The 106,383-nt window shown below is 73.1% G+C and carries 89 protein-coding genes and 1 pseudogene; 48 read left to right on the top strand and 42 right to left on the bottom strand.

All coding sequences use genetic code 11. From position 1 onward, the window contains the following. On the bottom strand, nucleotides 1-1,145 hold a 1,145-nt coding region (locus tag Q5530_RS35555; RefSeq protein ID WP_415367243.1), incomplete at its 3' end, for a PHB depolymerase family esterase. A 428-nt stretch (nucleotides 1,146-1,573) separates the two neighbouring features. On the opposite strand from Q5530_RS35555, the gene Q5530_RS35550 reads away from it, so the two are divergent. Beyond that, nucleotides 1,574-2,173: a hypothetical protein gene (locus Q5530_RS35550; protein WP_415367242.1), complete on the top strand. Its 600-nt coding sequence runs from the start codon at nucleotides 1,574-1,576 to the stop codon at nucleotides 2,171-2,173. Here the strand turns inward: Q5530_RS35550 and Q5530_RS35545 are convergent. Beyond that, nucleotides 2,118-3,338 carry an MFS transporter gene (locus tag Q5530_RS35545; protein WP_415367241.1) on the bottom strand — a complete coding sequence of 407 codons (1,221 nt, stop codon included), beginning with the start codon at nucleotides 3,336-3,338 and terminating at the stop codon, nucleotides 2,118-2,120. The genes Q5530_RS35550 and Q5530_RS35545 overlap by 56 nt on opposite strands. Before the next feature lie 63 nt (nucleotides 3,339-3,401). Here Q5530_RS35545 and Q5530_RS35540 point away from each other — a divergent pair, with 63 nt between their 5' ends. Together Q5530_RS35540 and Q5530_RS35535 are read left to right on the top strand one after the other, a co-directional pair. Next, nucleotides 3,402-3,923: an ArsR/SmtB family transcription factor gene (locus tag Q5530_RS35540; protein ID WP_380636120.1), complete on the top strand. Its 522-nt coding sequence runs from the start codon at nucleotides 3,402-3,404 to the stop codon at nucleotides 3,921-3,923. A gap of 19 nt (nucleotides 3,924-3,942) precedes the next feature. Continuing rightward, the gene (locus Q5530_RS35535; RefSeq protein WP_415367251.1) at nucleotides 3,943-4,383 is read left to right on the top strand and encodes a DUF885 family protein; all 441 of its coding nucleotides are present in this window, start codon (nucleotides 3,943-3,945) and stop codon (nucleotides 4,381-4,383) included. Here Q5530_RS35535 and Q5530_RS35530 read toward each other — a convergent pair. Both Q5530_RS35530 and Q5530_RS35525 read right to left on the bottom strand, forming a co-directional pair. After that, nucleotides 4,359-5,177 carry an ABC transporter permease gene (locus tag Q5530_RS35530; RefSeq protein WP_415367240.1) on the bottom strand — a complete coding sequence of 273 codons (819 nt, stop codon included), beginning with the start codon at nucleotides 5,175-5,177 and terminating at the stop codon, nucleotides 4,359-4,361. The genes Q5530_RS35535 and Q5530_RS35530 overlap by 25 nt on opposite strands. After that, on the bottom strand, nucleotides 5,174-6,094 hold the full coding sequence (locus Q5530_RS35525; RefSeq protein WP_415367239.1) for an ATP-binding cassette domain-containing protein: 921 nt from the start codon (nucleotides 6,092-6,094) through the stop codon (nucleotides 5,174-5,176). Before Q5530_RS35525 ends, Q5530_RS35530 begins: the two co-directional genes overlap by 4 nt. A 78-nt stretch (nucleotides 6,095-6,172) precedes the next feature. Here Q5530_RS35525 and Q5530_RS35520 point away from each other — a divergent pair, with 78 nt between their 5' ends. Beyond that, a complete protein-coding gene (locus tag Q5530_RS35520) occupies nucleotides 6,173-6,919 on the top strand; it encodes a TetR/AcrR family transcriptional regulator (RefSeq protein WP_415367237.1) in 747 nt (248 codons plus the stop codon). 48 nt (nucleotides 6,920-6,967) lie between these two features. On the opposite strand, the gene Q5530_RS35515 is transcribed toward Q5530_RS35520, so the two are convergent. Both Q5530_RS35515 and Q5530_RS35510 read right to left on the bottom strand, forming a co-directional pair. Beyond that, nucleotides 6,968-7,429 carry a DUF417 family protein gene (locus tag Q5530_RS35515; protein WP_415367236.1) on the bottom strand — a complete coding sequence of 154 codons (462 nt, stop codon included), beginning with the start codon at nucleotides 7,427-7,429 and terminating at the stop codon, nucleotides 6,968-6,970. Between the two features lie 251 nt (nucleotides 7,430-7,680). Beyond that, nucleotides 7,681-8,178 (bottom strand): MarR family winged helix-turn-helix transcriptional regulator, encoded by a 498-nt coding sequence (locus Q5530_RS35510; RefSeq protein WP_415367234.1) that lies wholly within the window; start codon nucleotides 8,176-8,178, stop codon nucleotides 7,681-7,683. A gap of 64 nt (nucleotides 8,179-8,242) precedes the next feature. Between Q5530_RS35510 and Q5530_RS35505 the strand changes: the two genes are divergently transcribed. Beyond that, a complete protein-coding gene (locus Q5530_RS35505) occupies nucleotides 8,243-9,229 on the top strand; it encodes an EamA family transporter (protein WP_415367232.1) in 987 nt (328 codons plus the stop codon). Between the two features lie 33 nt (nucleotides 9,230-9,262). Here Q5530_RS35505 and Q5530_RS35500 read toward each other — a convergent pair whose 3' ends face one another. After that, nucleotides 9,263-11,902, bottom strand: coding sequence for a glycoside hydrolase family 3 protein (locus Q5530_RS35500; protein ID WP_415367231.1), 2,640 nt, complete (start codon nucleotides 11,900-11,902; stop codon nucleotides 9,263-9,265). A 361-nt stretch (nucleotides 11,903-12,263) separates the two neighbouring features. Between Q5530_RS35500 and Q5530_RS35495 the strand changes: the two genes are divergently transcribed. From Q5530_RS35495 to Q5530_RS35480, 4 genes and pseudogenes are all read left to right on the top strand, one after another. Further along, complete coding sequence (locus tag Q5530_RS35495; RefSeq protein WP_415367229.1) at nucleotides 12,264-13,133, top strand: alpha/beta hydrolase family protein; 870 nt, start codon at nucleotides 12,264-12,266, stop codon at nucleotides 13,131-13,133. A gap of 375 nt (nucleotides 13,134-13,508) precedes the next feature. Further along, nucleotides 13,509-13,730 (top strand): annotated as a pseudogene (locus tag Q5530_RS35490) (hypothetical protein); the annotation flags it as partial. Continuing rightward, a complete protein-coding gene (locus Q5530_RS35485; protein ID WP_415367249.1) occupies nucleotides 13,652-14,116 on the top strand; it encodes an RNA polymerase sigma factor in 465 nt (154 codons plus the stop codon). The pseudogene Q5530_RS35490 and the gene Q5530_RS35485, both read left to right, overlap by 79 nt. After that, complete coding sequence (locus Q5530_RS35480) at nucleotides 14,113-15,057, top strand: hypothetical protein (RefSeq protein ID WP_415367227.1); 945 nt, start codon at nucleotides 14,113-14,115, stop codon at nucleotides 15,055-15,057. Before Q5530_RS35485 ends, Q5530_RS35480 begins: the two co-directional genes overlap by 4 nt. 4 nt (nucleotides 15,058-15,061) lie before the next feature. On the opposite strand, the gene Q5530_RS35475 is transcribed toward Q5530_RS35480, so the two are convergent. Further along, a complete protein-coding gene (locus tag Q5530_RS35475; protein WP_380636103.1) occupies nucleotides 15,062-15,517 on the bottom strand; it encodes an Lrp/AsnC family transcriptional regulator in 456 nt (151 codons plus the stop codon). 94 nt (nucleotides 15,518-15,611) lie between these two features. Between Q5530_RS35475 and Q5530_RS35470 the strand changes: the two genes are divergently transcribed. From Q5530_RS35470 to Q5530_RS35460, 3 genes are all read left to right on the top strand, one after another. Further along, nucleotides 15,612-16,445 (top strand): TIGR03619 family F420-dependent LLM class oxidoreductase, encoded by an 834-nt coding sequence (locus Q5530_RS35470; RefSeq protein WP_415367225.1) that lies wholly within the window; start codon nucleotides 15,612-15,614, stop codon nucleotides 16,443-16,445. Further along, nucleotides 16,442-16,849: a nucleoside deaminase gene (locus tag Q5530_RS35465; protein WP_380636099.1), complete on the top strand. Its 408-nt coding sequence runs from the start codon at nucleotides 16,442-16,444 to the stop codon at nucleotides 16,847-16,849. The genes Q5530_RS35470 and Q5530_RS35465 overlap by 4 nt, the downstream gene beginning before the upstream one ends. Nucleotides 16,850-17,002: 153 nt before the next feature. Next, nucleotides 17,003-17,671: a lytic polysaccharide monooxygenase auxiliary activity family 9 protein gene (locus tag Q5530_RS35460; RefSeq protein WP_415367223.1), complete on the top strand. Its 669-nt coding sequence runs from the start codon at nucleotides 17,003-17,005 to the stop codon at nucleotides 17,669-17,671. A 59-nt stretch (nucleotides 17,672-17,730) separates the two neighbouring features. On the opposite strand, the gene manA is transcribed toward Q5530_RS35460, so the two are convergent. The 4 genes from manA to Q5530_RS35440 form a co-directional block, all read right to left on the bottom strand. Further along, a complete protein-coding gene (gene manA / locus Q5530_RS35455) occupies nucleotides 17,731-18,834 on the bottom strand; it encodes a mannose-6-phosphate isomerase, class I (RefSeq protein ID WP_415367222.1) in 1,104 nt (367 codons plus the stop codon). Nucleotides 18,835-18,890: 56 nt separating this feature from the next. After that, nucleotides 18,891-19,853 (bottom strand): ROK family protein, encoded by a 963-nt coding sequence (locus Q5530_RS35450; RefSeq protein ID WP_415367220.1) that lies wholly within the window; start codon nucleotides 19,851-19,853, stop codon nucleotides 18,891-18,893. Nucleotides 19,854-20,012: 159 nt separating this feature from the next. Beyond that, a complete protein-coding gene (locus tag Q5530_RS35445; protein WP_415367219.1) occupies nucleotides 20,013-20,843 on the bottom strand; it encodes a LacI family DNA-binding transcriptional regulator in 831 nt (276 codons plus the stop codon). Continuing rightward, complete coding sequence (locus tag Q5530_RS35440; protein ID WP_415367218.1) at nucleotides 20,840-23,287, bottom strand: glycoside hydrolase family 2 protein; 2,448 nt, start codon at nucleotides 23,285-23,287, stop codon at nucleotides 20,840-20,842. The genes Q5530_RS35445 and Q5530_RS35440 overlap by 4 nt, the downstream gene beginning before the upstream one ends. Nucleotides 23,288-23,406: 119 nt before the next feature. Between Q5530_RS35440 and Q5530_RS35435 the strand changes: the two genes are divergently transcribed. Continuing rightward, the gene (locus Q5530_RS35435; RefSeq protein ID WP_415367217.1) at nucleotides 23,407-25,536 is read left to right on the top strand and encodes an alpha-galactosidase; all 2,130 of its coding nucleotides are present in this window, start codon (nucleotides 23,407-23,409) and stop codon (nucleotides 25,534-25,536) included. A 25-nt stretch (nucleotides 25,537-25,561) separates the two neighbouring features. On the opposite strand, the gene Q5530_RS35430 is transcribed toward Q5530_RS35435, so the two are convergent. From Q5530_RS35430 to Q5530_RS35400, 7 genes are all read right to left on the bottom strand, one after another. Further along, nucleotides 25,562-26,404, bottom strand: coding sequence for a hypothetical protein (locus tag Q5530_RS35430; protein ID WP_415367216.1), 843 nt, complete (start codon nucleotides 26,402-26,404; stop codon nucleotides 25,562-25,564). Nucleotides 26,405-26,473: 69 nt separating this feature from the next. After that, entirely contained in the window at nucleotides 26,474-27,037 is a 564-nt protein-coding gene (locus tag Q5530_RS35425; protein WP_415367215.1) for a DUF4365 domain-containing protein, read from the bottom strand. A gap of 146 nt (nucleotides 27,038-27,183) precedes the next feature. After that, on the bottom strand, nucleotides 27,184-29,244 hold the full coding sequence (locus Q5530_RS35420; protein ID WP_415367213.1) for an alpha-galactosidase: 2,061 nt from the start codon (nucleotides 29,242-29,244) through the stop codon (nucleotides 27,184-27,186). Beyond that, nucleotides 29,241-30,104, bottom strand: a complete 864-nt coding sequence (locus Q5530_RS35415) for an ABC transporter ATP-binding protein (protein WP_415367211.1) — start codon at nucleotides 30,102-30,104, stop codon at nucleotides 29,241-29,243. Before Q5530_RS35415 ends, Q5530_RS35420 begins: the two co-directional genes overlap by 4 nt. Continuing rightward, complete coding sequence (locus Q5530_RS35410; protein WP_415367210.1) at nucleotides 30,101-31,897, bottom strand: dipeptide/oligopeptide/nickel ABC transporter permease/ATP-binding protein; 1,797 nt, start codon at nucleotides 31,895-31,897, stop codon at nucleotides 30,101-30,103. The genes Q5530_RS35415 and Q5530_RS35410 overlap by 4 nt, the downstream gene beginning before the upstream one ends. Nucleotides 31,898-31,914: 17 nt before the next feature. Next, a complete protein-coding gene (locus tag Q5530_RS35405) occupies nucleotides 31,915-32,904 on the bottom strand; it encodes an ABC transporter permease (RefSeq protein WP_415367209.1) in 990 nt (329 codons plus the stop codon). A gap of 28 nt (nucleotides 32,905-32,932) precedes the next feature. Further along, nucleotides 32,933-34,624 (bottom strand): ABC transporter substrate-binding protein, encoded by a 1,692-nt coding sequence (locus Q5530_RS35400; protein ID WP_415367208.1) that lies wholly within the window; start codon nucleotides 34,622-34,624, stop codon nucleotides 32,933-32,935. Nucleotides 34,625-34,772: 148 nt separating this feature from the next. Between Q5530_RS35400 and Q5530_RS35395 the strand changes: the two genes are divergently transcribed. Continuing rightward, nucleotides 34,773-36,044, top strand: a complete 1,272-nt coding sequence (locus tag Q5530_RS35395; RefSeq protein WP_415367207.1) for an ROK family transcriptional regulator — start codon at nucleotides 34,773-34,775, stop codon at nucleotides 36,042-36,044. Between the two features lie 98 nt (nucleotides 36,045-36,142). Here Q5530_RS35395 and Q5530_RS35390 read toward each other — a convergent pair whose 3' ends face one another. Continuing rightward, nucleotides 36,143-36,559, bottom strand: coding sequence for an Imm1 family immunity protein (locus Q5530_RS35390; RefSeq protein WP_415367205.1), 417 nt, complete (start codon nucleotides 36,557-36,559; stop codon nucleotides 36,143-36,145). A 599-nt stretch (nucleotides 36,560-37,158) separates the two neighbouring features. Between Q5530_RS35390 and Q5530_RS35385 the strand changes: the two genes are divergently transcribed. Beyond that, the gene (locus tag Q5530_RS35385; RefSeq protein WP_415367203.1) at nucleotides 37,159-38,046 is read left to right on the top strand and encodes a phytoene/squalene synthase family protein; all 888 of its coding nucleotides are present in this window, start codon (nucleotides 37,159-37,161) and stop codon (nucleotides 38,044-38,046) included. 104 nt (nucleotides 38,047-38,150) lie between these two features. Here Q5530_RS35385 and Q5530_RS35380 read toward each other — a convergent pair whose 3' ends face one another. Beyond that, nucleotides 38,151-40,748, bottom strand: coding sequence for a hypothetical protein (locus tag Q5530_RS35380; protein WP_415367202.1), 2,598 nt, complete (start codon nucleotides 40,746-40,748; stop codon nucleotides 38,151-38,153). 502 nt (nucleotides 40,749-41,250) lie between these two features. Between Q5530_RS35380 and Q5530_RS35375 the strand changes: the two genes are divergently transcribed. Then, nucleotides 41,251-41,625, top strand: a complete 375-nt coding sequence (locus Q5530_RS35375; RefSeq protein WP_415367201.1) for a hypothetical protein — start codon at nucleotides 41,251-41,253, stop codon at nucleotides 41,623-41,625. Nucleotides 41,626-41,679: 54 nt separating this feature from the next. Here Q5530_RS35375 and Q5530_RS35370 read toward each other — a convergent pair whose 3' ends face one another. Beyond that, nucleotides 41,680-42,255 (bottom strand): GNAT family N-acetyltransferase, encoded by a 576-nt coding sequence (locus tag Q5530_RS35370; RefSeq protein ID WP_415367200.1) that lies wholly within the window; start codon nucleotides 42,253-42,255, stop codon nucleotides 41,680-41,682. A 191-nt stretch (nucleotides 42,256-42,446) separates the two neighbouring features. Between Q5530_RS35370 and Q5530_RS35365 the strand changes: the two genes are divergently transcribed. Together Q5530_RS35365 and Q5530_RS35360 are read left to right on the top strand one after the other, a co-directional pair. Continuing rightward, nucleotides 42,447-43,304, top strand: coding sequence for a DUF5753 domain-containing protein (locus Q5530_RS35365; protein ID WP_415367199.1), 858 nt, complete (start codon nucleotides 42,447-42,449; stop codon nucleotides 43,302-43,304). Continuing rightward, on the top strand, nucleotides 43,276-43,458 hold the full coding sequence (locus tag Q5530_RS35360) for a DUF397 domain-containing protein (protein WP_415367198.1): 183 nt from the start codon (nucleotides 43,276-43,278) through the stop codon (nucleotides 43,456-43,458). Before Q5530_RS35365 ends, Q5530_RS35360 begins: the two co-directional genes overlap by 29 nt. A 4-nt stretch (nucleotides 43,459-43,462) precedes the next feature. On the opposite strand, the gene Q5530_RS35355 is transcribed toward Q5530_RS35360, so the two are convergent. Continuing rightward, nucleotides 43,463-44,098: a ThuA domain-containing protein gene (locus Q5530_RS35355; protein ID WP_415367197.1), complete on the bottom strand. Its 636-nt coding sequence runs from the start codon at nucleotides 44,096-44,098 to the stop codon at nucleotides 43,463-43,465. 131 nt (nucleotides 44,099-44,229) lie between these two features. Here Q5530_RS35355 and Q5530_RS35350 point away from each other — a divergent pair, with 131 nt between their 5' ends. Further along, nucleotides 44,230-45,597, top strand: a complete 1,368-nt coding sequence (locus tag Q5530_RS35350) for a hypothetical protein (protein WP_415367196.1) — start codon at nucleotides 44,230-44,232, stop codon at nucleotides 45,595-45,597. A gap of 7 nt (nucleotides 45,598-45,604) precedes the next feature. Here the strand turns inward: Q5530_RS35350 and Q5530_RS35345 are convergent, their stop codons facing one another. The 3 genes from Q5530_RS35345 to Q5530_RS35335 all read right to left on the bottom strand — a co-directional run bounded on the left by Q5530_RS35345 (nucleotide 45,605) and on the right by Q5530_RS35335 (nucleotide 49,843). Continuing rightward, nucleotides 45,605-46,249: a TetR family transcriptional regulator gene (locus Q5530_RS35345; protein WP_415367195.1), complete on the bottom strand. Its 645-nt coding sequence runs from the start codon at nucleotides 46,247-46,249 to the stop codon at nucleotides 45,605-45,607. A gap of 304 nt (nucleotides 46,250-46,553) precedes the next feature. Further along, nucleotides 46,554-48,605, bottom strand: coding sequence for a tetratricopeptide repeat protein (locus tag Q5530_RS35340; RefSeq protein WP_415367194.1), 2,052 nt, complete (start codon nucleotides 48,603-48,605; stop codon nucleotides 46,554-46,556). Beyond that, entirely contained in the window at nucleotides 48,602-49,843 is a 1,242-nt protein-coding gene (locus Q5530_RS35335; protein ID WP_415367193.1) for a hypothetical protein, read from the bottom strand. The genes Q5530_RS35340 and Q5530_RS35335 overlap by 4 nt, the downstream gene beginning before the upstream one ends. A 601-nt stretch (nucleotides 49,844-50,444) precedes the next feature. Between Q5530_RS35335 and Q5530_RS35330 the strand changes: the two genes are divergently transcribed. From Q5530_RS35330 to Q5530_RS35290, 9 genes are all read left to right on the top strand, one after another. Next, complete coding sequence (locus tag Q5530_RS35330) at nucleotides 50,445-51,209, top strand: MSMEG_6728 family protein (protein ID WP_415367192.1); 765 nt, start codon at nucleotides 50,445-50,447, stop codon at nucleotides 51,207-51,209. Between the two features lie 23 nt (nucleotides 51,210-51,232). Further along, entirely contained in the window at nucleotides 51,233-51,685 is a 453-nt protein-coding gene (locus Q5530_RS35325; protein ID WP_415367191.1) for a DoxX family protein, read from the top strand. A gap of 85 nt (nucleotides 51,686-51,770) precedes the next feature. Further along, on the top strand, nucleotides 51,771-52,610 hold the full coding sequence (locus Q5530_RS35320; protein WP_415367189.1) for an SDR family oxidoreductase: 840 nt from the start codon (nucleotides 51,771-51,773) through the stop codon (nucleotides 52,608-52,610). Between the two features lie 146 nt (nucleotides 52,611-52,756). Continuing rightward, complete coding sequence (locus Q5530_RS35315; RefSeq protein WP_415367188.1) at nucleotides 52,757-53,185, top strand: YciI family protein; 429 nt, start codon at nucleotides 52,757-52,759, stop codon at nucleotides 53,183-53,185. Nucleotides 53,186-53,315: 130 nt separating this feature from the next. Further along, nucleotides 53,316-54,515, top strand: a complete 1,200-nt coding sequence (locus tag Q5530_RS35310) for an RNA polymerase sigma factor (protein WP_415367248.1) — start codon at nucleotides 53,316-53,318, stop codon at nucleotides 54,513-54,515. 186 nt (nucleotides 54,516-54,701) lie between these two features. Then, on the top strand, nucleotides 54,702-55,919 hold the full coding sequence (locus Q5530_RS35305) for an MFS transporter (protein ID WP_415367187.1): 1,218 nt from the start codon (nucleotides 54,702-54,704) through the stop codon (nucleotides 55,917-55,919). A gap of 116 nt (nucleotides 55,920-56,035) precedes the next feature. Further along, nucleotides 56,036-56,557 (top strand): hypothetical protein, encoded by a 522-nt coding sequence (locus tag Q5530_RS35300; protein ID WP_415367186.1) that lies wholly within the window; start codon nucleotides 56,036-56,038, stop codon nucleotides 56,555-56,557. A gap of 66 nt (nucleotides 56,558-56,623) precedes the next feature. Then, the gene (locus tag Q5530_RS35295; protein WP_415367185.1) at nucleotides 56,624-57,922 is read left to right on the top strand and encodes a PepSY-associated TM helix domain-containing protein; all 1,299 of its coding nucleotides are present in this window, start codon (nucleotides 56,624-56,626) and stop codon (nucleotides 57,920-57,922) included. A gap of 201 nt (nucleotides 57,923-58,123) precedes the next feature. Further along, nucleotides 58,124-59,194: an MFS transporter gene (locus Q5530_RS35290; RefSeq protein WP_415367184.1), complete on the top strand. Its 1,071-nt coding sequence runs from the start codon at nucleotides 58,124-58,126 to the stop codon at nucleotides 59,192-59,194. A gap of 14 nt (nucleotides 59,195-59,208) precedes the next feature. Here Q5530_RS35290 and Q5530_RS35285 read toward each other — a convergent pair whose 3' ends face one another. Together Q5530_RS35285 and Q5530_RS35280 are read right to left on the bottom strand one after the other, a co-directional pair. Continuing rightward, nucleotides 59,209-59,454 (bottom strand): DUF397 domain-containing protein, encoded by a 246-nt coding sequence (locus Q5530_RS35285; protein ID WP_415367183.1) that lies wholly within the window; start codon nucleotides 59,452-59,454, stop codon nucleotides 59,209-59,211. Between the two features lie 133 nt (nucleotides 59,455-59,587). After that, on the bottom strand, nucleotides 59,588-60,448 hold the full coding sequence (locus tag Q5530_RS35280; protein ID WP_415367181.1) for a helix-turn-helix domain-containing protein: 861 nt from the start codon (nucleotides 60,446-60,448) through the stop codon (nucleotides 59,588-59,590). A 175-nt stretch (nucleotides 60,449-60,623) separates the two neighbouring features. On the opposite strand from Q5530_RS35280, the gene Q5530_RS35275 reads away from it, so the two are divergent. Next, nucleotides 60,624-62,255: a hypothetical protein gene (locus Q5530_RS35275; protein WP_415367180.1), complete on the top strand. Its 1,632-nt coding sequence runs from the start codon at nucleotides 60,624-60,626 to the stop codon at nucleotides 62,253-62,255. On the opposite strand, the gene Q5530_RS35270 is transcribed toward Q5530_RS35275, so the two are convergent. After that, nucleotides 62,242-64,335, bottom strand: a complete 2,094-nt coding sequence (locus Q5530_RS35270) for an NB-ARC domain-containing protein (protein WP_415367178.1) — start codon at nucleotides 64,333-64,335, stop codon at nucleotides 62,242-62,244. The two genes, Q5530_RS35275 and Q5530_RS35270, sit on opposite strands and share 14 nt — an antisense overlap. Before the next feature lie 386 nt (nucleotides 64,336-64,721). On the opposite strand from Q5530_RS35270, the gene Q5530_RS35265 reads away from it, so the two are divergent. Next, nucleotides 64,722-65,897, top strand: coding sequence for an alginate lyase family protein (locus tag Q5530_RS35265; RefSeq protein WP_415367177.1), 1,176 nt, complete (start codon nucleotides 64,722-64,724; stop codon nucleotides 65,895-65,897). Here the strand turns inward: Q5530_RS35265 and Q5530_RS35260 are convergent. Then, entirely contained in the window at nucleotides 65,894-67,186 is a 1,293-nt protein-coding gene (locus Q5530_RS35260; RefSeq protein ID WP_415367176.1) for an isocitrate lyase/phosphoenolpyruvate mutase family protein, read from the bottom strand. The two genes, Q5530_RS35265 and Q5530_RS35260, sit on opposite strands and share 4 nt — an antisense overlap. A gap of 56 nt (nucleotides 67,187-67,242) precedes the next feature. On the opposite strand from Q5530_RS35260, the gene Q5530_RS35255 reads away from it, so the two are divergent. Further along, nucleotides 67,243-67,920: an ArsR/SmtB family transcription factor gene (locus tag Q5530_RS35255; protein WP_415367174.1), complete on the top strand. Its 678-nt coding sequence runs from the start codon at nucleotides 67,243-67,245 to the stop codon at nucleotides 67,918-67,920. Between the two features lie 66 nt (nucleotides 67,921-67,986). On the opposite strand, the gene Q5530_RS35250 is transcribed toward Q5530_RS35255, so the two are convergent. From Q5530_RS35250 to Q5530_RS35240, 3 genes are read right to left on the bottom strand one after another with little or no spacing between them, the layout of a single operon-like run. Continuing rightward, entirely contained in the window at nucleotides 67,987-68,967 is a 981-nt protein-coding gene (locus tag Q5530_RS35250; RefSeq protein ID WP_415367173.1) for a hypothetical protein, read from the bottom strand. A gap of 31 nt (nucleotides 68,968-68,998) precedes the next feature. Further along, on the bottom strand, nucleotides 68,999-69,736 hold the full coding sequence (locus Q5530_RS35245) for a PP2C family protein-serine/threonine phosphatase (protein WP_415367172.1): 738 nt from the start codon (nucleotides 69,734-69,736) through the stop codon (nucleotides 68,999-69,001). A gap of 56 nt (nucleotides 69,737-69,792) precedes the next feature. After that, complete coding sequence (locus tag Q5530_RS35240; protein WP_415367171.1) at nucleotides 69,793-70,833, bottom strand: ROK family protein; 1,041 nt, start codon at nucleotides 70,831-70,833, stop codon at nucleotides 69,793-69,795. Between the two features lie 87 nt (nucleotides 70,834-70,920). On the opposite strand from Q5530_RS35240, the gene Q5530_RS35235 reads away from it, so the two are divergent. After that, a complete protein-coding gene (locus Q5530_RS35235) occupies nucleotides 70,921-71,382 on the top strand; it encodes a heme-degrading domain-containing protein (RefSeq protein WP_380636017.1) in 462 nt (153 codons plus the stop codon). Nucleotides 71,383-71,505: 123 nt separating this feature from the next. Here Q5530_RS35235 and Q5530_RS35230 read toward each other — a convergent pair whose 3' ends face one another. Further along, nucleotides 71,506-72,546 carry a serine hydrolase domain-containing protein gene (locus Q5530_RS35230; protein WP_415367246.1) on the bottom strand — a complete coding sequence of 347 codons (1,041 nt, stop codon included), beginning with the start codon at nucleotides 72,544-72,546 and terminating at the stop codon, nucleotides 71,506-71,508. 342 nt (nucleotides 72,547-72,888) lie between these two features. On the opposite strand from Q5530_RS35230, the gene Q5530_RS35225 reads away from it, so the two are divergent. Next, complete coding sequence (locus Q5530_RS35225) at nucleotides 72,889-74,514, top strand: glycosyl hydrolase family 18 protein (RefSeq protein ID WP_415367170.1); 1,626 nt, start codon at nucleotides 72,889-72,891, stop codon at nucleotides 74,512-74,514. 145 nt (nucleotides 74,515-74,659) lie between these two features. Here Q5530_RS35225 and Q5530_RS35220 read toward each other — a convergent pair whose 3' ends face one another. From Q5530_RS35220 to Q5530_RS35210, 3 genes are all read right to left on the bottom strand, one after another. Then, nucleotides 74,660-76,261, bottom strand: coding sequence for a vWA domain-containing protein (locus Q5530_RS35220; RefSeq protein WP_415367168.1), 1,602 nt, complete (start codon nucleotides 76,259-76,261; stop codon nucleotides 74,660-74,662). A gap of 407 nt (nucleotides 76,262-76,668) precedes the next feature. Then, nucleotides 76,669-77,652 carry a dTDP-glucose 4,6-dehydratase gene (rfbB, locus tag Q5530_RS35215; protein ID WP_415367166.1) on the bottom strand — a complete coding sequence of 328 codons (984 nt, stop codon included), beginning with the start codon at nucleotides 77,650-77,652 and terminating at the stop codon, nucleotides 76,669-76,671. Nucleotides 77,653-77,711: 59 nt separating this feature from the next. Next, nucleotides 77,712-79,469: a M14 family zinc carboxypeptidase gene (locus Q5530_RS35210; RefSeq protein WP_415367165.1), complete on the bottom strand. Its 1,758-nt coding sequence runs from the start codon at nucleotides 79,467-79,469 to the stop codon at nucleotides 77,712-77,714. 208 nt (nucleotides 79,470-79,677) lie between these two features. Between Q5530_RS35210 and Q5530_RS35205 the strand changes: the two genes are divergently transcribed. Next, nucleotides 79,678-79,920 carry a DUF2630 family protein gene (locus tag Q5530_RS35205; protein ID WP_415367164.1) on the top strand — a complete coding sequence of 81 codons (243 nt, stop codon included), beginning with the start codon at nucleotides 79,678-79,680 and terminating at the stop codon, nucleotides 79,918-79,920. A gap of 150 nt (nucleotides 79,921-80,070) precedes the next feature. Beyond that, entirely contained in the window at nucleotides 80,071-80,883 is an 813-nt protein-coding gene (locus Q5530_RS35200) for a MerR family transcriptional regulator (RefSeq protein ID WP_415367163.1), read from the top strand. A 148-nt stretch (nucleotides 80,884-81,031) separates the two neighbouring features. On the opposite strand, the gene Q5530_RS35195 is transcribed toward Q5530_RS35200, so the two are convergent. Beyond that, nucleotides 81,032-83,197, bottom strand: a complete 2,166-nt coding sequence (locus tag Q5530_RS35195; protein WP_415367162.1) for an ATP-dependent RecD-like DNA helicase — start codon at nucleotides 83,195-83,197, stop codon at nucleotides 81,032-81,034. A gap of 134 nt (nucleotides 83,198-83,331) precedes the next feature. Here Q5530_RS35195 and Q5530_RS35190 point away from each other — a divergent pair, with 134 nt between their 5' ends. From Q5530_RS35190 to Q5530_RS35180, 3 genes are all read left to right on the top strand, one after another. Beyond that, complete coding sequence (locus Q5530_RS35190; protein ID WP_415367245.1) at nucleotides 83,332-84,000, top strand: response regulator transcription factor; 669 nt, start codon at nucleotides 83,332-83,334, stop codon at nucleotides 83,998-84,000. Nucleotides 84,001-84,080: 80 nt separating this feature from the next. Beyond that, entirely contained in the window at nucleotides 84,081-85,118 is a 1,038-nt protein-coding gene (locus Q5530_RS35185) for a sensor histidine kinase (protein WP_415367160.1), read from the top strand. Nucleotides 85,119-85,276: 158 nt separating this feature from the next. Beyond that, a complete protein-coding gene (locus Q5530_RS35180; protein WP_415367159.1) occupies nucleotides 85,277-86,617 on the top strand; it encodes a DUF4153 domain-containing protein in 1,341 nt (446 codons plus the stop codon). Here the strand turns inward: Q5530_RS35180 and Q5530_RS35175 are convergent. Then, on the bottom strand, nucleotides 86,595-87,419 hold the full coding sequence (locus tag Q5530_RS35175; protein ID WP_415367244.1) for an alpha/beta fold hydrolase: 825 nt from the start codon (nucleotides 87,417-87,419) through the stop codon (nucleotides 86,595-86,597). The genes Q5530_RS35180 and Q5530_RS35175 overlap by 23 nt on opposite strands. 96 nt (nucleotides 87,420-87,515) lie before the next feature. On the opposite strand from Q5530_RS35175, the gene Q5530_RS35170 reads away from it, so the two are divergent. Genes Q5530_RS35170 through Q5530_RS35160 form a run of 3 tightly spaced genes read left to right on the top strand, consistent with a single transcriptional unit; the run spans nucleotide 87,516 to nucleotide 89,813 of the window. Further along, entirely contained in the window at nucleotides 87,516-88,136 is a 621-nt protein-coding gene (locus Q5530_RS35170; protein WP_415367157.1) for a TetR/AcrR family transcriptional regulator, read from the top strand. A 59-nt stretch (nucleotides 88,137-88,195) separates the two neighbouring features. Further along, nucleotides 88,196-89,335: a mechanosensitive ion channel family protein gene (locus tag Q5530_RS35165; RefSeq protein WP_415367155.1), complete on the top strand. Its 1,140-nt coding sequence runs from the start codon at nucleotides 88,196-88,198 to the stop codon at nucleotides 89,333-89,335. A 46-nt stretch (nucleotides 89,336-89,381) separates the two neighbouring features. Continuing rightward, complete coding sequence (locus tag Q5530_RS35160) at nucleotides 89,382-89,813, top strand: hypothetical protein (RefSeq protein ID WP_415367154.1); 432 nt, start codon at nucleotides 89,382-89,384, stop codon at nucleotides 89,811-89,813. Nucleotides 89,814-89,934: 121 nt separating this feature from the next. Here the strand turns inward: Q5530_RS35160 and Q5530_RS35155 are convergent, their stop codons facing one another. Continuing rightward, nucleotides 89,935-93,180, bottom strand: coding sequence for a S8 family serine peptidase (locus Q5530_RS35155; protein ID WP_415367153.1), 3,246 nt, complete (start codon nucleotides 93,178-93,180; stop codon nucleotides 89,935-89,937). 256 nt (nucleotides 93,181-93,436) lie between these two features. On the opposite strand from Q5530_RS35155, the gene Q5530_RS35150 reads away from it, so the two are divergent. Then, nucleotides 93,437-94,261: a hypothetical protein gene (locus Q5530_RS35150; protein ID WP_415367152.1), complete on the top strand. Its 825-nt coding sequence runs from the start codon at nucleotides 93,437-93,439 to the stop codon at nucleotides 94,259-94,261. 247 nt (nucleotides 94,262-94,508) lie between these two features. Here Q5530_RS35150 and Q5530_RS35145 read toward each other — a convergent pair whose 3' ends face one another. Further along, nucleotides 94,509-94,976 (bottom strand): cupin domain-containing protein, encoded by a 468-nt coding sequence (locus Q5530_RS35145; RefSeq protein WP_415367150.1) that lies wholly within the window; start codon nucleotides 94,974-94,976, stop codon nucleotides 94,509-94,511. A 74-nt stretch (nucleotides 94,977-95,050) separates the two neighbouring features. On the opposite strand from Q5530_RS35145, the gene Q5530_RS35140 reads away from it, so the two are divergent. Next, nucleotides 95,051-96,706, top strand: coding sequence for an FAD-binding dehydrogenase (locus Q5530_RS35140; RefSeq protein WP_415367149.1), 1,656 nt, complete (start codon nucleotides 95,051-95,053; stop codon nucleotides 96,704-96,706). A gap of 220 nt (nucleotides 96,707-96,926) precedes the next feature. Here the strand turns inward: Q5530_RS35140 and Q5530_RS35135 are convergent, their stop codons facing one another. Beyond that, nucleotides 96,927-99,659 carry a BTAD domain-containing putative transcriptional regulator gene (locus Q5530_RS35135; protein ID WP_415367148.1) on the bottom strand — a complete coding sequence of 911 codons (2,733 nt, stop codon included), beginning with the start codon at nucleotides 99,657-99,659 and terminating at the stop codon, nucleotides 96,927-96,929. Nucleotides 99,660-99,815: 156 nt separating this feature from the next. On the opposite strand from Q5530_RS35135, the gene Q5530_RS35130 reads away from it, so the two are divergent. The 5 genes from Q5530_RS35130 (at nucleotide 99,816) to Q5530_RS35110 (ending at nucleotide 106,103) form a co-directional block, all read left to right on the top strand. After that, entirely contained in the window at nucleotides 99,816-100,232 is a 417-nt protein-coding gene (locus Q5530_RS35130; RefSeq protein ID WP_415367147.1) for a hypothetical protein, read from the top strand. A 14-nt stretch (nucleotides 100,233-100,246) separates the two neighbouring features. Further along, nucleotides 100,247-101,896, top strand: coding sequence for a PPE domain-containing protein (locus Q5530_RS35125; RefSeq protein ID WP_415367146.1), 1,650 nt, complete (start codon nucleotides 100,247-100,249; stop codon nucleotides 101,894-101,896). Beyond that, nucleotides 101,893-102,654 (top strand): ESX secretion-associated protein EspG, encoded by a 762-nt coding sequence (locus Q5530_RS35120; protein WP_415367145.1) that lies wholly within the window; start codon nucleotides 101,893-101,895, stop codon nucleotides 102,652-102,654. Before Q5530_RS35125 ends, Q5530_RS35120 begins: the two co-directional genes overlap by 4 nt. 440 nt (nucleotides 102,655-103,094) lie before the next feature. Then, a complete protein-coding gene (locus Q5530_RS35115) occupies nucleotides 103,095-105,218 on the top strand; it encodes a putative bifunctional diguanylate cyclase/phosphodiesterase (RefSeq protein WP_415367144.1) in 2,124 nt (707 codons plus the stop codon). Nucleotides 105,219-105,263: 45 nt separating this feature from the next. Continuing rightward, nucleotides 105,264-106,103, top strand: a complete 840-nt coding sequence (locus Q5530_RS35110) for a S1C family serine protease (RefSeq protein ID WP_415367143.1) — start codon at nucleotides 105,264-105,266, stop codon at nucleotides 106,101-106,103. The last annotated feature ends 280 nt before the right edge of the window (nucleotides 106,104-106,383 follow it).

Below are 106,383 nucleotides of genomic sequence, written 5' to 3'. Positions count from 1 at the left end.
GGCGTGATCGAGTCGAACTCGCGGTTCACGATCCCGACGTAGGTCGAGTCGCTGAGCTTGTTCGCGGCCACCGCCACACCGAAGTACCGACCCGTCCGGTTCGCCGCCGCCGCCAACGTGCTCCCCGGACCCGGCTGCTGAGACGTCGTCGTCGTGGTCGTGTCCGTCGTCGTGGTGGTCGTCGTCGTGCTGGTGGTCGTGGTCGGGTCGGTGGTCCCGGTGCTGTTGAGGCCCAGGAACGCGATGGCGTACTGCACCATCCCGCTCTGCGGCAGCGAGTGCCCGACGCCCTGGACGCTGATCCCCTCGACCGGCGGCTGGGTGCCGCTGCCGCCGTAGCGGGTGCGGGTCCAGCTGCTCTGGGGCCGGTCGGTGGCGGTCGGCGTCTGGCTCAGGCCGTGGACGTTGGTCCACTGCTTGATCGCCTCGCCGAAGTTCGGGTAGCGCAGGGTGTCGTCCGTGGTGCCGTGCCACAGCTGCACCCTCGGGAACCGCCCGGTGTGGCCGCCGCTCATCTGGCGGGCCTGGTCGCCCCACTGCTGCGCGGTCTTGGTGAGCTGGCCGTTGGCGCACTGGCTGTTCCAGGCGGACCCGTCGGTGGTGGCGAAGCAGCCCGCGGGCACGCCCATGAACGACGAGGCGGCCGCGAACACGTCCGGGTACTCCGCGGCCATCACGTTGGTCATCATCGCGCCGGAGGAGAACCCGGTGAGGAAGACCCGGGAGGGGTCCACGTCGTAGCGCTGCTTGGCCCAGTTCACCATCGACAGGATGCCGACCGGGTCGCTGCCCCCGCCGCGCGTGAGGGCCTGCTGGGACGACACGTCGAAGCACTGCCCGCTGCGGGTCGCCTCGGGGAACACGATGACGTAGCCGTGCTGGTCCGCGGCGGTCACGTAGTCGCGGGCGTAGCCGTTGAAGATCGCCGACGCGGTGCCGGTGCAGTAGTGCATGGCCACCAGCAGCGCCGGCCGGGCCGCGACCCGGTCCGGCACGTAGGTGTACATCCGCAGGTTGCTCGGGTTGGTGCCGAAGTTGGTGACCTGGGTGAGGGTGGCGGCGGAGGCGGGCTGGGCGGCGAGCAGCACGCTCGCGACGACCAAGGGCGCGGCCACCGCGGCCAGGGCCGGGAGGAATCTTCGCACTCGACTGGTCCTTTCCTGGTGCAGGGGTGGAACACCGCACCAGGACCGGAGGACGATCGGAGCCGGGCGTCGGTGCGGGCTCACTCGATGAGCACGATGGTCATTCACCCCCGATATCCGGGTCAACGCTTGTCGATATTTTTCGAAATCTTTCGAAGCTTTCCCACCAGCCCCTGCCAGCGACAACCCGGTACTCCTATCTCAATTGGACGCCTGTCGAACCCGCGCGGAAGCCCGCGAAACGAACAATGTTGCGATAGTGTTCGCAACCGGTGCCCGCCGTTCGCCGGAATGCCCGCGACGTCGATGTGGGCCATTGACCGGCGGGGCGGCCGTGCCCCTTTCGGGGCGGCGTCGTGGGCGGTCGGGGCGACCGTCACCCGTTCGGGTAGTGATCCCGTGGTGCGTCGCGTGCCGAAGATCGAGAAGTGGAAGCGGCGCAGCGAGTCCTGCTCATCGACCTGGAGAACATGATCGGTCCGGTCAACCCCCGGCCCGAGCTGGTGCGCGGGCGGATCACCGCGCTGGTGCGGGCGGCCGGGCCGGTGCACCACGCGCTGGCCTGCTACGCCCGGACCGAACCGGAGCTGGACGTGATCGGCAACGTGCTCACCGAGATGAACGTGCCCAGCCGCGTGGTCGCGCCGGGTCCGGACGCGGCCGAGAAGGCGCTGCTCGCCCACGCCCGCTACGCCCACGACCGGGGTTGCCGGACGTTCAGCGTCGCCTCGGCGGACCGCAGCTTCACGGCGCTGGCCGAGTTCGGCGACTTCGACGTGATCGCCTGGACGAACCAGCAGGTGTCGACGCGCCTCCAGGCGGCCGCCCGGCAGGTGCTCCGGGTGCCCCGTTCGGGGCCCGCCACCGGGCCCGCGCCGGTCTACCGGCCTCCGGGTCCGGTGCTGCCGCTGCTCTCGGCGTTGACCACGGGGATCGGGATCGGCCTGGGGCACTTCCTGGTCGAGCGCCTGGTCAACCGGGTGACACCGCCCGGAGCGCCTCGTCGATCCGGCGGTCGGTCACGGTGAGCAGGCCGAACAGGGCGGTCAGCGCCAGGGCGGTGGCGACGGCGAACAGCGCGCGCAGGCCGACGAGGTGGGCCAGCGCGCCGCCGAGGGCCGCGCCGAGCGGCATGGTCCCCCAGGCGACCATCCGGTAGGCGCTGTTCACCCTGCCCAGCAGGCGGTCCGGCGTGACCTGCTGGCGCAGCGAGATCGCGACCACGTTGAGCACGGCGATGCCGAAGCCCGCGACGACGAACGCGGCCGCCACCGCGTACGGGTCGGTGGTGACCGCCGGCGCGGCGAGGAGCAGGGTGCCTGCGGTGAAGCCGAGGCCGAGCGCGCGGGCGCGGCCCAGGCGGGCGACCAGGCGTTCGGCGGCGAGCGAGCCGGCCAGGCTGCCGATCGCCGGGGTGGTCAGCAGCAGGCCGAACACCCGGTCGGTCAGGCCCATGGCCGAACCCGGCCCCACCGCGTACAGCACGAACACGGCGGCCGTCGCGCTGCTCGCCAGGTTGAACACGCCGACCATGGCGGCCAGGGCGCGCAGCAGGCGGTGGCGGACCAGGAAGCGGATGCCCTCCGCGATGTCGGCGCGCAGGGTGGTGCGCTGCTGCCGGGGCACCCGGAACGCGCCGCGGACCGCCAGCAGCACGCCTACCGCCACCAGCCAGAGCGCGGCCGGGACGGTGAAGGCCACCACCGCGCCCGCGGCCACCAGCAGTCCCGCGGCGGCCGGGCCGAGGAACTCGTTGGCGGTCAGCTCCACCGCGAACAGCCGGGCGTTGGCCCGGGGCAGGCGGTCGCGGGCCACGACCTGCGGGAGCAGGGAGTGCGCGCAGGTGTCGTAGAGGACCTCGGCGGCGCCGACGCCCAGGGCGATCGCGTACAGCAGGCCGATGCCCGCCACGTCCAGCGCGACCGCCCCGGCGAGCGCGGCGAGCAGCGCGGCGCGGGTCGTGTTGGCCGCGAGCATGATCACGCGCCGGTCGAAGCGGTCGACGACCGCGCCCGCGGGCAGGGTGAGCACCAGCCACGGCAGGGTCAGGGCGAACACGAGGCCGGCGATCAGCGCGGGTTCGCGGGTGATCTGCACCGCGACCAGCGGCAGGACCACCTTGAACGTGCCGTCCGCCAGGTTCGAGAAGCCGGAAGAAGCCAGCAGGCGCCAGAACGCCCTCCCCAGGTGCATTGGTGGAGATTGGCACATCGGTGGGATTTTCTCCATCGGTTTGGCCGCGACTAGATTGGGCCCGTGGTGCAACGGCAGCGGCGTCCGGCGACGGTCCAGGAGACGAAGGCCCTGGCCCACCCGCTGCGCCTGCGCGTGCTGCGGCTGTGCATGGGGCAGGAGCTGACCAACAAGCAGCTGGCCGAGCGGTTGGGGCGCGACCCGGGCACCGTGCTCTACCACGTGCGCCAGCTGGTGGCCGCCGGGTTCCTGGAGGTCGGCGAGGTGCGCGCGGGCGCGGGCGGCGCCCTGGAGAAGCCCTACCGGTCCACCGACCGGTCGTGGTGGCTGGACGGGCCGCTCGGCGACGACGGCCCCCCGGCGCCCATGGCCCCGCTCCAGGCGTTCCAGGAGGAGCTGGCCGAGGCCGGGCCCGAGTCGGTGCGGACCTACGCGCGGTTCGCGCTGCACCTGTCCCCCGAGGAGCTGGCCGAGCTGGACCGCCGGATCAGCGCCGTGCTCGACGAGTACGTGGCGACCGACGACCAGCGCCTGGACCGGCCGCTGCACGGCGGGATCTTCGTGCTCCACCGCCTGGTCCGGTGACGCCGGCCGCCGCGCCGCCCTGCCCGACGGCGACCGGCTCTACGCCGGCACGATCGCCCGGCACACCACCACCGACCTGTACCCCGACGCCCACGCCCGCCTCGGCATGCCGGCGTTCGACTCGATGCGCGCCGGGCGGCTGGTCGCGGACACCGGCCTGCACGCCTTCGGGTGGAGCCGGGAGCGGGCCGTCGACTTCCTCCGCACCGCCACGCCGACTGCGCCCGAGCTGGTCGAGTCCGAGGTGGACCGCTACCTCGCCGACCCCGGGCAGGCGCCGGCCTGCACCGCGGGCCGACTGGAGTTCCAGCGCCTGCGCGGGGACGCCGAGCGCCGGCTGGGCGGCGCGTTCGACATCAGGGACTTCCACGAGGTGGTGCTGTCGGAGGCGCGCGTGCCGCTGTCGACGCTCGGCGACCTGGTCGAGGAGTGGGTTCAGTCCCGGGTGCGCCTCCGGTAGAGCAGGGTCGCCAGGGTGAACGACACCGCCAGCAGCCCGACCGACCAGGCGAGCGCCGCCCACCCGGCGCCGCCGACGGGCGTGCCGGTGAGCAGGCCGCGCACGGTCTCGATGATCGGCGTGATCGGCTGGTGCTCGCTGATCACCCGCAGCACCGCGGGCATGGTGCCGGTCGGCACGAACGCGCTGCTCAGGTAGGGCAGGAACAGCATGAGGAAGCTGAACGTGCCCGCCGCCTCGACCGACTTGGCCACCGCGCCCAGCCCCGCCGCCAGCCACGACAGCGCCAGCACGTAGAGCAGGAGCAGGCCCGCCGTCGCGGCCCACTCCACCGGTGACGCCGTCGGCCGGAAGCCCATGGCGACCGCCGCGCCGATGACGACGGTGGTGGAGACGGCGTTGCGGGCGACGCTGGCCACGACGTGTCCGGTGAGGACCACGAACGGGCGGATCGGCATGGACCGCAGGCGGTCCACCATGCCCTTGGTGAGGTCGTCGGCCACGGACATCGCGGTGGACGCGGCGCCGTAGCCGACGCACAGCAGGACGATGCCGGGCACCACGTAGTTCACGTACCGGGTGCCGGTGTCGATCGCGCCGCCGAAGACGTGGACGAACAGCGTCATCATCAGCAGCGGCAGGACCACGGACATGACCAGCGTGTCGGTGTTGCGCCTGGCCAGGCGCACGCTGCGGCCGATCATGGTGATCGAGTCGGCCAGCGGGCCGGTCACCGGGCCGGCCGCGGGGTTGGTCACCGGGTCGGCCGCGGGGTCGGTCATCGGGCGGCTCACGCGGGCACCCCTTCCCCGGTCAGCGAGAGGAACACGTCGTCGAGGGTCGGCCGGTGCGAGGACACCCGCGCGGGCGCGACGCCCGCCGAGCGCAGGTCGTCCAGCACGGCGTGCAGGTGGGCGGCGCTGCCGTCGGACGGCACGCTGAGCACCCGGTGCCCCGGGTCGGCGAACCCGCCCAGCCGGGCCCGCGCGGCGCGCAGCTCGCCCGCCGAGGCGAAGCTCAGGTCGACGCGCTCGCCGCCGACCCGCGCCTTGAGCTCGTCGGCGGTGCCCTGCGCGGCCACCCGGCCCCGGTCCAGCACCACGATCCGGTCGGCCAGGCGGTCTGCCTCCTCCAGGTACTGCGTGGTGAGGAAGATCGTCGTACCCGTGCGCGTGAGCTCGCGGATCGCCTCCCACGTGGTCGTCCGGCCGGCCGGGTCGAGCCCGGTGGTCGGCTCGTCCAGGAACACCACCCGGGGCGAGGCGACCAGGCCCATGGCCAGGTCCAGCCGCCGCCGCATCCCGCCCGAGTAGGTCCGGACCCGCCGGTCCGCGGCGGCGACCAGGTCGAACCGCTCCAGCAGCTCGTCGGCCCGCGCCCGCGCCCCCGCCCGGCCGAGCCGCCGCAGCCGGCCGACCAGCACCAGGTTCTCCCGCCCGGTCTGCTCGGCGTCCACGGCCGCGTACTGCCCGGTCAGGCTGATCACCCGGCGCACCTCGACCGGCTCGCGCACCACGTCGAACCCCGCCACCCGCAGCCGCCCGGCGTCCGGCCGGGTCAGCGTGGACAGGATCCGGACGGCGGTGGTCTTCCCGGCGCCGTTGGGACCGAGCAGCGCGAAGATCGACCCCTCGACGACCTCCAGGTCCACCCCGTCCAGCACCGCGGTGGACCCGTAAGCCTTCTTCAGGCCGGTCACCTCCACGATCATGACAACCCCCTGTGCGTATGCGATACGCAAATTAGCGTAGCTGATACGCAATTAATGGCCAAGCCCTAGACTGGCCGCGTGACCGAGGAGACCGGCCTACCCGACAGCGTCGCGCTCCTGTGGGGCCTGCGCGACACGCCCCGGCGCGGCCGCAAACCCTCGCTCACCAGCGCGGACATCACCCGGGCCGCGGTCGGGGTCGCGGACGCCGAGGGCCTGGCCGCCGTGTCCATGGCCCACGTGGCGCAGCAGCTGGGCAGGTCCACGATGGCCCTCTACCGGCACGTGCGGAGCAAGGACGAGCTGCTGGCGCTGATGTTCGACGCGGCCATGGAGGAGCCGCCCGAGCTGCCGGCGGGCTGCGACTGGCGGACCGGGCTGACCGCCTGGTCGCACGGCGTGGTGGCGGTGCACCGCAGGCACCCGTGGCTCAGCCGGGTCCCGATCAGCGGACCTCCCGTCGGACCGCGCAACCTGGCCTGGTTCGACCGGGCCCTGGGCGCGCTGGCCGGGACCCCCCTGACGGAGGAGGAGAAGGTGCGGGTCGTGCTGGGCCTGCTGACCTTCATCAACGGCGAGGTGCGCCTGGCCGGCGACCTGGCCGCCGGGTACGAGGACAACCCCGAGGCGTTCAGCCGCGCCTACTCGACCGCGCTCAGGCGGGTCGTCGACCCCCGCCGGCTGCCCTGGTTGAGCCGGGTGGTCGAGGCAGGTGTGTTCGACCTGGACGACCTGCGCGCGGAGGAGGACGCGGACACCGACTTCGCCTTCGGCCTGGACGTCTTCCTGGACGGCGTGGCCGCCCACGTGGCGCGCCGCGGGTAGGGGGAGAACGGCACCGCGGGGCCGGTCGGGGCCCCGCGGCACCACAGATCACCGCTGTCGTGCCTGCGCCACCCGCTGCCGCACGGGTGTGTCGGCCGACATGACCGCGAGGGCCGCGGTGATCAGGACCAGGTTCTTGACCACGAACTCACCGGTCATGGTCAACAGCAGCGGGTTTCCCGTCCGGAACGCGACGGTCGGCTGCACCACCAGGGTGAGGAAGGTCCCGCACAGGTGGAGCACCACCAGCAGCGCTACCCAGCGCAACCGGCGACCCGCCACCAGGGCCATCCCCAGCACCACCTCCACCACCCCGAGCAGCAGGACGAACGTGCCCGGGTCGAGCCACGGGACGGTCCGGGCCACCAGGTCGGCGACCGGTGTCGCACCGGCCACCTTCAGCGCGCCGAACCACACGAACACCACGCCGAGAGAGCCCCTGAGCAGGGGAACGCTCAACGCCCGCAGCGAGTTCGCGTGCACGTCCAGACGGGACGAGAAGCTGGTCATCCGCATCACTTCCTTCGGGGCGGGACCACGTCGTCCCGCGCAGGAGGTCTGTCCGGTGTGCGGTCGACGCTGACCGCACACCGGACTGGGAGCGCTCCCAGAACTGTAACGGTAAGGAAACTCGCTGTGAAGGACCCGGAACGTGGATTGGTCCGGGAGGCTGCGGCGGGATGCTCCGCTCGCCCCTGGCGAGACGGGCCGACGACCGGCGAACGGACCAGTGCGGGCGGCTTCGGGAGCCGGGTCGGACCTCAGTCGCGGGTGTCGCCCAGGGATTCGAGGACCGTCGCCAACGCCCCGGCCAGCGCCGCCCGCTCCTCCCCCGTCAACCCACCCAGCAGGCGCTCCTCGGTGGCCAGGTGGTCCGGCAGCACGCGGTCCACGAGGGCCAACCCCTCCCCGGTCAACCCGACCACCACCCCGCGCCCGTCGTGCTCGCTCGGCGTCCGCGTGACCAACCCGCGGGCCTCCAGGCGGTCGAGGCGCTGGGTCACCGCACCCGAGGTCACCATCGACGCGCGCATCAACCCGGTCGGCGTGAGCCGGTGCGGCGGGGCGCTGCGCCGCAGGGTCGCCAGCACGTCGAACGAGGCCCGGTCCAGGCCGTGGCCGGCGAAGGTCCGCTGGAGCTCGCCGTCGACCAGCCGGCTCAGGCGCGTCAGCCGGCCGACCACCGCCATCGGCGAGACGTCCAGGTCGGGACGTTGCGCGTGCCACTGCTCCAGCACCAGGTCGACGTGGTCCGCCACCCGCCCAGCTTAGCGATGGCCGAATTCCCACCCGGATACCTCACCGCTAAGCTACTTTACCTTAGTGCTAAGCAAATATACGCTCGCCATCACCGCCACCGCCCCCGCCGTCTGGGGCACGACCTACTTCGTGACCAGCGAGTTCCTGCCTCCCGACCGCCCCCTCCTGGCCGGGCTGCTCCGCGCGCTGCCCGCCGGGCTGCTGCTGCTCGCGCTCACCCGCCGGCTGCCGCGCGGCGACTGGTGGTGGCGCGCGGCGGTGCTCGGCACGCTCAACATCGGCCTGTTACTGCCGCTGCTGTTCCTGGCCGCCTACCGCCTGCCGGGCGGGGTCGCGGCGACGGCGGGCGCGGTGCAGCCGCTGGTGGTGGCGGGGCTGTCGACCCTGCTGCTCGGGCGGCCCGCCACCACGCGCGCGGTCCTCGCGGGGCTGGCGGGCGTCGGCGGGGTCGCCCTGCTCGTGCTGCGCGCCGACGCCCGGCTCGACGCGGTCGGGGTGGCGGCGGCGCTGGGCGGCGCGGTGGCCCTGGCCGCCGGGGTGGTGCTGGGCAAGCGGTGGCCCGCGCCCGCGCCGCTGCTCGCGGTCACGGGGTGGCAGCTCACGGCGGGCGGCCTGGTGCTGCTGCCGGTCGCGCTGCTGGTCGAGGGCCCGCCGCCCGCGCTCGACGCCGCGAACCTCGGTGGCTACGCCTACCTGGGGCTGATCGGCGGCGCCCTGACCTACGCGCTGTGGTTCCGGGGCATCGGCCTGCTGCCCGCCACGCGGGTGGCGTTCCTCGGGCTGCTCAGCCCGGTCGTGGCGACCGCCGTCGGGTGGCTCGCGCTGGACCAGTCGCTCACCGCGACCCAGGTCCTGGGCGCGGTCGTCGTCCTGGTCGCGGCGCACACCGGAGGGCGGGCGGGTGGTGACGCCGGCGGGTGGTCCCGGCTCGCGTCGGCGTCCTGGTCGCGGCTCGCGTCCTGGTCGCGGCTCGCGCGGTCGTCCTGGTCCCGGCGCACAGCGGCGGGCCGGACCGGGGCGCCGACGCGACCGGGGGCGGGCCGTGACTGACGGCCCGCCCCCGGTCCTCGATCCGGTCCCGGCTCAGCCGGCCAGTTCGGCGCACGTCCTCGCGTCGGGGTCGGCGGCCGCCTTCGGCACCCACCGCACGTTCGCGAACGACGCCTGGAACGCGCCCTCCGTGTAGACGAGGAACGGCGTGTTCACGCTCTCGAAGTCCAGCCCGCGCTCGGCGAAGCAGGACAGCGGCACCTTCACCGTCGACTTCACGCCGACCGGCAGCCCGCCGAACACGCCGGTCGCGTTGACCTCGCCGAAGCAGGGGTAGACGCAGTGCGCGCTCAGCACCGTCCGGGCGGCCGGGGGCTGGTGCACGACCACGTCGAACACCAGCGCGGCGTTGGCGTTGGGGTAGCCGCGCAGGTCGCTGCCGCCCGCCGGGTCCTGGAGGTACAGCTGGCCCGCGCCGCTGCCGGTCCAGGTGGTCTTCAGCGCGTCACCCTGCACGTTCACGTCCGCCGGCACCACGGTGATGTTGGTGTGCGCGGCCTCCGCGTCCGGGCCCAGCTCCGTGCCGCTCCAGTTGTCCGGGGAGCCGATGAAGCTGCGGTACGGGGCGGAGTCGACCCGGTTGTGGATCTCCAGGTCCTCGGTCGCGACGCCACCGCCGCCGCCACCGGAGCAACCGCCCTCGGGCGAGGACTCGTCGAGCTTCCCCATCGGGCGGTAGGACCAGGTCTTGAGCCCGTAGCCCGGCTTGAACAGCGGGTCGTAGCCCTCGTCACCGGGGTTCAGCGGCGTCTGGCAGGCCGAGCGCGGCCACGAGAAGGACAGCGTGCCGGTGTACCCGGGCCAGGTGTGGCGACCGCGCACCAGCAGGTCGGCCACGCCGCCGCCCTCGGTGCCGGGCAGCCACGCCGCGACGAACGCGTCCGAGCGGTTCAGCTCCTTGTTGACGTGCAGCGGGCGGCCCGACACGTACACCGTGACGACCGGCGCGCCCTTGCCGCTGACCTTGTCCAGCACCGCCAGGTCCTGCGGGTAGGTCTTCGCGGCCTCCAGGGTCCGCTTGCCGATGTCGCCGACGCCCTCCGCGTACGGGGTCTCGCCGATGACCGCGATGACCGCGTCGAACCCGGCCGGGTCGACGTCGCCGGTCTCGCTGAACACCACGTTCCGCTCGCCCAGCGCCTCCTTGAGCCCGCCGAGCACGGTCTGCCCGGTCGGGAAGTCGGCGTTGGTGTTGCCTGTGCCCTGCCAGGTCAGCGTCCAGCCGCCGGTCTGGTTCTGCATCGAGTCGGCCGACTTGCCCACGACCAGCACCTTCGACCGCGGCTTGAGCGGCAGCACCCGGTTGTTGTTCTTCAGCAGCACCTGCGACTGGCGCACCGCCTCGCGGGCCAGCTTCCGGGCCTCCAGCGCGTCGGCCTCGCCGGCGTGGCGCCGCTCCGAGGGCTTCTTGGCGCTGTCGAGCACGCCCGAGCGGAGCTTGACGCGCAGGATGCGGGTCACCGCGTCGTCGATGCGGGCCATCGGGATCTGACCGCCCTCGACCTGGGCGATCGTGTTGGCGATGAACGCCTTCCAGTCGTTGGGCACCATCACGACGTCGATGCCCGCGTTGACGGCCTGCGGGCAGCTGGCGTTGGTGCAGCCCGCGACCTGGCCGATGCCGTTCCAGTCGGAGACGACCAGGCCGTCGAAGCCCATCTTGTCCTTGAGGATGTCGTTCAGCGCCAGCTCGCTGCCGTGCAGCTTGCCCTCGTTGATCCCCTGCTCCGCGTTGTCCCAGGAGTTGAACGACACCATCACGGTCTGGGCGCCCGCGGCGAGCGCGCCGTAGTAGCCCTGGCCGTGCACGTTGATCATCTCGGCGGTGGTCGAGGGGTTGACGCCCTGGTCCTTGCCACCGATCGTGCCGCCGTCGCCGATGAAGTGCTTGGCCGTGGCGAGCACGTCCACGTCGCGCCTGCTGCGGCCCTGCAACCCGATCACGGCCTCGTAGCCGTAGGCGCGGGTGATCCGCGGGTCCTCGGAGTAGCCCTCGTAGGTGCGGCCCCAGCGGTCGTCCAGCGGCACGGCCAGCGTGGGCGCGAACGCCCAGTCCTGGCCGGTGGCCCGGATCTGCTCGGCGGTGGCCGCGCTGACGTCGCGGACCAGGCACGGGTCGTGCGCCGCGCCCAGGCCGATGTTGTGCGGGAAGACGGTCGCGCCGTAGACGTTGTTGTTGCCGTGCACGGCGTCGATGCCCCAGATCACCGGGATCTTGGTGCGGGTGGTCCTGGACGCCTGCCAGTAGGCGTCGGCCAGGTCCAGCCAGGCGTCGACGGGCGCGTGCTTGTCGCGGTTCGGCCACGAGCCGCCGCCGTTGAGCACCGAGCCGATGCCGTACTCCCGAACCTCGTCCGGGGTGATCGCGGCGATCTCCGGCTGGGTCATCTGGCCGACCTTCTCGGCCAGGGTCATGCCCGCCACGATCTTCTTGATCCGCCGCTCGTCGGCGGGGGTGGACTGGACCCGGCTGCGCACCTCGGGCCAGTCGGACAGCTCGGGGAGGTCCTTCTCGATCCGCGCGCAGCCGTGCTCGGTCCGCGGCTCGCCGATGACCGGCTGCCGGGTCTTGGAGTCGGGTGAGGCGCCGGCCACACCGGTGGCCACGCCCCCGGTGAGGAGACCTGCGGTGAGCACCGCGGCCAGCGCGGCGCTCAGGTGTCTGCGGGACATTCGGCGGTTCCGTTCATCAGGGCGACGGCTCTGTCGCGCACGATCCTCGTTCCGGACGCGGTCCCGGTCAAGGGCTCCGTGGGAGCGCTTCCGTGCAGGTGGGAGGTACTGGTCCCGGCAGTTCCCGGTACTTCGGGGACCCGGTAATAGGTCTGAACCATTTTTTGACAACGCAGTTTGTCAAATCTTCATCCAACCCTGAGTGGCATTCGGACCAGCCGAACGCGGCCGGTGGACCCAACCCTTGTGAGCCGAATTACTTGACCTGACAGTAGGTAGTGGAGCAAACTCGGTCAGCGCGCAGGCAATGTCCACTCAGGACTCACCGCCAAGTCCTCCCGCACCGGGAAAGAGCACACGCATGTCTTTGAGGTCACCCCTGTCCCGCCGCGTCCTCGTCCTGGCCGCGGCGGTCGCCCTCACCGCCCCCACCGCGGTCGCCCAGGCCGCGGAGAACCCCTACGAGCGGGGCCCGGCCCCGACGAACTCCAGCATCGAAGCGAGTCGCGGCCCGTTCGCGACCGGCCAGACCACCGTCTCCTCGCTGTCCGCGAGCGGGTTCGGCGGCGGCACGATCTACTACCCGACCAGCACCGCCGAGGGCACCTTCGGCGCGGTCGCGATCTCGCCCGGCTACACCGCCGCGCAGTCCAGCATCTCCTGGCTGGGCCCCAGGTTGGCGTCGCAGGGCTTCGTGGTCTTCACCATCGACACGAACTCCCGCTACGACCAGCCCGCCTCGCGCGGCGACCAGCTCCTCGCGGCGCTCGACTACCTCACCACCCGCAGCTCCGTGCGCGACCGCGTCGACCCCGACCGCCTCGGCGTGATGGGCCACTCCATGGGCGGCGGCGGCGCGCTGGAGGCCACGAAGGACCGGCCCACCCTCCAGGCGTCGATCCCGCTCACCGCGTGGAACACCACCAAGACCTGGTCCTCCGTGCGGACGCCCACGCTGGTCATCGGCGCGGAGAACGACTCGGTGGCCTCCGTGCGGACCCACTCGGAGCCGTTCTACGCGGGTCTGCCGTCCACCCTGGACAAGGCGTACCTGGAGCTGGCGGGCGCGAGCCACTTCGCGCCGAACTCGTCCAACACCACCATCGCCAAGTACAGCGTCTCGTGGCTCAAGCGGTTCATCGACGACGACACCCGCTACGAGCAGTTCCTCTGCCCGGCGCCGCGCGGCACGGCCATTTCCGAGTACCGCGACACCTGCCCGCATTCGTAAATCCGTTTCACAAAACATCGTTGGTCTGCCGTTTCGACGGCATTTCGACAATGCCTCCCCGACGGGCCGTTCGCGCTGTTCAGCAGCGTGAACGGCCCTTTGGTCAGGTATGTGAAATTTCTTGCCATATGTGAACTCGCTGGTTACGGTCATCCTGGGAGCGTTCCCAGAGACTTGTTCGCGAGGAGGTGGCGCATGGGTCCGCGCAATTCCGGGCTCCACCGGCGGCCCGCGGTCACGACCGTCACGGCGTCGTCCACCACGGCGTCGTCCGCCGCAGCGGTGACGGGCATCAGCGCGGGTGTGGGAATCCCCGCCTGACCCCCGCCGCACCCGGTCCCGGGTGGGGAGCTGCCGCGGGGGCGCTCCCCACCCGTGCCGAAACCGCCCCGGCAACGCTCGGCGGGCGTTGCGGGGGCGGTGGCCGCCACGGCGCGGCCGGCCTCAACGGCGAGGCCGGTCGTGCCGGGGGCTCCGCCGTCCCGGGGGCAACACTTCCGCTTCCGGCTGACCGCCTCGTGGGCGGCGGCCGAGGACCACCTCCAGAACACCTTCCTGGTCGCCTGGCGCAAGCGGGACCGGCTGCGGCTGGAGCACGACTCGGCGCTGCCGTGGCTGCTGGCCGCGGCCACCAACGTGGTGCGGGGCGACCGCCGCACGATCGCGCGGCGGCTGCGGTTGTTCCGCCGGTTCCCGGTCGAGGTCGCCGTGCCGGACCACGCCGACCAGGTGGCCGAGCGCGTCGACGACCAGCGGCGCATGGCCGTGCTGCTGGCCGCCGTCGGGGACTGCCCCGCAACGAGCGGGAGGCGCCGGCGCTGTGCGTGTGGTCGGGGGTGTCCTACGCGGACGCCGCCGCCGTGCTCGGCATCGCGGAGGGCAGCGTGCGGGCCCGGGTCAGCAAGGCCAAGGCCCGGTTGACCCGCAGGCTCGGCCCGGCGCCGGTCGTCGCCGTCCCCGCGATGTCCCTGGAGGACCGATGAACACCACCCTCCCCCCGGAGCGGGACGTGCCCCCGCACCGGCACGCCGAGATCCGGGCCGGGCTGGAACGGGCCGTCGCCCACCGCCGGGCCCGGTACGCGCCGCTGCTCACCGCCGGGATCGCGGCGGCGGCCGTGGCCGTCCTGGTCGTGGTGCTCGCGCCGGGGCAGCGGCCGACCGACGACGCGGGGGCGGCGACCTCCCCCGTGACGATCAACCCAGCGACGACCAACCCCGTGACGACCAACCCCGTGACGACCAACCCAGCGACGACCGCTCCAGCGACGACCACGGGACCCACCACCAAGCCGCCGTCGGCGTCCCCGGGCCTGACACCGGCGCGGGTGGACGAGATCGAGCAGGGCTGCGCGGCCGCCGCGCCGCACCGCGAACCGGCGGTGCTGCACCAGTACCACGTCGATCCGGTCGGCGGCGACCTCGCCGTGCTCTACACCGAGCACGGCGTGGTGGAGTGCACCGTCGACGGCCCGACCGCCGCCTACCACCCGTCCTCCACCGCCGTGCGCGACCGGGAGTGGCTGCCGGGCCCCTTCGCCGCGGACGCGGTCGTCGTGTCGTCGGGCGGCGACCTCGGCAAGGCCCGGCACGGGGGCACCAGGGGCCGGATCGTGGCGGTGGGCCGGGTGTCCGCGCCGGTGGCCAGGGTCGTCCACGAGCGGCTCGGCCGGTCGGCGGAGGCGAGCATCGCCAACCGCACGTTCGTGGCCCGCCTGGACCACCCGTCTGACCTCCCCGCGCCGGGCGACGGCGAGCCGGGCACGCTGACCGCCTACGACGCCGGGGGCGGGGTGCTGGCCCGGATCACGGGCGCGGACCTCACCGACCCGACCCGGTGCTGGGTCCGGCCGGACGGCCTGGTCGTGGCCGGCCGGTCCGACGCCGACCCGGCCGGGTGCCTGCCCGCCACGCCCTGGCGGTGAACCGCTACCGGGGAGCGGCCGGCGCCACGCCCCGGTACGGCAGGGTCTGGCTGTAGACGACGTTCGTGGTGGTGCTGCCGAACGCCATCAGCTCGTCGACCACCCGCTCCAGGTGCGCCATCGAGGTGGCGGCGACCTTGAGCGTGTAGCAGTCGTCACCGGTGGTGCGCAGGCACTCCAGCACCTCGCCGCGCTCCGCGAGCAGCGCGTGCAGCGGCTCGTGGCGGTTGCCGGGGTACTTGAGGCGCACCACCGCGAGCACCGGGTAGCCGGCCTTGTCCAGGTCGACCTCGGCCCGGTACCCGGTGACCACGCCGGCGCCCTCCAGGCGCCGGACCCGCTCGGTGGTGGCCGAGGCGCTGAGGCTGACCCGGCGGCCCAGCTCGGTGATCGGGAGCCGGCCGTCGCGCTGGAGCTCGGCGAGGATGGCCCAGTCGGTCTGGTCGAGGTTCACGGTCACCGGGGCAAAGTACCGTGGTATCCACGGGCCGGACCCCCTCATACCGGGACGAACCCCTTCAGCGACACCACTTCCCCCGCCTAACCTTGATCCCGTGCGACTCGGCGTGAACGTCCCGAACTTCGGCCCCGGCACCTCTCCCGACGTGGTGCGGCGGTGGGCCCTGACCGTCGAGGGCCTGGGCTTCGACCTGCTGATGGTCTCCGACCACGTGGCGGTCACCGCCGACGTCGCGGAGCAGTACCCGGCCCCCTTCTACGAGCCGTTCACCGCGCTGTCCTGGCTGGCCGGGGTGACCTCGCGGATCACCCTGGGCACCACCGTGCTGGTGCTGCCCTACCGGCACCCGCTGCTGGTGGCGCGGATGGCGGCGAACCTGGCCGAGCTGTCCGGCGGCCGGTTCGTGCTCGGCGTCGGCGTCGGGTGGGCGCGGGAGGAGTACGCGGCGCTGGGCGTCCCCTTCGCCGAGCGCGGCCGGCTCACCGACGAGGGCCTGCGCGCGGTGCGGGCGGCGTGGTCCGACGAGGCCGACTACCGGGCCGGGACCGTGCCGGTCTGGGTGGGCGGGCACTCGGACGCGGCGCTGCGGCGGGCGGTCCGGTTCGGGGACGCGTGGCACGGCCTCCGGCTCACCCACCGGCAGCACGCGGATGCGGTGCGGCGGTTGACGGACATCGCCGCCCGCGAGGGCAAGCCCGTGCCCGCGCTCGCCCCGCGCGTCCTGCTGCGCCTGACCCCGGACGACCCCGGCCCGGACCGGCGGATGGGCGAGGGCACCGTGGCGCAGGTCGTCGGTGACCTGGCGGCGCTGCGCGAGTCGGGCGCGGAAGCGGTCGTGCTGGACCCGTTCCTCGGCGACCCCGCCGAGACGCGGCACCCCGAGGTCGCCTGGCAGGCGCTGGCGACCGTGCGCAAGGAGTTCGGATGAGCTTGGACAGGGCGATCGAGCTGGCCGCCGAGGCGCGGGCGGCGGGCAACCCGCCGTTCGGGTCGCTGCTGGTCGGGCCGGACGGGGAGGTGCTGGCGGAGGAGCGCAACACCTCGTTGTCCGACCACGACATCACCGCGCACCCGGAGCTGAAGCTGGCCCGGTGGGCGGCGCGCGAGCTGGACCCGGCGGTGGCGGCGGGCACCACCCTGTTCACCAGCTGCCAACCGTGCGGCATGTGCACGGGCGCGATCGAGCGGTCCGGGCTCGGCCGGGTGGTGTTCGCGCTGTCGACCGCGCAGCTCGACGAGCTCAAACCGGGTGGTGGTTTTCCGCCCGTGCCGCAGGAGGGACCGGCACGGTACCGGGAGGCGCGGGCCGCTGTGGAGGGCTATTACCACTGACGAGGGCAGATCACTAGGCCGTTCGGCGCTCTGCCGGAACGAAAAACCTTCGTACGCGCATGGGGTTCACAGAACGTGCCCAGTTCGCTACCTTTGGGTACTGGGAGCGCTCCCAGTCGAACATCCTGTTAATCCTCAACGTGGAGGACACACATGACCAGACGCGGTCTCCGTTCGGTTTTCGGCGTCTTCACCTCGGTCTTGGCGGTCCTCGCCGCCAGCGCGGTCACCCTGGTGGGCACCACGACCGTGGCCAGCGCGCACGGCTCGGTCACCGACCCGCCGTCGCGCAACTACGGTTGTCACCAGCGCTGGGGTGGTGACCACCTGAACCCGAACATGGGTCAGACCGACCCGATGTGCGCGCAGGCCTGGAAGGCCGACCCCAACGCGATGTGGAACTGGAACGGCCTGTACCGCAACGGTGTCGGCGGCAACCACCAGGGCGCCCTGCCGAACGGTCAGCTGTGCAGCGGTGGCCTGGCCGAGAGCGGCCGCTACCGGGCGCTCGACGCGGTCGGCGCGTGGAACGTCACCAACAAGCCGCGCCAGTTCACCCTGCGGATCGACGACCAGGCCCGCCACGGTGCGGACTACCTGCGGATCTACATCACCCGCCAGGGCGTCAACACCGCCACCCAGCCGCTGCGCTGGAGCGACCTGGAGCTGGTGACCACGACCGGTCGCTACGGCACCACCGGCCTGTACCAGGCCCAGGTGAACGCGGGCAGCCGCACCGGTCGCCACGTGGTCTTCACGATCTGGCAGGCCAGCCACATGGACCAGGCCTACTACCTGTGCAGTGACGTGAACTTCCAGTAGGACCCGGGCTCCCCGGTCGTGCGGCGGGACCTCCCCGCTCCGCCGCACCCCGGAGGCGCTCACGCACCGAGGTTCACCGCGGCCCAGAACGCCCGGCCTTCGCCGGCGAGCTGGGCCGCGTCCTCGTCGTGGGGCAGGAACGCCGACTCGCCCGCCGCCAGCACGACCTCGTCCCCGCCCCTGCGCACCACGACGGAACCGTTGACGCACAGCAGGAGTTGCGGACCGCCGCCGGGCAGCACGGCCCCGGGGCGCGCCTCGTGCAGCCGGAACTCCGGGTCCGGGGTCGGGTAGGTCCTCAGTGGACCGTCCACCTCGCCGGCCAGCACGGCGGCCGGCCCGCAGCGGGTGTCCACGACGGACAGCACGGCGGGCACGTCGACCTCCTTGGTGGTCAGGCCCGCGCGCAGCACGTTGTCGGAGTTGACCATCAGCTCCACGCCCACGCCGCGCAGGTGCGCGTGCGGCACGCCCGGTCCGACGTACACGGCCTGCCCCGGCCGCAGCACCACCGCGTCGAGCAGCAGCGCCGCGACCACCCCGGGGTCGCCCGGGTAGACCTCCGCCAGCTCCGCGACGTGCGCCAGCGCGGGCACCCGCGCCGCCGCGGCGGCCACCTCCGCGACCAGCCCGCCGGTCGTCCCGGTCAGCGCCAGCCGCAGCGCCTCCCCGACCTCACCGGCCGCCACCGCGGCCCGCACCGGCGCGAGGCCGGGCACGGCCAGCGCGTCCAGCAGGGCGGCGGTCGCGGCGGGCGCGCGGAAACCGGCCAGCGTGGCGAACTCCGTCAGCGCCACCAGCACCTCGGGCTTGGCCCGGTCGTCGCGGTAGCCGCGCTCGGCGTACCCGGTCGCGGCCTGCTCCCGGTCCGGGTGCACCTGGAGCGACAGCGGCGCGTCCACGGCCAGCACCTTGAGCAGGAACGGCAGCCGCGGGCCGAACGCGGCCAGGCTGCCCGGCCCGAGCAGGCCGGCCGGGTTGGCCGCGAGGTAGCGGTCCAGCGGCACCCCGCAGTCCCGCAGCCGGGACGGGTCGTCGGGGTGCGCGCCGACCCACAGCTCCGCCTCGGGCGCCGGGCTCGGCGACGGCGCGCCGCGCAGCTCGGCGAGCGCGGTCCGCGAACCCCAGTGGTAGTCCCGGATGATCGTGTCGAGCTTGCGCACGAGAGGTTCCCAACCGGGGGCGCGACCGCCCCCATCGAGCCTGTCCGGACGGGGGGTCAGATCCCCACCGGCAACGACGGGACCCGGTCGCCCACGAGCAGCGCCGCCGCGCCGATCAGGCCCGAGTCGATCCCCAGCGTGGCCGGGCGGACCTCCACCCGGCGCATGAAGTCCAGCCCCGGGTGGTCCGCGAGGGGTTCGAGCACGGCGGGTTCCAGCAGGTCCCACGCCTGGGCCACGCCGCCGCCGATCACCACCCGGTCGATCTCGCACAGCGCGGCGGCCACCGTGACGACCCGGGCCACCGCCTCGCCGGAGCGCCGGAACGCGGCCAGCGCGACCGCCTCGCCCGCGCGGGCCGCCGCGGCGAGCGCGATGCCGTCCGCGGTGCCGCCCAGCGGCCGCCAGCCCTGCTCCAGCGCCCAGCGGACCATGGACGGGCCGCTGGCCACGGCCTCCGCGCACCCGTTCGCGCCGCACCCGCAGGGCGGCCCGGTCGGGTCGATCACGAAGTGGCCGACGTGGCCCGCGTTGCCCGTGACGCCGAACAGCGGCCTGCCGTCGAGCACGAACCCGCCGCCGATGCCGGTGGACACCACCATGCCGAGCAGGCACCCGCTGCCCCGGCCGGTGCCGTGGTGGTACTCGGCCAGCGCCATGCACAGCGCGTCGCCGCCGAGCCGCACCGGCAGACCGGGCAGCAGCTCGCCGACCCGCGCGGTGATCGGGAACCCGCGCCAGCCGGGGATGTTCACCGGGCTGATGACGCCCGTGCGCCGGTCCATCGGGGCGGCCGAGGCGATGCCCGCGCCGAGCAGCTCCCGGCCCCCGGCGGTGGCCAGGTCGAGCAGCTCCACCACCGGCGCGGCCAGGGCCGCCCACACGGTCTCCGCGTCGCCGGCGGGCGTCGGGGCGGTGCGGCGGGCGAGCACGGCGCCGTCCGACCCGACCAGGGCCGCGGCGAGCTTCGTGCCGCCGATGTCGAGGGCGAGCGCGACCGGGTCGGAGCTGAGGGCCATGGACTTAGTTAAGCGGTTAAGCAAAGTCTGGTCAAGGGGCTGCGGAAACGAGTCCGTGAGGTCCAGACCACTTGGCACACCAGGGTTTTCGCCACGAGCCGGTGCTCTTAAGCGGTTGCGCGGAAGGGGCGGGCGAACCCGCCCGCCCCTTCCGCGCCCTCAGATCGCGGCGGTGCTCTCCCGCGCCAGCAGCGTCGGGGTGGGCGACCAGCGCTCGGTCACCGGCCCGCCCGCGACCAGCTCCAGCACCGACTCCGCCACGCTCACGCCGAACTGGTGCACGTCCACGCTCATCGTGGTGAGCGCGGGCGAGGCCAGCCGGCACAGCGACGAGTCGTCCCACGCCACCAGGCTCAGCCGGTCGGGCACCGGCACGCCCAGCTCCTTGGCGACGGCCAGGCCCGCCACCGCCATCACGTCGTTGTCGTACAGGATCGCGGTGGGCGGCTCGGCGGCGCCCAGCAGCGCCGCGGTCAGCTTGGCGCCGCACTCCTCGGAGTAGTCGCCCACCAGCACCACCGGCTCCACGCCGGCCTCGGCGCAGCCGGCCAGCAGCGCCGCCGTGCGGGCGCGGGTGTGCAGCAGGGTGTCCGGGCCGCTGACCCGCGCGATGCGGCGGTGGCCCAGCTCCAGCAGGTAGGCCAGGGCCTCGCGCACCGGGCCCGCGTCGTCCGTGCGGACCGCGGGCACGGCCAGCTCGTCCGGCTCCCCCACGTACAGCGCGGGCAGCCCGAGCTCCCGCAGCACCGCGGGCCGGTGGTCGTCCGCGGTGCGGTTGACCACCACCACCGCGTCCACCACCGAGCCGGCCGCCCACCTGCGGTAGGCGGCGATCTCGGCGTCCTCGGCGCCCACCACGTGCAGCAGGACGGAGCGGTCGTCCTCGGCCAACCGCTCCTCGATGCCCGCGATGAACTCCATGAAGAACGGCTCCGCGCCCAGCAGCCGCGCGGGGCGGGCCAGGACGAGGCCGACGGAGCCCGTGCTCACGCGCGGACCACGGCGCACAGCCCGTTGGCGGAGCGCAGCACCAGCCGGTCGGTCAGCACGGCCGGGTCCACCGACGCCGCGGTGCGCACCAGGAACGAGTGGCTCTCGCCCGCGGCCAGCGTGACCAGGGCGTCGTCGGTCTCCGCGTCCTCGGCGACCCGGTCGGCCAGCACGGCCACGTCGCGGGCGAGGGAGTTCGCGGTCACGTCCACGCGGTACCCGCCGTCGACCCGGTGCGCGCGGGCGGTCAGCGGCTCCGGGTCGTAGGCCAGCTCCAGGTCCTCCCGGAACAGGTGCGCGGTGCGCGCGTCGGCCGTCCTCACCACCAGCACCTCCCCCTCCGGGTCCGCGGGTGCCAGCAGCTCGTCCGCGAGCGCCAACGCCACCACCGACCGCGCCGGCACGTCGAGCGGGAGTTTAGCCGCCGCCCGCTCCTCGCCCGCGAAGGTCTGCCGGCTCAGCGCCACCTCGCCGGTCCAGACCTCGTCGGTGTCGTTGACCGCGACCAGCGCGTCCCGGCCGTCGCGGGGCTGGACGGTCAGCAGGCGCGGCGCGAAGGCGTGCCGCAGCGAGTAGTACAGCGGCTTGGGCCGCTCGTCGCCGTCGACCGCGGCCCACGAGGTGACCGGCCAGCAGTCGTTGAGCTGCCAGACCAGGGCGCCCGCGGTGCGCGGCCAGTGCGAGCGGAAGTGCTCGACCCCGAACGCGACCGCGCGGGCCTGGTTGAGCTGGGTCGCCCAGTGCCAGTCCTCGAACGCGCCGGGCGCGGGCAGGTGCGGCGCCAGGCCGCGGTCGAGCTTGCCGTTGCCGTCCTCGGCCTTCTGGTGCAGCAGGAACGCGGGCGAGGTCGGCGTCATCGGCTCGTCGTGCACCCACCGGGTGAGCGTCGCCCAGGTCGGCGGGCCCTGGAAGCCGAACTCCGAGCAGAAGCGCGGCGCGGAGTCGCGGTAGCGGGTGTAGTCGACGCGGTTCCACACCTCCCACTCGTGGCGGGTGCCGTGGGTCTCCTCGTTCGGGTGCAGGTCGCCGGGGCTGTACGGGCTGCCGGGCGAGTAGGGCCGGGTCGGGTCCAGCTCGGCGACGACCCGGGGCAGCAGGTCGGTGTAGTACCCGAGGCCCCAGGTGCGGCCCTGGAGCTGTTCGTCCCAACCCCAGTCGGCGAAGCCCCACAGGTTCTCGTTGTTGCCGTTCCACAGCGCCAGGGACGGGTGCGGGGTCAGGCGGGCGACGTTGTCGCGGGCCTCGGCCTCCACCTCCTCCCAGAGCGGGGACTCCTCGGGGTAGGCCGCGCAGGCGAACAGGAAGTCCTGCCACACCAGCACGCCGCGCTCGTCGCAGACGTCGTAGAAGTCGTCGGACTCGTAGATCCCGCCGCCCCAGATGCGCAGCATGTTCATGTTGGCCGAGACGGCCTGGTCGACGCGGCGCGCGAGCCGGTCGCGGGTGATCCGGGTGAGGAAGTGGTCGTCCGGGATCCAGTTGGCGCCCTTGGCGAAGATCGGTTTGCCGTTGACCACGAACGTGAAGGGGCTGCCGATCCCGTCGGGCTCGGTGTCGACCTCGACGGTGCGGAACCCGATGCGGTGGCTCGCCGCGTCCACGTCCTCGTCGCCGGCCCTGAGGACGACCTCCAGTTCGTAGAGCGGCTGCGCGCCGTGGCCGACGGGCCACCACAGCTCGGCGTCGGGCACCTCGACGGTCACCACGGCCGCGCCGCCCTCGACGCGCGCGGCCCGCTCGACGCCGCCGGTCCTGGCGACCAGGGCCAGCTCCGCGTCCGCGTCGGCGCGGTCGACCTCCGCGTGCACCTCGACCCGGCCGGTGCCGTCGGCGGCCACGGTGACCAGCGGGCGCACCCGCCCGAGCCGGGCCGCGGACCAGCGCTCCAGCCGCACGGGCTTCCAGATGCCGGCGGTCTGGAGGTCGGGGCCCCAGTCCCAGCCGAAGGAGCAGGCCATCTTGCGGACGGTGTTCATCGGGTGCGGGTAGACGCGGGCGCGCTTGCCCAGCGCCTCGTCCTGCTCCTCGGCGTAGGCGAGGGCGGAGCGGAAGGTGACCACCAGGTCGTTGGCGCCGTCGCGCAGGTGCTCGCGCACGTCGAACCGGTAGGAGCGGAACATGTTGGCGGTGCGGCCCAGGACGGTGCCGTTGAGTTCGACGGTGGCGACGGTGTCCAGGCCGTCGAAGGCCAGCTCGACCTTCTCGCCCGGTCCGGCCGCCGCCGCCTCGAAGGTCAGGGCGTAGCGCCAGTCGACGCGGTGCATCCAGGCCAGCCCGGTCTCGTTCGAGTCGAGGTAGGGCTCCGGGATGAGACCTGCCGCCAGCAGGTCGAGGTGGGTGCTGCCGGGCACCTCGGCCGGGACGTCGGTGATCCCGACGTCCCCGGGGACGGGACCGCCCACCGCACTCAGTCGCCACCCGTCGTGCAGGGTACTGCGGATCATCGTTCCTCTTTTCCGGCGACGGCGGCGGGTTCTGCCTTGTGAACAGCAGGGTATGGCGATTCTTACGCCAGCAACTAAAGTAAGTCAACGACGTTGGGCACCAGAGAGGAAAACCACAAGTGGCGGACGTGACGCACCTGCGCGCGGCGGGTGTGAGCCTGGTGCTCGACCTTTCCGGCGGCACCCTCCCCCGGGTCCGGTACTGGGGTGCCGATCTGGGGGATTTGTCCCCGGTGGAGCTGGAGGCGCTGGCGGTCGCGCAGGTGCCGCACCCCATCGGGTTCTCCGTGGACGGCACCGTCGACGTGGCCGTGCTGCCGGAGCAGTCGGCGGGCTGGCTGGGCACGCCCGGGATCGTCGGGAACCGGGCCGGGCGCGATTTCTCCACCGCGTTCCGGGTGGTGTCGGTGGACGGCCGGGCGGACGGCCCGGTGGTGCGGGCGGTGGACGAGGCGGCCGGGCTGGCGCTGGAGCTGGTGGTGGAGCTGACCCCGGCCGGGCTGGTGCGGCAGCGGGCGGTGCTGACCAACACCGGCGGCACCCCGTTCGCGGTGGACGCGGTGAACCTGGTGCTGCCGGTGCCGGCGGAGGCGGTGGAGCTGCTGGACTTCACCGGGCGGTGGGCGCGGGAGCGCAGCCCGCAGCGCACGGCGTTCACGCAGGGCCTGCGCGTGCGGGAGAACCGGACCGGGCGCACCGGCTACGACTCGGCGTACCTGCTCGCGGCGGGCACGGCCGGGTTCGGCAACCGGTCGGGCGAGATCCGGGCGGTGCACACGGCCTGGTCGGGCAACCACCGGACGTTCGCCGAGCGGACCTACCACTCGGTGTCCCTGCTCGGGTCCGGCGAGCTGCTGCTGTCCGGCGAGGTCGTGCTGGAGCCCGGCGGGTCGTACACCTCCCCGTGGCAGTACGGGTCGTGGGGCATCGGCCTGGACGAGGTCTCCGCGCGCTTCCACCGGCACCTGCGGTCGCGCCCGTCGCACCCGGCCACGCCGCGCCCGGTGGTGGTCAACACCTGGGAGGCGGTGTACTTCGACCACGACCTGGCGCGGCTCAAGGCGCTGGCGGACGCCGCCGCGTCGGTGGGCGCGGAGCGCTTCGTCCTGGACGACGGCTGGTTCGGGTCGCGCCGGGACGACGCGCGGGGCCTGGGCGACTGGTACGTCTCGGACGAGGTGTGGCCGGACGGGCTGGGGCCGCTGACCGACCACGTGACGGGCCTCGGGATGCAGTTCGGCATCTGGGTCGAACCGGAGATGGTCAACCCGGACTCGGACCTGGCGCGGGCCCACCCGGACTGGATCATGGCGGCGGGCGACCGGCTGCCCCGTCCCGCGCGGTCGCAGCAGGTGCTCGACCTGGCGCGGCCCGAGGCGTACGAGTACGTGCTGGAGCGGCTGGACGACCTGCTGACCACCTACCCCGTGTCGTACCTGAAGTGGGACCACAACCGGGACCTGGTCGAGGCGGGCCACCGGGTGACCGGGCGCGCGGGCGTGCACGGGCAGACCCTGGCGGTGTACCGGCTGCTCGACGAGCTGCGGCGGCGGCACCCCGGCGTCGAGGTCGAGTCCTGCTCGTCCGGCGGTGGGCGGGTGGACCTGGAGATCCTGGAGCGCACCGACCGGGTGTGGGTGTCAGACTGCATCGACGCCCTGGAGCGGCAGGTCGTGCAGCGCTGGACGAACGCGCTGGTGCCGCTGGAGCTGATGGGCACGCACGTCGGTTCGGGGACCTCCCACACCACCCACCGGCGGCACCCGCTGGACTTCCGCGCCGGCACGGCCCTGTTCGGCCACTTCGGCATCGAGTGGGACCTGACGGCGGCGTCGCCGGAGGATCTGGGGCGGTTGCGCGAGTGGGTGGCGCTCTACAAGGAGCTGCGCCCCCTGCTCCACACGGGCGTCGCCGTGCACGGCGACCACCCGGACCCGGCGGTCGAGGTGCACGGGGTGGTGGCGGAGGACGGGTCGGACGCGGTGTTCGCGGTGGTGTCACCCACCACGTCGGCCTCGTACCCGCCGGGGGCGGTCCGGCTGCCGGGCCTGTCCCCGGACCGCCGCTACCACGTCCGCCCGCTGCCGCCGGGGGACCGGCCGGACGGGAACGCGTACGACTGGGGGGTCGCGCTGCCGTGGTGGTCGGCCGGGGTGGTGCTGCCGGGTCGGGTGCTGGGGGCGGCGGGGGTGCAGGCGCCGGTGCTGTACCCGGAGCGGTTGGTGCTGCTGCGGGTGACCGCTGTGTGAGCGGGGTCCGAGCGGGGGCGGCGGGTCAGCCGTTCAGGTCGACGAAGCCGGCGTCGACCACGACGTCCCCGCCCAGGCGCCACGCGTTGCGCTCGAAGGCCAGGTCGCCGGTCGCCACGAGGGGCTGCTTCGTGCGGTGGGCGACGATCGCCACGTCGTAGTCGGCCCCGCCGAGCGGGATGTGGACGTTGCGCCTGCGCCCGTTGACGTCGGCGGCGAGCACGATGGAGGCTTCACCGTCCTCGTCGAGGTCACCTCGGTTGAGCGTGCGGACCGTGCCCACCAGGGTCACCCGTCGGGGCGGTTCCTCCCGGCGCACCAGGCGTTCGCGCACCCGGGGCAACCCGGCCAGGGTGTTGCGGTCGAACACGATGTGCGACGTGCGGACCCGTGGCGGCGGCTCGGCGACGGCCCAGTCGAACGAGAGGTCCAGTGCCCGCAGCACCTCCGACGCGGTCAGCTCGGCCAACGCCTCCACGAGGCCCGCGCTGAGCCCGAGCCGGCCCGCGTGGTCGAGCACCTGCTCGTCCCAGGTCAGGGCAAGGCGGCGGGTGGCCTCCAGCCCCTCGGCCAGGGTGGTCATCACCCGGCGCGGGAACGTGGCGGACGGGCTGCCGTCACCCGGCGGTGGCGGATCGCCCAGCCGGGTGACCACGGTGAAGACGAAGCTGCCGCGCTTGGTGTGCCCCAGCCGGATGTCCTCTTCGAGGAAGTCCGTGACGGTGGCCGACCGCCGGCCCCGGTGCGGGTGGGTCGGGTCGTCGGCCGTCGTGGCCGCCGCCCTCATCATCCGGAACAGGCCGTCCAGGATGGCCTCCGCCTGCCGGAAGGGGATCGTCCCGTCGATCGTCTCCTGGTCCAGCCGCACGAAGAACAGGTCGGCGCGGCCGCGGCGATCCGCAGGCGAGGTCCCGGTAGGTGTGGGACGACCAACCGCTCACCAGCCACCTCCTTCACCGATGGTCCTCATGATGCCGAGCAGCCCTTCAACACCGAAGAGGTCACTTCTCGGTAGGTGAACGGTCCGCGAACCCCGGTCCTCCGGGAGGGTGCCGAGGTTCGCCGCCCGTTCCCAGTACAGGCGGTTGCGGGTGGCCAAACCCGCCTCGGACAGCTCCAGCCACGGGTCCGGGCCGTCCGGCAGCAGCAGAACGCCCAGGTACGCCTCGTTGTAGCGCTTCGGGTGCGTCAGCTTCCGGAACGGCTCCGCCTCCACCGGCCACGCCAGGTGCGTTTCGGTGAGCAGTTCGTGACGACTGGTGCACTTCAACTGCAACTCGAACTCGAACTCGGGGCAGTAGAACTTCTCGTGCTCGGCCGAGGACACGACCGTGATGTCCACGCCGTCGTAGTCGGTGTCGTGGCGCTTGATCGAGCAACCCGCCGCAGCCGCGACCATCTGCACGAACGCGAGGCTGAACTGCTCTTTGCGCGCGTTCGTGGGCAGCGCGCCATCGACCACGTGCAGTTCCTCGCCGGGTCGCGAGGCACCTACGGACATGTACGGCCTCTCCAAAGCCTTCGCCCGGCTCCTCGGACAGTAGCGCCGGCAAGATCGCCGACTGATCCGTCACGCCAGGCTTCACTCGAAAGAGGTGGGCGGCACGGTTCGCCGGCGCGGCGACAAAGCAGCGCCGACTCCCGCGCCTACCCCGCCAACCGCACCACCACGGCACCCGGTGCGGACCCCTCGTGCCGCACCGTCAACACCCCCACCCCCGGGTCCCACGAGAACCCCCACCCCGACCAGGACACCGGGAACACCGGAAACACCGACACCTCACGCCCCAGCAAATGCCCCACCGGCAGCGAAACCTCCGCGGCCGCCCCCGGCAACCGCCACACCGCCAGGTAGCTGTCGGACGAGCGCAGCCCCGACGCCACCCACGGCCCGCTCCGACCCGCCAACCCCAGCGGCCAGAAGGGGACCGAGGTCGCGATCACCCCGCGCAACGCCCGGTGCGCCGACACGGCCTCCCGCACCAACCCCCGCCGCTCGTCGTCCATCAGGTCCACCCGCCCCGCCAGGTACAACCTCCCCAGCACACCGGTGGCCAGCGTGAAGACGGCCTCCTCCACCGTCATCCCGGGCTGCGCGTACGCCCAGTTCCCGCACTGCTCCGGCAGCACGGAGGCCGGCGCCGCCGCCGCGATCGGCGGGTACAGCAGCGGGTTCTGCTGGTCCGAGGTGGACTGGAGGTGCAACCGCGACAGCAGCGCGTAGTCCATCCGCATGGCCCCGGACGCGCAGTTCTCCAGCAGCAGCCCGGGGTGGCGCGCCAGCAGCGCGTCCAACCACGCCAGGTACGCCCGGTTGTGCCCGAGCAGCCCGTCCCCCGGCGCGAGCCCGCCCACGTCGGTCCCCGCGCCCGGCATGATGTTGTAGTCCAGCTTGAAGTACCCGATGCCGAACTCGTCGACCAGCCGGTCCACCACCCCGTCGACGTGCCGCACCGCCTCGGGGTGCCGGAAGTCCAGGTGGAACCGCCCGTGCTCGCCGACCCGCGCGCCGTGGCGCTGGAAGAACGCCTCGTCCGGCAACGTCCGCGCCAGGGCCGACCGCACGCCGACCACCTCGGGCTCCAGCCAGAGCCCCGGCACCATGCCGCGCGCCCTGATCCGGTCCGCCACCTCCCCGAACCCGCCGGGGAAGCGCGTGCGCGACGGCCGCCACTCCCCGACGCTGTCCCACCACTGCCCGTCCTCGTCGTACCAGCCCGCGTCGACGCAGAAGTACTCCGCGCCGACCTCCGCCGCCGCGTCGACCAGCGGCAGCAGCTTCGCCGTGGTGGGGTCGCCCATCAGGGTGTTCATGTAGTCGTTGAACACCACCGGCAGGTGGGGCGCGCGGCGGCTGCGCAGGGTGGCCCGCCGCTGCGCGGTCAGCGCCGCGAACGCCTCGTCGACCCCTCCGGCGGCGACGGCCACGGACACCGGCACCGTGGTGAACCCCCGCCCCGGGGCCACTACCCGCCCCCACTGGTGCTCGCCGTCGCTGGGACCCAGCAGCGCCAGGTACGCCCCCGCGACCGTCTCGCCGACCTCCCAGTGCCACGCCCCGTTGTGCTCGACCTGCCACGCCAGCGCCCAGCTGTCGTCCCGGGCGACCAGCACGCCGGTCGGCAGGTGCTCGCCGGTGGACCACGAGCTGCGCGAGGTCAGGGCGAACCGGCTGCGCGACGCGTGGTGGTGCACGGTCGGGTCCATCGCCACCAGGCCGGCCTCGCGCAGCGGCGTCCGGTGCCAGCGCGACTCGGCCACCCAGTCCGAGTCGCCGTGCACGAGGTCCACCTCGTCCACGGTGCGCCCGGAGTCGACCAGGAACGCGCCGGTCGACAGCGAGGTCACCGCCTGGACGTGCACCGGCTCGCCCTCGGCCGACACCTCGGTCCACGTCCGCACGGCGGGCACGCCGGCCACGCCCTGGAACACCGAGACCGCCACCAGGCCGGTCACCGGGTCGTGCTGCGTCACCCGCAGCTCGTCGGTCGTCGCCTCGTGACCGCGGTACCGCAGCCGCGCGCCGATGGTCGTGTCGGCGTACCGGTGGCTGCCGGGGAACCGCCCGTGGCCGTGCGCCTGCACCTCGACCAGCGGCACGCCGATGCCGTCGAGCGGCCCGTCCGGGCGCAGCGAGAGCAGGCTCACCGGCCCCGGCTCGACCCGCAGCGCGAGCCGGACGGCGCCGGTCGACCAGGTCAGCGTCATGTGACGACCTCCTCCCAGCGCCGGGTGTTGTGGTCGTACGCGGCGGCCGCGCCCGCCCGCTCGACCTCGGCCGGGTCGATGTCGAGGGAGCGGCCCCGCGCGTCCGGGTCGGGCGCGGCGGACGCCAGGATGCGGGTGTACGGGTGCTGCGGGTTGAGGATCACCTCGTCGGCGGGTCCCCGCTCGACCACGCGCCCCTTGTAGAGCACCAGGATGTCGTCGGAGAAGTGCCGGGCGGTGGCCAGGTCGTGGGTGATGTAGAGGACGGCCAGCTGCTCCTCGCGCTGCAACCGGGCGAGCAGGTTGAGCACGCCCAGCCGGATCGACACGTCGAGCATGGACACCGGCTCGTCGGCCACCACGACCCGCGCGCCGGGCGCCAGGGCCCGCGCGATGGCCACGCGCTGCCGCTGGCCGCCGGACAGCTCGTGCGGGCGGCGGTGGGCGACGTCGCGGCCGGGCAGCGACACGCGCTCCAGCAGCCGCACCACCTCGTCCCACCCGTGCGGCTTGCCGTGCAGCTTGAGCGGGCGCTCCAGGTGGTGGGCGATGGTGTGGAACGGGTTGAGCGAGGCGAACGGGTCCTGGAACACCATCTGCACGTGGTCTCGGTACCGCCGGTCGGCCACCCGCCGCCCGTCGTCGCCGGTCACGGTGATGGACCCGGAGCTGGGCTTCTCCAGCCGGGCGATCATCCGCGCGATGGTGGACTTGCCGGAGCCGGACTCGCCGACCAGCGCGACCGTGCGGCCGGGCGTGAGGGTGAACGAGACGTGGTCCACCGCGCGCAGCCGCACCCGCCTGAGGCCGACCCGGACGTGGAAGTCCTTGACCAGCTCGTGCGCTTCCAACGTGGTCATCGGGCGCCTCCGGACGAGGTGGGCTCGCCCGTCCGGACGAACGCGCCGCGCTCGCCGGTCAGGCTGGGGAACGATTCGAGCAGCTCGCGCGTGTAGGGGTGCGCCGGCCGCGCGTACATCTCCTCGGCGGTCGCGTACTCGACCACCTCGCCGTCCTTCATCACCGCGATGCGGTCGGCCAGTTCGAGCAGCAGCGGCAGGTCGTGGGTGATGAACAGGACGGCGAAGCCGATCTCGTCGCGCAGCCGCAGGATCTCCCGCAGGATGCCGCGCTGCACCACCACGTCCAGCGCGGTGGTCGGCTCGTCCATGATCATGACCTGGGGGTCGAGCAGCAGCGCCATGGCGATCACCACGCGCTGCCTCATGCCGCCGGACAGCTCGTGCGGGTAGGAGCGCAGCCGCCGCACGTCGACGCCGACGAGCCGGAGCACCTCCTCGCACCGCGCCCGGCGCTGCGCCCCGGTCATCCCCGGCCGGTGCGTGGTGAGCACGTCCTCCAGCTGCGCCCGGACGGTGATGACCGGGTTCAGCGCGTTCATCGCGCCCTGGAACACCATCGACAGCTTCGACCAGCGGAACTCCCGCAGCTCACCCGGCCCGAGCGCGAGCACGTCCAGGTCGTCGCCGTCGCGGTCGTGGAACGTGACCGAGCCGGTGGTGACCTCGGCCGGTGGCCGGTGCAGGCGGTTGATCGCGTAGGCGAGGGTCGTCTTGCCGCAGCCGGACTCGCCGGCCAGGCCCAGGATCTCGCCGCGCCGCAGCGTCAGCGACACGTCCTTCACCGCGTGCACCGGCGTGCCGACCTGGTAGACCACGGACAGGTCGCGCACGGTCATCACGGCGTCGGCGTCGGTGCTCGCCACGGGCTCGGCCGCGCGGTCCGGCTCGGCGGCGCGACGGCGCGGGATGTCGCGCAGCTTGGGGTTGATGATCTCGTCGATGCTGAAGTTGATCAGCGACAGGCCGCAGCCGAACAGGGCGATGATCAGGCCCGGCGGCACGAACCACCACCACGCCTCGCGCTGGAGCGCGAAGCCGTTCTGGGCGTAGTAGAGCATCGTGCCCAGGGTCGAGGAGTTGGACGCGCCCAGGCCGAGGAACGACAGGCCCGCCTCGCTCAGGATCGCGTAGATCACCGCGAAGACGAACTGCGAGGCCAGCAGCGGCAGCAGGTTGGGCAGGATCTCGACGGTGATCACGCGCCACGGCTTCTCGCCGGAGACCTTGGCGGCGGCCACGTAGTCGCGGTTGCGCAGCGACAGCGTCTGGGCGCGCAGCACGCGGGCCGACGCCGCCCAGCCGGTGATCGCCAGCACCACCGCGATGGTCCACGAGCCGCGCTGGTCGGCGGGCACGAACGCGGAGATCACGATCACCAGCGGCAGGCCGGGGATCACCAGCATGACGTTGGAGAACAGCGAGAACGCCTCGTCCACGTACCCGCCGACGTAGCTGCCGATGATGCCGAACAGCGCCGACAGGACGGTGGCCATCACGCCGACCAGCAGGCCGATGTAGAGCGAGCCTCGCGTGGCGGAGGCCAGCTGCGCCAGCACGTCCTGGCCGGTCAGCGTGGTGCCGAGGAGGAACTCGCCGCCCGGCGAGGTCAGGCCGAGGTCCCGGATGAGGTTCGGGTCGCCCAGCAGCAGCGGCCCGACCAGGCCGAACAGGCTGATCGCCACGATCAGGGCGAGGCCGATGCCCAGCTTGGGCGACCAGCGCGGCAGCATCGACCGCAGGCCCGAGCGTCCCCGGGGCGGCACGACGGTGGCCGGACTGAGGTTCGTCACGGTGTCCGTTCTCCTTCTCAGCCGCTGACGCGGGTGCGCGGGTCGATGACGGCGTACAGCAGGTCGACCACGAGGTTCGCGCCGAGCACGGCGACCGTGATCACCAGGAAGATGCCCTGCATCAGGGCGTAGTCGTTGTTCTGCACGGCCTGGAGCAGCTTCGAGCCGATGCCGGGGTAGGAGAACACCTGCTCGGTGATGACCGAACCGGACACCACGAAGCCCAGCGAGATGGCGAAGCCGGCCACCGAGGGCAGCACCGCGTTGCGGGCCGCGTACTTGATCATGATCCGCGAGTCGCGCAGGCCCTTGGCCCGCGCGGTCAGCACGTAGTCCTCGGCGGTGGCCGAGACCATCATGTTGCGCATCCCCAGCAGCCAGCCGCCGACCGAGGACAGCACGATGGTCAGCGCGGGCAGCGTGCCGTGGTAGATCGCGGAGCCGATGAAGTCCGCGTCCCAGCCCGGCGACAGGACCACGTCGTAGCCACCGAGCAGCGGGAACCAGCCCAGGCCGGACGCCAGCGCCGCGGCCAGGATGAGCGCCAGCCAGAAGTACGGCACGGCGGCCAGCACGGTGGTGGCGGGCACCAGGCCGTCCAGCCAGGTGCCGCGCCGCCAACCGACGAACATGCCCAGCGCGATGCCCAGGACGAACGACAGGAACGTCGCGATGCCCACGAGCACGAGCGTCCAGGGCAGGGCCTCCCCGATGATCTGGGACACCGGGGTCGGGAACGCCGACACCGAGACGCCCAGGTCACCGCGGAACATGTTGCCCAGGTAGGACAGGTACTGCCGGAGGAGCGACTCGCTGCTGTTCCCGCCGAGCAGCAGCTCGTACGCCCGGCGGGCCGACGGGTCCACGGTCCCGCCCCGTTGGGCGAGCTTCGCCATGAGGATGTCCACCGGGTTGCCCGGCATCAGCCTCGGGATGAAGAAGTTCAGCGTCAGCGCCGCCCAGAAGGCGACCAGGTAGAACGCGAACTTCCGGACGTAGTACCTCATCGGTCCGCCAATCGGTTCTAGTGCCGGGTCACTGGCCCGCGGGCTTGAGCTTCAGGAAGATCTCCGAGTGCTCGGGCCGCGCCCAGACGGCCGGGAACGAGTAGAGGTCGTCCTGGGTGGGCCAGCCGGTGAACTTCTTGGCGTTGTACTCGCTGGTGGTGCCGGCGGTGAGGATCGGGATGTACGGGATCGACTTCTCGATCTCGGTCTGGATCGTGTCGAAGTACGGCTGGCGGGCCGCGTCGTCCTCCGGGTTCACGCCCTTGAGCGCGGTCAGCGCGCCGTCGACGGCGGGGTTGGAGAAGCGGGCGAAGTTCGGGTTGGCGACCTCGCCGACCTTGGCCGTGGTGGCGGTGCTGAAGAAGTAGGACGCGTTGTAGAACGGGTCGGGCGCGGGGCCCTGGTGCAGCGCGTCGATCAGCAGCTCGAACTGGCCGCGACCGCGCGAGTCGGACCACTCGTTCCAGGACACCTGCTGCGGCGTGATCTTGATGCCGACCTGCTGGAGCTGCTGGGCGATGGTCTCCACGGCGGTGATGTAGTCGGTCCAGCCGGCCACGACCTTGATCGTCATGGCGACGGGCTTGCCGTCCTTGGCGTAGATGCCGTCGGGGCCCTTGGCGTAGCCCGCGCCCTCCAGGGCGGCGGTCGCCTTGGCCACGTCCGGCTGCATCGGCGCGGAGCGCTCCTGGAGCTCGTCGGAGACGACCGGCTCGTCCCGCTCCAGCAGGGCGAACCCGGGCGAGATCTCACCGGCGGTGTTCTCGAAGGCCAGCGAGTTGATCTGGGTGCGGTTCATGCCGTAGTACACGGCCTTGCGCACGGCCACGTCGGTCTGCGGGCCCTGGCAGCCCAGCTCGGCGTTGGAGCAGGTGAACAGCGCGGCCTGGTTGAGCGGGATGGTGATGCCCTTGTAGCCGGGGTAGTTCTTCTCGATGTTGGCCATGTCCGGCACCGGGCCGGTCTGCCAGTCGATCTGCCCCTGCCGCAGCGCGGCCTCACCGGACTGGTTGCCCGACAGCGCGACGTAGCGGATGTTCTTCAGCGCGGGCTCGCCGGCCCAGTAGCCGGTGTTGGACTTGAGCGTGAACGCCTGGGCCTTGAAGTCGGCGAGCTGGAACGGGCCCGTGCCCACCGGCTCGGACACGACGTCGGTGGCGGGGGTGGCGATGTCCTTCCACCTGTGCTGGGGGACCATCCAGATCCGGCCGAGCACCTGCGGGCCCTCCATGAAGGAGGGTTCGGGGAACGTGATCGAGACGTGGGTGTCGTCGACCGCGGTGGCGACGCCCTTGTAGCCCGTGCCGTTCATGGACGGGTTGTTCTTGACCATGTCCAGGGTGAACACGACGTCCTCGGCGGTGAACTTCTCGCCGTCGGTGAACTTGGCGTCGTCGCGCAGCTCGACGTCCAGCCGGGTGCCGTCGGCGTTCCAGGTGAAGCTCTTGCCGAGGCGCGGCCTGGGCTCGACGTCGCGGACGTTGTTGAAGAAGAACAGGGGCTCGAAGATCGTGCCCGGTCCCTCCAGCATCGTCGGCGAGAACGGGTTGAAGTTCAGCTGCCAGTCGCCGGACTGCCCGGTGTACACGACGAGCGTGTCGGTGTTCTGGTCGCCGCCCGAGTCGTTCGACCCGCCGCACGCGGTCGCCAGCATGGCGACCGCGGCCAGTCCGGCCGCCGCCACGCGTGCCCGTGAGGAGCGCCTTGCCTTCAGGAACATCGTTGATTCCTCTCCTGGCCCAGGACCGGCCGCGGTCCCGCGTTGAGGCAGATTGTTAAGTCAATGAAGAAACGAAGTCAACACTTCCGCTTCATCTGCGGGTCAAGTTGCTACCCTTCGACCGACGACGAACCAAGACGGAGGCCACGTGAGCGGACCTGCGCGGGCGACCCAACACGCGAGCAGCAAGGCCGCCGTGCTCGACGTGATCCGCGCGGCGGGCACCATCAGCCGCGTGGGGCTGATCAACGCCACGGGCTTCACCGGCGCGACCATCTCCACCGTGGTCCGCAAGCTCATCGACGAGGGCCTGGTGGTCGAGACCGGCCGGGCCGAGTCCACCGGCGGCAAGCGCCGCGTGCTGCTCCAGCTCAACCACTCCTCCCGCTACGCGGTCGGGGTCCACCTGGACCACGCCGGCATCACCTACGTGCTCACCAACCTGGGCGGTTCCGTCGTCGCGCGCATCACGAGGGCGGGCGCGGGCGCGGCCGAGCCGCAGACCGTGGTGGAGCGCATGGCGGGCGAGGTGGACTCCCTCATCGAGGGCGTCGGCGTCGACCGGGTCCGCGTCCTCGGCCTGGGCCTGGTCTCCCCCGGGCCGCTCAACTCGACCACCGGCATGGGCCTGACCCCGCCGTCCATGCGCAAGTGGGAGGACTTCCCCCTCGGCGAGGCGCTGGAGCGGGCCACCGCGCTGCCGGTGGTGCTGGACAACGACGCCACCGCCGCCGCCCTGGGCGAGCACTGGTCCGGCGGCATCGGCGGCACGGCCACCTCGGCGGCCCTGTACATGGGCACGGGCATCGGCGCGGGCCTGGTGATCAACGGCATCACCTACCGGGGCACCAGCGGCAACGCCGGGGAGGTCGGCCACATCTGCGTGGACGCCAACGGCCCCGAGTGCTGGTGCGGGGCGCGCGGCTGCGTGGAGGTCCTGGCCGGTCCGGGCGCGGTCGTCGCCGCCGCCCGCGCCGACGCGGCCCTGGCCCGCGCCGCCGGCCTGACCGGCAGGCCCAGGTCGGTGTCGTCGGACTTCGCCGCGGTCAGCCGCGCGGCGCGCCGGGGCGACCCGTCGGCGCTGGCCATCCTGGGGCGCTCGGCCCGGTACATCGCCACCGCCGCCCGCACCCTGGCCAACATCATGGACCTGGAGGTGCTGGTGCTGACGGGGCCGAGCTTCGCCATCGCGGGTTCGGTCTACCTGCCGGTGGTCCGCGACGAACTCGACCGCGCCTTCTTCTCCCGCGCCGCCCACCGGGTCGACGTCCGCCTGTCCCGCTCGGCCGCCACCGCCTCCGCCATCGGCGGGGCGGCGCTGGTGCTCCAGTCCGAACTGGTGCCGCTGCACGAGGGCCTGCGCCTGCCCGAGAACCTGGCCGACTCCGAACCCGCGCCGCTGTCCGCCGAGGGCGCCTGAGCAGAGGGTGCCTGAGAACCGGGGGCGTCTGAGAACCGGGGGCGCCACCGGTCGGCGTGGCCGCCACCCGATCCCGGACGGCCGCGCGGAACGGCCGATCAGTCGGTCTCGGCCCAGGTCATCCCGTCCGGTCGACCACCGCGGTTCGTCAGCAGTCCCCACAGGGCTTCGCGAACCAGGTCGAGCGGCACCTCGGCGTCCGCCGGGAACTCGTGGGACGTGCCGAAGTAGGCGAACGCGACCCCTTCGGGATTGGTCCGCTCCCCCTTCGCGTACCAGGTGCCGGCCTCACCGCTGTACCGCACGGCGCCGAGGCCGGTTCGGGCGCGGGCTCCGATGAGCAGCTCGTGGTCGGGCAGTGCGTCGCTGCCCTCTTCGACGGCGTAAGCGGTGGCTGCGGCGTACGCCGGGCCGAGCGTCGCCAGCTCGTCGACGAAGGCGGCGACGTCTTCGCGCGTGCGGAGGCGCTTCGGCTCCTGGTCGTGCCGGTAAGCCACGTCGAGCACGTACCCCACTGGCTAACGCTCCTTCCCGGTGTAGGTCTTGACGCCGAGGTCGCCCCGAACCGGGAGGACCTCGAACAGCTCGCCCACGCGCTCGGAGATCGGCTTGAGGTCGTCCGGTTCGGGCACCGCGGGCAAACTTGTGGCCGATGGCTTCGCTCGTGGCGCGACAGTGTGCGGCGAACGGAAGGTCGTCGACCACCTGGCGCAGCGCGGCCACGACTTCACCGATACTCGCCAACCCCACCCCCGCTGCTCGACTGCCGGCGATCGTGGCACGTTCCGGCGTTCCGGCCGTGTGGTTACCCGACCGCGTTCCGCGCTCATCAGCGTCGCACGGACCGAGGTGCCGGCGCCGCCGGTCCGGCACCCATCCGCCACAAGGGGCAACGCCGGCGAGATCATTACCGCCGGCCCATTCACGGGGAATAACCACACGAATTCGTGATGAATCACCCGCCCTTCGGAGATCTTGCAGCAGCCTGGCACCGCGACTCGCGCCGAACAAGTTGCGGCGCGCCGAGAGCGAGGCGACCGTGCGCTTGCGGAGTGCTTTTCACGAATCCCTGGTCAGGAAAGGGCTCGACGCCCCCGGAATCGACGACCCGACATTGCGCGACAGCTACAGCGCGTGCGCCGCGCTGCTCGCCGAGCACGACACCACGCATTACCTGGCGGGTCTCGCGCTCGCCGACTGGAAACGCCCCTACTCGCACGCGCTCTACGGTTTCGCGCGCCACGCCGATCAGTTGGTCGACGCCTGGGAACTGTCCCGCGAGGCGCGGTCCGACCGGTTCGACCGGTGGCACCGACAACTGGATCGGGATATCGCCGCGGGCGCCGGCGACGACCCCGTGGTGCACGCCGTGCTGCACGCGTTCGCCACCTGGGGAATTCCCGAGAACCTCCTGCGCGAGTTCGCCTCGGCCATTCGACTGGACCTCGAGAAGACCTCGTTCGACACCTACGAGGAACTTGAGCGGTACATGTACGGGGTGGCGTCGACGCTCGCCCTCCAGGCGGTCCCGGTGCTCCAGCCGCTCGACCGGGGGACCGAACCGGCGGCCCGCTCGCTCGGCCTGGCCTTCCAGCTCACCAACATCATCCGGGACGTCGCCGAGGACCTGAGGGACGGGCGCGTCTACCTGCCCGCCGCGGACCTGGACCGGTTCTCCGTGGCACGCCGGGACCTGGCACCCGGGCCGACGTCGCCGAAGGTGCGGGAACTCCTCGCCGAGCAGGTCGCGCGGGCGCGCGGGCTGTACCGGGAGGCGCGGCTCGGCGCCGAGTCCCTGCACCCGTCGAGCCGGGCGTGCTGGCACGCGGGTCTCTCGCTCTACGCCGGGCTGCTCGACGCGGTCGAGGCGGCGGACTACCAGGTGCTCGACCGGCGGGTCCGGGTGGGCACGGGGCCGCGACTGCGCATCGGGGGGCCGGCCTACCTGCGGGCGGTCCGCGATCGCCGGAGGCAGCCGCCGCCCTTCGTGCCGCCGGCCTGACCGGGCCCGGCCCGCCCCGGCCACCTCACCCCAGCGCGTGGAACGTCGCGGACGCGACGACGACCCCGAGCACCGCCCCCACCGCCACCTGCCCCGCCGTGTGGTCACCCAGGCGCACCCGCGACCACCCGACCAACGCCACCAGCACACCCGCCACGAGCGGCGAAAAACCGAACACGAACACCGTCGCCGTCGCCGCACCCGCCGCCGACGCCGCGTGCAGCGACACCTTCCACACCAGGCTCACGACCAGCGTCACGGCCAGCCCCCCGAGCATGGACGCGGCCACGAAGGTCAGCTCCCGGTAGGCGTCCGCCCACAGCAGGAACACCATCCCGGAGACCACCGAGGCGAGCGTGATGAGGAACGGCAGCACGCGGTCCTCGCGGCGCGACACGTGCCGGTCGCTCCACCGCCCCGTGCGCACGCCCCAGATCAGCACCGCGTACGGCACGGCGACGGACAGGACCGCCGCCACCGCGCCGTGGAGCAGCCCGCCGGTGTCCGGCCACGACGAGTGCCAGCCCACGGCGAGGAACAGCGCGACGCCGATGATGCCGGGCGCGGACACCTCGGTCACGGAGCGCGCGAACCACAGCGCGGTGAACCGGCCAGGGCTGACGGTCAACGGTCGACTCCTCGCTGTCGCGGACCCGCAGGGCGTCGTAGGTGTGCGCGAGCCTGTCCTGGAGCTCCGCGTGCCGGAACTGGTAGACGTCCCCGACCCGGCGCAGCAGGCCCAGGCGGTAGGCGTCCTCCAGGAAGGACATCAGCCGCCACGGGAGCTTCCGGTCCACGGCCGGGAAGGTGCTCGCGATCAGGAACAGCACCGCCGGGTACCGGGAGGCGAGGACCACCGTGCTGATGATGCCGACCTCCGCGGCGCGACCGGCGTTGATCACGAGGCTCGCGAGGGAGCCCATGGCGACGCCCACGAGCAGCCCGCAGCCGACGACGAGGGCGATCCCCAGGGTCAGGTTCCGGAGCAGGGACCCGAGCCTGCCCCGCAGGTGCAGGTTGGCGTGCATGGGCCCGTCGAGGTGCACCCCCGAGATCAACCCGACCACGCCGCCGGCGCCGATGGCGATCGCCACGGCCGGCGACCCGCCGAGCGCCGTGGGCGCGGGCACCCCGACCAGCACCCCCGCGCACACCCCGGCCGCCGCGCCGAGCAGCAGCGCCAGCGCCAGCCTGCCCACCAGCACCCGCGACCGGCTGAACCAGTTCAGGTCGGCGTAGCCGCCGTCCTCGACCGAGGAGGTGATGAGGAACGCGGCCACTAGCCCGGCGGCCAGGCTGACGGTGAGGCCGATCGTGAGCCCCGCCCGCACGCCGACGAGGTTGGCGATGCTGATGCCCGCGGTGACCCCGCCCGTGAGCCCGCCCAGGGCGCCGGCGACGATCCGCCGGGGCTGGCGGGGCAGGAAGTAGGGGAACCTCCACCAGGCGATGTCCCGGGTCTTCATCGCGTTGTGCCGCGAGGCCAGGAACGCCGGCCACCGGAGCACGTCCCGGTCGCTGCGCGCCCGGAGTGCCGCCGGACGCCCCCCGGGCCGGTGCCGCCCCGGTCGGCGGGCCGACACCAGCGCGTGCACGAGGTTGTCGATCAGGTGGTCGCGGACCGCCTCCGGGGTGGCGAACTCGGCCACGTCGGCGAGCCGGCCGGGATCGGCGTTCGAGTCGACGTAGACCACCCGCAGCAGCCACAGGTCCAGGGGCGTCCGGAGCGCCCGCGCCAGCGGTGACCGCCCGTCGGCCAGCACGCGGAACACCTCCGACCACTTCCCCGCGCCGGGCCTGCCCGCCCTGGTGCAAGCCCGCAGGTACTCGACGACGTACGCCGACGCCGGCGGGCGCGGGGTCACCACGGCCGCGCTGCGGACCACGCCGGCGGCCCCCGCCGAGATGGCCTTCACGTACTCCTCGGTCCGGCACGTGACGATGACCTGGTCCGCGTCCGTCATGTCCAGGTTCAGCGCGTCGAGGATCTTCGTGCACACCTCGTCGGAGATCTCGTCCAACCCGTCCAGCACGGGCAGCACGCCGCACCCCGCCACCAGGTCCTCCGGCGCCGAGCCACCGAACTCGGCCGCCCGCGGCATCGGGTAGTCGCCGACCAGCCGCCGCACCAGCCACTCGTGCAGCGACTCCACCTCCGGGTCCCACGTGCCCACGGAGAAGAGGACGGGCACCGCGTCGCCGGGGCGCAGGTCCACCAGGAGCCGGCGCAGCAGCAGGACCGCGAGGGTCGTCTTCCCGGAACCGGGTTTGCCCAGCACGACGAGGCGCCGCCGCTTCAGGCGCCGGAAGTCGTCGGCCAGTTCCTCGATCCGATCGGCACGACCGGACAGGTCCTGCCGGTCGTCGCCGAACACGTGCTCCGCGATGTCGGAGAACCACTGGTTCGTCGAGTGCCAGGACACCGCGATGGGAGAGGGGTTGTCGAGTTGGCGCGCCGCCGCCTCCTGCCGCCACTGCGCCAGGACGACCTCGGCCAACTTCCGCCTCGCCTCGGCCGGCTGGGGCGCGCTGGAGGTGGGCGAATCGGTTTTCTTCGTGGCCCATTCACCCAGGGTGGCAATGCTGATCACCGCCGAGAAGCAGGCGCCCAGCGCCGTGAAAACCCAACTCGAACCGGCGATCTCGTACCTGTTCCACCACAGCACGACGAGCCCGGAGCACAATCCCGTGATCGCGACCACGGCGACCACCACTCGCCCGGATCTGCGCCCACCGGTCAACGTCGCCCCCGCCCCGGCCGTGATCGGAAGTTCACCGGAAGGTGGAATTCCGTGTTCACACCAGCAGGAACATGGTCGTGCCACCTCGTCCGCCCGGTCAACTCGGAATAGACGTTTCACCCAGAAGAAGGTGGGATGTCGAACCACCCTCGTCAACGGGATTCGGATTGGTCCCGCGAAGTCCCGGTCGCGGGCGGCGCGACCGGATCGGCGCGGGTCCCCGTGACCGACTGCGGCGAACGGGTCCGCCGGTCCGGACGCGGTCTCCCCTCCACGCCGACCGGGCGGGTGCGGCTGTTCGCCGGCGTCGCGGTGGGGCAATGGTCCCAACCCGCTGCTGCCCCCGGCGCTTTTTTCCACGGTTTCGTATCAGTGGTCCACCGACGTGGTCCGAGCATCGTCAAGTGTTCCGTCAGGGTGAGTCGAAACCGCCTCACCCTCCCCGCCCTGCGACGGGAGAACCATGTCGAGATCGGTTCGTTTGGTGATGGCCGCCCTGCTGGCGCTGGGGGCGTTGACCGGCTGGACCACGACCGCGATGGCGGCCGACGAACGGGACGGGATCACCGTCCCGCTCAACCCGAACGCGGCCAGCTCGGGCCGGGTCGAGTCGAGAGCCCTGTACTGCACCTACACCTACACGCCCGGCACGTACGCGGTGGCTTCGGCGCGCTGCTACCACACCGGCCCCCTGCCCAGCCGGGGCTACACCCTCGGCGCGATGTGCGGCGACGGGAGCACGGTGTACGGCGAGCCGACCATGTACGGCTCGCCCGGATCGGTGAGCTGCCCCGGTTACACCGGCATCCGCAGGCTCAGCCTGGTGCCGATGTACTGACGGGGTGACGCCGCTCGCGCCGGGACCCCGACCCCGGTGCGAGCGGCGGTCCGGTCACCGGCCCCGCGCCCAGTCCGCCCGGGTCAGCTCGTACTCGACCTCGCCGTGCTCGGCGCCCTCGATCGCCTCGGGCCAGTCCCCGGTGAAGGTCCGCCGGAACCTCAGCCCCGCCTTCTCCATCACCCGCCGGGACGCGGTGTTGACCGCCATGGTGTTCGCGGTGACCCGCTCCACCCCCAGCCCGGTGAACCCCTTGTCGATCAGCGCCCGCGCCCCCTCCGTGGCCAACCCCCGGCCCCAGGCGGCCCGGTTCAGCCGGTAGCCGAGCTCCACCTCGGCGGCGCTGTGCTCGACGAGCGGGCGGAACTCGAACCAGCCCAGGAACGCCCCGCCGGCCCCCTCCTCGGCGGCCCTCTCCTCGGCGGCCCAGTAGCCACGGGTGCCCAGGCACGGGTGGTCGTGCAGCAGGCGCGGGAGGGTGCGGGTGCGGATCGCCTCGCGACTGGTCGGCCTGCCACCGGTGAGGAAGCGCATGACCTCGGGGTCGCCGTCCAGCGCGACGAGGTGGTCGGCGTCGGCGTCGGTGAACGGGCGCAGCACGAGCCGTGCGGTTTCCAGGAAGACGTGCACGTGGCGATCCTCGTCGTCGGCGGGACAGGACGCCACACCATTTCGTTGCGCGTGCGCAACAAAATGAATTGTACCGCCGGGGGAAAACCTCGAACAGGCCAATGGTTGACCCGGGGTACAACTGTGAGCCCATGGGGTGGAATAGGACGTTTCGGCTGGTAGAGAGGTTGTGAACGCCCTAGCTTGACCGCATGGATTCCCGTGAGTCGAATGCGTTGAGCCGCGAATTGGGTGATGCCCTCAGGAGGGCGCGCCGACGGTCCGAGGTCAGGTTCGGAGCCCTCGTGGAGGAATTGGGGTGGTCCGCCGGCAAGGTGTCGAAGCTGGAGCGCGGGACGCGCGGAACGAGCCCCCTGGACATCGCCCGCTACGTCGGCCACCTCCGCACCGACCAGCCCACCTACGACCACATCATGGCCCTGGCCCAGGAGCCGAACACCGGTCACCTCGTCCGACCCCACCGGCTGGCGATACCCGACTCCCTGAGGGCGCTGATCCTCCACGAGCAGACCGCCAGGGTCATCTGGAACTACCAGATCATCGCCATCCCCGGACTGCTACAGACCCAGGACTACGCCCGCAACCTCATGAGCACTTCGCAGGGCGAGTGTTACGTGGCCTTGCGGATGGCACGGCAGAACATCTTCGACAAGCCCCGGCCGCCCAAGGGCCACTTCTTCATCCACGAGGCGGCCCTGCTGCGCACGGTGGGCGGTCCACAGGTGATGTACGAGCAGATGCTGCAACTGCTGTTCAGGGGCGGGGTGCGGCTGGTGCCCTTCGCGGCCTCGCTGCCGGCGTCGCTGGAGGTGGCCTTCACGTACATGACCTTCACCGACCACCCGCCGGTCTCCTACTCCAGCATCGGGGCGGCGGGGGTGTTCTCGGACGACGTCGAGACCACCGACCAGTTCTACACGTGCTGCGATGAACTCGACCAGGTAGCGCTGAGTGAGGAACAATCACGGTCAGAGTTCGCCAGGTGGGCGGACCGCTATGACCGATTGCGGGAGGCACAGCGTGGTCCTGGAGGCGAGGCAGTGGCGTAAGAGCAGCTACAGCGAAGGCGAGAACACGGAGTGCGTGGAGGTGGCGTTCGCGCCGGAGGGGGTGGGCGTGCGGGACTCCAAGAACACCGCCCCGCACCTGACCTTCACGCCCACCACCTGGCGCGCCTTCCTCCGGGGCACGCCGAGCCGCTGACGCTTCACCCGCTCCCGGCCGCCCACAGCAGGCCGCGCTCGACCACGGTCCGCACCTGCGGCACCGCCAGGTCGGCCGGGAAGTGCCCCAGCGTGCAGGCGAACACGCGCCCCGCACCCCACCGCCGCGTCCACACCGCCGGCACGGTCAGCGGCGCGTGCCACGGGTCCTCGGGGGCGAACGTGGTGGTCGCGTGCACGTCGTTCAGCCCGTCGGTGAGCACCCAGTACTGCTCGGTCCGCACGGTGAACCCGCTCAACCCGGCCACCACCGGGTGCGTGGAGACGATCTCCACGCGGTGCTCGACGAAGTCGCCGGGGTGGGCGACGAACTGGCCGCCCACCATCCGCATGTACCCGCGCGAGTGCCGGAAGGCGTCCACCAGCCCGCCGTGCCACCCGGCCAGCCCGGTGCCGGCGCGCACCGCCGCCTCCAGGTGCCCGAACTGCTCGTCGGTCAGCTCGCCGTCGCTCCAGCACTGGAGGACGAGGTCGTAGTCCGACAGCGACGAGTCGTAGACCTCCAGCGTGTCCGACACGTCCACCGCGAACCCCGACGAGCGCAGGAACGGCAGGAACGCGTCCGTCGCCTCCACCGGCGAGTGCCCGTCCCAGCCACCTCGAACCACGAGTGCCTTCACACCCCGCACCCTAGGCCGGCGGGGTCGGGTCACCTGATCGACGGAGCGGTGGAACGGGATGGACGATCGACGCGGGACCACCGGTCCAGGAGAATCGACCCACCACGCCACCGAAGCGGAATGAGCGGTCCGTGCGGGAAGACCAGCGGCAGCCACCGGTGGAGCGGCACCGGTCGCCCTCGGCCGCGCGCCCCACCGCCGGGACCGGCGGCCGTCCTCCCGAGCAGGAGCTGCTGCGGTTGCAGCGGACCGCCGGCAACCGCGCCGTCCGCTGGCTCGTGGCCCACGACCCCGTCCCGGTGCAACGGCGCTTCGCGAGCGCGGACATGCCCACGGGCGTGGAGCTGTCGGCGGAGGTGCAGCAGCGCCTGCCCGCCGCGCTCGCGGCGCTCGGCGTCCCCCTGTCGGCCGACCTGCGCGGCAGGCTGGCGACCGCGATCGCGGACGAGCAGCTGCACCCCCTGCCGGCCTGGCTCGCCGCCAACGGCATCGAGCCGAGCGCCGAGGACGTGATCAAGAAGGCGACGGAGCTGGGAGCGGGTGCGGGGCTGGGGACGGAGCACGAGAGCGGGACGACCGCGCCGACCGCCGGCTGGGAGGTCCAGGGCGCCCCGGGCGGGAGCGGCAGGCTCGTCGAGCGGGAGGGCCCCGCCCGCACCGCCTTCTGGACGACGAGGGACCGCGCCGTCGAGATGTGGGGCGTGAAGTGGCTGTACGGCGACCGCAACCCGCTCGCGACGCGGCCGGGGGCGAGGTTCGTGGTCCTGCTGCCCATGGGGTTCTCCCCCGCGGCACGCGGGCAGTTGGCCGCCGCCCTGGGCGTACCGCTCGCGGAGGTCGTCTTCACGAACGCGGGTTCCCTGCGCCCGGCCCAGGGCGAGGCCCTCGCGGAGTTCGTGGACGAGGGCGGGAAGCGCCGGTTCCCGCCGCCAGAGGACAGGCAGCGGCTGGCGCTGGACACCGTCCGGAACTACCTGGCGGGCCTCGGGCTGACCCGCATCGACGAACAGGCGGTCGAGAAGTGGTTGGCGACGGCCGGGGTGACGGCGCGGGACAAGACGGCGTTCGCCGGTCCCGGCGTGATCGACGCGGCCAACGTGGAGGGGCAGACCACCCCGGAGGCGCGCGGGTCGCGGAACGTGGTCCTCAACGCCGACAACCACACCTGGGGCACCCTCGTGCACGAGCTGTTCCACGTGCTGGAGCACCCGGACGTCATGAACTTCTCGTTCGACAACCCGATCGGGGCGGACCTCCAGGAGGGCATCACCGAGTTCTTCACCTCCGAGGCGACCGGGTTCGACGTCAGGACCGACCACGCGAAGAAGTCGACTATGTACCTGAGGGCCACCGAGTTCGTCCGCGACGAGGTCGGCGCGGGGCGGATCGCGCGGGCCGAGCTGGTGGAGATCTACTTCAACGGGATCGGCGGCGCCGTGCTCGACCGGGCCCGGGAGTTCGGCAAGAGGTGGCAGGACCAGCGGGACGGTCGCTCCTAGCGGGCCGTCAGTCCCGCGTGGACCGCGCCACCAGCCCGGCGAGCTGGTTGACCAGCGCCTCCGCCAGCCCGGTCGCGAACAGCTCGGCGGGTTCGGGCGAGCCCAGCTCGCGCAGCGCCCGCGCCACCGCCTCGGTCGGGTCCGCCCGGGGCCACAGCCCGGCCGCGAGCACGACCACGGTGTCCGCGAAGTGCCGCGCCGCGTCCTCGTCGAGCACCGGCAGGAGGGCGCGCACCAGGTCCGCGAGCCGCGTCGAGTGGGTCGCCGCCCGGCCCTTGACCCGGCGGGCGCGCTCGACGGTGATGTTGCGCTCCAGGGCGCCCGCGTGGCCGAACAGCTCGGCCAGCGTCCGCCGCCCGGCGAGGGAGGAGGCGAGGGCGGTGGCCACGGCCGCCTCGTCGCCGGTGGGGGGCTCGGCCTCCAGGGCGTCCAGCCAGGCGCCCCATTCCTCGTCGAGCACCTCCAGGAACACCGCCTCCCGGCTGTCGAAGTAGCGCAGCACGTTCGACTTGGCCAGCCCGACCCGGCAGCTCAGCTCGCGCAGGCTGATGTCGGCGAGGGGGTGTTCCCGGAGCAGGGCGCGGGCCGCCTCCAGGATCGCGCGCCGCCGCTGCTCGACCTGCTCGGGTCGCCGGGCGCGCTGGAACTCCACCCGGTCACCCTAACCACCCGGCGGTCCGTTGTTCGGCTGAGCGGAGTTGGGGCGGGACCGCGGTGCGCGGGGCGCGGAAGCGGAAGCGGGGGCGCGAGGCTGGGGCGCGAGGCGAGGCGCGGGGCGCGGAAGCGAGGCGCGGGGCGCGGAAGCGAGGCGCGAGGCGGGCGAGGCGCGAGGCGGAGCGGGGCGGAGCGGGGCGCGAGGCGGGCGAGGGGCGGAAGCGGGGGCGTGAGGGGGCGGAGAGCGCGCGAGCGCGGTACCGGCCACCCCCCGCCCGTGGCCGGTGCCGCGCCCCGCACCCCTACGCGTGCGCCAGGCAGTGGTCCAGCCGGTCCCGCGCGTCCTCGTCCCCGGTCGCGTCGAGCACCACCCGGTAGTCCGCCGCGGCGGCGTCGAACCGCCCGGCCTCCTCCAGCACCACGGCCCGGTTGAACCGCACCTCCGGCAGGTCCGACAACCCCACCGCGCGGTCGAAGTCGGCCAGCGCCCCCTCCAGCTCGCCGGACTCGTAGGCGAGCTGCGCCCGGATCGCCCAGCCCTGGTGGAAGCCCGGGTCGGCCTCGACCACCTCGGACACCTCCCGCCGCGCGCCGGCCAGGTCGCCGCGCGCCGCCAGCACCCTGGCCCGCACGCACCGCAGCGACAGCGCCAGCGCCGGGCTCACCTCGTCCGGCACGGCCTCGACGTCGGCCTCCGCGCCCGTCAGGTCGTCCAGGTCGCACCGCAGCTCGGCCCGCGCCAACCTCGCCTCCACGTGCGCGGGGTCCAGCTCCAGCACCACCGAGAACTCGCGCAGCGCCCCCTCCGCGTCACCGAGGGCCAGCCGCGTGTCGGCCAGGTTGTAGTGCACCTCCGGGAACGGCGGCGACAGCGGCAGCACCCGCTCGAACGCGGCCAGCGCCTCCTCGTCGCGCCCCAGCTTCCGCAACATGCTGCCGACGTGGAAGTGGTGCTCGGGGAAGTCCGGGTCCAGCTCGGCCACCGCCGAGTAGTCGGCCAGCGCCTCCTCGGCCCGCCCGGTCATCGCGTACACCTGGGCGCGGTTGTAGCGCAGGACGGACCGGTGCAGCGCGTGCTCGCCGGGCTCCAGGTCCGCGTCGAGCCGGGCCATGCCCTCCTCCAGCAGCCGCAGCGCCTCGCCCGGGTTGCCCTGCCGCACCTCGACCAGCGCCAGCCCGTTGCGGCTGAACACCGAGTGGAAGGCCCGCTCCTTGGGGTCGCCCAGCTGGTCCGCGATGGCGATGGCGAGGTTCATCCAACCCCGGGCCCGCTGGAAGTCGCGCCGGTCGGCGGTGAAGTGCCGCGCGTAGAGCATGGCGCTGCCGTAGGCGAGGTTCATGTGGACCAGCGGGTCCGCGGTCGCCGCGCGGGCGTCGTAGTAGATCTCCTCGGCCTCGTCGGCGCGGCCCACCGAGGCCAGCGACGTGCTGGAGCCCTCGGTGAAGTGCCACCACAGCCGGGGGTCGGCGCTCCGGTCCACCGCGACCCGCCCGCGCTTGCCCAGCTCGGCGGCGGCCTGGTAGAGCCCGACCTTGCGGCAGTGGTCCATCGCCGCCCGCAGCTCCTCCGCGCCGCCGCCGGAACCGCGCTCGGCGTGGAACGGGATCGCCCCGAGCGTCCACGACTTCTCGCCGCGCGCCACCAGCTCGGCCAGCCGGGCGTCGTGCAGCTCGGTCCTGCGCTCCGGCGACAGCGCCTCGTACTCGGCCAGGGCGCGCGGGTCGTCGGTCGCGCCGTCGCTGTCCACATAGGACTCATACGGTCCCTCGGGCGCGCTCTCCGCGACGTCGACCGGGGTGGCGTGCGCCTCCAGCTCGGCCCGCATCGAGACCGCCAGCTCACCGCGCGGGTCGACCAGCGGTTCCGCGCCCGTGCCGACGACCACGGTCAGCAGCGGCAGGTCCGCGCGCCGCAGCAGGACCGCGACCAGCTCCTGGTCGGTCGGGTCGGCGTGGTGGGCGTTGTCCACGACCAGCGTCCGGGGCTCGTCGAGCACGACCCGCAGCAGCTCCGCGATGCCGTTGGCGACGTTCAGCGTGTGCAGCCGCGAGTAGAACCGGGTGCGCTCCTCGTCGGAGACGGTCCACTCCATGCTCGACCACGCCTGCGGCACCAGGTCGGCCAGCTCGGGCGCCGCCGTGGCGACCTCGATGTTGTGCCGGACCGCCAGCTCCGGGTGCGCGGCGAACGCGGCCGGCGCGATCTGCCGCAGCAGCGAGCCGGCGGCCGAGTACGGGCCCCGCCGCCGCTGGTGGGCGTCGACGACGGCCAGCACGGGCGGCAGGTCCAGCCCGGCGAGCGCGCGGGCCCGGTCGGTGGCGCGGTGGGCGCGGATCCAGAGGTGACCGGTCATGAGACACGTCCTTTCTCCCGGACGCGGCCACGACGGCGGTCGCGCAGGGCCAGCAGTCCGTAGACCGCGATGGGGATCAGCGAGAAGGCGAGGAACACCGTCGAGTCCAGGACCTGGGTCGCGGTGCCGCCGTCGGTGAAGCGGGTGAACACGCCGCTGAACATGAACCAGGTGACCGGCAGCACCGCCAGCGCGAGCGTGGTGAGGCTGATCGCGTAGCCGACCGGCACGAGCCACGCGTACCAGTGCGCCACGCGCCGGTCCACGGGGTGCCAGGCCGTCTCGTCGCGCAGCCGGTCGGTGCGGCCGAGCAGCCGGTTGACCCGGTTGGCCAGCGTGCCCTTGACCGCGCCGTGCAGGTCGACGCAGCCGAGCACCGTGCTGACCAGCACGTAGAGGTCGGTGCGCAGGTAGAAGGAGAACTGCCAGGCCACCCGCAGCAGCGTCGCGAACGACACGGCCAGGCAGAACCGGCCCGCGAGCGACAGGGAGCCGTCGGGCGCGCGGGTCAGGTCGGCCAGCACGGTGAGCGCCGCCATCGCCAGCACGTCGGCGAGCATCCCGGCGAGGATCGGCAGGTAGCGCTGCCGGCGGGGCACGGTGACCAGGCTGTCCATCGACGTCTCCAGCACGATGAAGTACAGCCGCCGCCCGATGCTCAGCCGGGACGGCAGGCCCAGCCTGCGGCCGGCCAGCGCGTGGAACGACTCGTGCAGGAGCAGCAGCGGCACCGCGGCCACGAACAACGTCGCCTGGATCACCGAGTAGTAGTCGATGTAGAAGATGTGCCGAAAATTCGGGCGCAATTCGGGAGCCCGTACCGCCGCGACCACGGCCCAGACCACCAACACACCGTATGCGGTGAAAGCGACCCGGGAGAACAGGGCCTGGCCGAGCCGCTGCCAGCGCACCGGCGGCAGCGCGCCGGGCGGTCCCGAGGATTGTTCGGGAGTGCCTTCGGCCGCGCCTTCACGGGCGCCTTCGGCAGCGCGCACGAATTCGAGCTCGTGCAGCACTCCGACCACGTCGTCGATGTCGACCGCCTCGCCGTAGCGGCCCTCGTACCACCGGGCGGCCTGCGCGGGCGCGACGCCCTCGGCGAGCTTGCGCACCAGCTCGGCCCCGTCGGGCGGGAAGACCGCGTAGGACTCGATGTCCCGCCGCCCCACGGTCACGTCGTCGCCGTCCTCCAGGTACACCAGGGGGTGCAGGGCGAGCGGTTGTTGCAGGTCGTACACGTCGTACTCCCGGTGGGGCGCTGCGGTGACGGAAGGGCCGGGCGCGGTGACCGCGCCCGGCCCCGGAACCGGTCCGATCAGCTGGCGGGCAGCGTCGGGACCTTGTACTGCGAGCAGGCCGCCGCGGTCAGGCGAACCGGGCCGACCTTGCGGACGGTGATCTTCTTCATCTTCGGCTTCATGTGGTCACACCTCTCAAATCGGTGGAGCAGGGCGCGCGGAACCGACCCCCGGGGTTGACCGAGAATTTTCTCGAGCGCTTTCGGTTATCCCGCGACCCGACTTTCCGGCGGGGACACGGGACGACTGTAAGGACCATCGGTATCAGAAGCGATAGTCCGGAAGAGTGGTCACATCGGGCCACGATCTTCATTGTTCGACGTGACCGCGAATGGACTTCGGAGGGCTTCCGGGGCGAGCCATCGGTTTTTCCGCTGAGGCATTCGACCCAGCGGTTCCGGCATTCGCCGCGCGGCCGGCCGTTCGCCGTACGGCCGGCGCGACGAACGGCCGTACGACGGCGTGCAACTTTGCCGCGCGGCGACCACACGATGTAGCGACACCGGGCTTGGCGCCCGCCCCGCGGGGGTAGACGGCACGGGTGCAGACGTTCCTGCCGTGCCCCACGTTCGGCCGCAGCGCCGCCGCCCTGGACACCCGGAGGCTGGGCAAGCAGCGGGTGGAGACGCTCCAGGTGCTCCGCGCGCTGGTGTGGCCCGAGTACGGGTGGAAGCGGCACCCGGCGGTGGTGATGTGGCGCGGTTTCACCCCGGCCCTGGTCTCCTACGGGGTGGCGGTGTGCGACGAGTGGCGGCGGCGCGGGCACCGGGACGGGGTGCGCGCGGTCCTGCTCGACTACCACGGCGGGCGCGAGCCGACCTGGTCGTGGTGCCTGGAGGAGGGCCTGCTGCCGCCGTGGCTCGGGGACGCCGGGCTGCACCGCAGCCACCAGTCCTCCCTGATCCGCAAGGAGCCGGAGCACTACGCCCCGCTGTTCCCCGGCGTGCCCGACGACCTGCCCTACGTGTGGCCCGGCCCGTCCTACCCGGAGGAGGTGCCCGAGACGCCCGGCCTGATCGCCTGGCGGCTCGACCTGCCGCCGCTGCCCGACGAGCACCTGCCGCCCGCGCCGCCGCTGGACCACCGCCCCGGTCCGTCCGTCGCCCGGGTGCCCACGGAGGCCGACCTGGAGGCGATGCGGTCCGAGGCGGAGGACCCGAGGCAGGTCCGCTTCTTCCGGCGAGGGCAGCCGCTACCGGCTCCGACCGGCAGGTTCACCCTCCAGGTGGGTTCCTCGGACGAGGTCCCGGAAAAAAGTCCGGCGGAGGTGTCGATCCGGTCGGGTCCCCGTTCGACGAAGGGGTGAGACCACCGAAGAGGGGACCGGACATGACCACCACCGACACCACCACCACCGACACCGCTGCTGCCGCTCGTGACGCTCGCGCCGCTCGTGACGCCGGGCGCAACGACGTCGCCCTGGGCGCGTTCCGGATCGTCGTGTCGTTCCTGTTCGGCTTCCACGGCCTGATGGGCCTGGGCTTCTTCGGCGGCGTCGACGGCCAGGGCACGGCCGTCCCCCTCGGCTCGTGGCCGGGCTGGTACGGCAGCGTCATCGAGCTGGTCGGGGCCGTCCTGGTGCTGCTGGGCGTGGCCGCCCGGCCGGCCGCGTTCGTGCTGTCCGGCGTGATGGCCTACGCGTACTTCACCGTGCACCAGCCGGAAGCGCTGCTCCCCATCCACAACACGGGCGAGTTGGCCGCCGTCTACAGCTGGGTGTTCCTCCTGCTGGCCGTGCTCGGCCCGGGTGCCTTCACCCTCCGCCGCGCGTTCCGCCGCTAGGTCCCGCTCCCCCTCGGTGGCGCACCCCACTCGGGTGCGCCACCGACGCGTGTTCGAAGCGCCCCGACCTGGGCACCCTGCGGTCATGGCCGAAACCGTCATTGAGCACCCCGGGTTGACCGACGACGTCCGACCCACCCCCGACCACGGTGAGGCGACCTACCGGGGCACCGGCAGGCTCACCGGCAAACGAGCCGTGATCACCGGCGGCGACTCCGGCATCGGCCGGGCCGTCGCCCTCGCGTTCGCCCGCGAAGGCGCGGACGTGCTCATCTCCTACCTGCCCGCGGAGGAGAAGGACGCCCGCGACACCGCGCGGCTCGTCGAGGAGGCCGGCCGCAAGGCCGTGACCGTCCCCGGCGACCTCGTCGAGGAGTCCCAGTGCGCGGCCGTGGTGGCCCGCGCGGTGGAGGAGTTCGGCGGCATCGACATCCTGGTCAGCAACGCCGCCCACCAGATGGCCCAGGAGAACGGCCTGCTCGACATCACCAGCGAGCAGTTCGACCGGGTGATCAAGACCAACATCTACGCCATGTTCTGGCTGTGCAAGGCCGCCGTGCCGCACATGGGCGAGGGCTCGTCGATCATCACCACCTCGTCCATCCAGGCGTTCCAGCCCTCGCCGCAGCTGCTCGACTACGCCACCACCAAGGCGGCGATCGTCAACTTCACCAAGGGCCTGGCGCAGAACCTGGCCGACCGGAAGATCCGGGTGAACTCGGTCGCGCCCGGTCCGGTGTGGACGCCGCTCATCCCGGCCACCATGCCGCCCGAGGCGGTGGAGAGCTTCGGCGAGGACACCCCGCTGGGGCGGCCCGGCCAGCCCGCCGAGCTGGCCCCGCTGTACGTGTTCCTGGCGTCCTCGGAGTCGAGCTACATCACCGGCGAGGTCGTGGGCGTGACCGGCGGCAAGCCGCTCAGCTGAGCGGTTGGGGATAACCGCAGGTCAGGGGCTCGTGGAAAAACTTCGAGAAAAATCCCCGGAGGTGTCGATCCGCCGTTCGGTTCGTTCGTCGCGTTGTCAGGGGCCAGGATGTAGCCCGGCCGGACGAACCGAACGGAGATCAGACGATGCGTTTCATGGTGATCGTGAAGGCGAACGCGGACACCGAGGCCGGCGTGATGCCGACCGAGGCGGAGCTGCTGGAGATGGCCGCCTTCAACGAGGAGCTGGTCAAGGCGGGCGTGCTGCTGGCCGGCGAGGGCCTGCACCCCAGCTCCCGGGGCGCCCGGGTGTACTTCTCCGGCGACCAGCGCACCGTGGTGGACGGTCCGTTCACCGAGACCAAGGAGCTGATCGCGGGCTTCTGGCTGCTGGAGCTGAAGTCGCTGGAGGAAGCCGTCGAGTGGGTGAAGCGGGTGCCGAACCCGACCGGGGCGGAGTCGCAGATCGAGATCCGCCAGGTTTTCGCCTCGGAGGACTTCGAGAACGCGCCGCAGGAGCTGATCGACCGCGAGAACGAGCTGCGGGCCGAGTCCGACGCGCGCGCGAAGGGCTGAGGGCGGGGCCCGGGTCGGCCTCGGGGCGCCGGGCCACCCACCCCGCCTTGCCCACGCGCGTCGGTAGCTGATCTGATCCCGGGTCGTGACGGCTACCGACGCGCGCCGCGCCGTTGAGGCGGTGTGGCGCATGGAGTCCGCCCGCCTCATCGCCGGTCTGGCCCGGATGGTGCGGGACGTGGGCCTGGCCGAGGAGCTGGCCCAGGACGCGCTGGTCAGCGCCCTGGAGCAGTGGCCGGAAACCGGCGTGCCGCGCAACCCGGGCGCGTGGCTGATGACCGCCGCCAAGAACCGGGGCATCGACGTCATCCGCCGCGCCCAGAACTACCGGCGCAAGCTGGAGGAGGTCGGGCGCGACACGGAGCACGACCACGCGCCGGACGCGAGCACGGGCGTCGGCGACATCGACGACGACCTGCTGCGCCTGGTGTTCACCGCCTGCCACCCGGTGCTGTCCACCGAGGCCCAGGTGGCCCTGACGCTGCGGATGCTGGGCGGGCTGACCACCGCCGAGATCGCCCGCGCGTTCCTGGTGCCCGAAGCGACCGTGGCGCAGCGGATCGTGCGCGCGAAGAAGACGCTGACCAAGGCGGGCGTCCCGTTCGAGGTCCCGGCCGAGGACGAGCGGGACGCCCGCCTGGCGTCCGTGCTCGGCGTGGTCTACCTGATCTTCAACGAGGGCTACTCGGCCACCGCGGGCGACGACTGGATGCGGCCGGGGCTGTGCGAGGACGCGTTGCGGCTGGGTCGGGTGCTGGCCGGCCTGGCGCCGCGCGAGCCCGAGGTGCACGGGCTGGTCGCGCTGATGGAGGTCCAGGCGTCCCGGGCCAAGGCCCGCGTGGGGCCGAACGGCGAGCCCGTGCTGCTGCTGGAGCAGAACCGGGCCCGGTGGGACCAGCTGCTGATCCGGCGCGGGCTGACCGCGCTGGAGCGGGCGTGGTCGGCGCCCGGCCCGCGCGGTCCGTACACCCTCCAGGCGGCCATCGCCGCGTGCCACGCGCGGGCGCGCGTGCCGGAGGACACCGACTGGACCCGGATCGCGGGCCTGTACGAGGCGCTGGCGCTGGTCACGCCGTCGCCGGTGGTGGCGTTGAACCACGCGGTGGCGATCGGCATGGCGTTCGGCCCGGCGGTGGGCCTGGAGCTGGTGGACGAGCTGGTCGACGAGCCCGCGTTGAAGGACTACCACCTGCTGCCGAGCGTGCGCGGCGACCTGCTGGCCAAGCTGGGCCGGACCGCCGAGGCGCGGGTGGAGTTCGAGCGGGCCGCGGGCCTGACCCGCAACGGGCGCGAGCGCAAGCTCCTGCTCGACCGCGCCGCCGCCTGCTGAGGGTCCCGGCCCGGACACCCGTCCCGCCCTCGGGCACCCGCCCCTGGACCCCGTCCCGCCCCCAGGCGCCCGTCCCGCCCCTGGGCACCCCCGCCTCCAGGCGCCCTTCCCACCCGTCCCGTCCCCAGGCACAACGGCGTTCTCCCTCGTCCCGGCCTTCTGGCAGGGTGGGGAGGGGGGATTCGCATGACGCAGGAGAGGCTGGGCAGGCAGCGCCAGTTCGTCCGCTTCTGGACCGCGGACACCGTGTCGCTGGCCGGCACCCACGTGACCACGCTCGCGCTCAAGGCGGTGGCCGTGCTGACGCTCGGCGCGTCGGCCACCGTCGCGGGCCTGCTGGAGTCGGCCCGCTGGCTGCCCTACCTGCTGTTCGGGCTGGTCGCGGGCGTCCTGGTGGACCGCCGGCGGCGGTTGCCGCTGCTCGTCGCGAGCGACTTCGCCCGCGCCGCGGTGCTCGTGCTGATCCCGGTGCTGGCGTTCACCGGCGCGCTCACCGTCCCGCTGCTGGCCGCGGTCGTGGTGGTGTTCGGCACGCTGTCGCTGTTCCACGACGCGGCGCACCAGTCGTTCCTGCCCCGCCTCGTGCCCGCCGCGCAGCTCACCGACGCCAACGCGCGGCTGGAGCAGACCCGATCGGCGGCCCAGGGCGTCGGCCCGCTGGTGGGCGGCGCGCTGGTGAAGTTCGTCGGCGGGCCGGCGGCGTTCCTCGTCGACGCCCTCTCCTACCTCGTCTCCGGCCTGGTGCTGGCCCGGCTGAGGACCGTCGAGCCCGAACCCGTGCCGGCGCGGCGCGACCTGCGCGGCGAGATCCGCGACGGGATGCGCTGGGTGTACCGCCACCGCGTGCTGCGCCCGCTGGCGCTCGCCACGCACGCCTGGTTCTTCTGCTCCGCCATGGTCGGCGCGGTCTACACGGTGTTCGTGCTGGACGCCCTGGCGTTCGACGCGTTCGCGTTCGGCGTGACGTTCGCGGTGGGCGGGGTCGGCGGGGTGCTCGGCGCGTCGCTGTCCGGCCCGGCCGGGCGGCGGTTCGGCGAGGGCCCCGTGATGCTCGCCGGCCGCTGGCTCTCACCGGCGGCCTACGCCCTGCTGCCGCTCGCCACGCCCACCGCCGGCGGGTTCGCGCTGCTGTGCGCCGGGCAGTTCGTCTTCTACTTCGCGATCGGCCTGGAGAGCCCGGTGGAGATGGGGTACCGCCAGTTCGTCACGCCCGACCACCTCCAGGGCCGGATGAACGCGACCATGCGGTCGTTCAACCGGGCCATGATCGTGTTCGGCGCGCCGCTGGGCGGGTTCCTGGCGGACCGGCTGGGGCCGGCGACCGCGCTGTGGATCGCGGTGGGCGGGCTCGTGGCGCAGGCCGTGGCGATCACCTGCTCGCCCGTGCGCGGCGCCCGGCTGTAGCGCCCGGGCGTGACGCACGGCCGTCCGGCGCGGTAGGCCCCGGCAGCCAGGCGGCCCGGGTCCCCCGTCTCAACAGCACTTCTTCAACACCCCCTCCGCCGCTACGCTGCTGGGTTGTGGCACCAGCACCGACCCGCGGAGCCGCGCGCGCCCTGCGCTGCGGCGCGGTCGGGCTGTCCACCGGACTGCTGGCGGTCCTCGCCCACGCGGGCGGCGGCGGTCACCTGCCGTCGTTACCGCACCTGCTGGTGTTCGCGCTCGCCATCGGCTGGACGTGCCTCCCGCTGACCGACCGCCAACTGGGCTTCGGCGAGCTGCTGTCCCTGGTCGGCGTGGTGCAGGTGGCCGCGCACGTCTTCCTGGTCGTGCTGTCCCACCAGCCGCGCGAGCTGGTGCCCGCGCCCGCGATGCTGCTGGGCCACGCCCTGGCCACGGCGATCGTGGTCGTCGCCCTCGCGGGCTTCGAACAGGCCGTGTTCCGGCTGGCCGCGGCCGTGGCGGCGGTCCTGCCGCGCAGGCTGAGCCCGCCGCTCGCGGTCGCGCCGCTGCGCATCCCCATCGCCGCCCACCCGCCGCAGCCGCTGGCGGAGGTGCTGCGCCGCCGCACGGTGCCGCGCCGCGGTCCGCCCCTCTCCTAGGTACCCCTCTCCCCACACCACCGCCCCTGCCCGAGCGGTGGCGTCTCCCGTACCCAGGAGTCCCCCATGATCGAGTCCTGGCGCGGCCTCGTGCTGCGCTTCCACTTCTACGCGGGCGTGCTGGTGGGCCCGTTCGTGCTGATCGCCGCCCTGACCGGCGTGCTGTACGCCGCCACCCCGCAGCTGGAGTCCTGGATCTACGAGGACCACCTGCGCGTGCCCGCGTCCGAGCAGACCCTGCCGCTGTCCGAGCAGGTGAAGGCCGCGCAGACCGCCCTGCCCGACCACGACTGGGTCGCGGTGCGGCCCGCGCCCGAGCCGGGCGCCACCACGCGCGTGCTGTTCGCGAGCGACGGCGACGCGCGGCCCACGGTGTTCGTCGACCCCGGCACCGGGACCGTGGTCGGCACCCTCGACACCTACGGCACCAGCGGCGTCCTGCCGCTGCGCACCACGATCGACACCATCCACCGCAACCTGATGCTCGGCGAACCCGGCCGGCTCTACAGCGAGCTGGCCGCGTCCTGGCTGTGGGTGGTCGCGCTGGGCGGCGTGTTCCTGTGGTTCAGCCGCCGCCGCGCGCAGCGCCTCAAGCCCACGACCCGGCGGCACGCCGTGCTCGGCCTGTGGGTGCTGGTCGGCGCGCTGTTCCTGTCCGCGACCGGCCTGACCTGGTCCACCTACGCCGGGGAGAACGTCGCCGACCTGCGCAAGGCGCTGAACTGGAGCACGCCGGCGCTGGGCGGCAACGACGACCACTCCGGCCACGACATGAGCGACCCCATCCCGGTGTTCCCCGGCGAGGTGGACTCCATCCTGGAGACCGCCCGGACCAGCGGCGGCATCGACGCGGGCGACATCGAGATCACCGTGCCGCCGATGGCCGGGATGTCCTGGCAGGTCACCGAGATCGGCCGGGGCTGGCCCACGCAGGTCGACGCGGTGGCCATCACCGGCGGCTCGGTCTCGGAGGAGGTGCGGTTCAGCGACTACCCGGTGGCCGCGAAGCTGGCCAGGTGGGGCATCGACGCGCACATGGGCGTCCTGTTCGGCTGGCCCAACCAGCTGCTGCTGCTCGCGCTCGGGCTCGGCCTGGTGACGCTGGTCGTGCTCGGGTACCGGGTGTGGTGGCTGCGCCGGCCGACGCGCGGGTTCGGCAAGCCCGTGGCGCGCGGGCGGTGGCGGAAGGTGCCGCCGGCGCAGTTGGCGGTGGTGGGCGTGGTGGCCGCGGTGGTCGGCTGGTTCATCCCGCTGTTCGGGCTGTCGCTGCTGGCGTTCCTGGCCGTGGACGTGCTGCTGGGCTCGAAGGACAAGAAGACCGACGAGCCGCGACCGGAGCCCGCGCCGGAGTCCGAACCGGTGTGAGCCCGGCCTGAGCCGGTCTGAGCCGGTCTGAGCCGGTCTGCACCGGTCTGAGTTCGTCCGGACCGGTCCGAACCGGCCCGAACCGGCCTGAGGGGGCCTGAAATCCCGGCGACGGCCGGGCCGGTGGCGGTTAGGTTGGGCGTCGTGCCGTTCCTTTGACGCCCCCTACCGCCCCGGGCCCGGCCGCTGGCCCGCCTCGCGGTGGGCTGGGCGGCACCGGCCCACACCATCCCGCTGTTCCCGCTGTACGCGCTGCTGTTCACCCACACCGGGCTGTCGGACGTGCGGATCTCGGCGCTGTTCGCGATCTGGTCCACCGTCGCGGTGCTCGCCGAGGTGCCGCTGGGCGCGTTCGCCGACCGGTTCTCCCGCCGGTGGTCGGTGGTCGCGTCCGGCGGGTGCCAGGCCGCGGGCTACGCGCTGTGGACGGCGCTGCCCGGCTTCCCCGGCTTCGCGGCCGGCTTCGTGCTCTGGGGCGTGGGCGGCGCGCTGTCGTCGGGCGCCCTGGAGGCCCTCCTGCACGACGGCCTGGTGGCGGTCGGCGAGGGCCCGGCGTTCGGCCGGGTGCTGGCCCGCGTCAACGCGGTCGCCCTGCTGGCCCAGGTCCCGGCCGCGGTGCTGGCCGCCGTCCTGTTCCGGGTGGGCGGGTTTCCCCTGGTGGGGTGGGTGAGCGTGGCGACGTGCCTGGTCGCCGCCCTGATCGCCACCAGGCTCCCCGAGACGCCCCGACCCCAGCCGGAGAGCTACCTGGCCGTGCTGAGGTCGGGCCTGGCCGAGACGGTCCGCACCCCCGGCGTCGGACCGGTGGTGCTGCTCGTGGCGGCGCTGCTGGCGGTCGACGCCTTCGAGGAGTACTTCCCGCTGGTCACGCGGGACTGGGGCGTGCCGGTGGCGTGGGCGCCGCCGGCCACCCTGGCGATCCCGCTGGCCGGCGCGGCGGGGGCGGCGCTGGGCGGTGGGCGGGTGCCGCTGGCCCCGGTGCTGGGCGGCGCGGCGGTGGTGCTGGGCGCGGCGGGGCTGGTCGGGCACCCGGCGGGGCTGGCGGCGGTGGCCCTGTTCTACGGGGCGTACCAGTTGGTGCTGGTGTCGGCGGAGGCGCGGTTGCAGGAGCGGATCACCGGTGACGCGCGGGCCACGGTGACGTCGGTGGCGGGATTGGGCAGCGAGGTGCTGTCGATGGCCGTGTACGGGGCGTGGATCGCGGGCGGGGTGAGCGGCGTGGCGCTGCTGGTGCTGGTGCCGGCCCTGTTCCTGTCGCGGTTGCGGCGGTAGGCGGGTGCCGCGACCTAGTGCCGCAGTGACTCCAGGAATGCCGTCCAGGAGATCTCCGAGAAACACAACGGGGTCCCCGCAATATTGCGGGACTGGCGCACCAAAGCGCCGCCCGGAGCGAGCGCCACCTCCACGCAAGCACTATCCGTTGACGCGGAACTCTTGCGCCAAGAGGTCAAACGCCCCGCACCGGAATCTATCTGACCCGCATTTGGCCGCACTGCCGATACCCCCTGTCCGCAGAGCCCCGACGTGGACATGGCCGCTTCAGGGTATCGGCGCTTCGCAGGTCCCAACTACCGCCGATGGAGGGAGCAACCTTGCTCCGAACCCCGCACGGACGGAAACCTCGGACCGAGGTGTCGAGCGGGGGGCGCCCCACCCGACACCTCGCTAGCCGAGCACCTCCGCCAATACCCGGTCGATGACCGCGTCGAGTTCGGAGGACGGCATCGCGAGCTCCTCCAACTGCATGAAGGACTCGACGAACTGGGGCCCTACGTTGACATCGTTCTCGATTACCTCCGTACCACCCGGGCGCTCCAGGAACACCGCGTAGTCCTGCTGCTCAGCCGGGAACTCGAAGACCGTGAAGGATCCCTGCATACCCAGGTGAACGCCCTTGTCGAACGTGATCACCTGGATGGTGACGTTCGGTCGGCGGTTCATCTCCTTCAAGTGCTCCAGTTGCTCCCGGATGACCTCTGGCCCACCCACCCAACGGCGGATAGCAGCCTCGTCGAGTATGAAAAACGCCTCGGCCGCGTCTTCGCCCGCCAAGATCCGCTGGCGCTCCATGCGGATCAGGGCGAGCGGGTCGACCTTGGCCTTGTCGACGTACTGCGACAGAGTCGCACGCGCATACGCCTCCGTCTGCAGAAGCCCCGGCACCAGGAGGGCTTGGAACTGCCTGATTACCGTGGTGGACGCCTCCAGCCCCAAGAGCTTGATCGCCTCAGAGCTCAGCAGTGGTCGATGGACGTCCCACCAGGCACTTTTACGACTGGCCTTCGCCAATTCAACCAGCTCATCAACAACAACAGCATCATCGATACCGTAAAAAGCCAGAAGTGCACGAAGGTCAGTGGTCGATACATTAACCGTACCCGATTCGATGCGAATTACCTTGGACTGAGACCAGTCCAGGGCGAGGGCGACGTCCTTCTGCTTCAGGCTCTTTCGTTCTCTGGCTTTCTTGAGCTCCGTGCGCAGGCGGCGCCGCAGTGCAACGGGGTTCGATCCCCTGTCCGTCATGATCGCCTTTCTGCGCCTGGCGGCGATCTGCCATGTGGCAAGTGGCCAACAGGCGCTCTGTTGGTTAGCATGAGGCTATCAGCCGGACTGCCACCAGGCTGGTAGGGTCTCCTACCAAGATCGAGTGATCGAAGCGTGGCGGCGGGCGGATGGCCGCGGCAAAGCGAGGCAGCACGTGGACGCTGTTCAGCGGAGCACCTGGGGAGCCCGGCAGCGGGTTCTCTTCGTCATCCGCAACTTCACCACGGTCGACCGCGTGCTGTCGGTGCTCGGCGGCCTCGACCTCGACCCCGAAGACTTCATAGAGATCAAGTTCACGACCGACGGGGGCTCCGCCTTCGCCCGTGACCTCGCCGCGCACCTCAAAAGCCTGGGTGGCGACGCCATCTCCTGGCGCGAGGCGTGCAAGTCCTCGTGGAACCTGGTCCTCGCAGCCCACGCGAGCATCAAGCTCAGGCACCTCCGCGGTCCGCTGATCATCATGGCCCACGGCGCCGGCTACCGCCGCGTGATGTCCCACACGACCGGTAGCGACACCACGCCCACGGGGCTCGTCCGTGACCAACTGGTGCACAACGGCCGCCTGGTGCCCACGGTGATCTGCCTCGCCCATGAGAACCAACTACCCGCTTTGGTCGCAGAAGTACCTGAAGCGCATGGGCACACCGTCGTGGTCGGCGACCCCGTGATGGACCAGATCCGCGCGTGCCGGGACCGGAGGAGCCACTACCGCGGGCTGCTGGACGTCGAACCCCACCAGAAGTTGATCACGGTCAGTTCCACCTGGGGGCGCTACTCGTCCCTCAGCGCCGCGCCCGAGCTCCCGCACCGACTGCTCGCCCAGTTGCCGGCCGACAGGTTCAAAGTCGCCCTCATCACCCATTGGAACGTCCAAAAAGCGCACAGCCCGCTGGAGGTGAAGACCTTCATGCGTGAAGCGCTGGACTGCGGGTTGATCCCCATCCCGTCGGAGCTCGGCTGGCACGCCGCACTGATCGCGACGGACCTGCTGGCCGGCGACCACGGGTCGGTGACGGTCTACGGCGCCGCCCTGGGCCTCCCGGTACTGCTGGTCTCCGACGGCGGCCCCGAGGTGAACAGGCAGTCGGTCGACGCCGAACTGTGGTCCGCCATCAAGCCGCTCCACGTCTCGGGCGACCTCAGGAGCCAGGTCGAGGCGACGTTCCAGCAGCACGACCCGAAGCGCCTGCCGGCCTTCACGGATCACCTGCTCGGTCGTCCCGGCGCGGCGCTGCACATCCTCAACAACCTGGCTCGCGAACTCATGCGGCTCCCGCCGGCCCCGCCGCCGAAGATGCGCCCGGTCCCCGATCCGGCCCACTTCAAGACACCGGTCATCGGCAGTCACCGGTTCACCGCGAAGCTCACCGCCGAGTCACCGACCGCGGGCCGGGTGGAACTGGAGCGGTTCCCGGAGGTGGCGAGGCGGCTCCCGTACCGGGCGGGGGACCCCTTCCTCGTGGTGGACGTGCAGGGGGAGGTCGACGAGACCCGCAGGTCTAACGCCGAGATCCTCCTCAACAGCGAGGTGGTGAACGAGGAGTTCGCTCGCGTGTGGACGGAGGACACCCTCGCGCGCTACCAGGTCGAGGTCACCGCAGTCCGGCTGAGCACGGGAAGCATGATCAGGTTCCGCGACGGCCCGACGCTCAAGCTCGACTGCGCCGATCCCGCCGTCGCGGCGAGCGCCCTGTACGCGTGGCGCGTCGCCGGGCACTCGCTCGACGCCCTCCGGCAGCTCACGGTGCTGGTGGGCGCGCGCGTCGTGGAGGTCACCCCTGGCTAGCGGACGGCTCGCTCTCGTCGATCCAACGCCGCACCTCGCGCGCACGGGGGTTCCCCGTTTCGAGGTAGATCTGGTACAGGCGGTCCGCCGAGTCGCGGAACAGCACGCGGTCGTGCTGGTGCCCTGCCACCTCGACCAGCACCTCCAGGGCCTGGGCTTCCTTGATCGGCTGGCTGCGTTCGCGCGTGGTGGCCACCGCGCGGTCGAGCACCCGACGCGCGTCGGTGACGCGGTCGAGCGCTCCGTAAGCCCGGCCCAGTGCGATGTGCACCCGGGCGACCCCCATCTCGTCCCTCGCTTCGTCCAGCAGGGTCAGGGCCTGCTCCAGCACCGGGAGCGCGTCGGTGGGCCGCCCGGCGCGGACGAGCGCGTCGCCGAACTGGTACCCCTGCAACCCGTCGCCCCGGCGGTCCTCCAGGCGGCGGTTCCCCTCCTGCGCGGCGCGGAACGCTTCGGCCGCTTCCTCGTACCGCTCCTGCTCGCGGCGCAACAGACCCAGCGACTCGTCGAGCAGCGCGCGGCTCCGCTCGTGATCGGAGGCCACCGAGGTGGCACGGTCCAGCTCCGCCTGAGCCCGCTCGAACTCCTGCGTCTCCACGTAAGCGCGCGCCAACTGGTTGCGCATCCGGGACTCGGCCAGGCGGTCGTCCAAACGCAGCGCCGACTCCGCACCGAGCTGGTGCGTCTCGATCCAGTCCGCGTAGTACTTGCGGCTGTGGTAGAAGGCCCAAAGTGCTTCACAGAACTGCCATACCTCGGCGTACATGCCCAGGGCGTGCGCCAGCCGCACCGCGGCCACCAGGTTGGCGCGCTCGGTGTCGAACCACGCCATGCCCGAACCCGCGTCGAACGGGGTGTCCCAGGCGCTCAGGTCGTGCCGCGCGATCCGCCACCGGGCGGCGCCCAGCACCGCGTGGTCCGCGGCGGCGGCGCCGAGCAGGTACCACCGGACGATGCGCCGCTCGGTGGCGACCCGCGTCTCCGACGCGTCCTCGCGCTGCGCCAAGCCGCGGGCGTGCAGGTGGATCAGGTCGTGGAGGCGGTACCGGTCCGGCGCCCACTCCTCCACGAGGTTCACCGCGCGCAGCACGTCGAGCAGGTCCTCCACCTCCGCGTCGGTGGTCGCGGCGGCGGCGAGGTCCACGCCGAACTCCGGACCGGGGTGGAGGCCGAGCGCGCGGTAGAGCGAACGGCCGGCTTCAGGCAGGTTCTCGTACGTCGCGTCGAAGATGCGCTCCACGAGGTTGTCCCCCTCCAGCGAGAGCCGGTCCAGCCGCGCGCGGTCGTCGGCCAGGTGCCGCACCAGGCGGGACAGCGACCACCGCCTGCGCCGCACGAGTTCGGCTCCGGCCACCCGCAGCGCGAGCGGCAGGCCCGCACAGAGGCGCACCAGGTCACGCAGCCCGTCCGGGTCCTGCTCCACCCTGTCGTCCCCGACCATGCTCGCCACGAGCGCGGCGCCCTGGGCCGGCGCCAACGGCCGCAGCTCGACCACCTCGGCACCGTCCAGCACCAGCCCGCCGAGCCTGAACCTACTGGTGGCCAGCACCAGGCTGCCCGCCGATGCCGGCACCGCCGCACGCACCTGAGCGGGCGCGTCGGCATCGTCGAGCAACACCAGCACCTTGGCCCGGGCGGTCATGCTTCGAAAGAGCGCAACTCTTTCGGCGAAGTCGGCCGGCATGTACTGCGAATGGACGCCGAGTGACCGCAGGAATGCGGCCAGGACGTCGGAGATCGCGACTCCGCCCTTGCCGCGGTAGGCATTGAGGTCCGCGTACAGCTGACCTCCGTCGAACCGATCCGCATTGCGGTGCGCCCAGTTCAACGCACACGCCGTCTTGCCGACGCCTCCCATGCCCGTAAGCACGGCGATCGACGGCCTGCCTTGTTCACAGCCGCGGGCCACCGCCCGATCGAGGCGGGCGACGTCCTCGGACCGGTCCACGAGACCATGGGTCAGCACGGGCAACTGCCTCGGCGCCCCGGCTGGAGCGGGCACCGACACGATCGTCACCTCGTTGATCACACCGGCCTGGACGACATTGCCCACGACGGGCCCGGACACGTCGTTCGCCACGGCACGCACCCCGGCAGTACGAAACGCGTCTTCTACCGTTGTCTCTGGGTTCATGGTCTTGTCCCCGGTACCGGCTGCACTGAAGTATCACACTTGGACGTGGTGTCGGCCAGTGGCCTTTTGTGCACTGTTGCTTACCCGAGTCACCTCCGCGTCACCGACGAACGCGCCATACTTTCACTCTTTCGGCGCTCTTCGACACTCTTGCGTGGAGGTTCGGTACGACTCCGTGCGATGCGGGACCGGATGTCCCGGTATCCGAACCGGTTCAGCGAACCCGGAAAACCCGGGTGGGAGCGCGACCGGCCGGAACCGGGAGGAAACCCCACTTCACCAGCGTGAACAGCCGTTGACGCCTATGGTCTGGACCACCCAGACCCCGGGTCATGCGCCGGAGATCCCTGCTTCCCGCCATCACCCTGTTGGCCGCCACCCCGACCGTCACGACGCCCGCCCCGTCGTCGGCCGCCCCCGCCGTCTTCACCCACCCCGGGGTGCTGGTCGGCACGTCCCAGCTGGACTTCGTCCGCGACAAGGTCACCACCAACCAGCAACCGTGGCGCGCCGCCTTCGACCAGATGACGGCGCACCCGTTCGCCTCCCCGTCCCGCGTCCCGAAGCCCCGCGCCGTGGTCGAGTGCGGGTCCTGCTCGAACCCCAACCACGGCTGCACGGACGAGCGCGAGGACGCGCTGGCCGCGTACACGCTGTCGCTCGCCTGGTACATCACCCGGGACAACCGGTACGCCACCAAGGCGATCGAGATCATGGACGCCTGGTCGGCCACCATCCGCGACCACACCAACAGCAACGCGCCGCTCCAGACCGCGTGGGCCGGCTCGTCGTGGCCCCGCGCCGCCGAGATCATCAAGCACGTGCACCGGAACTGGCCGAACTCGGGCCGGTTCGCGACCATGCTCCGCGACGTCTACCTGCCGGAGATCGTCAACGGCCGCAAGAACACCAACGGCAACCGGGAACTGCCCATGATGGAGGCTTCCCTCGGCATCGCGGTGTTCCTGGAGGACCGCGCCGCCTACGACCAGGCGGTCTCGATCTTCCGCACCCGCATCGCCGCCTACGTCTACCTCACCGCGGACGGCCCGCTGCCCCGGACCGTGCCCGGCAGCGGCATCGACACCCGTGACGAGATCATCTCCCACTGGCACGGCCAGAGCACCTTCGTCGACGGCCTGTCCCAGGAGACCTGCCGCGACTTCACGCACACCGGCTACGGCCTGGCCGCCGCCGCGCACGTCGCGGAGACCGCGCGCCTCCAGGGCCAGGACCTGTGGGGCGAGGTGCGCGAGCGCCTGCGCCACGCGTACGGCCTGCACAGCCGCTACCAGCTCGGCGCGGAGCCGGTGCCGTCCTGGCTGTGCGGCGGGTCGTACAAGCAGGCGCTGGGGCCGACCACCGAGGTCGCGTTCACCGCGCTCAGCACCCGCCTGGGCATCCCGATGACCAACACCCAGCGCCTGACCGAGCGGCAGCGCCCGGCGGGCACCGACAAGCTGTTCATCGCCTGGGAGACCCTGACCCACGCGTCGAACCCCCGCTAACCCCCCACCAACCCCCGCACCTCCGCGTACCCCGGCACGTCGTCCGGACCGCGCCCGCCGTCCCGCACGGCCAGCGCGGTCCGGACCGCCGCGCCCAGCGCCGCCCGGAACGGCAGCGACCCGGTGCTCACCCGCCGCACCCCCAGCTCCCGCAGCCGACCCACGTCCCCCTCGGCCAGCACGTTCACCGGCACCGGCACCGCCGCCACCAGCTCCGCGATCCCCCGCTCGTCCCGCAGCCCCGGCGCGAACACCCCGTCCGCGCCCGCGTCGACGTACCGCCGGGCCCGGTCCACCGTGCTGCCCGGGTCCACGCCCAGCCAGTGCGCGTCGACCCGGGCGTTGACGAACAGGCCGGGCGCCGCCTCCTTGAACGCCCGCACCACCGCCGCGTGCCCGGCCGGGTCGGCGAGCCGGTCGCCCCGCCCGTCCTCCACGTTCACCCCGGCCACGCCCAGCCCGTGCAGCTCGGCGGCCAGCCCGCGCACGTCGCCGCCGAACCCGGCCTCCACGTCCACGCTGACCGGCACGGGCAGCCGCACCAGCAGCCGGGCCAGCGCGAGCGTCTCCTCCCGCGCCACCCCGGCCGCGTCCGGCAGGCCGTGCGCCGCCGCCACGCCGAGGCTCGTCGTGCCCACGGCCGGGAACCCCGCCCGCGCGAACGCCGCCGCCGACGCGAAGTCCCAGGCGTTGGGCAGCACCAGGAGGTCGTCGTGCAGCCGGTGGAACAGCCGCGCGCCCTCCACCAGCGCCACCGCGTGCTCCCGCCCGGGGCAGGCGTGCCGGCCGACCCCGAACTCCGCGCCGGCCAGGTCCACCTCGACCACCTCGCCGCCGGGCGCGACCCGCCGCGTCACCGGCACCGGCGGTACGGCGCCCGCGATCGCCGCCCGGGTGGCCCCGCACGCCTGCACCAACAGCCCGATCCGGTTGGCCGTCTCCTCGTCCCACACCCCGCCGAACGCCGCGACCAGCCGCGCGACCGCCTCGTCCGCCCCCGGCTCCACGGGCACGTGGGGCTGGTGGCAGCGCGCGACCGCCGCCACGTCCCCGGTCACCGCGCGCGGCACGCCCAGCGCCTCGGCCAGCACCGCCACCGGGTCGCCGGGCCGCCGCAGGACCGCCGGGTCGACCCCGGCGAGCGCGCGCGTGACGATCGCGCGCCGCCGCTCGTGGTCGGGGCCCTCGCTGAACCGCGCGACCCGCGACCTCAGCCAGGCGACCCCCGACCCGCTCGCGGGCACGGGCGGCACGGTCCAGGACGCGTCCAGCAGCACTCGGGGATCCACGCCGCCACCGTAGGACCGGGTCGCTTCGGCGGGCGCCGAACCGTCCACCCGCCACAATGGCGGCCGTGGCAGCCGACGACCTCGCGGACCTGGCCGGCCTGCTGGCCGACCGCAGCCGCGCGCGGTTCCTGCTCGCCCTGATGGACGGTCGGGCGTGGACGGCGGGCGAGCTGGCCCGCGTGGCGGGGGTGGCGGCGTCGACCGCGAGCGAGCACCTGACCCGCCTGGTGGACGGCGGCCTGCTGGTCGAGCGCAGGCAGGGCAGGCACCGCTACGTCCAGCTGGCGGGGCCCGACCAGGCCCGGCTGGTGGAGGACCTGCTGTCCTACCTCGGTCCGGTGGGATCCGGGGACGGCCTGCGCGCGGTCGCCGCCCACGAGGCCCTGCGGCGGGGCCGCACCTGCTACGACCACCTGGCGGGCCGGCTGGGGGTCGCCCTCACCGACGCGATGACCGGGCGCGGCCTGCTCGACGAGGGGTGCGCGGTCACCGGGGAGGGGTGGGTGTGGTTCGCCGGGCTGGGGTTCCGGCCCGGCGGGCGCCGCGCGGCGAGCAGGGCGTGCCTGGACTGGACCGAGCGCCGCTCCCACCTGGCCGGGGCGGCGGGGGCGCACCTGTGCGCCCACCTGCACGAGCGGGGGTGGGTGCGCCGGGTGGGCGGCGGTCGCGCGGTGCGCCTCACGCCGAGCGGTGAGCGGGGCCTGCACGACCTGCTGGGGCCGACCGCGACCTGACGCCGGGTTGCCCGCCACCTCGGCGCGGCCCCGGCCCCGGCGCCCAACCCCAGCGCGCCGCCAACCTCAGCGCGCCCCGGCCGCCAACCTCCGGGCCTTCTCGAACGCCGCGTGGTGGTCCCCGAAGTACCCCCAGGGCCACCGGGCCGGCCGCTCCCCCGCCTCCGCCACGTGCCGCGCCAACCGGTCCACGTCCTCCGGCCTGAGCCCGGCCACGTCCGCCACCGAGTTGTAGTAGGCGGCGAACACCTGGTTGGCCCGGATCCACCTCGCGTGCGCCCGCTCCGCCCCACCGGCCGCCGACAACCGGTCCGACGCCGCGGCCACCTCGGCCCGCACCACCCGGCGACCCGGGTAGTCCATGGCCCGCCACCGCCGGATCGCGCCGGGCGCGCTGCTGTCGTGCAGGTGCACCTCGATGTGCGCGGCGGGCACCAGCGCCAGCAGCGGGTGCCCGTTCGGCAGGTCGGCCACCCGCACGCGCGCGAAGTCGAGCATCTGCTCGTGGCTGCCGTACCACTTGGCGGCCAGCCCCTGGAGCCTGCGCTCGTGCGCCGACACCAGGTCGGGCACGCGCGCCACCACCCCGGCGAAGACCTCGCCGCCCTCGCCCTCGCGCTCGGGCGCGCCCAGCGCGCAGCTCATCAGGGCGCTCCACGGCGCCGCGTCGGCGGGCGCGGCCGCGGCGGCGCGGGTCAGCGCGTCCCGGGCCCGGCCGGAGAGGTCGAGGAACCGCTCGACCCGCGCGTCACCGGTCTGCCCGGCGTAGAGCGCGCCCCTGGCCCACCACGCCGCGGCGTTCAGGGCGCTGCCGAGCAGCAGCAGGCGGTCGGGGTCGTCCTCCGCCGCCACGTCCAGGTCGACCAGCACCTCCTGCCCGGCCTGACCCAGCACCTCCACGCGCAGGTCGCGCAGGTCGGGCGGGACCTCGCGGGCGAGGAGGGCGAGGGCGGGCGCGATGTCGCCGACGACCAGGGCGCGGGCGGCGCGCTCCAGGTCCGGGTCGCGCCACGCCAGGTCGACGTGCGGGGGCAGGTCGGCTTGCACGGGTCTCAGGCTCCCGGGGTCAGCGGGCCGGTCACCGCGGCACCCACGAGGCGTCGTCCGCGGGCACCACGTCGACCAGCAGGCACGTGATGTTGTCCGGACCGCCGCGCTCGTTGGCCGCCGCGATGAGGGCGCGCACGGTCTCGTCGCCGTCCGGGTCGGTGGTCAGCAGCGCGGCGATCTCGGGCGCGGCGACCACGTCGGACAGGCCGTCCGAGCAGAGCAGGTAGCGGTCGCCCGGCTGGACCTCGTGGAAGAACAGGTCCGGGTCGTGCGCGCTGCCCGCCTGGAGCGCCCGCATGAGCATGGACCGGCCGGGGTGCTCGTCGGCCTGCTCGGCGGACATGCGCCCGTCGTCCACCAGCGCCTGGACCATGGTGTGGTCGCGGGTCACCTGGGTCAGCGCGCCGTCGCGGACGAGGTAGCAGCGCGAGTCGCCGATGTGCCCGACCGCGAACCGCTCGCCGTCCCACAGCAGCGCGGTGAGCGTGGTGCCCATGCCGCGCATGTCGAAGTTCTCCTCGGCCAGGTCGGTCAGCCGGATGGCGATCTGCCGCGCCGCCTCGGCCAGCGCGGCGAGCGGGTCGTCGGCCTCGGGGTCCAGCTCGGCCAGCACCCCGACCGCGATCGAGCTGGCCACTTCGCCGTACGCGTGACCCCCCATCCCATCGGCCACGGCGAACAGGCGCTCGCTGTAGTACACCGAGTCCTCGTTCGCTTCACGGCGCAGGCCGGGGTCGGTGCCGACGGCGTACCGGAGCGCATACATGCCGGATAGTGAATCACCCGCCCGAGTGCCCGTGAGCAGGGCATCTCCAAAAAGGTTCAGCGGGGCCGGCCGTAGAACTCGCTCAGCACGAGCATGGCGGCCCCCGCGGCGACCACGTCGTCACCCAGGGGGGTGATCGACACCTCCACCGGCAGCCATTCGTCCTTCGGCAGCCGGGCACGGACCCCCTCCAGGTAGGCGGCGGGCTCGGCGAGGACCGCGCGGCCGGCGAGCACCACGTGGTCGATGTCGAGCAGCTGCACCAGGTCGGCCACCGCGACGCCGACGACCGAGGTCGCCCCGACCAGGTCGCCGCGGGCGGCGGCGAGGTTGTGCAGCGCCTCGACGCACCCGGTCCGCCCGCACACGCACGGCGGCCCGTCCACCTGGAGCGTGGTGTGCCCGTACTCGCCCGCGTTGGTGCGCACGCCCCGGTGCACGCGCCCGTCGAGCAGCATCCCGACGCCCAGGCCGGTGCCGACGAGCACGAGCACCGCGTCCCGCAGCTCCTCGCCGCGCCGCCACGCCTCCGCGACCACCGCGGTGTTGGTGTCCTTGTCGAGCACGACCGGCAGGCCCAGCCGCTCCTCGGCCCACGAGCGCAGCGGCACGTCGTGCCACCCGCTCAGGCCGGTGGGGTCGTGCACCACGCCGGTGCGGTGGTCGAGCGGCCCGACGAACCCGATGCCCACGCCGAGGAGCCGGTCGCTGCGCAGCCCGTCGACCAGGCGGCTCAGCTCGGCCACGAACGTGGGCGGGTCGAAGTCGCGGGGCAGCGGGGCGACCGCGCGGTCCAGCACGGTGCCCGCCAGGTCGGTGAGCACCACGCGCAGCTCGTCCCGCTCGACCTGGGCGCCCAGCGCCAGCCTGCTGTCGGCGACCAGCTCCAGCAGCGTGCGCGGCTTGCCGACGCCGACGTTGCGGGTGCCGGCCTCCACCAGCAGGCCGTCGGCGATGAGCCGGCCGACGACCTTGGACACCGCCTGCGGGGTCAGGCCGCTGCGCTCGGCCAGCTCGACCCTGGTGACCGCGCCGGAGCGGGCCAGGCCCAGCACCACCGCGTCGTTGTATCCCCGCAGGAAGCGCAAGTTGGGCACCCGGCCATTCTGGCACGCCTGGCCGTTATTACACGGTGTTGCTTTAATGGGGCCGGTGACCCTCGGAACCGGACAGGTGGTGTTGCCGTGAGCCTGCTGGACGAACTGGCCGAGCAGGAGGCCCGGCTGGTGTTCACGTCGTTCGACAACGACGTGGCCCTGGCCCTGGGCGCCTTCCTGCTGGACGCCGCCCGCGCGGCCGGGCTGCCCGTGACGATCTCGGTGCGGCGCGCCGGCCAGCGCCTGTTCCACGCGGCCCTGCCGGGCACCTCGGTGGACAACGACGAGTGGATCGACCGCAAGTCGCGCGTGGTCGACCGCTACGGGCAGAGCTCCTACCGGGTCGGCGAGGGCTTCCGGGCCAGGGGCCGGACGTTCGAGGAGGACTCGCGCCTGGACCCCGACCGCTACGCCGCGCACGGCGGCGTGTTCCCGGTGACCGTGGCCGGCGTCGGCGTGGTCGGCACGGTCGGCGTGTCCGGCCTGCCGCAGGCCGAGGACCACGCGTTCGTGGTGGGGCGGCTGGAGGAGTTCCTGGCCGCCCGGTGATCTTCGGCGGTGGCCGGCCGCCCCGGCCGCCGCCCTCCCGACCGCGCCCAACCCCCCAGTGGGCCGGTCGGGTGCGAGGGGCTCCCCCACCCCCGGGGAGCCCCTCGCACCGAACCGCTCAGCTCAGCAGAACACCTCGGTCAGCAGCTCCTCCGCCCCGTTGACCGGACCCCCGTCCGGGGACGAGGTCACCGAGGCGGTCAGCCGCGTCGCGGTGTCGGGGGTGCTCGCCATCAGGGTGCTGTAGCCGGGGATGCCGCCGCCGTGGCCCCACGTGGTCACGCCGCACGGCAGCTCGGTGGCCTCGATGCCCAGGCCGTAGCCCTGCACGGTGGTCAGCATCTCCCGCTGCTGGGCGGGCCGCAGCAGGCGGCCGTCCAGCAGCGCGTCGACGAACCGGCTCAGGTCCTCGGTCGTCGAGATCATCTCGCCGGCCGCCCAGGCGACGGACGGGTTCAGCTCGGTGATGTCCACGACCTCGCCGTGCGCCCGCGCGTAGCCGTGGGCGTGCGGGCCGGGGATGCCGACCCGGGTGCCCGGCACGGACGTGTCGCGCAGGCCGAGCGGGCGCAGGACCCGCTGCTCGACCGCGTGCCCGTAGGGCTTGCCGGTGATCTTCTCGACCAGCAGCCCGACCACGACGTAGTTGGTGTTGGAGTAGTTCCAGCCGGTGCCCGGCTGGAAGTCGAGCGGCCGTGCCGTGGACAGGGCCACCAGCTCGGCCGGCGTCCACGTCTTGTACCGGATGGGCTCGAAGTCCTCCGGGTCCAGCGGCAGCGCGTCCGTGTAGTTGTAGAGCCCGCTGGTGTGCTGGAGCAGGTGCCGCACGGTGATCCGGTCGCCGTCCGGCAGCAGGCCCGGCAGGTAGCGGGACACGGGCGCGTCCAGCTCCACCCGGCCCTCGCCGACCAGTTGCAGCACCACCGTCGAGACGAACGTCTTGGTGACGCTGCCGACCCGGAACCGGCCGTCGGTCGGCACCGGGCGCGGCGAGCCGACCCGGGCCGTGCCCGCCCGCGCGGTGAACCCCCGCCGCCCGTCGACGACCCGGACCTGGACCCCCTGCGCCCCGGTCGCCGCCATCTCGTCCAGCGCCCCCTGCACCACCTCGCGGTCGATCCGGTCGCCGCCCGGGGCGGCCACCGCCGTCCCGCCCGCACCCATGACCGCCAACCCCACTGCGGCGGCCAGGGCGATACCCCTCTTGACCTTCAACGCGTCCTCCCTTGGACGTTGAGGGTCCCCAGCCTGCCGATCCGGCGGCCCCGTGGCGTCACCCCGTGGTGGCGATCCGCGTCGTCCGGAAGTCTGATCGATCCCCTAGTGGTCGCCCGCTCGCTGCCTGGTAGTTGGCTGGTCGCCGCCTGTCATCGCCTTCCGCGGAACCGATTCCGCGGGTAGTATCACTACTCCGTTCGAGTGACACGAATGGTCTAGACCTTGACCTTAAGTGGTCTGAACCACATGGTGACATCACCCTGCACTCCTTTCCTGACGAGGAGCACGATGTCCAAGATCCGATGGCATGTCACAGCGTTGTTCGTGGCGGTCGCCACGTTGGTGGTGGGGTTGGTCGTCGCACCCGCGGCGAGCGGCGCGGGCGGCGTTTCGGCCACCTTCAGCAAGGGCTCGGACTGGGGTACCGGCTACGAGGGCAAGTTCACCGTCCGCAACGGCGGCACCACCGCGCTGAGCACCTGGACCGTGGAGTTCGACCTGCCCGCCGGCCACCGCGTCAGCTCCGTCTGGGACGGCGCGCAGACCACCAGCGGCCAGCACGTCACCGTCAAGCCGACCTGGAACGGCAGCGTGGGCGTGGGCGGCTCGGTCAGCTTCGGCTTCAACGTGAGCTACTCGGGCGCCTACTCCGCCCCGGCCAACTGCAAGCTGAACGGCGCGTCGTGCGAGGCGGGCGGGACGAACCCGACCACCACCACGACCACGACGACCACCACCACGACGACGACCACGACCACCACGGGGCCGACCACCACGACGAGCACCCCGCCTCGGAGTGGCAAGATCAACCTGGGCTACTTCACCCAGTGGGGCGTCTACGGCCGCCAGTACTTCGTGAAGAACATCCACACCTCCGGCTCCGCCGCGAAGATGACGCACATCAACTACTCGTTCGGCAACGTCCAGAACGGGCAGTGCACCATCGGTGACGCCTACGCCGACTACGACATGGCCTACACCGCCGCGAACTCCGTCGACGGCGTCGCGGACAGCTGGGACACCGGCGCCCTGCGCGGCAACTTCAACCAGCTGCGCAAGCTGAAGAAGATGTACCCGCACATCAAGGTGCTGTTCTCCTTCGGCGGCTGGACCTGGTCCGGCGGCTTCGGCCAGGCCGCGCAGAACCCGGCCGCGTTCGCCGAGTCCTGCTACAAGCTGGTCGAGGACCCGCGCTGGGCCGATGTGTTCGACGGCATCGACATCGACTGGGAGTACCCGAACGCCTGTGGTCTGACCTGCGACACCAGCGGCTTCGGCTCCTTCAAGACCCTGTCCCAGGCGCTGCGCACCCGCTTCGGCGCCAACTACCTGGTGACCGCGGCCATCACCGCCGACGGCTCCAACGGCGGCAAGATCGACGCGGCCGACTACGGCGGCGCGGCCCAGTACCTCGACTGGTACAACGTCATGACCTACGACTACTTCGGCGCCTGGGCTGCGCAGGGCCCGACGGCCCCGCACTCCCCGCTGACCTCGTGGTCCGGCATCCCGACCGCGGGCTTCAACTCCGACGCCGCGATCCAGAAGCTCAAGGGCAAGGGCGTGCCCTCGGCCAAGCTGCTGCTGGGCATCGGCTTCTACGGCCGCGGCTGGACCGGCGTCACCCAGGCCGCCCCGGGCGGCACGGCGACCGGCGCGGCGCCCGGCACCTACGAGGCGGGCATCGAGGACTACAAGGTGCTCAAGACCAAGTGCCCGGCCACCGGCACCATCGCCGGCACCGCGTACGCGCACTGCGGCAACCAGTGGTGGAGCTACGACACCCCGGCCACCATCGGCGGCAAGATGACCTGGGCCAAGAACCAGGGCCTGGGTGGCGCGTTCTTCTGGTCCCTCGACGGCGACACCAGCAACGGTGAGCTCGTCACCGCCATCGCCAACGGCCTGAAGTAACCCGCGGGCTTCACCCTCCCGCACACCGGAAGACCGGAAGAGCCCCGCAGCGTCCCTCCTGCGGGGCTCTTCCGCGTCCGCGGCGGGCAAGCACGGACGTGGTCGCGGCCCGGGAGGCGGAGGGCCGCGACCACGTTCACGCGCCCTACCCGCGGTCGGTGACGACCCGGTAGGCCACCCCGCCGTGGTCCTCGCCCTCGACGAACTGGACGAGGTTCACCAGGTAGTCACCCGGCGCCTCCGGCGTGAAGGTCAGCTCCGTCGTGAACCGCTCCCCCGCCCTCAGCGGCACACCGATCAGCGCCGCGCGCTTCGGGTCGAGCTGGAGCGCGGTCTCGCCGACCTGCCGCACGCCCTCCGCCTTGCCACCGCCGGCGCGCCAGCGCTCGAACAGCTCCCGACCGAGGTCGATCACCACGGCGCCCGCCACCGGCTTCTCACCGGTCAGCACCAGGTCGGTCCTGACCTCGTCCCGCCCGGTCGCGTTGCCCAGGGTGAACCAGGAGCGCACCGGCTCCAGCACGCGCCCGCGCACGGTCTGGAAGTTCTTCCACGCGATGTTGTTGTTGTTCTTGGTGTTCAGCGCGGTGTTCGGGCCCTCCGCGAAGGTCATCGGGTCCGTCGCCGACACCCAGCGCGCCAGCAGGCAGAAGTGACCCGGACCGGGGATGTTCGGCCACGGGATCTTCGCCACGGTCCCGCCCGGCGGCACGGTCAGCGACTGCTGGCCGATGGCCACCCAGTCGCCGTTGGTCGCGTTGTCCCAGGTCGTGCCGCCGCCGGCCGGGGTCCGGTAGACCTTGAGCGTGCCGGTGGCCGACCCCGCCAGGTCCTTGTTCAGCTTCACGTGGACGTAGTTCGTCGCGCCGACGACGGGCTGGGTGCCCGCGCCGCAGTCCGCGATCCCCGGGCAGACCTTGATGTCCGGGCTGTTCCACACCGTGCCGTTCGGGTTGGGCTCGGCGCCGGTGTCGGTCGTCTGGTCCCGGATGAACACGTCGGTCTGCCGGCAGTCGGACAGGAACTTGCGGATCGAGTCCGCCGTGCCCGCCCCGGTCGACGACGCCTGGAGGAAGATCCCGCCGGTCGTCGTGGCGTAGTTCTGCATGATCGGCGTGATCACCGGGGTGAACGACGACGACGTGGGCACGTACACCGAGCTGATCTTGATGCCGCGCGCCAGGGCGTCGTTGGCCCACTGGGCGGCGTTGGTGACGTCCGCGGCCGCGTGCGTGTCGTCGAACCCGCCGGGGCGGGCATCGGTCACCAGCACGACGAACTTCATCGCGTTGGACCGCCACGTGCCGTCGAAGTCGACGTTCTGCGGGCGACCGGCCGCCGCCCGGTTGTTCACGACGGTGTTCAGGGCCTCGTCGGACGCCTCGGGCTCGTTGTTCCCGGCACCGGGGGCGAGGGTGTTGGTGACGTAGTTCGTCACCGCCGCCGCGTTGCCGGGCGCCAGGTCCTGGTGAACGGTGACGTTGTCCTTGAACGTCACCAGGCCCAGCTGGTAGTCGCCGCCGGACGCGGCGACCACGTCGTTGACGATCGAGTTGACGCCGGTCTTCAGGTTGGCGATGGCGCCGCCCATGCTGCCGGTGTCGTCGAGGACGAACGCGACGTCGAGTGGGCCGCACGGGGAGGCGACGGGGGCGGGGGCCGCCACCGCGGGTGAGGTGAACTGGACGGTGGAGACGGCCAACGCGGCGACCGCCAACAGCACGCCGCTCCGGGGGGAGGAACGCATGTGATCTCTTTCCGCTAGCGCTGCCGGGCGCAGGTGCCCGGGCGCCCGGACAGCGTTGTCCGGTCACGTCAAGCGGATGATCGAGCGGCCCCCCGAGTACGGTCCGAGAAGAGCAACTTCACCCCGGATACGTGTCCGGCGAACGGCAGCCGCCCGCCCCGAACAGGGGACCCCGAACGCAGAACTCACCGGTCCCGAACGTACGACTCACCAGTCCTGAACGTACGACTCGCGCGTCCTGAACGTACGACTCGCGCGTCCTGAACGTACGACTCGCGCGGGCTGGGGGTTCGACACGCCGGGCGTGAGGGTTCGACACGCGCGCGAGTCGTACGTTCGGGACCACCGTGTCGTACGTTCGCGACCCCCGAGTTCAGCGTTCAGGACCCCTGAGTTCTGCGTTCCTGTTAGCCCGTCCAGGCCGTTTCGGTCACCGGGCTGCGGTCGCGCAGGGGCTCCCACCAGGCCCGGTTGTCGGCGTACCAGCGGATGGTGTCGCGGACGCCCTCGGCGAACCCCACCCGGGGTTCCCAGCCCAGCTCGCGCCGGATCCGGGTCGAGTCCAGCAGGTAGCGGCGGTCGTGGCCGGGGCGGTCCGGGACGGTCGTCTTGCGCGACGCGGGCAGGCCCAGCTCGGCCAGCACGAGGTCCGCGATCTCCTCCACGCTGGCCTCCTCGCCCGTGCCCACGTGGTAGGTCTCGCCGACCCGCCCGTCCAGCAGCACGGCCTCGATCGCCCGGCAGTGGTCCAGCACGTGGATCCACTCCCGCCGGTTGTCCTTGGACGCGTACACGGGCAGCTCGCCGCCGTCCAGCGCCCGCGTCGTGAACAGCGGCAGCACCTTCTCCGGGAACTGGTTCGGCCCGTAGTTGTTCGCGCAGTTGGTGATCGTCACCGGCAGCCCGAAGGTCTCGTGGTACGCCCGCACCGCGTGGTCCGCCCCGGCCTTGCTCGCGTTGTACGGCGTGCGCGGCCGGTAGGGCGACTCCTCGGTGAACGCCTGGTCCGCGTCCAGCGCCAGGTCCCCGTACACCTCGCACGTCGAGATGTGGTGGAACCGCCGCACGCCCGCCCGCCGCGCCGCCTCCAGCAGCGCCTGCGTGCCCAGCACGTTGGTCCGGAAGAACCGCGCCGGGTCCAGCACGGCCAGGCTGTTGTGCGACTCGGCGGCGAAGTTCACCACCACCTCCACGCCGGTCAGGTCGTGGTCGGCGATGTCCGCGTGCACGAACTCGACCCGGTCCCGCACGTCGGCGAGGTTGCTGGTCGTGCCCGCGTAGGTCAGGGCGTCCAGCGCCACCACCCGGTCCTCCGGGTGCTCGGCCACCCAGTGCCGCGTGAAGTGAGACCCGATGAAGCCCGCCGCGCCCGTCACCAGAACCGTGGTCATACGCGCACGCTACCCACGGGACGGGCCCGTGCGCCCGGGAGCGCACGGGCCCGCGCGGGTCACAGCGTCAGGCTCCACGAGTCGAGGTAGCCGGTGTCCGCCGAGTACACGTCCTGCACGCGCAGCCGCCACGCGCCGTTGCGCGCCTCGGCCGACACGTTCACCGTGTAGGTCGTGTCGATGTTGTCGCCCGAGTCGTTGTTCGACGACTTCAGCCGGTACGCCGAGCCGTCCGGCGCGAGCAGGTCGATCACCACGTCACCCCGGTAGCTGTGCTTGACGTGCACCTCGACCTGCGTGGTCGCCGACGCGCTGCCCTCGCACGCGGAGATGCCGATGGCGCTGGTCACGGCCGCGCCGTTGTCCGGGATCGCCACGTCCGCGTCGTTGGTCTGCCGCGCGCAGCCGGTGGGCGGGTTGCCCCCGCCGCCGTAGGGGCTGACGGCCTTCTTCCCCGCGTACATCAGCATCGGCAGCGTCTTCGGCCAGAACGTCGAGCTCTGGCACGAGTAGGCGGGCAGGAACCCGGAGCACGTCCCCGAGGACGGCCCGATCTCCCACACGAACGAGGCCACGCCCAGGTCGTCGTACACCCAGTCGTCGGTCGCGCCGGCCGCGTTGTACAGCACCTCGCCGGGCTGCCCGTACTGCCAACCGCCGGCCAGCGACGCCATGTCCCGCGCCATGCCGCGCAGCGCGGCGTCGTTGCCGGTCTTCTGGGTGGCGCTCCAGCCCCACGGGAACAGCACCAGGTTCGAGTAGCTGTGCATGGAGATGACCACGCCGGTGGTGTCGGCGGGCGCGGCGTCGCCCGCGCCCGTGCCGCGCCGGTCGCGGTAGAGGGAACGCCACAGGCCCTGGAGCGCCCGCGTCTCGACCTCGGAGTTGGCCGACGGCCCCTTGTAGGTCTGGTCGCACGGGTTGGACGACGTGCCGGACTCGCCCCAGTGCGAGTCGGTGTTGCGGTTGAGGTCGATGCCGACCTGCGAGGACGAGGTGCCCGAGCAGTTCGACCCGTTCGTGGTGTTCGCGTTCTTGCGCTGGTAGCGCGGCGAGTTGCCGCCCTGCTGGACGATGTTCACGCCGTCGGGGTTGGCGATGGGCACCACCCACACCTCGGTGCTGTCGAGCAGCGCGGTGACCTCGGCGTTGGCGCCGTAGCCCTGGACGAGGTGGTCGATCCACCGCCAGGCGACGTCACCGGTGGTCAGCTCGCGGGCGTGCAGCTGGCCCATGACGAAGAACCGGGGCTTCGGGGAGTTCGGGTCGAGCGCGCAGTCCCCCGCGTTCTTCTTGGTGATGCAGACGGCCCGCAGGTCGTAGCCGCCCGCGCCCTGGGTCTTGCGCCACGAGTCGCCGTAGTCCACGACGGTCGCCAGGTCCGGGTGCTGCTGGGCGACCAGGTCCAGGTGCGACCAGTGGGCGTTGATCGTCCGGTAGCCGCCGTAGTAGGTCTCGTCGATGTTCGCGGCGTCGACCTGCGCCCGCGCGGCCGGTGGCTGCCACTCGGGGGCGGGCAGCACCTCGTCGATCACCGCGCTGAACCCGGCTTTCCGCAGGCCGGCGCCGGTGGTGGCGTCGCCGAGCACGAACAGGTGCTCGCCGTCGCGGTCCTCGAGCACGTCGAACCCGCGCCCGAGCAGGTCCTGGGCGGCGGCGCCCAGCGGGGCGCGCACCTTGTACACGTAGATGGGGCCGGCCGCCGCCGCCGCCACCTCGGGCGCGGGGCCCGCGGTGGTGGGACTGGCGGTGACCACGGCGGCCGCCGCCACACCGGCCACGGCCAGCGTCAGCAGTGAGCGTCTCCTCGACTTCACGCGTTCCTCCTAGGCAGGGTGATTCGGAGGATGGGGCACGCGGGGGTGTCTTGCCCACCCACCAACCGGCCATTGCTCTCCGTCATGGCCGCAGGTCGTGGCCGGTGGTTTCGGGAGTGCGGGCGGAGGTACCCGGATCTTGGTCCGGACAGGGTCCACACCGGGGTCCGGATGGCGGTCCGGACGGGGACCCGGTGGAGGAGGAGCCGTGAAGGACGAGGAACTGGTCACGCGCATCACCGCGCTGGTGGAGGAGGAGCACCGGCTGGAGAACTCGCACACCGGCGAGGGCATGTCGGAGGCCGACTCCCGCCGGTTGCGGGACGTGGAGGTCGCCCTGGACCAGACGTGGGACCTGCTGCGGCAGCGCCGCGCGCGCCGCGACGCGGGGTTGGACCCGGACGGCGCCGAGGCCCGGCCGCCCGGCACGGTGGAGAACTACCGCCAGTGAGCCGGTGGCCCCGGCGGTGAACCGGTGATCCCGATCTTGAACTCGGGGACTTCGAGCCGGTGGTCCCGATCCCGGGGTCGGGGACCTCGCCCGCCGCTTGACCCGGCCCCAGGGGCAGCCCGCAGGGTCGTCGCCGTGGAGGATGCGCGGGTGGAACGGCTGCTGGGCACGGGTGAGTTCGCGCGCCGGTCGAGGCTCTCGGTCAAGGCGCTGCGGTTGTACGAGCGCCAGGGCCTGCTGCGACCGGCGTGGGTGGACGGGGCGAATGGCTACCGCCGCTACCGCGAGGACCAGTTGACCGGGGCCCGGTTGGTGGCCCTGCTGCGCCGGTTGGACATGCCGCTGGTCGAGGTGGCCCGGATCGTCGCCGCCCCCGGGACCGAGCGGGCCGACCTGCTGGCCGGGTACTGGACCCGGGTCGAGGAGCGGATCACCGTGCAGCGCGGTCTGGCCGCGCACCTCCGCGTCGTGTTGTCCGGCGGAGAGGGATTGATGGACATGTACCGGGTCGAGCAACGGGAAGTGCCTGAACGGGTGGTGCTCACCGAGCAGCGTCACCTGCTGCAACCGGAGCTGGAGGACTGGATCCTCACCGCCCGGGAGCGCCTGGCGAAGGCGGCCGAACCGCACGGCGGCGCGGCGGCCCCGCACTACGTGAAGTACCACGGCGAGGTCAACGAGGACAGCAACGGCCCGGCCGAGATGTGCTACCCGATCGACGCGGCGAGCCCGCCGGCGGAGTTCGCCTCCCGCGTCGAACCGGCCCACACCGAGGTGTACGTGCGGCTGCGCAAGGCGCAGGTCGTGTACCCGCAGATCCTGTCGGCCTTCGACGCGGTCGCCCGGTGGACCGAGGAGAACGGCCGCTCGATCACCGACGCGCCGCGCGAGGTCTACTTCGCCGACTGGGCGACCTCGGGCCCGGACGACGAGGTCTGCGACGTCGCGTTCCCGGTGGCCTAGCGACCGGGCCGGTGGCACCGCGCGGGGGACACCCGTGCGGTGCCACCGGCCGCGGGTCCACGCGTACCGCCGGACGACGTCCCCCGCGGGAAGCTCCTCGACCACCCCAGCCCTCGGGAGCCCGGAGGGGACGCGGTGGTCCCGGGGTTCACAGCTCCCGGGCGAGGCGGTGGTCCAGCGCCGTGTGCCGCCGCCCCGCGCCCACCGTGCGGACCGCCTGCCCGATGGCCTTGCGCGAGCCGACCAGCACCACGAGCTTCTTGGCCCGGGTGACCGCCGTGTACAGCAGGTTGCGCTGGAGCATCATCCACGCCGAATTCGTGATTGGGATGACCACGCATGGGTATTCACTGCCCTGTGAGCGGTGAATCGTCATGGCGTAGGCGTGGGTCAACTCGTCCAGTTCCCCGAACTCGTAGTCCACGTCCTCTTCCTCGTCGGTCCGAACGATCAGCCTCTGCTCCACGACGTCAATCGCCGTGACCACGCCGACGGTGCCGTTGAAGACGTTCTTGTCGTAGTTGTTGCGCATCTGGGTCACCTTGTCCCCGACCCGGAACACCCGGCCGCCGAAGCGGCGCTCGGGCAGGTCCGGCTTCGAGGGCGTCAGGGCCTCCTGCAACAACGCGTTGAGCCCGCCCGCGCCCGCCGGACCCCGGTGCATGGGTGCGAGGACCTGCACGTCGGTGCGCGGCTTCAGGCCGAACCTGCGCGGGATGCGGTTGGCCACCACGTCGACCGTCAGCGCGGCCGCGTCCTCGGCCTCCTCCGCGGGGAAGAGGAAGAAGTCCGGCAGGCCCTGCACCAGCGGGTAGTCGCCGTTGTTGATGCGGTGCGCGTTGGTGACCACACCGGACTGCTGCGCCTGCCGGAAGATGTGCGTCAGCCGCACGTTCGGCACGGGCCCGCCGTCGGCCAGCACGTCGCGCAGCACCTCGCCCGCGCCGACCGACGGCAGCTGGTCCACGTCGCCGACGAGCAGCAGGTGCGCGCCCGGCGCGACGGCCTTGACGAGCTTGTTGGCCAGCAGCAGGTCGAGCATGGACGCCTCGTCGACCACGACCAGGTCGGCGTCGAGCGGCCGGTCCCGGTCGTAGGCCGCGTCGCCGCCGGGCTTGAGCTCCAGCAGCCGGTGCACGGTGCGGGCCTCGTGGCCGGTCAGCTCGGTGAGCCGCTTGGCCGCGCGGCCGGTGGGCGCGGCGAGCACCACGCGCGCGCCCTTGGCCAGCGCCAGCTTCACGATCGAGCGGACCGTGAAGCTCTTGCCGCACCCCGGTCCGCCGGTGAGCACGGCGACCTTGCGGGTCAGGGCGAGCTGCACGGCGGCGCGCTGCTTGTCCTCCAGTTCCGCGCCCAGCCACGCGAACGCCCTGCCCCAGTCGACGCGCCCGAACGCGGGCATCCGCTCCTCGTCGGTCTTCAGCAGCCTGAGCAGCTGGTTGGCCAGGGAGATCTCGGCGCGGTGGAACGCCAGCAGGTAGATCGCCGGCTCCCCGTCGGGCATGACCTCGCGGACCACGCCCTCCTCCGCGACCAGCTCGGCCAGGCAGTCGATGACCAGGCCGGTGTCCACCTGGAGGATCTTGATCGCGGCGGCGATCAGCCCGTTCTCGGGCAGGTAGCAGTTGCCGTCGTTGGTGGCCTCGCCCAGCGTGAACTGGAGGCCCGCCTTGACCCGCTGCGGGCTGTCGTGCGGGATGCCGACGGCCTTGGCGATCACGTCGGCGGTGCGGAACCCGATGCCCCACACGTCGTTGGCGAGCCGGTAGGGCTCCTCGCGCACGACGTCGATGGCCTTGTCGGCGTACTGCTTGTAGATGCGCACGGCCAGCGAGGTGGACACGCCGACGCCCTGGAGGAAGACCATGACCTCCTTGATGGCCTTCTGCTCCTCCCACGCCGCCGCGATCATCCTCGTGCGCTTCGGGCCGAGCTTGGGCACCTCGACCAACCGCTGCGGCTCGTGCTCGATGACGTCCAGCGCGCCCACGCCGAAGTGGGTGACGATCCGGTCGGCCAGGACCGGTCCGATGCCCTTGATCAGGCCGGACCCGAGGTAGCGGCGGATGCCCTGGATGGTGGCGGGCAGCACGGTCGTGTAGTCCTCCACGACGAACTGCTTGCCGTACTGGGGGTGCGAGCCCCACCGGCCGCGCATCCGGATCGACTCGCCCGGTTGCGCGCCCAGCAGCGAGCCGACCACGGTCACCAGGTCCGCGCCGCGCCCGGTGTCGACGCGGGCGACCGTGTAACCGGTCTCCTCGTTGGCGAACGTGATCCTCTCCAGCACCGCTTCCAGCACGGCATCTCCCACCCCGCCACCCTAGGCCGCCGCACCGACACCCCGGCGCGCCAGGTCCGCCGCGGCTCCCTCCACAGGACGTTCACAACTCCCGCCGCCCGCCTCCACGGGCGGCACATACAGTCGGACGCGTGACGACACGCCGGGTGCTGGTGGTCGAGGACGACCTGACGATCGCCAGGTCCGTGGCCGCGCGGCTGCGGGCGGAGGGGTTCGAGGTCTCGCTCGCGCACGACGGGCCGACGGCCGTCGACCGGGCGCAGGACGCGGACCTGGTGGTGCTGGACGTGATGCTGCCCGGGTTCGACGGGCTGGAGGTGTGCCGGCGCGTCCAAGCCCGGCGGCCGGTGCCGGTGCTGATGCTGACCGCGCGCGGTGACGAGACGGACCTGCTGGTGGGGCTGGCCGTGGGCGCGGACGACTACCTGACCAAGCCGTTCTCCATGCGCGAGCTGGCCGCGCGGGTGCACGCGCTGCTGCGTCGGGTGGAGCGGGCGGCGGCGGCGCCGGCGGCCCGGATCGCGCTGGCGGACCTGGAGATCGACCTGGCCGAGCGGCGGGTGCTGCGCGCCGGCGAGGAGGCGCACCTGACGCCGACCGAGTTCGAGCTGCTGGTGCACCTGGCCGAGCGGCCACGGGCGGTGCAGTCGCGGGAACGGCTGCTCAGCGAGGTGTGGGGCTGGCAGGAGGGGACGGGGACGCGGACCGTGGACAGCCACGTGAAGGCGTTGCGGCGCAAGCTGGGGGCGGACCTGATCCGCACCGTGCACGGTGTCGGGTACGCGCTGGAGGTGCCGAAGGCGGTGTCGTCGTGACGGCGGGGTCGGCGGGGCCGGGTCGGTCGGCTGGGTCGGTTCGGTCGGCTGGGTCGGTTCGGTCGGCGTTGACGGCGGCGGTGTCGGCGGTCGCGGAGCTGCTGCCCCGGCCGCTGGACCCGGTGCGGTCGATCAAGCTCAAGATCGGCATCCTGCTGGTGGCGGCGTTCGCGGCCGGGTTCGCGTTCTTCTGGCACCGGATCGGCTGGCTGCCGCCGGGCACCACGATCGGGACGATGGCGATCGTGGTGCTGACCTCCCAGGTCCTCGCGCACGGGATGACCAGGCCGCTGCGCGAGATGACGGCGGCGGTGCGGGCGATGCGGGCCGGCGACTACAGCAGGCGGGTGCGGGCGACGGCGCGGGACGAGGTCGGGGAGCTGGCCTCGGCGTTCAACCAGATGTCGGCGGACCTCGGCGCGGCCGACCGGCAGCGGCGCGAGCTGATCGCGAACGTGTCGCACGAGCTGCGCACGCCGATCACCGCGTTGCAGAACGTGCTGGAGAACGTCGTGGACGGGGTGGCGCCGGCGGACGCCGCGACCCTGAGCACGGCGCTGGCCCAGACCGAGCGCCTCGGGCGGCTGGTGGCGGAGCTGCTGGACCTGTCCCGGCTCGACGCGGGCGCGCACCCGCTGGACCGGGCGGAGTTCGCCCTGGAACCGCTGCTGGCGGACGTGGTGGCGGAGGCGTCGGTGGCCGCCCGGGGGGTGCGGTTCACCGTGGACGTCTCGCCGCCCGGCGCGGTGGTGCACGCGGACGAGGGGCGGCTGGCGCAGGTGGTGGCGAACCTGCTGGACAACGCGGCCCGCCACGGACCGGCCGGGGGCGAGGTGCGGGTCACCGCGGTGGTGGGCGAGGAGCTGGTGCTGGAGGTCGCCGACGACGGGCCCGGGATCGCGCCGCCGGACCGGGAGCGGGTGTTCGAGCGGTTCACCAGGGGCGAGCGGGCGGTCGGGGGCGGGACCGGGCTGGGCCTGAACATCGCCCGCTGGGCGGTCGACCTGCACGGCGGGACGATCGCGGTGGTGGACGGGCCGGGGTGCCGAATCCGGGCGACGCTGCCGGCCACGGCGACGCTGCCGGCGACGGCGCCCCCGCCGTTCACGGCTGGCTGACGACCACCGGCCGCCGACCACCCCGCCGCCCCGAGCACCGCTCCGCAAGGGTCCTCGCCCAGGGGACCCCCGAATTCCATTCAACCACCGACCACCGACATTTCCGGCCCACCCGGAGCCGTCGGGGGCCGATGACGCCTGCCCAGGAGGCCCCCGAAATGTCCCCCACCCGCGTCCTCCTGATCGGCACCGCCGCCGGCACCGGCGCCGCCGTCCTCCTCCCGCTCGACCGCCCCGGCCTCGGCTGGTCCCTCACCGCCGTCCTCGTCTTCGCCCTGCTCCGCCACGTCAGACCGGGCTGGGCCGCGCTCTCCACCGCCCTGTTCGCGGTCGGCGCGCTCACCGCCTCGCCCTGGCTGTTCACCCTCTGCGCGATCGCCGGCTGCGCCGCCGGTTCCCTCGCCGTCGCCGGCGGCCGGTCGACCTTCGACCTGTTCGTCGGCGCGATCGCCGTCCCCGCCGCCGCGCTGCGGGCCGGGCCGTGGCTGGCGCGCGGCCTCCGCGCGGGTGGCGCCCCGCCGCTCCTGCGGCCCGCCCTGGTGACCGCCGCGCTCCTGCTGGTCTTCACCCCGCTGCTGGCGAGCGCGGACCAAGCCTTCGCGAACCTGCTCACCTCCGTCCTGCCCGACGCCGGCACCTCGCTCGAACCGGTCGCGGTGTTCCTCGCGGTCGGCCTGGGCGCGGTCGGCGCGTGCTGCCTGATCGCCCTGCCGCTGACGCCCGACGACGCGCCCGGCGGTCCCGTCCGCCCGGTGGCGCGCCGGGACTGGGCGCTGCCGGTCGGCGCGCTGGTGCTGCTGTTCGCCGCCTTCGTGGCGGTCCAGGTCGGCACCCTGTTCGGCGGCGACGACCACGTGCTGACCACCTCGGGCCTGACCTACGCCGGGCACGCCCGCTCCGGCTTCTGGCAGCTGCTCGTGGTCACCGCGCTGACCCTCGGGGTGATCGCGGTCGCCGCCGGCCGGGCCGCGCGGGACGAGCCGGGCGACCGCCGGGTGCTGCGCCTGCTGCTGGGCGCGCTGAGCGCGCTCACCCTGGTGATCGTCGCCTCCGCGCTGACCCGGATGTGGGTCTACCAGCAGGCTTACGGCTTCACCGTGCTGCGCGTCCTGGTCTCGGCCTGCGAGCTGTGGCTGGGCGTGGTCTACCTGCTGGTGCTGGCGGCGGGCGTGCGGCTGGACGGCCGGTGGCTGCCGCGGGCGGTGCTGGGCGCGGGGTTCGCCACCCTGCTCGGGCTCGCCGCGCTCAACCCCGACCGGTTCATCGCGGAGCGCAACGTCGACCGCTGGCGCGCGACCGGCGAGGTCGACGTGACCTACCTGGGCCGCCTGTCCGACGACGCCGTGCCCGCGCTGACGGCCCTCCCGGACCACCTGCGCGGGTGCGTCCTGTGGCTCCGCCACGTCGACGAGGACGGGTGGCGCGGCTGGAACCTGGGTCGCCTCCGGGCGCGGGAGGCGTTGCGCGAGGTGTCGCTCAGGCCGTGCGCGAGTCCGTGACGTGCTCGGCGACCAGCCGCGCGACGGTGTCGGCGTGGGTGACCGGCGCCCAGTGCCCGGCGTCGACGACGCGCCGCTTGAGGTTGGGCACCCAGCGCTCGACGCCCCGGGTCAGCGACTCGGTCACGTACCGGTCGTGGCGCGGGTGCACGAGCTGCACCGGCACGTCGGTCCGCCGCACGCGCGGCGCGCGCAGCCGGGGGATGAAGTTGGCCCGGTACAGGGCCATGCCGCGCACGCCGTCCTCGACGACCGTCGGCGACACGGGGGCCGACACGCCCTCGACGCGGCGCAGGACCGCGCCCCACCTCGGGCCTACGAGGTAGCGCCACACCAGGGGCGCGACGAACGGCAGGTGGAACGCCGCGATGTACCAGGAGCGGCGCAGCTGCTCGGGGTTCGCGCCGCCGCGCATCCGGTGGCCCACGTGGTCCAGGCAGGGCCCGGAGATGGAGGTGTAGGAGGCGATCGGCGCGCCGGGGGTGGTCACCGCCTCCCACGCCTGGATGGAGCCCCAGTCGTGCCCGACGACGTGCACGGGCGCGTCGGGGCTGACCGCCCGCGCCACCGCGACCAGGTCCCGGCCGAGCACGGGCAGCCGGTAGGCGGCCAGCCCGCGCGGCGCGCCGGACCGGCCCGCGCCGCGCACGTCGTAGCTGACCACGTGGAACTCCCCGGCCAGCGCCTCGGCCACGCCGTCCCACACGCGGTGCGTGTCGGGGTAGCCGTGCACCAGCAGCACGGTCGGGGCGGAGCGGTCGCCCCGCTCGAACACCGCCAGCCGCACACCGTCGGACTCCACGTACAAGGCCGGACCGCCCCCCTGAACCACTACGACAACGAATTGCTACGGCAACGTAGCTTTTGAAAAGCTACGACACCGTAGCAATATGGCCCGGTGAGCACAACGCGCCGGAAGTACGCCCCGCGCCTGCCCCCCGGGCAGCGGCGCGAGCAGCTCCTGGACGGCGCGCTCGCGCTCATCGCCGGGGGCGGGTTCGACGCGCTCACCATGGAGGCCGTGGCCCGGCGGGCGGGCGTCACCAAGCCCGTGGTCTACGAGCTGTACGCGAACCGCGCCGAGGTGCTCGACGCCCTGCTCCGGCGCGAGGCCGAGCGCGCCACCGCGCAGGTCCTGGACGCCATCCGGGGGGCCGACCCCGCCGCCCGCTCCCCCGAGGACGTCTACACCGGCGCCGTGCGGGCGTTCGTCAACGCGGTGGTGGCCGCCCCGGACCGCTGGCGGCTGGTCCTGGTGCCGCCCGAGGGCACCCCGCCGGAGTTCCGCCGGCAGGTCGAGCTGGTGCGCAGGCGGGTGTTGGCGCAGGTCAACGAGCTGGCCGACCTCGGCGTGCGGGCCACGGGCGATCCGGGCCTGGACGCCGAGCTGCTCGGTCACGCCATGCTCGCGCTGGCCGAGATGGCCGGCCGGCTGGCGGTCACCGACCCCGGGCGGTTCACGCCCGACCGGTTGGTCGCCTTCGTGGGGAAAGTCGCACACTTCCTCCCCGGCGGCTGAACGGCTCCCCCCGTGGGTACGGCCCAGTGGAGTACCCGAAGTCGAGGAGGTTCCCCTTCGTGCTCGCAGCCGTCATCACGTTCGCCGGCTCCCTGCTGGTCGCACTGGTGGTCGTCGCGCTCGTCCACCGGGTGGTCGGCCGGTTGGGGCGGCGGTCCAAGCTGTTCGCCGAACTCGCCGAGCACGCCCACCGGCCCGCGCTGGCCGTGGCCGTGCTGTCGGCCGTGCAGTTCTCGCTGGGGGTGGTGGCCCACGGCGACTGGCGACCGGTCGCGATCCACGTGACCGGCATAGCGCTCATCCTCGCGGGCGCCTGGCTGCTCGCGGCGCTGCTGGTGGTGGTCGAGGACGCGACCCTGGCGCGCATCCGGGTCGACGTGTCCGACAACCGGCACGCGCGGCGGGTGCACACGCAGGTCACGCTGATCCGGCGGGTCACGGTGGTCGTGGTGGGCCTGCTCGCGGTGGCCGCGGTGCTGATGACGTTCCCGGACGCGCGGGCCGCCGGCACCTCGCTGCTGGCCTCGACCGCGGTGATCGGCGCCATCGCGGCGCTGGCGGCGCAGTCGCTGCTGGGCAACGTGTTCGCGGGCGTGCAGATCGCGTTCAGCGACGCGGTGCGGCTCGACGACGTGGTGGTCGTGGACAAGCAGTGGGGCCGGGTCGAGGACATCACGCTGACCTACGTGGTGGTGCACCTGTGGGACGACCGGCGGCTCATCCTGCCCACGTCGTACCTGATGAGGACGCCGTTCGAGAACTGGACGCGCACCCAGTCGGCGCTGCTCGGCACGGTCGAGCTGGACCTGGACTGGACCGTGCCGGTGGAGGACCTGCGGCAGGAGCTGCGGCACGCGCTGGAGGGCTGCGACCTGTGGGACGGCAGGGTGAGCGTGCTCCAGGTCACCGACGCGGTGGGGTCGTTCGTGCGGGTGCGGGCGCTGGTGAGCGCCTCCGACGCCGGGCGGCTGTGGGACCTGCGGTGCGTGGTGCGGGAGCACCTGGTGTCGTGGCTGCGGTCCACCCACCCCGGCGCGCTGCCGCAGGTGCGGGTGCGCGACCTGCCCCGCGCCGGCGGGCGGGTGGCCGAGCCGACGTCGAACGGCGCCTCGGACAATCGGGTGTTCGGCGACAGCCCGGACGGGCAGGAGCGCGTGCAGGCGTTCCGCGGACCCGACCAGCCGGTGCAACCGGGCTGACCCCGCGTCCCGTCCTGGTGGTGGGACGAGGTTCGGGAGGTCTTGCATGAGGAAACCGGTGGCGGCGGTCCTGGCGGCGGCGTTGGCCCTGGCGGGGTGCGGGCAGCGGCCCGCCGACCCCGGCACGTCCGCGGGGGACGTGACGCCGTCGTCGGCCCCCGCGATCCCCGCCCCCGTCAGCCCCACCGCCCAGGAGGCGCCGGTGAAGCTCGGTCCGCAGGCCCAGGACGCGCTGGCCAGGGCGAGGGCGGAGGGCGCGCGGACGGTCGCGGTGACGGTCTCCACCGAACCCGGCCAGGTCGAGCGGGCCGTGGCGGGGCTGCGGGGCCTGGGCGCGACGGTCGAGTCCTCGGACGCCTCGGTCGGGTACGTGCGGGCGACCGTGCCGGTGGACGAGGTGGCGCGGGTGCCCGGGGTCGAGGGCGTGCGGCAGGTGGACGTGGACGAGCCGCTGTCCAACGGCGACCCGGCGCCCTGACGGGAGAACCCGGCGCCCTGACCGGAAACCGCGGACCCCGACCGAAAACCCTGCGTGCCCTTGACCGAAAAAGCAGGGCCGCCCCCGGCGAACCGGGGACGGCCCTGCGGTCGGAAGAGCGTCAGACCACGTTCCGCACGAGCACCGTGCCGCGGCCGACGACCGCGCCCTCCGAGGTCTGCACGGTCAGCTCACCGCGCAGCACCCGGCCGGCGCCGGCCGGGCTCAGGGCCGTGATCACGGCGGGCACCGTCCACGAGGAGCCGGCCACCCGGTCGGCGTCCGCGTCGGTCACCTGGAGCGAGCCGAGGCCCGGGGCGGCGAACAGGTCGAGGTAGTCGTACTCCGTGGTGCCCGCGGGCACCTCGAAGCCGTCCACCACGACCCGCCACGCGCCCGGCGCGGGGTTGGTGAGCGTCACCGACTCCTCGGAGTCGCCGTCCGCCTGCTGCCCCGCCGGCACGCAGGTGCCGCTGGTGCAGTTGTAGACGAACAGGTCGAGGTCGGCGGCCACGTCGCTGGTGCGGCCGATGGTGGCCCGCAGCTGCGTCGCGCCCGGCAGCACGGTCAGGTCGTAGGACTGCGACTCCAGGTTCGCGATGGTCGGCCGCGAGATGCGGGCGCTGGCCAGCGCCCCGCCGACGACCTTGCCGTTGAACGCGGCCAGCGCGTTGGTCACGGTGTAGGAGCGCTCGACCGGCGTGCCCGCGGTCACCGACTCGATGGTGTCCGGGTTCGGGCTGACCGTGGTGCCCAGCACCGACGCGGTCACCGAGTACGGCGCCGAGGCGGCGTCCGAGGTGCGCCGCGCCTCGACCACGACCTCCCACACGCCCGGCGTCGGGTTGTTGACGGTCCGGCTGGTGGGCGTGCCACCGGCGCAGCCCGCGCCCGCGTCGGGGTTGTAGCAGTTGGTGGACGAGGTGGTGTCGAACGGCACGCCGTACGGGTCGAAGCGCAGGAACCGGACCTGGCCCTTGCCCGCCTCGGTGCCGCCGGCCGCCATGTCGACCTTCAGCGCGCTGGCGCCGGCCGGCACCCGCACGAAGAACGACTTCGACTGGTTGCGGGCGATCGAGCCGGTCTTGGTGACCGCGTACCGGCCCGCCGCGGTGAACTCGTCCGCCGCGAACACGGTGTTCAGGGTGAACACGTCGATGCCGCGGGTGCCGGGGTTGTCGAGCTTCAGCACGGCCGAGTGGGCGCCCGCCGTCTTCGGCTTGACCTTGACGTCGAACTTCACCGGCGCGTTGAGCGGCAGGCTGATCAGGGACTTCGACGAGAACGTGCCGTCGTTGCCCTGCCACTTGACCAGGAACTGCTGGCTGCGGTCCGGGCCCGTGGTGCGGGTCAGGGTGTAGGTGCGGGTGTACTCCTCGCCCACCTGCACGCCCTCGCGGTCGTGGATGCCGACACCCGTGTTCGGGGTGGCCAGCAGGCCCGACAGCGCGGTGTTGACGGTCACCGAGGTGGCGACGGCCTGGGTGTTCGGGTGCGCGTTGAGCTGCGTCCACGCCTTCTTGGTGTCGAACAGGCCCGCGCCCTGCTCGTAAGCCTGGAGCGTGGACACCCACTTGGCGCCGGACTGGATGGCGTTGCGCAGTTCGGAGACCGGCGGGCGCTGCCCGTCGTGCTCGGCCTTGTAGGCGGAGATCAGCAGCGCGGCGGCGCCGGCGGCCTGCGGCGCGGCCATCGAGGTGCCGTTCAGCATGGCGTAGCCGGCCGGCAGCGGGTAGGTGCCGGGCACCGGGTTGGGGTTCTGCCACTGCGGGGTGGTCGAGATCGCCGAGCCGGGCGCGACGATGTTCGGCTTGAAGCCGCCGTCCTCGCGCGGGCCGCGGGAGGAGAAGCCGTGCAGGCCCTCGCGCTGCGCGGTGACCGAGCCGTAGTTCGACAGCCAGGTCTCCTTGGTGATGTAGGAGCCGACGCTGATCGAGTCGGTGGCCACCGACGGGTCGCCGACGGTGTTCGCGCCCGCGCCGCTGTTGCCGGCGGAGATGAACACCTGGACGTTGTACTCGTTGATGATGCGGTTGTAGAGCTCCGCGCGGGCGTTGTTGCCGTCGTTGAGCGGCGGCAGGCCGCCGATGGAGATGTTGACGACGTCGGCGCCGTTGCGCGCCGCGTACAGCAGGCCGTCGAGCAGGCCGCTGCTGGTGCACGACGGGGTCGACAGGCAGACCTTGACGGCCATCAGCTTCGCGCCGGGGGCCGCGCCCTGCATCTTGCCGCCGAACATCTTGTTCGCCGCGGTGATGCCCGCGACGTGCGAGCCGTGGGCGGCGGCGGAGATGCCGATGTTGACGTACGCGGTGCCGCCGTTGTCGTAGATCGACCGGTCGGTCTGCACCACGAACGCCACGGTGTCGAGCACCGGGGTGCCCGGGTTGTCCGCGCCGAAGTGGCCGACGTCCTTCTTGACCTTGTAGTCGATCATCGCGACCTGGTCGGTGAAGTCGCCGTCGCCGTCGACGTCCACCCGGACTTCCTTGGTGGTCCGGTCCTGGAGCACGCCGAACGCGTCCACGCGGTCGCCGTCGCGGTTGATGTCGCCGCCGGTCTCGCTGTTGGACAGGCCGAGGTCGCCCGCGGTCTCGCGGAACAGGCCGAAGCTGTAGGGGCCGCCGGTGGCCGGGGCCTTGTAGGTGGCGCCGCCGCTGGTGAAGGTGCCGACGTACGAGCCGGTCACGGGGACCCAGGTGCCGTCGCCGGAGTTGGTGGCGTTGGCGTTGTACCAGTCGACGATCTTGCGCTCACCGGTCGACGTGGTGGCCAGCGCCGGGTGGTCCAGGTCGATGCCGGAGTCCATGATCGCGATGGTGGTGCCCCGGCCGTCCCACTGGGGGTGCTGGTCGGTGAACTGCGCCGCGTTGGTGTCCCGCGTCGGCATGTAGGGGTTCTTCTTGGGCGTCTTCGCGCCCGGCGCCGGCTGCGGGAGCGGGGTGCCCATGCCGTCCGGCCGGGGGTCGTCCAGCTTGACGAGGCCGTCGACGTCCACCGAGTTCACCGAGGCGAGCCCGGCGGCCTTCTCGGCCTTGTCGCGCGGCAGCGAGACCCGGAGGTAGTCGACGTCCCGCTCGGTGGTCTCGACGACGCCGCCGAGCGCCCGGAGCTCACCGGCCGCGGAGTCCAGCTCGCCCTCTTCGGCGGCGACCAGGAGCGTGACGTTCGCCTGGCCGGCCCGCTCGGCCTCGGCGAGCCGCTCCAGGTCCTGCTTGTCGAGCTGCTTGTCGGCCGGCGCGGGCGCGCTCGGCGCCTCCTGCGCGACCGCGGGGCCGGCGGTGAGGCCGAGGCCGGCGGTGCCCAGCACAGCGGCCAGCAAGGCCGCACCGGCGCGGTGTCTCCACCGGCTTACCGAATTGATCACGGCGCAAACCCTTCGTGGGAAAAGATTGGCGCAAGCACATCCCCCCGGGTCTGTCCGGACAATCGGACGAACAGCGCAACAGTGAAGTCCACATTGGACTGGATGACCTCTTGCGCGAATGCGCGAAATGTGCCGCACAAGCCGAGGAGGGCCGCGACCCCTCCAGTCAAGAGCCAACCGGCCGGTGTGTCAACCAGTGTCAACGGTGAATTGTCGAATCACCCCCGCAATCAGTAACGAACCGCACATCAACTCGATGGCGAGCAGACTGGTCGGCATCGTGGACGTCGTGCCGATCGACCGGATAGCCGACGAGCTGTACGCGCTGCCGCCGGCGGGGTTCGTCGCGGCCCGCGACGCCCACGCCCGGCGGGCCGCCCGGCGCGGCGACCAGGCGCTGGCCCGCGAGATCGCCGCGCTGCGCAAGCCGACCGCGTCGGCGTGGGCGCTCAACTCGCTGGCCCGCGAGACCGACGTGCTGGTCGACCTGCTGGCGCTGGGCGAGGAGCTGCGGGCGGCGGAGGAGCTGCGCGGGAACGCGCTGCGGCAGCTCGGCGCGCGTCGTCGGGTCACGCTCAACGCCCTGGTCCGGCAGGCCGAGGACCTGGCGCGCGCGGCGGGCCACCCGCTCGGGCCGGAGGCCGTGCGGCAGGTGCGCGCCACGCTGGGCGCGGCGTGCGCGGACCGCGTGCTGGCCGCCCGGATCCGGATCGGCCGGCTGGTCAGGCCGGTCGAGCGGGCCGCGTTCCCGCCGGTGGGGCCGGGTGCGGTCGGCGTGCGCGACGACCTCGCGCCCCGCCGCGAGCAGCGCCGGGAGCGGCAGCTGGCCAAGGCCCGCGGGGACGTCGACGCCGCCCGGTCCGACGCGCGGCGGGCGGAGGCGGCGCTGGCCGAGGCCGACCGGCTGCTGGACGAGCGGGCCGAGCACGCGGCGTCGCTGCGCGCCGAGCTCCAGCGGGCGCAGCGGGCCGAGCACGCGGCGGCGGTGGCCGCCGAACGGGCCCGTCGCCGGGCGGACGCCGCGCGGGACCGGCTCGTCCGGGCGCAGCGGCGGGTGACCGAACTGCGTGGTGACGCCTGACACCTCCCGGTCACCCGGGGAACAGCCGTTCGACACCGGCCGTTCTACCAGTGGTCGGCGCGGCGTGGACGCCGCACCGGACGTCAGGACCGCCGGGGTGCCTCCCCCCGTGCCCCGCGCGGCCCCTCTCCCCGAGGACGTTGCAGGTGCGCCCACGCACGCCCGATCGCCGTCGGCCGGACGGAACACCCCCTCACCGGACGGCCGGCGGCCCCCGAACCCCCTCGTAGCGGTCGTGCCCCCTCGCTCAGACCATGTACTGGTCGTGCCGGGCGTACAGCTCGGTCCACTCCTCCGGGGTGAGCCGCCGCCCGGACTCGCCGATCTCGGCCAGTTCCCGGAAGTACTCCTCGCGCGGCGGGCCGGGCGCGAACAGGATCAACATCGACGCGGGCTCGTCGGAATCGTTGCGGAAAGCGTGCACGCCCCGTTCCGGCACGTAGAGGAAATCGCCGGCGGTCGCCTCGACCCAGGTCTCCCCGTTGAACAACCGGACCGCGCCGGACAGCACGTAGAACGACTCGGAGAACGTCTTGTGGAAGTGCGCGGCCGGGCCGCCCGCGCGCGGGCGCATCCGCCACTCGAACAGACCGAACCGCCCCCCGGTCACGTCGCCGGTCCCCACCAGCCGCGCCCGCGTCAGCGGTCGGTCGATGGTCGGCACCGCGTCCACGGGTCGCCACACGGCGCTGACCTCACCCGATGCGTACGACACCGGTCCCCCTCTCCTCGAAAGTGAAATTTATTCAACTGTCTTGCGCGACGTGCGCCTCGATCTAGACTCGCCCGATGCCACATGACGCGGATGTCATCGTCGTCGGCGCGGGTCTCGCGGGCCTGGTCGCCACCGCCGAGCTGGTCGACGCGGGCCGCCGGGTCATCCTGCTCGACCAGGAACCGGAGACCTCGTTCGGCGGGCAGGCGTTCTGGTCGTTCGGCGGGCTGTTCCTGGTCGACACGCCCGAGCAGCGGCGCCTGAAGGTCCGCGACTCGGCCGAGCTGGCGCTCCAGGACTGGCTGGGCTCGGCGGCGTTCGACCGCGAGTGCGACCACTGGCCCCGGCGGTGGGCCGAGGCGTACGTGCACTTCGCCGCGGGCGAGAAGCGGTCGTGGCTGCACGCGATGGGCGTCCGCTGGTTCCCGCTGGTGCAGTGGGCCGAGCGCGGCGGGTACCTGGCCGGCGGGCACGGCAACTCCGTGCCGCGGTTCCACGTCACCTGGGGCACCGGGCCCGGCATCGTGGCGCCGTTCGTGCGGCGGGTGCGCGCGGGCGTCGCGCGCGGCCTGGTCGACCTGCGGTTCCGGCACCGCGTGACCGGCCTGACCAGCACCGGCGGCGAGATCGACGGCGTCAGCGGCTCCGTGCTGGAGCCCAGCGCGGTCGAGCGCGGCGAACCCAGCTCCCGCGCGGTCGTGGCGGACTTCGAGCTGCGCGCCCAGGCCGTGGTGATCACCTCCGGCGGTATCGGCGCCAACCACGAGGTGGTGCGCCGCAACTGGCCGGCCCGGCTCGGCACCCCGCCGGAGCACATGCTGTCCGGCGTGCCCGACCACGTGGACGGCGAGCTGCTCGGGGTGGTGCGGGACGCGGGCGGCGCCATCGTCAACGAGGACCGCATGTGGCACTACCCCGAGGGCATCGCCAACTACGCCCCGGTGTGGAGCCGCCACGGCATCCGCATCCTGCCCGGCCCGTCGTCGCTGTGGCTCGACGCCACCGGCCGGCGCCTGCCGGTGCCCCTGTTCCCGGGCTTCGACGCGCTGGGCGCGCTGGAGCACATCGTCAAGACCGGCCACGGCCACTCGTGGTTCGTGCTGAACAAGCGGATCATCGGCAAGGAGTTCGCGCTGTCGGGCTCGGAGCAGAACCCCGACCTGACCGGCAAGGACGTCAAGCTGGTGCTCAAGCGGGCCCTGCCCGGCGCGGTCGCGCCCGTCGAGGCGTTCGCCGAGCTGTCCGAGGAGTTCATCTTCGCCGACACCCCCGCCGAACTGGCCGCCGGCATGAACCGGCTCGCCGGCACGTCCCTGATCGACGCCGACGAGCTGCGGCGCACGATCGTGGAGCGCGACCGCCAGGTCATCTCCGGCCTGGGCAAGGACGCGCAGGTCAACGCCATGCGCGAGGCCCGCCGCTTCCTCACCGACAAGCTGATCCGGGTGGTCGAGCCCCACCCCCTGCTCGACCCGAAGGCCGGTCCCCTGATCGCCGTGCGCCTCTCCGTCCTGACCCGCAAGACCCTGGGCGGCCTGCACACCGACCTGGACGCCCGCGTCCTCACCCCGTCCGGCGACCCCCTGCCCAACGTCTACGCGGCCGGCGAAGCCGCGGGCTTCGGCGGCGGCGGCGTCCACGGCTACCGGGCCCTGGAGGGCACCTTCCTGGGCGGCTGCCTGTTCTCCGGCCGGGTGGCCGGCCGAGCAGCCGCCACAGCCACCGCCTAACCCAACCCGAACACCCACTCAGGACTCCCGAACACTCAACTCGGGGGTCCTGAACGTACGACACGCACGACCTGAACGTACGACACGCGAGTCCTGAACGTACGACACGCGCGGCGTGAAGGTTCGACACGCGCGCGAGTCGTACGTTCGGGACCACCGTGTCGTACGTTCGCGACCCCCGAGTTCAGCGTTCAGGACCCCCGAGTTGAGCGTTCGCGGCTCACGGACGGGTGGCCAGGGACAGCTTGCGCGCCAGGTCGTCGGCGTCGGCCAGGCGCAGGTCGCGGTACAGGTTGAACGCCGCCAGCCAGTGCGGGCGGGCGGCGTCCACGCCCTCCGACTGCTCCAGCACGTCGCCGATGGCCCGGTGGCACAGCGCCTCCTGGTACCGGTCGCCCAGGCTCGCCGCCAGCTCCAGCCCCGCCCGGTAGGACTCCAGCGCCTCGTCGGCCCGCCCCAGCTGCTGCGCCGCCGCCCCCAGCGTGTGCAGGGTCGCCGTGTGCGCCTTGGACGGGGCCGCCGGGAACAGGTCCAGCGCCTCGGTCGCGTGCCGCAGCGCCTCCTCCGGCTGGTGCTTGCGCAGCAGCACGTTCGCCAGGTTGTTGCGGATGTTCGCCTGCGTGCGGGCGTCACCCACCTCGCGGGCCACCTCCAGCGCCTCCAGGATCACCTCCTGCGCCCGGTCCAGCCGGTCGTCCGCCATGAGGCAGTACCCCAGGTTCGCCAGCGCGGCCAGCTCCAGGTTCCGGTCGCCGCCCGCCAGCGCCGCCGCGCGCGTGCACGCCGCGATCGCCTCGTCGATCCGCCCGAGGTCGGCCAGCGTCGACCCCAGGCGCAGCAGGAACGTCGCCTCCGCGTGCCCGTCCCCCAGCGACCGCGCCGCCGCCAGCCCGATCCGGCACAGCGCCAGCCGGTCCAGCCGGTTGCCGCGGCGGAAGTGGAACGCGTCCAGGCACAGCGCCAGCTGCCACGTCCGCTCGCGCTCGCCCGCGTTCACCGCGATGTCCAGCGCCAGCCCGAGGTTGGCCTCCTCCAGCGTGAACCAGTCCAGCGCCGCCGCGTGCGAGGACAGCTCCGGGAACGACGCGGGCCGGTGCGCCGGCGGCCCGAACGGCAGCACGTGGTCCGACAGGTGCGCCCGCGCCGAGTCCGCCACGTGCAGGTAGTAGTCCAGCAGCCGGTGCGCGGCGAGCCTGTTGTCCTTCCCCGACTCCGACGCCGCCAGGTGGTGGGTGAACAGCCGCACCAGGTCGTGCCGCGAGTACCGGTCCGGCGTGGACTCGTGCAGCAGGTTGGCGTAGGCCAGGGTCCGCAGGTGCGTCCGCGCGCTCACCACGTTGATGTCCAGCAGCGCCGCCGCCGCGTAGCTGTCCAGGTCCGTGCCGGGGTGCAGCCCCAGCCGCCGGAACAGCCGCGCCGCGCCCTCCGGCAGCTCCCGGTAGCTCACCGCCAGCGCCGCGTGCACCCCGCGCCCCGCCTCGGGCAGCGACAGCGCCGACAGCCGCCCCTGCTCGTCGCGCAGCTCGTCCACCAGCGACTGGATCGTCCACCGCGGCCGGGACGCCAGCCGCGCGCCCGCGATCCGCAGCGCCAGCGGCAGCCGGTCGCACAGCTCGCACAGCTCCGCCACCGCCTCCGGCTCCTGCTCGATCCGCGGCCGCCCCAGCAGCGCCGCCAGCAGGTGCTCCGCGCTCTCCTCCGGCAACGTCGGCACGTGCAGCGAGGACGCGCCCTCGGTCACCACGAGGTCGTCCAGCCGGTGCCGCGAGGTGACCAGCACCAGGCACCGCGCCGAGCCGGGCAGCAGCGGCCGGACCTGCTCGGCCGACCGGGCGTTGTCCAGCAGCACCAGCACCCGCCGCCCGGCCAGCAGCGACCGGTACTGCGCGGCCTGGTCCTCCAGGTCCGCCGCGATCTGCGAGTCCGTCAGCCCCAGCGCGCGCAGGAACCCGACCAGCGCGGCCCGCGGGTCCAGCGGCTCGGTCTCGTCGAACCCGCGCAGGTTGACGAACAGCTGCCCGTCCGGGAAGTCGCCCGCCACCCGGTGCGCCCAGTGCAGCGCCAGCGCGGTCTTGCCGACCCCGGCCGGGCCCACCAGCAGCCCGATCGCCGAGTCCTGCCCCATCAGGCTCTCACGCAGGTCCGACAGCTCCAGCTCCCGGCCCACGAACCCGCGGTGCTCGCGCGGCAGCTGGGCGGGGGCGCGGTTCACCGGCGCCCGCGGCGGCACGGCGGCGCCGCCCAGCACGGCCTGGTAGGCGTCGCGCAGCTCCGGCCCCGGGTCCACGCCCAGCTCCTCGGCCAGCCGCTCCCGCGTCCGGTGGAACAGCTCCAGCGCCTCGGCCTGCCGCCCGGTCCCGTGCAGGGCCAGCACCAGCCGCGCCACCAGGGCCTCGCGCAGCGGGTCGGCCGCCACCTCGTCGCGCAGGGCCGGCACCGCCTCGGCCGCCCGGTCCAGCCGGAACAGCCGCGTCGCCAGGTCCTGCACGGCCCCCAGCCGCCGCTCCTCCAACCGCGCCGACACCGCCTCGCGCAGCTGCTCGCCGGGCACGTCGGCCAGGACCGGCCCGCGCCACAGCGCCAACGCCTCCCGCAGCAGGTCGACGGCCCGCTCGTCGGCCACGTCCCGCGCGCGCACGACCAGGTCCTCGAACCGGAACGCGTCCACCGCGTCCCGCGAGCCGGTCAGCGCGTAACCGGGAGCACGCGTGACGAGCGCTACACCCCCGGTCAGGACCTTCCGGAGTTGGGCGATATGTCCCTGGAGGGCGGCTTTGGCCTGCGGCGGGGGTGAGCCGTCCCACACCAGGTCGAGGAGGCGGTCCCCGGACACCACCCGGTTGAGCTCCAGCGCGAGGGCCGCCAGCACGGTCCTGCGCTTCGCCGCTCCCAGTCGAACCGGCTCCCCACCTGCGGAAACCAGCTCCACCGGGCCGAGCAGGTTCACCCGCATCCTGCAACCTTTCGGGGCAGTCACCTTGTGATCGATGAGTTTCGCACAGCGGCCGCGACAGCCCTGACCGGCGCGTTGGCCCCGCGTTGGCCGGGCGTTGGAGCTCGGCGCGACCGTGTGTTCCGTCCAGAAGGCTGCCTTCGCGAGGGATTGACGATGTACATCGCCGAAGACGGGGGCGAGCAGGCCCCGCCGCGGGAGGCCCCGACCCTCGACAGCAAGGTCGTGGCCCTCCAGGAGACCGTGAACTCCGGGCGGGTGTCGCTCGACCCCGCCACGGGCGAGGAACTGCGCCGGATGCTCCTGGAGCAGATCGACCAGGTCGACTCGTGGCTGGAGCGGGCCGGCCGCCTCGCCCGCCCCGCGCCGCTGGGCGCCAACCCCGTCGGCGACAAGATGGCCCACAAGTTCGAGACCCGGGCCGACGGCGACCCCCGGTCGTTCGTGGCCGTGATGACCGCCTACCGCGAGGTGTTGCAGCAGACGCACGACTCGGTGCGCAGCGCCATCCGCAACTTCACGGCGGCCGACGAGGAGCACGAGGTCGAGATGAAGCGGCTGAGCGGGAACTGAGAGGACCGGCGGAGATGACGAAGCTGCAGGCCGAGGAGATCGACCTGGTCCTGACCGAGACGCAGAACTGGGCGTCCCGGTCCCACCGCGAGCTGTACGAGGCGGTGCACAACAACAACGACCCCGGTCAGACCGGCGAGATCGGCGCGGAGTGGGGCCAGTTCGGCACCGAGCTGACCGAGTCGGCGCGGCTGATCAACGAGCGGGTCGCGCTGAGCGAGTCCGGCTGGACCGGCGACGCCGCGGACGCCGCGCGCGGGGCCCTCAAGAAGCTCGCCGACTGGGTCACCGACACCGCGGCGACCGCCGTCGAGGTGGGCAAGCGGGTCCAGGACCAGAGCCACATCATGGAGAACGCGCGGGCGAGCATGCCCGAGCCGGTCGACTTCAACTGGGACCAGGCGGCCGGGACGTTCACCGCGGGCGGCATCCAGGGGCTGGCGAGCTCGGCCGCCGACGTGCAGGCGGCCAACGAGCAGGCGCGGGCGCTGCACGAGCACGCCGTGACCGTGATGAACACGATGGAGCACGAGTCGCGGGGCGTCGACCAGGGCACGCCCCTGTTCACCCCGCCGTTCAACCCGGTGACCGGGCGGACCGAGGAGCCCCGGCTCGCGCTGGCGGCCACCTCGGTGTCGGGGCCGGTGCTGGGTGACGCGACGGCGGTCAGCGCCTACTCGTCGGGCGGCGGCGGCGGTGGCGCGGCGACGGCACCGTCCGGCTACGCGGCGACGGCCACGCCCGCGGCGCCGCTGACGCCGGCCGCGTCCTACACGGCCCCCGCGCCGACCGGCGGCTCGTACGCGGCGGCGGCCATGGCCCCCGGGATGCCCCCGGCCATCTCCCGGCCCGAGGGCACCACGGCGGCCGCGGCGGCGGCTCAGGTGCCGGTGGCCCACCCGTACAACCCGGCGGGTTACACCGCACCCTCGGGCGGCGGGTACACCGCTCCGGGCGGGTACACCGCGCCCGGCGGCTACACCCCCGGCTACACCACCCCCGGCTACACCCCGTCGGGCAGCGGGTACGTGCCGCCGTCGAGCGGGGGCGGCTACGTGCCGCCGTACCAGCCGGCGAACCCGAACACCGTGCCCAGGCAGGGTGGCGGCACCCTGCCGCCCGGCGTGAAGCCGCCCGCCTACGTCCCGGCCGGCAGCCCCGGCACGCCGCCGGTGACCGGTCCCGGCCGCGTGCCGGTGGGCGGTGCGCCCGGCTTCGGGCCCACGGGTGGCGGTTTCGGACCGACCGGGTCCGGCGGCGCGGGCGGCTTCGGCGGTGGTGGCGGCGGTGCCGGTGGGTTCGGCGGCGGCGGTGCCGGTGGGTTCGGCGGCGGTGCCGGTGGGTTCGGCCCGACCGGGTCGGGCGGCGCCGGTGGCACGGGCGGTTCCCTGGCGGCCGGCGGCTCGACGGGCACGGCCGGGCCCGGCGCGCCCCGCGGACCGGTGCCCGGCTTCGGTCCCGGCGCGGCGAGCGCTGCGGCGTCCCCGATGGCCGGTGGCGCGCCCATGGGCGGCGCCCCCGCCGGCGGCGGTCAGGACGAGGACAAGGAGCACCGCGCCGCGGCGTACATCCGGGGCGAGGACATCTTCGAGGTGCCCGGCGAGAACCTGCCCCCGTCGGTGATCGGCGGCGCGAAGCCGCGCAAGAAGGGCGAGCAGGCGTGATCGAGCCCGAGTTCCTGCTGACGCCGCGGGAGCTGGACGCGCTGTGGCACCACCTCCGGCTGGGCCGGCTGCCCTACCCGCTGGACGTGCCGGTCCCGGGGTCCACCGAGGAGGAGCGCGAGCACCTGCGGGGCCAGGCGCTGGCCGGGTACGGCGAGCCCGCCCCGCGGCTGGTCGAGCTGCTGCGGCTGCTGGCGGAGCACGAGGTGGCCGTCGACGCGGTGGCCCACGTGGACCGGGCGGTGCGGGCGGTGGCCGTGGCGGGCGGCGAGCTGGGCGCGATGGCGGTGATCGACAGCGGGTCGATCGGCGTGCTGGGCATCCGGCCGACGGCGCTGGCCCGGTCCATCGTGGACGTGCTGCCGGGCGGGTCGGCGGGGCCGGGCAGCGCCCTGTCGCTGCGGCTGGAGGCGCTGCACGAGGCCGTGGCGCTCCAGGACGAGCAGGACGACGACGAGGACGACCCGTGGGGCGGCGGTGAGCTGGACGAGCGGGAGGCGCTGCAGAAGGCGGGACTGTCGCGCGAGGACGCGACCGCGGTCAGCGAGCTGGCCGCGAGCCGGGTCGCGGGCGGCCAGTTCGGCGTCAGCGTGGCCGGCGGCTACCGGCGCACCCGGGCGGGCACGCTGATCACGTGGTTCGACACCCACCAGGGCCGCTACCTGATGGTGCACGAGGACGGCTGGCTCAGCCTCGCCCCCACCGACAACGACCGGATCGCCACCCGGATCGCCTCGGTCCTCGCCGCGGTCGCCTGACCTCGGGACACCCTCCTCCAGGGCCCCCGGACCCCCGTGGTCCGGGGGCCCTGGGCGTTGCCGGGTCCGGGGGTCCTGAACGTGCAGTTCGGGGGTCCTGGACGTACGACACGGCGGGCCTGGACGTACGACTCGCGCGGCCGGGGGTGGTGGTGAACGCCGCAAAACTTTCCAAGGAGCGTTCAGGTTCGACGGCGGTCCCAATTCCTCCGGGTACGGGAACGAGGGGGTGTTTGGGCTGCTCCGGGGGTGTGACGCGGTCGTCTTGTGCACGTTCGGGCGGGTGACACTAAGCTGAATCGCGCCCTACGGTCTGCCATTGCACCATTCGAGTGAAGAATGACCGGAAATGCGCACGTCGGCTTATCGCGGTGCCCCATCGCGCGGTGGGTCGACACCCAGGATGTCCCCTCGACGATGGGCCGCAGAGCTGAATGAAGATGGTCGAAGAGGCAGGCGCGGCAAGACCGGGTGACGAGTCCGGCGACGACCGGGGCGAGTTCGCCCGGCGGTGGGCCGCCACCATCGGTTCGACCGTGGTGGCCGACCTCCAGCGTCCCCGGCTGGAGGCGTTGCTCGCCGGGTTCACCACCGACCTGCACACCGCGCTGAGGCACGACGGCCCCGCGACCGCGGCGCAGCGGGCGGGCCGCGCGATGGTCGAGCACGGCCTGCGGTCCGCGTCCACGCTGGAGCGCTCGCTCGCGTTCGTCGGCGACCACCTGCTGGACCACTTCGGACTGCCCGCCGACCGGGCGAAGCGGCTGATGGGCGTGCTGGCCGCGTTCGCCGCCGGGTTCGCCGACGGCCTGCGCGTGCACACCCTCGACGAGCAGGAGCAGAGCCAGACCCGCGCGCTGCGGCTCACCCGGTCGGCCGAGGCGAAGCTGCGGGCCAGCGAGGCCAAGTTCCGCGCGGTGTTCCGGACCTCGCCCGCGGCCATCGCGGTCACCGGCCTCGGCGGCGAGCTGCTGGACTGCAACACCGCCATGCTGGACATGCTCGGCCGCGACGCCGAGGAGCTGGCCGGGACCACCAGCCGCGCCCTCGTGCACCCCGACGACCAGGCGGCGCTGACCCGGCTGGCCGAACGGCTGAGGACCGACGACCGCGACCAGGTGCACGCGGAGCTGCGGCTGCTGGGCGGCGACGGCGAGCCGGTCACCGCGCTGGTCTCGATCGCCCTGGTGCGCGACGACGAGGACGAGCCCGCCTACTACGTGGCCGTGCTGGAGGACCTGGACGAGGTGCGGGCGCTCCAGGCGCGGCTGCTGCACCAGAGCCTGCACGACGTGCAGACCGGCCTGGCCAACCGCGGCCAGTTCGTCGGCTGGCTGGAGAACGCGGTCGGCACCAGGGGCCCGGCGGCGCTCGCGCTGGTCGTGTTCGACCTGGACGGGTTCCGGGTGGTCAACGACGCGTTCGGGCACGAGATCGGCAACCGGGTGCTCAGCGCGGCGGCCGCGCACCTGCGGTCGGTGTTCGGCGAGGTCGGGCAGCTGGCCCGGATCGGGCCGGACGAGTTCGGCGTGCTGATCCGCGACCCGGTCGACGTGCCCGCGGTGGTGACGTACGCCGAGGAGGTGCTGGACCTGCTCGCCGAGCCGGTGTGGGTGGGCGAGGACGGCATCGGCGTGACCGCCAGCGTCGGCATCGTGGTGCGGGCGGCGCGCGGCGCGGACGCGACGGAGCTGATGCGGTGCGTCGACGTGACCGTGCGGTGGGCGAAGGAGGACGGCAAGGCGCAGTGGGCGCTCTACGACCCCGAGCGCGACCGGCGGGAGCGGACCCCGATGCGGCTGGCCGCGTCCGTCGCGGGCGGGCTGGAGCAGGGCGACTTCCGGGTCGACTACGAGCCGGTGCGCTCGTCGGCCGACCGGTCGCTGCTGGCCGTGGAGGCGCGGCTGCGCTGGGAGCACCCCGCCGAGGGCCCGGTCGACCCGCTGGAGCTGGGCCCGCTGGTCGCCGGCACCGGCATGGCCGCGCGGCTGGGCGCGTGGGCGCTGGAGCAGGCGTGCCACGACGCCGGCCGCTGGCACGCGGAGCTCGGCGCGGCGGCGCCCGTGCTGACCATGAACCTGACCGCGCGGCAGTGCCAGGAGCCGGAGCTGGTGGCCGAGGTGCGCCGGGTGCTGCGGGAGAGCGGCCTGCCCGCGTCCGGGCTGCGGCTGGAGCTGGACGAGGTGCTGCTCGGCCGGCTGGGTGAGGAGCAGTTGGAGGAACTGGCCATCCTCACCGAGCACGGCGTGGGGCTGGCGCTCGACCGGGTGGGCAACGCCAACCACGGCATCGACCGGCTGCGCCGGCTGCCGCTGTGCGGGCTCAAGTTCGAGGGCGCGCCGATGCGCGGGATCACCGCGGACGCGACCCCGATGGACGAGGACGCGACCGCGGCGCTGCTGTCGTGGGCGCGGACCCTGGGCCTCCCCCTGCACGCGGCGGGCGTGCGCACGGAGGACGAGGTGGCGCGGCTGGCCGGGCTGGGCGTGTCCGGCGTGCAGGGGCCGCTGTTCGGCGAGCCGCTGTCGGCGGACGGGGTCGCCGCGATTCTTGGCAAGTCCTGACCCGGGGCTCAGCCTGCTCACAGGACGCGGGGCGAACCTGGGTGCATGGCAGAGGAATTCCCCGCGGTGAGCGGGTCGTTGGTGGAGCAGCGGGCGCCGTTCTGGCGGCGCACCGGGACGATGGTGACCTCGGCGGCGCTGGCCGCCGCGCTGTTCGGCGGGGTCACCGGTGGCATGGTCGGCGCCCTCAACGCGCCGGACGCGACCACGGCCGCGGTCAGCAGCCCGGCGGCGCTGCGGACCGGCTCCCCGTCCACGTCGGACGTCTCGTCGATCGCCGCGCGGGTGCTGCCCAGCGTGGTGCAGGTCAACGTGATCACCGACCAGGGCGAGGGCCTGGGCTCCGGCGTGGTGCTCAGCGGTGACGGGCGAATCCTGACCAACAACCACGTGGTCGCCGGGGCCCGCCAGGTCACCGTGACGCTGGCCGACGGGCGGACCGTCGACGCCTCGGTGCTGGGCAGCGACGCGTCCAGCGACCTGGCGGTGCTGCGGGCGGAGGGCGTGAGCGGCCTGACCCCGGCCGTGTTCGCCGACTCCGACCAGGTGAGGATCGGTGACCAGGTGGTGGCCGTCGGCTCGCCGGAGGGTCTCCAGGGCACCGTGACCTCGGGCATCGTCAGCGCCCTGGACCGCACGGTGACCGTCCCCGCGACCACCGGCCGCCGCGACGCGGCCGTGAGCTACCAGGCCATCCAGACCGACGCCTCGATCAACCCCGGCAACTCGGGCGGCCCGCTGGTGAACGCGGCGGGCGAGGTCGTCGGCATCAACTCGGCGATCTACTCGCCCGCGTCGGACAGCGGACAGGCGGGCAGCGTGGGCATCGGCTTCGCGATCCCGTCGAACGAGGTCCAGCAGATCATCGGGCAGCTCACCGCCTGATGGTGGGTGGGAAGTGGGTGGTGAGGACCAGCGGGCGCTCAAGGACGGTGAACCCTTGAGCGCCCCGGCAGCGTTCGGCTGTTCGGGCCTCGCGCTCGGACCCGAGCAGCCAGACCAGCGCAGCCGGGGCCGCTCGGCCAGGCCCACACGGCCCGCCCTGTGCGGCCGGACCCGCGCGGCCGGACCCGCGCGGCCGGACCCGCGCGGCCAGCCCCGCGCGGCCAGCCCTGTGCGGCCAGCCCCGCGCGGCCAGCCCTGTGCGGCCAGCCCCGCGCGGCCA

This window comes from Saccharothrix sp. BKS2, from assembly GCF_047689505.1.
Classification (GTDB): Bacteria; Actinomycetota; Actinomycetes; order Mycobacteriales; family Pseudonocardiaceae; genus Actinosynnema; species Actinosynnema lopnurensis.
This window is presented reverse-complemented; position numbering and strand designations above follow the sequence as displayed.

Bases quoted from the DNA above. Each gene is read 5' to 3' on its own strand.
- Q5530_RS35180 (WP_415367159.1), top strand. From the start codon at position 85,277: ATGTCCCCCACCCGCGTCCTCCTGATCGGCACCGCCGCCGGCACCGGC.
- Q5530_RS35425 (WP_415367215.1), bottom strand. From the start codon at position 27,037: ATGTCCGTAGGTGCCTCGCGACCCGGCGAGGAACTGCACGTGGTCGAT.
- Q5530_RS35135 (WP_415367148.1), bottom strand. From the start codon at position 99,659: ATGCGGGTGAACCTGCTCGGCCCGGTGGAGCTGGTTTCCGCAGGTGGG.
- Q5530_RS35480 (WP_415367227.1), top strand. From the start codon at position 14,113: ATGAACACCACCCTCCCCCCGGAGCGGGACGTGCCCCCGCACCGGCAC.
- Q5530_RS35325 (WP_415367191.1), top strand. From the start codon at position 51,233: ATGACCACCACCGACACCACCACCACCGACACCGCTGCTGCCGCTCGT.
- Q5530_RS35415 (WP_415367211.1), bottom strand. From the start codon at position 30,104: ATGACCACGTTGGAAGCGCACGAGCTGGTCAAGGACTTCCACGTCCGG.
- Q5530_RS35255 (WP_415367174.1), top strand. From the start codon at position 67,243: ATGGCGGCCGTGGCAGCCGACGACCTCGCGGACCTGGCCGGCCTGCTG.
- Q5530_RS35375 (WP_415367201.1), top strand. From the start codon at position 41,251: ATGTCGAGATCGGTTCGTTTGGTGATGGCCGCCCTGCTGGCGCTGGGG.
- Q5530_RS35295 (WP_415367185.1), top strand. From the start codon at position 56,624: ATGATCGAGTCCTGGCGCGGCCTCGTGCTGCGCTTCCACTTCTACGCG.
- Q5530_RS35545 (WP_415367241.1), bottom strand. From the start codon at position 3,338: ATGCACCTGGGGAGGGCGTTCTGGCGCCTGCTGGCTTCTTCCGGCTTC.
- Q5530_RS35110 (WP_415367143.1), top strand. From the start codon at position 105,264: ATGGCAGAGGAATTCCCCGCGGTGAGCGGGTCGTTGGTGGAGCAGCGG.
- rfbB (WP_415367166.1), bottom strand. From the start codon at position 77,652: ATGACCACGGTTCTGGTGACGGGCGCGGCGGGCTTCATCGGGTCTCAC.
- Q5530_RS35420 (WP_415367213.1), bottom strand. From the start codon at position 29,244: ATGACGCTGACCTGGTCGACCGGCGCCGTCCGGCTCGCGCTGCGGGTC.
- Q5530_RS35495 (WP_415367229.1), top strand. From the start codon at position 12,264: ATGTCTTTGAGGTCACCCCTGTCCCGCCGCGTCCTCGTCCTGGCCGCG.
- Q5530_RS35140 (WP_415367149.1), top strand. From the start codon at position 95,051: ATGCCACATGACGCGGATGTCATCGTCGTCGGCGCGGGTCTCGCGGGC.
- Q5530_RS35150 (WP_415367152.1), top strand. From the start codon at position 93,437: ATGGCGAGCAGACTGGTCGGCATCGTGGACGTCGTGCCGATCGACCGG.
- Q5530_RS35340 (WP_415367194.1), bottom strand. From the start codon at position 48,605: ATGACCGGTCACCTCTGGATCCGCGCCCACCGCGCCACCGACCGGGCC.
- Q5530_RS35525 (WP_415367239.1), bottom strand. From the start codon at position 6,094: ATGATCGTGGAGGTGACCGGCCTGAAGAAGGCTTACGGGTCCACCGCG.
- Q5530_RS35450 (WP_415367220.1), bottom strand. From the start codon at position 19,853: ATGGCCCTCAGCTCCGACCCGGTCGCGCTCGCCCTCGACATCGGCGGC.
- Q5530_RS35130 (WP_415367147.1), top strand. From the start codon at position 99,816: ATGTACATCGCCGAAGACGGGGGCGAGCAGGCCCCGCCGCGGGAGGCC.
- Q5530_RS35465 (WP_380636099.1), top strand. From the start codon at position 16,442: ATGAGCTTGGACAGGGCGATCGAGCTGGCCGCCGAGGCGCGGGCGGCG.
- Q5530_RS35245 (WP_415367172.1), bottom strand. From the start codon at position 69,736: ATGTATGCGCTCCGGTACGCCGTCGGCACCGACCCCGGCCTGCGCCGT.
- Q5530_RS35315 (WP_415367188.1), top strand. From the start codon at position 52,757: ATGCGTTTCATGGTGATCGTGAAGGCGAACGCGGACACCGAGGCCGGC.
- Q5530_RS35405 (WP_415367209.1), bottom strand. From the start codon at position 32,904: ATGAGGTACTACGTCCGGAAGTTCGCGTTCTACCTGGTCGCCTTCTGG.
- Q5530_RS35280 (WP_415367181.1), bottom strand. From the start codon at position 60,448: ATGACGGACAGGGGATCGAACCCCGTTGCACTGCGGCGCCGCCTGCGC.
- Q5530_RS35515 (WP_415367236.1), bottom strand. From the start codon at position 7,429: ATGACCAGCTTCTCGTCCCGTCTGGACGTGCACGCGAACTCGCTGCGG.
- Q5530_RS35460 (WP_415367223.1), top strand. From the start codon at position 17,003: ATGACCAGACGCGGTCTCCGTTCGGTTTTCGGCGTCTTCACCTCGGTC.
- Q5530_RS35365 (WP_415367199.1), top strand. From the start codon at position 42,447: ATGGATTCCCGTGAGTCGAATGCGTTGAGCCGCGAATTGGGTGATGCC.
- Q5530_RS35115 (WP_415367144.1), top strand. From the start codon at position 103,095: ATGGTCGAAGAGGCAGGCGCGGCAAGACCGGGTGACGAGTCCGGCGAC.
- Q5530_RS35285 (WP_415367183.1), bottom strand. From the start codon at position 59,454: ATGTCCACGTCGGGGCTCTGCGGACAGGGGGTATCGGCAGTGCGGCCA.
- Q5530_RS35305 (WP_415367187.1), top strand. From the start codon at position 54,702: ATGACGCAGGAGAGGCTGGGCAGGCAGCGCCAGTTCGTCCGCTTCTGG.
- Q5530_RS35310 (WP_415367248.1), top strand. From the start codon at position 53,316: ATGGAGTCCGCCCGCCTCATCGCCGGTCTGGCCCGGATGGTGCGGGAC.
- Q5530_RS35320 (WP_415367189.1), top strand. From the start codon at position 51,771: ATGGCCGAAACCGTCATTGAGCACCCCGGGTTGACCGACGACGTCCGA.
- Q5530_RS35225 (WP_415367170.1), top strand. From the start codon at position 72,889: ATGTCCAAGATCCGATGGCATGTCACAGCGTTGTTCGTGGCGGTCGCC.
- Q5530_RS35440 (WP_415367218.1), bottom strand. From the start codon at position 23,287: ATGATCCGCAGTACCCTGCACGACGGGTGGCGACTGAGTGCGGTGGGC.
- Q5530_RS35160 (WP_415367154.1), top strand. From the start codon at position 89,382: ATGAGGAAACCGGTGGCGGCGGTCCTGGCGGCGGCGTTGGCCCTGGCG.
- Q5530_RS35500 (WP_415367231.1), bottom strand. From the start codon at position 11,902: ATGTCCCGCAGACACCTGAGCGCCGCGCTGGCCGCGGTGCTCACCGCA.
- Q5530_RS35230 (WP_415367246.1), bottom strand. From the start codon at position 72,546: ATGGGTGCGGGCGGGACGGCGGTGGCCGCCCCGGGCGGCGACCGGATC.
- Q5530_RS35125 (WP_415367146.1), top strand. From the start codon at position 100,247: ATGACGAAGCTGCAGGCCGAGGAGATCGACCTGGTCCTGACCGAGACG.
- Q5530_RS35220 (WP_415367168.1), bottom strand. From the start codon at position 76,261: ATGCGTTCCTCCCCCCGGAGCGGCGTGCTGTTGGCGGTCGCCGCGTTG.
- Q5530_RS35265 (WP_415367177.1), top strand. From the start codon at position 64,722: ATGCGCCGGAGATCCCTGCTTCCCGCCATCACCCTGTTGGCCGCCACC.
- Q5530_RS35400 (WP_415367208.1), bottom strand. From the start codon at position 34,624: ATGTTCCTGAAGGCAAGGCGCTCCTCACGGGCACGCGTGGCGGCGGCC.